Raw genomic sequence first — 110,540 nt, 5'->3', positions numbered from 1 at the left:
TCCTGCTCGATCGTACCGCCATCCTCCAGAATGCCGATCTGGCGGCGGGCTTCGTATTCGATCGCCTGGCCGATGAAGCGGATGGAGTTGACGTTCTTGATCTCGCAGCGCGTGCCGAAAGCCTCGCCCGGGCGGCGCACGGAGACGTTGACGTCGGCGCGCATCGAGCCTTCGTCCATGTTGCCGTCGCAGGTGCCGAGATAGCGCACGATCGAGCGCAGCTTGGTCATGTAGGCCTTGGCTTCGTCGGAGGAGCGCATGTCGGGCTTGGAGACGATCTCCATCAGCGCCACGCCGGAGCGGTTGAGATCGACATAGGACATGGTCGGATGCTGGTCGTGCATCGACTTGCCGGCATCCTGCTCTAGGTGCAGGCGCTCGATGCCGATCTCGATATCCTCGAACTGGCCCTGGCGGTCCGGCCCGAGCGAAATGACGATCTTGCCCTCGCCGACGATCGGATCCTTGAACTGCGAAATCTGATAGCCCTGCGGCAGGTCGGGATAGAAATAGTTCTTGCGGTCGAAGAGCGAGCGCTTGTTGATCTGAGCCTTCAGGCCGAGACCGGTGCGCACGGCCTGCCTGACGCATTCCTCGTTGATTACGGGCAGCATGCCGGGCATGGCGGCATCGACCAGCGATACGTTCGAATTTTGCGGCTTTCCGAACTCCGTTGATGCGCCGGAGAAGAGCTTCGAATTGGACAGTACCTGGGCATGAACTTCCATGCCGACGATGACTTCCCAGTCGCCGGTGGCGCCGGGGATGAAGCGTTTCGGATCGGGCGTGCGGACGTCGACAAGGGTCATTTGATGCTCTTTGCAGGCTGTTCTTTTCCACTGGTGAGGTAAAGGAAATGGCGTTCCGGTGCAAGGCTTTCGCGGCGTTGCAGAGCAGCAGCCGCTGGTCATTTCCTCTAAGTCCCAAGGCCGCTTTGCGTCGGAGCGCTATATTTTCCGCACCGGCCAAGGGAGAAGAGTTTCGATCGCCTCCTGATTGCCGCCGCCGCATTCATCACTATGTTCGTCAAAGAATGCTTTTGGGATTTCATGCACTCACCACATGGAGGCTCGATTGAAGGATTATTTGCCCTATCTGGCCGGAGCTCTCCTTGGAGTGCTGGCCGCGCTCCTCATTTCCGGCCTGTTGACGCTGCAGGGAACAGCACAGCTCATGCTTTTCGCCTTGCTGCCGGCCTTCGGCGGCGCAATCATCGAGCGGGCTTTCCCGCGTCGATCCGGCAAGTCCTAGAAGCGCCATGGCAAGGCTGAAGGAAATCGTCATCGACTGCGACATTCCCTCGCGTGTTGCCCGTTTCTGGGCGGCAGCACTCGATGGCTACCGCGTGATGCCTTATGACGATGCGGAGCTGGCTCGCCTTGCCGCGATGGGCCTCACAACTGAAACGGACCCGACCGTGATGGTCGACGGCCCCGGAACGCGCCTGTGCTTCCATATTCGCGAGGGCGAGCGCCCCGCCCGCAACCGCGTCCATCTCGATATCGCCGCTGCGGATCGCAGACAAGAAGTCGAACGGCTCCTATCCCTCGGCGCGACTTTCGTGCGTGAGACCGATGCCTATACGGTCTTGAATGATCCTGAAGGCAACAACTTCTGCGTCACCTCCGAATAGCTCGCTTGAGCCGCGGACGCACCTTTGAAATGTCAGAATTCCTGTCCGTATCCGCCCGCGCCTGAGACGAGCTGTTTCGTCAGCCCGACGGAGGGCACGTCGCGGTCGAGCTTCGGATTATAGGCAACCGAGAGCCAGTGGATGCTGTAGCCGTGCTTCTGGAAGAAGCCGATCGCTTCGGCGTTGCCGGAGTGGGTCTGCATCGCCGCCTTGTCGAAGCCCTGCTCGGCGATGTCCTTTTCGATGCGCTCGAGAAGGGCCGAGCCCAGCCCCTGGCGGGTGAATATGGGATCGATCCAGAAATCCGAGATGGTTTCGTCCAATCCCTCGCGCGCCGCCCAGCCCGCGACCTGGCCGTTCTGCTCGACGACCGTAATGGTCAGCCAGTCATTTTCCACGAAGTTGCGAAAGGCGTTGCGCGCCGCGTCGACCATAACGTCCGATTCGCCGATCGACGCCATCGCCCTTTGCCAGGCCCTCAGCCCGATTTCGCTCAACAGTTCCGCTTCCCCGTCGCGGGCATTGCGAATGTGGATCAAAGACACCTCCGCGTTACCGCGCAACTAGACCATTGAGTCGCGGAATTTACCAGTGCCTCCAAAGGGATGATGCAATGGAAATCGCGGTTTTCGACCGATTTGACGGGCAAAGCCGCCTTGACCGCTTTTTCCGGGCTGAATATGAAGTCTTATCGAGGTGTTTTATGTTGAGCCTGCCTGAGACCCGGTAAAGGCCCTGCCCGCAAGTTCGCTTGTGCGCATGGGCCCGAAAAAACGAAGCCCTGACGTTCGAATCGAGCGCCAGATCGTTTTTGTGCGCCCTGCCGGGCGCGATACCGGATTTCAACATATGGACATTTCCCGCACGGAGCAGCGCATCCTGCATCTCATGGCCCAAGGCGGCCGCATCGAAATTACCCGCGACGACAACAGAAAGATCGAGGCCGTCAGTTGCTTCACCCGCGACGGCTGGCGCTATCCTGGCGTCGATCTCGACCTCTTCCGCAGGCTGAAGCGGCTGAAGGCAATCAAGTCGTCAGCCGGCCAACCCTACCGGATCACCGAAAGAGGGCTGAAGCTGGTCAGGTCGCAACTGGACAATAGATAAATCGGGCAATCAGTCCTGACCGCGTCCGCCGGGCGCGGTCAGGAGCCAGCCTCAAGCCTTTGCAGACAATTCCGCCCGCATCGCCGACCATTCGTCGGCCATCGCACCCGTGCCGCGCATCTTGCCGGCCCGGCGATACCAATAATCGGCATTCCAGTCATCGCCCTCGATGCGATGGCAGAGGGCATGGCCCCAATCAAAGGGCTGTTCGCCTTCATGGCGCTGACAGATATCGTGAACCACCCGCCAATCCGCCCCCATGACGAAACCGGCCGCGGCAAGACGATCGATTGCCTCGATCAGTCGCCCAAGATCCTGGTCCGGCATGAGGCCCTCCTTCGCAAAATCCACTTCTTATAGCAGGCGCCGCCTCGAAATCCGAGACGGCGCCTGCCTTTCAGTCGCGCAGATTGATGATGTCGTTCATCAACCCACCCGTGCCGTTGTGGATGGTCAGGTGACCAACCTTGCCGGCAATGGTCTCAAGCGCCTCAAGCTCCTTCAGGCGCAACATGACCGGGTTTTCGGCCATAACTTTCGCCGTGTTGAGGAGCGAACGCGTGGCATTCGTTTCCTCACGGCGGCGGATGACATTCGCCTCGGCCTGCTTCTCAGCAGCAACGACCTGATTGAGGATCTCACGCATCTCACCCGGCAGGATTACGTCCTTGAGCTCGATGCCAGAAACCTCGATGCCGATTGTCGCCATGTCCTCGCGGACTTTCTCAGCGGCTTCGGCATTGATCGTCACCTTACGCTCGAGAATCTGATCAAGCGTCAGGCTGCCGAGGGTGCGGCGGAAGACGAACTGAAGCGCACGGTACAGCGCATCCGAGAAGTCCTTCACCACAGTCACCGCCTTGACCGGGTCTACGACACGGTATTCGGCGGAGATGTTTATGCGGATCGTCACGCGGTCACGGGTCAGGAGTTCCTGGCCAGTAACGTCGAGCGTCTGCCACTTCAGGTCGATCACCTTCACCTGGAAAGCCTTGCCGACATTCCAGAAAGCGTGGACACCCGCGGAAAGCGTTCCAGCCTTCGCACCATCGATGAAAAGCAGACCAACCTGCCCCTCATTGATATGATGCACGCTGAACACATCAGCCTTCCTAGCCTGCCCGATACGGCGCATCAGCGCCGGATCGACCGTCAGGTTATCACCAACGTCGATCCGCTTTTCCGCCCACGGTCCAGCGTTCTTCCACACCACCAGCTTCTGGTTCGGCAGCATGATGGCGAAAATTGCGCCGTCCCGTTCGATCACCGCCACTTCCGTGGCAGCGGTACGAAACACGGTCAGATTCTGCTCGGCGACATCGGGGAGCTTGTCAAACAGTGCCTTCTCGTAAACCGACGCGAATACCGGATTGTTCAGGTCGTGACGGGCGACCTCCAGGCTGTCACGATTGTTCGGCAGCCAGTGCATGCCCGATCCGTACACGCCTATAATCCGGCCCTTGTGCAGGGCGATCACGCGTTCGTTTTCCTTCACCAGGACGCGCTTGCGCCCCAAAATCATTTCGAGAAGTTTTGTCATGTTCGTCACTCCTTCGGTTCGCTAAGTCATCGACCGATTGTTCCTTTGGTTCGTGTTTCACTCGTTCAGTCTTGGCATTCACACCCGGCATTGATCCGGGGACCGGTGGCAGGCTGCGGTCGCGGAACGGCAGAAGAGGACCTTGCGGCACGTGGGCGGACCTAGGAGCGCGCTCCTCGGGAGACCGGCATGCGGCTTGGTCGTTACTGTCGTTCTGGCTTGCGCCCCTGGTTTCGGAACGGGCCAAGACCTTTCGGTCTCTTTCCGCTCCTCGACATTCCGGTCCCTGAGCCGTCAATTTCAATATCGCTGGTTGCAGACCAGTGTTTGGAGAAGGATTCGAACCTTCGACCTTCAGATCCGTAATCTGACGCTCTACCCACTGAGCAATCCAATGTCGCAAATAGTGAGAATCGAACCCACGACCTCCGGAGGCTAAATCCGGCGCTCTTCCTCTGAGCTATATCTGCTTCCGACCTCCAATGCGGCATCCGTATGCAGAACGACAAAGCCGACTGCACGGGAGGAGGTTCTGAACTCCATCCGTTGATGTCCACACCGACTGACGACCGGGACCGCGCGTCTAGGACATTTCCTGGCGCCGTGGCAATCAAAAAATTAAAACGTCAAGTTGCGACCAGAGACGAGTTGCAAAAATGCAACTCTTTAGCAGTTCAACCGCTTCTCCATATGCACCTTTCGAGGGCGACGCCCATGCTCTTGGAAAATTCGACATCATGCCGGATGATGGTGAAGCCGCAACGTTCGTAAAGACGGATCGCGAGCGCATTCCTGGCGTGTGTGTCGAGACGGACCGTCGCCAGCCCTTCGTTCGCCATCAACTCACATAAATGCAACAGCAGAGCCCGGCCGACACCCCTACCCTGATAATCCGGATGTACCCAGAGATCGGACACATAGTTCCGTTCATCTTCCCGCGCACCCCAGCCGACGATATCGTCCGCTAGTTCGGCAACGAAGATCTCACCCTTCGTCTCATGGGGAAAGACGACGAACTCTTGCCGTACCTTGGCCATGACATCGGGATCGCGATAGCAATCCTCAAAAGCCTCGCCTGCGGCCCAAGCGGCGAAGCCGACGGCGCCGACCGTTTTATGGTCGGCAGGCGTTATCGTGCGGATCGTGAGGCCCGTTACCACCACTTGGCCGGCGTGAATTTGCCGGCGGCCTGTTCGATGACGTGGGCGGTCTTGAAGAGGGTTTCCTCGTCAAAGGCCTTGCCGATCAGCTGCAGGCCGAGCGGCAGGCCCTTCTGGTCGAGGCCGGCGGGCACGGCGATGCCCGGCAGGCCGGCCATGTTGACCGTCACCGTGAAGATGTCGTTCAGATACATCTTCACCGGATCGGCGGCGAGGTTCTCATCGGCGATGCCGAAGGCCGAGGATGGTGTGGCCGGCGTCAGGATGGCATCGACACCGGCATCGAAGGCGAGCTCGAAATCACGCTTGATCAGCGTGCGGACCTTCTGGGCGCGGATGTAATAGGCATCGTAATAACCGGCCGACAGCACATAGGTGCCGATCATGATGCGGCGTTTGACCTCCTGGCCGAAGCCGGCAGCGCGCGTCTTCTCGTACATGTCGACAATATCCTTGCCGTCGACGCGCAGACCGTAGCGCACGCCGTCGTAGCGCGCGAGGTTCGAGGACGCCTCGGCGGGAGCGACGATGTAATAGGCCGGAAGAGCATATTTCGTGTGCGGCAGCGAGATATCGACGATCTCGGCGCCGGCATCCTTCAGCCAGGCAATGCCCTGGCGCCAGAGGGTCTCGATCTCCTCGGGCATGCCATCGACGCGGTATTCGTTCGGAATGCCGATCTTCATGCCCTTCAGCGACTGGCCGAGGGCCGCTTCGTAATCAGGCACGGGCAGATCGACCGACGTCGTGTCCTTGGCGTCGACGCTTGCCATCGACTTCAGAAGGATTGCCGCATCGCGCACGTCGCGGGCGATCGGGCCGGCCTGGTCGAGCGAGGATGCGAAGGCGACGGTGCCCCAGCGCGAGCAGCGGCCATAGGTGGGCTTGATGCCGACGGTGCCGGTGAAGGCCGCCGGCTGGCGGATCGAGCCGCCCGTATCGGTCGCGGTGGCGCCGGCGCAAAGATGCGCGGCGACGGCTGCGGCCGAGCCGCCGGAGGAGCCGCCCGGAACGAGCTGCTGGTTGGACCCGCCGGCCCGCCAGGGATTGATCACCGGGCCGTAATAGGAGGTCTCGTTGGACGAGCCCATGGCGAATTCGTCCATGTTCAGCTTGCCGAGCATGACGGCGCCGTCGTCCCAGAGGTTTTGCGTCACCGTCGATTCATAACGCGGCTCGAACCCATCGAGAATATGGCTGCAAGCCTGGGTGTGCACGCCGACGGTGGCGAAGAGATCCTTGATGCCGAGCGGAATGCCTTCAAGCTCTCCCGCCTTGCCGGCAGCGATGCGCTCATCGGATTTGCGAGCCATGACGCGGGCGAGATCCGGCGTCGTTTTCACATAGGCATTGAGCCGGCCATTGGCCGCATCGATCGCCGAGATATAGGCTTCGGTGAGTTCGACTGCGCTGATTTCCTTGGCGCGCAGCTTCTGGCGGGCTTCGGCAATGGTCAGGCTGGTGAGTTCGCTCATCGTGTTTTCGCTTCAGATCTTTGAATGGGCAACAGGGTCGAAAACAGGCTTCGAGCCCTATTCGACGACTTTCGGCACCAGGAAAAAATTGTGATCGGTGACCGGCGCATTGGCGACGACATCGGCCGGTTTGTTGCCGTCGGTCACCTCGTCGGTACGCTTCTTCATCGCCATCGGCGTCACCGAGGTCATCGCCTCGACGCCATCGACATTGACTTCGGAGAGCTGCTCGACGAAGCCGAGGATGCCGTTCAATTCGCCAACCATGCGGTTTGCCTCATCCTCGGAGACGGCAATACGGGCAAGGCGAGCAACGCGCTTGACGGTGGCGAGATCGACGGACATGGCATTCTCCGGATGGGATTTTTCCTACCCGCTATAAAGGCCATGTCCGCGCTGTGCAACGGGGTTTCGTCAGATCGACAGGCTCTCGGCAGGCTTCATCGCCTTCGCTTCGGTCTTCGCTCCCTCCATGCCGGCAACGAATTTATCGGCCGTCTGGTCGATGATCGGGAAGGTGCCGAAGTGGCAGGGGATCGCCATCTTGAAGCTGAAATAGCGCTGGCAGGCGAGTGCGGCCACCGCGCCGCCCATGGTGAAACGGTCGCCGATCGGCACGAAGCCGATATCGGGCTGATGCAGTTCGTTGATCAGCGCCATGTCGGAGAAAATATCGGTATCGCCCATGGCGAAGATCGATGCCTCGTCGTCGAAATGCAGCATCAGGCCGTTGGCGTTGCCGAGCGCATGCGAGACGCCGTCCTCGGTGATCTGGGCGGAGGAATGCAGCGCATTGGTGAAGGTTGCGGAGAAACCGCCGAGCGTGATCGTGCCGCCGGTATTGCCCATCTCGATCCTGTCGACGCCCTTGGACCCCAGCCATGCGGCGAGATCGGCATTGGCGAGAACGACGGCGCCGGTTTCCCTGGCGAGCGCTACGGTATCGCCGACATGGTCGCCATGGCCATGCGTCAGCAGAATGTGGGTGATGCCTGACGAAACATCCTTGATATCCTGGCCGGAAAAGGAAGCGTTGTGGGTGAGGAACGGATCGAGCAGGATCTTCGCGTTGCCGGTCTCGATACGGAAGGCAGAATGGCCGAGCCAGGTGATCTTCATGAAATCTCTCCTAACGTGATGCAAAATCTGATTTCGATGGTAAGGACATATCTCATGCGCCTGCAAAGGAAAGCGGCGGCGGCTTCAATTTCTTTTGACGGGACGAGACGGCGATGACGGTGCTGACGATCGAGGAAATGGGCGAGGCGCTTTCCCCTGGACAGGCGATCGCGGGCCTCGATCTCGGCACCAAGACGATCGGGCTTTCGATGTCCGATCTCGGGCGGCGCTTCGCCACGCCGCGCCCGGTAATCCGCCGGGTCAAATTCACCATCGACGCCGAGGCGCTGCTGGACTTTGCCTCAGCCGAAAAGATCGCAGGCTTCGTCATCGGCCTGCCGATGAACATGGACGGCTCGGCGGGGCCGCGTGTGCAGGCAACACGCGCCTTCGTGCGCAATATGGAGCAGAAGACGGCGCTGCCCTTCGTGTACTGGGACGAGCGGCTTTCGACGGTGGCGGCGGAACGGGCGCTGCTCGAAATGGACGTCTCGCGCGCCAAGCGGGCCGAACGGATCGATTCGGCCGCGGCAAGCTTCATTCTTCAGGGCGCCCTCGACAGGCTTTCCTTGCTGGCAAGGTCCGCTGGAGACGAATTCAGCGCCTGACGCGCTCTCCACCAGGCGATGATCGACTTGCGTTTTCTGAAAGCGAGAATGGCGAAGACGACGAGGCTGTCGACGGCGATCGCGCGGGCAACGAGCGGCGGAATGGTCTCGGGCGGAACACCCAGCGCTTCGCCATAGAGCTGGAAGGTCAGGTCATGGACCTGCCGTGTCAGCATGAAGATGCCGAAATTCATGTCGTAATAGGAAAGCCAGTACCATCCGCCCAGAAAGACGATGGGGCCGGCCCAGAAGATCAGAAACCACTTCATGCGGCCTCTCCTCCATGCTTGCGCGTGACGGGCAGATCGAGAGAGACCAGCCAGATCGACAATGCCATGGTGCACAGCACCAGCGCGGGAATCGCAATATCCAGCGCCAGGACCGCGAAGAACATCACCGCGGTCCCGAGCAACAAGGCTTTAGCGATTTTGGCTCCCATGGACGTCAACTCGACACTCTACTCGTATCATCTCTGCTGACCGCCACACTGTCGGGTTAACCACCCCCACGCAACGTAAACCATTCATTAAGGTTAACGCGGCAGCCGGCCCCTGTGGATGAAGAGCGATCAGCCGTAGACGCCGCGCACGATCCGCTTCAGCGCGGTGGCCGCCTTCTCCCAGTCCTTGGGCGTCTTCAGCGCCAGACCTGCGCACTGCCCGCCTGCAGCGCCGGCAAGCACAAGATGCTGGATCGCGGCAATGATGACGGCGTTGAGGGCGCCTATGTCCACGCCCTTCGGCGGTGCCAGCGAGCCGCGCATGCGCTCCAGCCAGAGAGCGAGCGCCTTCGAGCGCGCTTCGGAAAGCCGCCTCACCTGCTCGGTGTTTTCCGATATTTCCCAGGCGAGGATGCGACGCATCAGCGGATCGCTCCGCAAAGCATCGAGCAGCAGAAGCGCCAGCCGCTCCATCAGGTCGCCATAGGTCAGCAGGAACATGCCGCCGGCATCTTCGGGGATGCGATCCCTCACCCAGTTGCCGAGATCGGCGCCGATCGCCTCGACCAGCCCGTCGAGGCCGCCATAATAGCGATAGATCAGCTGCTTGTCGCAGCCGGCGCGGCGGGCGACGGCATTGATGCCGAAATTCTGGAAGCCTTCCGCGGCCAGCAGGCTCTTGGCTGCGGCAAGGATGGCGCGCTCGGTGGCGCCGCGGTCGCGCACGCGCCGTTCCGGCTCCACCGTTTGAGGCAAAGTTTCAATTTCTACGACTTCATTCAGCATGACCGACCCTTCCCCGCTGTCACCAATCGGTGAGTAGCTGGGGGATTTCATCCGATCAATCCTATCTCCTTGGGAAGATTGTGGATATTCCGGCCGGACCGGCGATTTGATCCCGAAGGGATGCGGAAAGCCGCGCGCTCGGCGGATCGGATCGGTTCAGAATTATCGCCCCCGCGGTTGATCGCGATGGACGAACCCGGCATAGCTGCATTATGAACAAATCTAATATTCTTTGCTAAGGCCCTGCAATGGTGAACTATATCGAAGCCTCTTCCGCGCCCCCGAAGAATACGGGCGCCATCCGGCTTTACGACTCGGAAGCATTCGAAGGCATGCGCAGGGCGTGCCAGCTGACCGCGCGCTGCCTCGACGCGCTCGCCGATATCGTCAAGCCGGGACTGGTGACCGATGACATCGACCGATTCGTCTTCGATTTCGGCATGGATCACGGTGCCTATCCGGCGACGCTGAACTATCGCGGCTACACCAAATCGACCTGCACCTCGATCAACCACGTCGTCTGCCACGGCATTCCGAACGACAAGCCGCTACGCGAAGGCGATATCGTCAATATCGACGTCACCTTCGTGCTCGACGGCTGGCACGGCGATTCCAGCCGGATGTATCCCGTCGGCACGATCAAACGCGCGGCCGAGCGGCTGCTCGAGGTGACCTACGAATCGCTGATGCGCGGCATCGCCGCCGTCCGGCCCGGCGCCCGCACCGGCGCGATCGGCGAGGCGATCCAGGCCTATGCCGAGGCCGAGCGCTGCTCGGTGGTCCGTGATTTCTGCGGCCACGGCGTCGGCCGGCTGTTCCACGATTCGCCGAATATCCTGCATTACGGCCGCGCCAACGAGGGGCCGGAGTTGCGCGAAGGCATGATCTTCACCATCGAGCCGATGATCAATCTCGGCCGGCCGCATGTGAAGGTGCTCGCCGACGGCTGGACGGCGGTGACCCGCGACCGCTCGCTTTCGGCGCAGTACGAACATACCGTCGGCGTCACCGCCAACGGCTGCGAGATCTTCACGCTGTCGCCCAATGGCCTCGACCGCCCCGGCCTGCCATCGCTCAGCGGGTGATCCGATGGCGAAAGGGCCCGTTCCCTCTTCCGACGAACTGCCTTTCGAGGAGCCCGTTGCCGCCGATGAACGCTCGTTCTTCGGCCGGCCGGGAAAACCACCTGCCGGGAATGCGAAGGCCGCCCTGCCCGCTTCGCTTGCGGTCCAGGAGCATTATCACGGCCATCGCGAGCGGTTGCGCGACCGCTTCCGCGAACAAGGCGAGACCGCTCTTGCCGACTACGAAATCCTCGAGCTCTTGCTCTTCCGCCTGATCCCGCGGCGCGACACCAAGCCGATCGCCAAGGCGCTGATCGAACGCTTCGGCTCGCTCGCCGGCGTCTTCGGCGCGCCCGCGTCGCTGCTGACGGAGGTCAAGGGCGTCGGCGAGGCCGTGGCGCTCGACCTGAAGCTGATCTCTACCGTCGCCCAGCGAACCCTGAAGAGCGAACTCAGGAACAAGCAGGTCCTGTCCTCCTGGTCCTCGGTCATCCAATATTGCCATGCGGCCATGGCGCATGAGACGCGCGAACAGTTCCGCATTCTCTTCCTCGACAAGCGCAACGTGCTGATCGCCGACGAAGTGCAGGGCCGCGGCACCGTCGATCATACGCCGGTCTATCCGCGCGAGGTGGTCAAACGCGCGCTCGAGCTTTCGGCAACGGCGATGATCCTCGTGCACAACCACCCGTCCGGCGATCCGACGCCGTCACGCGCCGATATCGACATGACCAAGGTGATCATCGAGGCAGCAAAAGCGCTTGACATCACCGTCCACGACCACGTCATCATCGGCAAGGACGGCCATGTCAGCCTGAAGGGGCTGAAGCTGATCTGAAGGACCACAGGGGCTGAACGCCGACATGCCACGTTCCAGCCGCCTATCGCCCTTGCCCGCGGGGTCCCGCATGCCATGCATATGGGCGATCGTCACGCTGGAAGCATGCCGGTGGCTGAAGAGGCGGATGCAATGGGCATTCCGCGGCCGCGGGTGTTGTCCCCAGCCATCGCGGGAATAATGGCCATGCACGAAATCCAGACCCTGGGCGATGACGGAATATGATTTGCGCACGAAGGTCGCCAATCCGAATTCGGCAGAGATTGTTGTGTCGCCGTCGAAAAGTTCGCCTCTCGATGTCGGGCAGAAGAAACCGTCATGGCCGGGCAGGACCGTGCTGATTTCTTCGAAGAGATTGGCGCGCTGCGGCAGTTCCATCCCCGCATCACGATAGATCGCCCATCCCGGGGGCCGCACCCGGCGCCCGCAGCACCTCCTGCACGCATAGCATGTCGGGATCGGCCTGCCTGACATAGGCGATCAGGGCCTCGTGCAGCCTGCCGCCCCATGTGTTCAGCGAAATGATCCGCACTGTCCTTCGGCTCCGTTTTGGCGGCCGGATTTAAACGCCGACGCTGCGGTCAGCCCTAAAGCGCGTCGCGATCTTTCAGATTCGCTCCTTGCGCTTTAGGGTTTGCTTTCTCGCATGTCTTTGCCGCAAAACCGCTGCACACTTTTGCGCGACATGCTTTAGAGTTCCGACTTGATGTCGCCCATCCGGTTCCAGGCATCGAGGCCGGCGATCTTGTAGGCTTCGGCCAGCGTCGGATAGTTGAAGGTGTTTTCGACGAAATATTCGACCGTGCCTTTGAGATTGAGCACCGCCTGGCCGATATGCACCAGTTCGGTGGCGCCTTCGCCGACGATATGCACGCCGAGCAGGCGGCGCGTCTTCAGGGAGAAGATCAGCTTCAGAAGCCCGGTGTCGAGGCCCATGATGTGGCCGCGCGAGGTCTCGCGGAAGCGGGCGATGCCGCATTCATAGGGAATGCCGCGCTCCTTCATCTCCTCTTCGGTCAGGCCGCATGTCGAAATCTCCGGCACGGCATAGATGCCGTAAGGGAAATATTTCTGCGGCTCCTTGGCGACCGCGCCGATCGCGACGCGGGCGGCGATGCGGCCCTGTTCCATCGAGGTCGAGGCGAGGCTCGGAAAGCCGACGACATCGCCGGCGGCGTAGACATTCGGCACGGAGGTCTGGAAGGTCTCCGGATTGACCTTGAGGCGACCGCGGTTGTCTGCCTCGAGGCCAATGGCCTCAAGGTTGAGCGTATCGGTCGCGCCCATGCGACCGGCGGCAAAAAGCACCATGTCGGTCACGAGGTGGCGGCCGTTGTCGAGTGTCAGCTGCACCTTGCCGGTGTCCAGCCGCTCGACCTTATCGGCCTTCGTGCCGAGCAGCAGCTTCATATTGCGGTCGCGCAGCTGGTAGGTGAAATCCTCGATAATTTCCTTGTCGATGAAGTCGAGCATGGTCGACTTCGGATCGATGACGGTCACGGCAGTATCCAGCGCCGAAAAGATCGTCGCATATTCGATGCCGATAACGCCGGCGCCGATGACAATCATCGTGCGCGGCAGTTCTTCGATATCGAGCAGCTCGTCGCTGTCGAGAACGGTCTTGCCGTCGAAAGGCATGTAATCGGGGCGGAAAGGCTTGGTGCCGACGGCGAGCAGAATGCTGGCGCCGCTGACCTGGGTAATTTCGCCGTCATCCTTGACGACCTGGAGCGTCGACGCATCGACGAAGCTCGCCTTACCGCGCATATGGTGCACACGATTGCGGGCGAACTGATGCTCGAGCACTTCCACCTCATGGTTGAGCGTAATGAGCAGACGGCGGCGCAGATCCTCGGCGCTGATCTCCTGCTTGACGCGATAGGACCGGCCATAGAAGCCGCGTTCGCGCCAGCCGGAAAGATTGAGCGCCGTCTCGCGCAGCGTTTTCGAGGGGATCGTGCCGGTATGAACGGACACGCCGCCGACGCGTTTGCCCTGCTCGATGACGAGCACCTTTTTGCCGAGTTTCGCAGCCTGGATCGCGCCGCGGCGCCCTGCGGGACCGCTACCCACCACAACGAGATCGTACTGAAACATTCTCTAGCCTCGGATTGGAAATGGAATCATTTTGCGACAAAAATGTCGCTCCTCTATCGGTAGCCGGTCAATGTTACAGATTGTTTTACAGCTGCCGATTCAGCCGGACCTGTGCTTTTCTGATCAGCTTGGGCCTTGGCTGACATGGCCGTCCTTGCCGATGATGATTTCGTCACGGACGATGATATCAAGCGCCTTCGTCGCGTCGATGATCACCTTCGTCATATCGATGTCCGTGCGCGACGACTGTTCATGCGCGGGTGATGTAGTCCGCGGAAATATCGCTTACCCTGGTAACGCCGAGCAGCGCCATATTGCTATGCAGTTCCGTCTTCAGGATGTCCGCCGCCTTGAGCACGCCCGGTAGCCCCGCGACGGCTGCAGCATAAAGAAACGGCCGGCCCACGAACACGAAGCAGGCCCCTAGCGCCAGCGCCTTCATGATATCAGTTCCACGCCTGATGCCGCCATCGACCATGACGGCAATGCCGTCTCCAACACGTGCCGCAATCTCCGGAAGCGCCTGAAGGGGAGATGCGGTGCCGTCGAGCTGGCGGCCGCCATGATTGGAGACGATCACTCCATCCGCCCCGGTATCGGCAGCCCGTGCCGCATCTTCAGGATGCATGATCCCCTTGACCACGAGCTTGCCGGACCACCTTTTGCGTATTCGCTCCAAATGATCCCAGTTGAGATGATCACGCTTGCCGAAATCACGCGTCACACTCTGGGAGATGATCGGCGCGCCCCTTGTGGCATAGGAATTTTCAAAATGCGGAATGCCGTGCCGGGCGATCGTGCGCAGGAATGTGCCGGCGGTCCAGCGGGGGTGCGAGATGCCCTGCCATGCCAAGCGCACACCAGGACGCAAAGGCGTCGAAAACCCGGCCCTTACATTGTTTTCGCGATTTGGCAGGGTGGCCACGTCGACGGTCAGCAGGAGCGTGCGGATGCCGGCCGCGGCAACGCGATCGATGAGAGCGTCGATACGGTCGGGTTCGCCGGGGAGATACGCCTGAAACCATGCTTCGGGCGAAGCCGCAGCTATCTCTTCCAGGGGGATGAGTGACGAACCGCTGATGATCATCGGGATTCCCGATCGGTCTGCTCCTTGCGCGAGCACGATGTCACCTCGATAGGCCATCAGAGCACTGATCCCCATCGGCGCGATGCCGAACGGTACGGCATAAGTTTTGCCGAAGAGGCTCGTCTCTGTGCTGCGCGTCGAGACGTCCCGAAGGACGCGAGGCCGGAAGGCATAGGCCTGGAAAGCCGCTGCGTTGTGCCGCAGCGACGCATTGGTTTCGGTCGCACCGGCGATATAACCGAACAGAGGCTTGGGAAGATGCCGCCGCGCCTTCATTTCAAAGTCATCGAGGCAGAGCACGTCGCGGCAAAGCCGGGTCGATCGATCAGTGTTACCGCTGGAGATCGTCATGTGCTTTATCTTCTTGGTATCCCCAACGGCATTGTGCAGCGAATGGGCGCAGATTGCATACAATCGCGCACCACCGACTGCTGTCAACTCCAGCCTTGCGCAATCTTCGCTCGCCTCGAGTGCAATCTTGCGACCTCGCCGGGTCGACCGATACGGCGGCGCGCCAAGAACAAGCTGAAGCACTGGTCAGCCTCATCGAACGGGTCTGGCCGGGCAGCGAGGGACTTGTGGTCTGCGGGGATTTCAACGTGCTGCCTGAGAGCGCGACCTTTGCTGCCCTCGGCAGGCTCGGGCTTTCCGATCTTGTCACCGGAAACGGCCTTGTCGACACGCGGACCTCTTACTACGCAAAAGCAGGTCGCTTTGCCGACTATATGCTGGTCACGCCGGAGGTGAAGGTTGCCAGGTTCGAGGTGGTCGAAGCGCCCGAGGTCTCCGACCACCGCGCATTGCTGCTCGATATTATGTAGTATATTAAGAATTGTGCGCCGCACGAAACTGGTTGCATGCGGCGACGCTTATGCCTTCGCCTTTATATCTCCAAACGACATCGATACGCCGTGCCTGATTTTCGCCTTCAGATCCGTGTTGTCTCCGGGCAGCGGCTTTTAGAGAAAGATAGATACTCTTGTCCCAGGTCCTGGAGTCAGCACGCCGACGTTTTCAGCTCATCCTGATCAAGCCGTCTCACTACGACGATGACGGTTACGTCATCCGCTGGTGGCGGGCGATGATCCCGTCCAATTCGCTCGCGGCTCTCTACGGCATCGCCGCCGAATGCGCTGAGCGCAAAGTGCTCGGTCCCGATACCGACATCGACATCACCGTGATCGACGAGACCAACACGAGGATCGATTTCGCCCGGTTGCTCGCCCAGTTCAAACGTCACGGCAATTTCGGCATGGTGGCGCTGGTCGGCGTCCAGTCGAACCAATATCCGCGCGCGCTCGATATCGCCCGGCCCTTCCGCAATGCCGGCCTGCCGGTCTCGATGGGGGGATTCCATGTTTCCGGCTGCCTGTCGATGCTCGACGGCGAGGCGGTCGGGCTCGACGCCTGCCGCGAGATGGGCGTCTCGATGTTCGCCGGCGAGGCCGAGGGGCGGCTGGAGATGGTGCTGCGTGACGCCGCTAGCGGCGAGCTGAAGCCGCTCTATAATTTCATGAACGACCTTCCCGGCATCGGCGGCACGCCGGTTCCCTTCCTGCCCAAGGACAATATCCAACGCACGCTCGGCCTCAGCACCAGCTTCGATGCCGGGCGCGGCTGTCCGTACCAGTGTTCGTTCTGCACCATCATCAACGTGCAGGGACGCAAGTCGCGATTCCGTTCGGCCGACGACGTCGAAAAGCTGGTGCGGATGAACTGGGCGCAGGGCATCCATAAATTCTTCATCACCGACGACAATTTCGCCCGCAACAAGGATTGGGAAGCGATCTTCGACCGGCTGATCGAGCTCAAGGAGCGCGACGGCATTCCGCTCGGCCTGATGATCCAGGTCGATACGCTCTGCCACAAGATCCCCAATTTCATTGAGAAATCCAAGCGGGCCGGCGTCACCCGCGTCTTCATCGGCCTCGAAAACGTCAATCCCGACAATCTGACGGCCGCCAAGAAGAACCAGAACAAGATCACCGAATACCGCAAGATGCTGCTCGCCTGGAAGGCGCAGGGCATCATGACACTGGCCGGCTATATCCTGGGCTTCCCCGCCGACACACCGGAATCGATCCGCCGCGACATCGCGATTATCCAGGAAGAGTTGCCGCTCGACGTGATCGAATTCTTCATCCTGACGCCGCTGCCAGGCTCCGAGGACCATCAGGTTCTCTGGAAGAAGGGCGTCGAGATGGATGCCGATCTCAATATCTATGACGTCGAGCACGTCTGCACCGCGCATCCCAAGATGAGCAAGCAGGAGTGGGAAGACATCTACCACGAGGCCTGGTCGCTCTATTATTCGCCTGACCATATGAAGACGCTGCTGCGCCGGGCCGTCGCGACCGGGGTGCCGCTGGCAAGGCTCGTCAAGGTTCTCGTCTCCTTCGCCACCACCGTGCCGCTGGAAAACGTGCATCCGCTGCAGAGCGGCCTCCTGCGCCTAAAGACGCCGGCCGAGCGACGCCCGGAACTGCCGCGCGAACATCCGCTGGTGTTCTGGCCGCGCTTTGCCTGGGAAACATTCAGAAAACATGCTTCGCTCGCCGCCACGATCATCGGCCTGACGATTTCGGCCGTCCGGATTTCTCGGGATGCCAAGTCGAAGACCTATATGGATCAGGCTCTGACACCCGTTGCGGACGACGAGGAAGAAACGCTCAGCCTCTTCACCAAGACCTCAGGTGGAACCGCGGCCGTGAGCCATGTCAGGAAAGTCGCGGCGCTGACACGGCATTGAGCCGCTGTTCCCACTAAAGCGCCTCGGCTCTGGCGGCTCCGACTTTGAAGGTGGTTTAAGCGACCTGGATTATCCGGGTCGTCTCAGCCACTTGCAGCGTGTCGACGAATTCGACGATCTTGACCGGTTTTCCATCCTTGAAATGGATTTTGTCGACGAACTCCGTATGGAAGCATACGCCCGAAGGGATGTGCCTGACTTCACCTTCGCGATGAGCGAAGACCATATGCTCGTCCTCGTCCACATAGATGCCGACGGTCTTGATTTTGGATAGATCCCACACAGTGATGAGCTGCTCTATCACTTGCCGAAAGGCCTGTCCGCCTGCTTCCGTCGAAAGAGGCGCCAGCCGCGTATTGCCGGCCATTCGGAAGGTGCAATCCTTGCCGATCAACGCCAGCGTGCCCTCGACATCGCCCCGATCACGCACAGCATAGATTTCTTCCACCAGCTTTTTCATGTCGTGCTTTGCAGTCATTTTCTGGTCCCTCCGGCCACCAGCAAAATCTGCATCGAATGATAGTCTATTGCAACTATTTGTTGCCGCTGATGAAGACAACACTATGAACCGTCGAGATGACCCGAAAAAGAAAAGGCCCCGCGCGATGGCGGGGCCTTTCAAACTTCAGAACCGGGAAGAGATTATTCGGCGCTTTCGTCGGCTGCCTTCTTCTTGGGAGCAGCCTTCTTCTTCGGGGCGGCGGCTTCCTCGCCTTCGCCAGCGTCGACAGCTTCGGTCTTGGCGGCAGCCTTCTTCTTCGGAGCGGCCTTCTTGGTCTCGGCCTTGGCTTCGCCTTCTTCATCGGCGAGCAGCTCTTCCTTCGTCACCTTCTTGTCGGTGACGTCGATCTCGGTCAGCAGATGGTCGATGACCTTCTCTTCGAAGATCGGCGCGCGGATCGAAGCGGCGGCGCCCGGCTGGCTGCGGAAGAATTCGAGGATCTGCTTTTCCTGGCCCGGATACTGGCGCAGCTGATCGTAGATGGCGCGCTGCATCTCGTCTTCGGTCACTTCGACGCCGGCCTTTTCGCCGATTTCGGAGAGAACGAGGCCGAGGCGAACGCGACGCTCGGCGAGCGTCTTGTATTCCTCGCGTGCCTTCTCTTCGGTCGTGTCTTCGTCTTCGAAGGTCTTGCCTGATTGAGCGAGGTCGTTGTTCACCTGGCTCCAGATGCCGTTGTACTCGGCGTCGACGAGCGAAGCCGGGGTCTCGAACTTGTACATTTCGTCGAGCTGGTCGAGGATCTGACGCTTGAGCTTCTGGCGGGTCAGCGAGCCGTACTGCGATTCGATCTGGCCGCGGACGATCTCCTTCAGGCGATCGGCGGATTCGATGCCGAGCTTGGAAGCGAGTTCGTCGTTGATCTCAACCTTGCCAGGCGCTGCGACGTCCTTGACCGTGATGTCGAAGGTCGCTTCCTTGCCGGCGAGGTTCTTGGCCGGATAATCAGCCGGGAAGGTTACGGTGATGGTCTTCTCTTCGCCGGCCTTGACGCCGACGAGCTGGTCTTCGAAGCCCGGGATGAAGCGGCCGGAACCGATCACCAGCTCGGCGCCCTGATCGGTGCCGCCTTCGAAGGCTTCGCCGTCGACCTTGCCGACGTAATCCATGGTGATGCGGTCGCCATTGGCAGCCTTGCCGGTCTTGCTTTCGTAAGAGCGGGCGCTTTCGGCGACCTTGAGGACCTGCTCGTTGACTTCGTCATCCGAGATGTCGATGACTTCGCGCGTGACCTTGACGCCCTTGACGGACTTCAGTTCGATCGGCGGCAGCACTTCGTAGGAGAGCGTGAATTCGAAATCCTGCTCGGCGGCGAGGATCTTGTCGGCTTCGTCCTTGTCCTCGGTCATGGCGATTTCCGGCTGGGTGGCCGACTTTTCGCCGCGGCTGGACAGGATGGCGGCCGGCTGTTCGCGGACGATCTCGTTGACGAGCTCGGCCATGATCGACTTGCCATAGACCTTCTTCAGGTGAGCAGCGGGGACCTTGCCCGGACGGAAGCCGTTGATGCGGATCTTGTCCTTCACATCGGCAAGACGCTCATTCATCTTGTCTTCCATGTCCTTGGCCGGGATAACGACCTTGATTTCGCGCTTCAGCCCTTGAGCGAGCGTTTCGATAACCTGCATGTCTTCCTACCTTCATGTCGTGGCGGCCGTGCCCAGACGCCGTTCGTTTCTATGAGCACGACGCCGGCAGCGTGCCGCGCGTGGCTTTTCCCAATTCCTGCATCATTCCACCCAAGGGGGAACGGCACTCGCTTCCGGGTATCAGGGAACTAAATTCTTAGTCTCCCCCTGCATACAGCCTGGTGCGGGTAGAGAGACTTGAACTCCCACGCCTTGCGGCACCAGAACCTAAATCTGGCGTGTCTACCAATTTCACCATACCCGCGTTCACAGAACCGCATGCCTATGCCTGCGCATGAGGCCTTCCGGAGCGCGGCGTCTCTATATCACCCGATTTGGTCGAGGCAAAGGAAAAATGAACGGCAAATGACAGCGGATCTGCAGCCTTCCGGGATCAATAAAGCGGCTCTTCGTAAACAGGCTTGCCATCGATGAGCAGGCTGCGGATCTGCGCGCTTCCCGATGGCGAGACGCGCACCGATATGGCGACACTGCCGTCATTGCGCGCCTCTTCGATAGGCTTGCCCTCGCCTTCCGGAACGTAGTAGCGCTCGATGCCGTATTCGACGCGGATGTTTTCAACGGCGCTCGGTCCGCTGCTATAGAAAGGCTGGCTGCGCAGGATCACGGTCTCCGGCTGCGGCGGCAGCGCCTGGAAGGACGATTCGACGATTGTCCAGAAGCCGTCCGGCCGCTTCTTCAGCCGCACCCACAAGGTGCGCTCCCCGGGCTCGGCAGGAATGCCGCCGGCAATGGTCTGCACCGGCACGGAGGAAATGTCGTAGTTCAAGACGACATAATCGCCGCGCAGGAAATCGCGCGGATCGACGGGAGCCGTCTTCAAGAGCACCTCGGCGCCGTCGCGGAGGATCGAAGCCCGGCTCTGAATGATCGTGCCGAGGATCAGCGTCTGCAGACCGGCGATCACGATTGCCGAAATCAGATAGCCCCTACCCGACTGCAGCCTTGCCATGAACGCGTTCATGCGCGCTCCTCCCGTGCATGAGCGGAAAAGCGCCGTTCGAGGCGGATGACGAGCCAGGCGACCAGCGCCACCACCAGGCCGGAGAAGAGGAAGAGGCTCGACGTGCCGAGGATCGAGCCGATGGTGACGGAGGCGAGATAGAGCATCTCGGCTGCAAAGGTCACATAGGCGAGATAGCGGACGGCGCCGTTGTCTCTGCCATGCAGGACGATCGCCAGGACGGAAGCGGCGAGCGTCACCACACCGAGCACCGCCAGACGCCAGCCGCTCTCGATTTCGATATGCAGCAACAGAAAGCCGATCGCGGCGACGAGGAAGCTGTAGAAAGCCGGGGCCGCACCGGCGCTTCTGACGAGATAGGCGATCTGCGTCATCGGCGCCGCCGTCAGAACGACGCCCACCATGCCGCCGATCGCGAAGGCGAGCGCCACGGTGATTTCCTCGTGAAGAGTATAGAGCCAGGCGAGCCAGCCGATCAGCAGCAGATAGGCCAGATGGCGTGCACGCTCGGCGCCGGTGTAACGTACCAGCCCGATGACGATCGCCGCCATGACCGGCGCCATCCAGGGATCGAGCCCGATCCAATGATTGTCGTTACCCTCGAGATAAACGGCGAAGGACGCCCAGGAGAGGAAGCCTGCAACGACGACCACCGCGCCCGAACGAAACAGGATCGCCGAGACTGCAGCAATCGCGAACCAGAAATACATCACCGTCTGCTGGTCGCCGGAAAGGTGATACATCTGCCCAATCAGCGAAATTGCCCCGCCGAAGCTCATCGCGCCGATGACCAGCAAGCCGCTCGCCGCTGCCGATGCGCCGCGGGCGAGCATCAAGGCGGCGGCGATGTGCACGGCCCAGATCAACGCAAGGATGCCGCCGACGCGCACCAGACGCGGGATGGTCTCCCAGTTGGAAGCCACGACCAGCAGGACGGCGGCGGCAAGCAGAACGGCCGCCAGCGCCATCAGGACCCGGCCGAGACTGAAGCTCGCCGGGCGGCTGTCATATTCGGCGAGAAGTGCGGCTGCCGTTTGCTCTCCAAGCAGGCCCTTGCCCACCCAGAGCGAGAGATCACGCTGCAGTCTGCGGCGATACATGTTTCACCCCTCATTTCCGCGACGCTTACCAGGGCGTCGTGGCTTCCATCGTTATAGACGCAGCATCAGGCTTCGCAATGTCCCTGCGGCAAATATGCAAAATCCTCATTGGTCTAAATTGGGGTGAACATTAACCGGCCGCTAACGCCAGTATTGCTAATATAGGCGCAGCTTCGGAGAGGCATGCGCCCAACGCATACCCCTCATGAATTTATTGCACTGCAAAAGACTCATTAGTCATACTATTTAAGAGTCATCGAAGCACGGGGATGGCGCCCCGGCCCGGTTTTGCCGGATGCCCGCGGACCTCTTGTTCCGTGACGAGATTCGCAGCCGCGCACTCCTCCTCCCAAGCGCGCTGCGATAGACTGGCAACAACTCCTCCTCCCAGTTGCCAGTCACTTTAATGCGCCCGCCGGATCCTCCCCCGGCGGGCGTTTTATTTGGGAAAAGCTGAGCTGAAACAGCAGCAAGCCCGATTCTTCGTCCCAGGCAGATCGCAGCGTCAGATTATGGCGCCAGACCGTGCGGGGCGGGCGACAAGAACGCCGGCCGCCAACTTCCGCCTAAGCGGAAAGTATCGAGCCGGAGCGGCCAGTTCTGCGGCAACGGCATCCCTTTCAGCGCACCGAAGCAGAGCTTTCTCGAAAGAGTCATTCTGCCTAATCGTTGACCAGAAATGGGTGAGATCGTGTCAAACCCTCGAAAAGCAATGCGTACGTCGCATAGGTGATCTGAAAACTTGGCTGTTTTCCTCTTTTGCGCCGCAACATATATTCCAGTCATCAAATAGAGGTCAGCGCCGATGGGTGGCTGCTGGCAGATGAACCCTCGGAAAGGGGCCTAACATGAACATCACTCGCTCTTTCAATAACTGGCGCAAGTATCGTCAGACCGTCACGGAACTTGGTCGCATGACCAACCGCGAATTGCACGACCTCGGTATCGACCGGTCGGACATCCATCGCGTTGCCCGCGAAGCTTCTTCGCGTTAATTCAAGCCGATACCTGCTTCCTCCCAGGCAGAATTGTTCTTTATCGAAACGCCCGCTGCATCGCAGCGGGCGTTTTCTTTTGTCCGCAAGTTCCTAGCGCTTCGGTTGCGTGATCTTCGGCATCGTTAGCCCGCTCAAAAAATATTCACCGCTTAATTCACGAGCATCATCGTGCACAATTGCATGGCAGACGCCTTTTATTTGCACTGCACAATCGGCCTGAGATCGCCTATATAAACATCAACCGCAGAGAGACAGGCGATCCCGCCGTCCCGCGGACATTTGTTCGAGGAAGAAGACAATGAACCCGATCCGCATTGCAAAAAGCTGGCTCAGCTACCGCCGTACGCTCAACGAGCTCGGCAGCCTCTCCAACCAGACCCTGTCCGACATCGGCGTCAGCCGTTACGACATCCGCAATATCGCATCCCGCTCGTTCCGCTAATAGCGGAATAACGAGCATGATGCTTCCAAGACGGCGCCATCAGGGCGCCGTTTTTGATTCCGGGGTGTTGGATCGCATCTGCCGACATGATATCAGCCCGGAATGAACACGATCTCCTCCTATTCGCCCATCCACGTCGTCGGCGGCGGGCTTGCCGGTTCGGAAGCCGCCTGGCAGATCGCCAGTTCCGGCGTTCCCGTCATCCTGCATGAAATGCGCGGCGTGCGCGGCACGGATGCGCACAAGACCGACGGCCTTGCCGAACTGGTCTGCTCCAATTCCTTCCGCTCAGACGACGCGACCAGCAATGCCGTCGGCGTCATCCATGCAGAGATGCGCATGGCGGGTTCGCTGATCATGGCCGCGGCCGATCGGCATCAGGTGCCGGCCGGCGGCGCGCTCGCCGTCGATCGCGACGGCTTCTCCGACGCGGTGACCAAGGCTATCCACGACCATCCCCTCATCACTGTCGTGCGCGAGGAAATCACCGGTTTGCCTCCGCGCGATTGGGATCTTGCCATCGTCGCCACCGGCCCGCTGACGGCGCCCTCGCTCGCAGCCGCCATCCAGGCAGAAACCGGCGAGGATTCGCTCGCCTTCTTCGATGCCATCGCTCCGATCGTCTACCGCGAGAGCATCGACATGGATATCTGCTGGTATCAGTCGCGCTACGACAAGGTCGGCCCTGGCGGCACGGGCAAGGATTACATCAATTGCCCGATGGACGAGGCGCAGTACAACGCCTTTGTCGACGCGCTGATCGCGGGCGACACGGTCGGCTTCAAGGAATGGGAAGGCACGCCCTATTTCGACGGCTGCCTGCCGATCGAGGTGATGGCCGAACGCGGCCGCGAGACGCTGCGCCACGGCCCGATGAAGCCGATGGGGTTGACGAACGCGCATAACCCGACGGTCAAGGCCTATGCCGTCGTACAGCTGCGGCAGGACAATGCGCTCGGCACGCTCTATAACATGGTCGGCTTCCAGACTAAGCTGAAATACGGCGCGCAGGCGGACATCTTCCGGATGATCCCTGGTCTGGAGAATGCGGAATTTGCCCGCCTCGGCGGTCTGCACCGCAATACCTACATCAACTCCCCCACCCTGCTCGATCCGTCGCTGACGCTGATGTCACGGCCGGGCCTGCGTTTTGCCGGCCAGATCACCGGCTGCGAGGGCTATGTCGAAAGCGCCAGCGTCGGCCTGCTGGCCGGCCGTTTTGCCGCTGCCGAACGCAAGGGCGAGGCAATCTCGCTGCCGCCTGTTACAACGGCGCTCGGATCGCTGCTCGGCCACATCACCGGCGGGCACCTCGTCACCGACGAGGAACCTGGCAAACGCTCGTTCCAGCCGATGAACATCAATTTCGGGCTGTTTCCGGAGCTTCAGCCCGGTTCGATCGTCAAGCCCGAGGGCGTCAAGCGTTTTCGCGGCAAGGACAAGACGATCATGAAGCGGCAGCTGATCGCGCGCCGCGCCCTTGCCGACTGCGCCGCCTGGCTCGGCCAGACCTCGCCGCTTGCCGAAAGTGCCTGAGCGGCGCCTCTACTGCTTGTTGGCTGCGGAAGTATTGCCGGATGGCAGGTCCTTATCCGGCTCAGCGATGTAGTTGCCAAGCAGCCAGAGCGCAACCTCCGAGGCCTCTTTGGCGGAAGCGAATTCGAAATCGCCGTTGTGGTGGGGCGCATCGAGGAAATCGATCACCAGCCCCCTGCCCGTCGGCGAGCTGACGACGCGCACGCGGCCGGGCTCGATCAGATGGCAGGCGAAATGACGCGACATGTTGCGCATGATGCCTGCCTTGTTGTCATGCAGGCGCACGAAGACCGCCTGGCCGTTTTGCGTCGCCTGCAGCTGGCGGATCGCCTCGTTCGGAAAGGCGCGGCCGAATTCTATGATGGCGAGGCCCGTGTCGTGCAGGCCGTCTTCCTTGTTCTGCGCAGCCATGCGCGTTGCCACGAAGGCAAATAGAATGACGATGGCGAAAAGAACGCACCAGACGATAAAGCCCACGCGAGTCTCCGTTCATAAAGGGTAGCGGTTAAGCCTTGTAACGCGCGAGACTTGCGCGAGTTTGACCGCTGTCAGATTTTTCTGCGGGCCGCAGAGAGCGCCATGCGGAGCTGGCGGCGCCATTGCGGCGGCTGCAGCGGCCGATCGAACAGCAAGGCGCCGCGCTTCTGCGCCGTGAGGAGCACGGGTTCGGCAAGTGTGGCCGGCAGGAAAGCCGGAAAGACGGCCGGCGCAATCGGCCCCGCCTTCCTTGCCTTCTCCAGATGCTCGCGACCGAGGCCGGAAAAGGCTTCGATGGCGGCAGAGATCCGCGGCCTGTCTTCGCCGGCAAGAAAGGCGTCGCGGTCGAGGCCTGTCGCCGAAAGGATCTGCAGCGGAATATAGACCTGGCCGCGGCGGCGATGCAGCGGCATCAGCAGCAGCAGGCCGGCGACCGCCTGGGCGACACCGGCATGGCCGGCGGCGTCGGCCGATCGGGCCGCCGCCTCAGGCGACAGCACGAGGCTTGCGAGCTGGATCAGGGCGGACGCGGTCTCGCCGGCATAGCCTTCAAGCGAAAGACGCGTTTCCATCGGATCGTCGTAGAGATCGAAGGTGCGGGCCTCGATCATGTCGATCAGCGTCTTGCGCGGCAGGCGATGCGTCTCGATCGCGCCCAAAAGGCCCGCGGCGACGGGATTGGCCGCCGTCGAACCATGCGCGCTGCCTTCCAGCAGATCGCGCCAATATTGCATGCGCACCTCGCCGGGCAGCGGTTCGTGCACGAGATCGCGGACGCGGGCAAGCTCGGCATTGAAGGCGTAGAGGGCTGCAAGCGCGCCGCGCTTTTCCTCCGGTGAGAGGAGGCAGGCAAGGTAACGGTCGCGATCATTGTCGCGCAGCATCGCCAGGCAGATGTCCTGGTTCGTCGCAATATTGGTTTCCGTCATCGTCAGACCGCAATCAATGCCGCGGCGACGGCGCGCTGCTCCGAGAGCATGATGTTGAAGGTGCGGACCGCAGCACCCGTGCTCATCGGATCGGAGGAGATGCCGCGCGCCTTCAGCGCCTGCTTCAACTCCTCCGGCAGACGGCGGAGCTCGGTTCCGGTGCCGACCAGCAGAACCTCGATATCATCAGCCTCTTCAAGCACACGTCGGAAATTTTCAGTCGATAGCGGCTTCGACATGTCCATGTCCCAGCCATAAATGCCGGAGGGCAGGCAAAGGATCGAGCCACGATGCGACATGTCGGCAAAGCGGAAACCGCCATTGCCGTAGGTATCGATCGGTGCGCGGCCGGGAAAATGCGCCGCGCGGATTTCTATGCCTTTTGCCATGTTTTCAAACCACCGTGCCGGATCTTACACCAGCATCCGTCTTGTTGCTCTCTTCTCCATCGGGAGCTTCCGGCCGCAGCCGGAAGACGATCAATACGGGAGCGGCGATATAGATCGAAGAGAAAGTGCCGAGGGCGACGCCGAAGAGCATCGCAAAGGAGAAGGAGCGAATGACTTCGCCGCCGAAGAGGCACAGAGCCAGCAAGGCGAGCAGCGTCGTCGCCGCCGTCAGGATGGTGCGCGAGAGCGTCTGGTTGATCGACGCATCGATTAGGATCGGCAGCGGCATCTTCCTGTAACGCTGCAGATTTTCGCGCATACGGTCATAGACGACGACGGTGTCGTTCAGGGAGTAGCCGACGATGGTCAGCACGGCGGCGATGCTCGTCAGGTTGAACTCGATGCCGGTCAGCACGAAGAGGCCGAGCATGATGATGACGTCGTGCAGCGTCGCGACGATGGCGCCGACGGCGAACTGCCATTCGAAGCGGATCCAGATGTAGATCAGGATCGCCGCAAGGGCTGCCAGCACGCCCAGCGTCGCCATCATCGTCAATTCGCCTGAAATGGCAGGGCCGACTACCTCGACGCGGCGGAAATCGTAGTCCGCCTCGAGCTCGCCGCGCACCAGCGTCGCCGCCGACTGCTCGGCATTCTCGCCGCCGCCCTGGGACGCGATGCGAATCCGGGCGTTCGTCGGGCCGCCCGTGGGTTCCACCTGCACCTCGCCGAGATTGAGATCGTTGAGGCGCGACCTGAGATCGGCAATGTCGGCATTGCCTTGCTTCGCCGTTACCTCGATGAGCGAGCCGCCGGTGAAATCGATGCCGAGATGCAGGCCGACCGTTGCGAAGGCGGCCATGGCAATCAGCGAGACGACCGCCGACGTCGTGAAGACATAGCGGCGGATCCCCATGAAGCGGATATTGGCGTGTTCGAAGAGATGGGTCAGAACGCTCTTCGGTAGATGCCGGGGATGGCGCCGCCGCAGCCAGATCGCGACGATCGAGCGCGTGAGGGTGAAAGCCACAAAAACGGTACTGAGAATGCCGACCGCCAGCGTCACCGCGAAACCTCGGATGGATTCGCTGCCGAGGAAGAAGAGGATGACAGCAGCGATGAAGATCGTGACATTCGCATCGACGATCGTTGCAAATGCGCGAGAAAACCCGCGGCTGACGGCCTCGGCGAAGGAATGGGCGGTCTTCTCCTCTTCGCGGATGCGCTCGTAGATCAGCACGTTCGAATCGACTGCCATGCCGACGATCAGGACGATGCCGGCAATGCCGGGCAAGGTCAGCGTCGCGCCGGCAAGGCTGAGCGCTGCAACGATGAGGATCAGATTGAAAAAGAGCGAGACGACGGCGATGACACCGAGAATGCGATAGAGCGCGATCATCAGCGCTGCGACCAGCACCACGGCCACGAGCCCGGCAATGAGACCGGAGAAGATGGATTCGGCGCCGAAGCCGGGGCTGACGCTACGCTCCTCGACGCTGGTCAGCGTCGCCGGCAAAGCACCGGCGCGCAGCATCACCGCAAGATCACGAACGCCATCCTCGGAGAAATTGGCCGAAATTTGGCCCTCGCCGCCGGTGATCGGCGCCTCGATGACCGGCGCCGACATCACCTGGTCGTCAAAGACGATGGCAAGGTGCTTGCCGACATTCTGCCCCGTTACTTGCGCCAGACGCGCTGTGCCTTCCGCATCGAGACGGTAGGCAATCGACGTGTCCTGCGTCTGCGGGTCGATGACCGGCTCGATATTCACCATGTTGCCGGCAGTGGCAAAAGCCGTGCGGTCGACGAGATAGGGAACCGGCGGATCGTCCAGCGAATAGAGGACCTCGGATGTCACCGGCCAGCGGCCGTTCAGCGCCTCCTGCCCGGACATGCTTTCGTCGATCAGATGAAAGGAGAGCTTGGCCGACTGGTTGAGGAGGTTCTTCAATCGCTCCGCATCGACCGATCCCAGCACCTGAACGACGATCCGGTCGTCGCCGTCGGCACGGACGCTGAAATTTTCGTAGCCGAAGCCCGCGATGCGGCGGCTGACGATATCGAGCGACCGGATCTGGGCGGAGCCGACGTCAGCGGTGATGCTTCCATCGGAAATCTGCAGCGAAAGCTGCCCTTCCGCCCCTTGCTGCAGGGCGACCTCCGGTCCCGACTTTCCACCAGCCGCCGTCAAAGGCTTGAGGAGATCGACCGCCTTCTCGGTCTCAGCCGGATCGGTGATCCGTACCGTGACGATCTGGCCGTTGCCGGTCAGCCCGGTATAGCGGACGCCGGCGCCGCGCAGCGCGTTGCGCACATTTGCGACGACCTCTTCCAGCCGGTCCTTGACGATATCGGAGCGCTCGACCTTCAGAACGATATGCGAACCGCCCTGCAGGTCGAGGCCGAGCGTCACGCGATCGCTTCGCAGCCAGGCCGGCAGAGAGGCGCGCTGCGCCTCGCTCATGAGATTGGGCGCAGCAACGACGATCGCTGCAAACGCGACCAGCCAGATCAGAAGTGTTTTCCAGCGGGAAAAATAAAACATTCTCTCGACGATCTTCCGATCCGGCGGTCCTGCCGTTAGCGCTTGTTACGCGGCGTCGGCCTTGACAGGTTCACCCTTGACGCGAACATCGGAAATGCCGCTGCGGACGATGCGCACGCGAACGCCTTCTGCGATCTCGACTTCCAGCTCCTTGTCGTCGACGACCTTGGTGACCTTGCCGACGAGACCGCCGCCGGTCACCACCTGATCGCCGCGACGGATCGATTTCAGGGTTTCTTCGCGCTTCTTGGCCTGCGCGCGCTGCGGACGGATCAGCAGGAAGTACCAGACGACCATCAGCGGCACAAACAGGATGATCATTTCGAAACCGGAGCTGCCGAATCCCGTTGCGGTATCGGTCGCAGTTTGGGCGAATGCCGGGGTGATGAACATGCTAAACTCCTCAGGCTTCTACGGCGGAACTCCGCCTCTCTTTTCAGGTTGCCGGACTATAGTTGCCGCTTCGATGAATGCAACAGAAACAGCCGGAGACAGTACCGATTCCGCTGCCTCATAACCTTTCCGGGTTCAAAATGCCATGCTACCCCGCATCGAAAGATCAAAGCGGATTGCTATAGCGAGAAATCAGGAGTTCCCGATGACCGAGGAAACCAACGCCGCCCTGCTTGCCGAACTGAAGCGGCTCGCCGACGCCGTCGAGCGCCTTGCCGGCCCGGCGCCGGTCGTCAACGACTGGGACGCGGCCGACTGTTTCGTCTGGGCGCCGCAGCGCCAGCATCTGCAGCCTGTGAAGAAACCAAACCGCGTGGCGCTGAAGCTCATCCGCGGCGTCGATCATGTGCGTGATATCCTGCACGAAAATACGGTGCGCTTCGCCGAGGGTTATGCCGCCAACAACGTTTTGCTCTGGGGCGCGCGCGGCATGGGCAAATCGTCGCTGGTCAAGGCGGTGCACGAGGATGTCAGGCGCGAAAGCGGCGTTGCGCTGAAGCTGGTGGAAGTGCATCGCGAGGATATTGCGAGCCTCCCCACCCTGCTCGACCTATTGAAGGACACGCCGTACCGTGTCATCGTTTTCTGCGACGACCTCTCCTTCGACCACGACGACACTGCCTACAAATCGCTGAAGGCGGCGCTCGACGGCGGCGTCGAGGGGCGGCCGGACAATGTCCTCTTCTACGCCACATCGAACCGGCGCCATCTTCTGCCGCGCCACATGATGGAAAACGAGCAGTCGACGGCGATCAATCCGTCGGAAGCCGTCGAGGAGAAGGTGTCGCTGTCCGACCGCTTCGGCCTCTGGCTCGGATTCCATAAATGCAGCCAGGATGATTATCTCGGCATGATCGACGGCTATGCCGACCACTTCAAGCTCGGGCTCGAACGCGACAAGATGCACGCGGAGGCACTGGAATGGGCGACGACGCGCGGGGCGCGGTCCGGCCGCGTCGCATGGCAGTACATTCAGGATCTGGCCGGACGCATGCGCATCCATATCGACCGAGCCTGATGCGCGCTGCGTCTGCACATTAAATGACAAAAGCCCGGCGGGTGGCCGGGCTTTTGCGCTTCCTGGTACGCTATACCTATTCCAGGAAAGTCATCGGATTGACCGGGGACGCATCCTTGCGCACCTCGAAGTGGACCTGCGGCTGCTTGACATCGCCGCTCATGCCGGAAACCGCAACGGTCTGGCCGCGCTGGATCTTCTGGCCGCGGGTGACGCTCAGCGTGTCGGCATTGCCGTAGACGGTGACGGTGCCGTCGTCGTGACGGACGAGCACCGTATTGCCCAGCTCCTTCAGGCCGTTGCCGGCATAGATGACGACGCCGTTTTCGGCGGCCTTGATCGGCGTACCCTGCGGTACCGAAATATCGATGCCGTCATTGCGGTTGCCGTTGACGTTGGCGCCGTAGGAAGCAATGACCTGACCGCGAACCGGCCAGCGGTATTTGCCGATACCGGTCGATTCCGGCGCGGCGGAGTTGACGTCAGACTTCTTCTCGACATCGTCGACGGTCTGGGTCGCAGCCGGAGCCTTGTAAGGCGCGGGCTGAACAGATGCCGTCTGCTGGGCAGGCGCGGGCTCGGCCGGCTTCGGATCGACCTTTTCAGCCGGGATCGAGGCGGTCTTCATGGTGTCGGCGGAGGCCGTCGGGATCTTCAGGGCCTGGCCGACGCGCAGCGAATTGGCCGAGAGATTGTTGGCGACCTTGAGATCGTCGACACTGGTGCCGGTCGCCTTGGCGATCTTTGCAAGCGAATCGCCCTGCTTGACGACATAGCCGCCGGCAGGCGCCTTCGGATCCTTGCCGGCGCCAGCCGGAAGCTTGCCGGTGGGATCGGCGCTCGCCAGGGTCTTGTCGCGCGCGGAATTGGCGCCGGGAACGACGGCCACCTTCTGCTCCGGCGCCTTGGCCGGCTCCGGCATCTGACCGGGCTTGGAGAGATCCGCCGCCTGCGACGCCGCCTTGGCAGCATTGCCGCCATTGTAGGTCGGGATCAGGATTGCCTGACCGGGCGCGGCGGCGGATGCCGTCTTGAGGTTGTTGACGCGCAGGATTTCCTTTTCCGGAACACCGAAGCGTCTGGCGAGCGTCGCTGTGCTTTCACCCGGACGCAGCGTCACGGATGGAGCGTTGGCCGCGGACCAGCCGGAAACCTTCGGCGTCGTGCCCGTCGTCAGGGCATCGGGCGCTGCTTTCGGCGCAGCCGGGGCGACCAGCCGGGGTTTTTCGGCCTGAGGCGACGCCGGGAAAGGCTGGGCGAGCGCAACTTCCTTTTCCCGCTGACGGGACGGCGCGACAGCCGTCGGCGCGGCAAGTTCGGAACGCTGCACCGAGACCGGCGCCGAAGCCATACGGGCGCTCGACGTGCGGACCGGATCGTAACTCGGACGCGCCGGATAGGGCTGGTTCATCGCATTATTGCCGCCGTAGCCCGACTGGCTTGCAACGGCGGAGCCGCCGAGATCGGCGCGCGGCACCGGATCACCCTGCTGCCCGCCGCTGCGCGGAATGGAACTTGTGGTGATCTGATCCTGCCCTGAGGAAGAAAACAAGCCGCCAAACCGCGTCACATCGGAACTGCAGCCCGTTGCGGCACTTGCAAGCAAGCCAACAACCAGAAGATTACCGGCTGACTTCCCGAACTTCGGCGAAAGACTGAAACGCATGACTCGACCCACTGAGAACGCAACCATTTGTGAGTCTATTAAAGCGCGTTAGTGTTACCACGCGGTTAAGATGCTGGAATCAGTGCGATATTTTTGAGAAGTTGCTAACCATAGCTTACGGGTGAAAAATCACAGTGCCTAAAGCTGCGAGGCAAGGCGCGGAACAATCGGCAGATAAGGGGCTTCGAACAGTTCCTCGCGTTCGAACCGGCTGCCGGTTTTCGTCAGCCGCACCATGCGGCACTCGTTCTCGGAAATCATCAGCGGCGCAATCATCGAACCGCCGGAAACGAGCTGGTCGCTATAAAAGCGCGGCATAGCGTTGAAGGCGGCCGTTACCAGGATGCGATCGAAAGTGCCCTCGCCCTGCATGCCGGCGCTGCCGTCGGCATGGCGGATGACGACGTTGCGCAGGCCAAGCGATTCCATGCGCCGCTGCGCTGCCGATGTCAGCGTCTTGTAACGGTCGATGGACAGGACGCGCTCGGCAAGCCGGCCCATGACGGCGGCGGTAAAGCCGCTTCCGGTGCCGATCTCCAGAACGCGCTGCCCCGGCTTGAGCTTCAGATGATGCAGAATGCGGACGGCAAAATCGATGCCTTCGAGGAAGGAGCCGCATTCGATCGGTATCGTCCGGCTGGAATAGGCGTTGTCTGTGAATTGCGGCGGCACGAAGAGCGAGCGCTGCGTCTGCTCGACCGCTGTCAGCAGATCGAGGTCGGAGATGCCTTCAGCGCGCAACCTGAGGACGAGCGCCGCAAAGCCTTCCTTCTCCGCCAGTCTTGCCGTCAAACCTGTGCTCCGTATCCCAGTGCCCGCGCCACGCGGTCCGTCACGGAATAATCGGTCAGATCCAGTTTCAAAGGCGTTACCGAAATCTTGTTGTGCTTCAAGGCGTGAATATCGGTGCCTTCGACAAAGGCGCCGGCGCGCTCGCCGAACTTCAGCCAGTAATAGGGAAAACCCCGGCCATCGGAGCGGGCGTCGACCTGCAGGTTGAAAGCGAGCTTGCCCTGCATGGTCACCTCAGCGCCATCAACTTCCTCGGGACGGCAGTTCGGGAAATTGAGATTGAGGAAGGTGCCTTCCGGCAGGTCCAAAACCATCAGCTTTTCGAGAAGAGCCGGTGCATGCGCCTCGCACACCTCCCAGGGCACGATGCGCGCGCCATCCTCATAGAGATAGGCCTGGCTCAGCGCGAAGGAGCGAACACCCTGCATCGTGCCTTCGATGGCGCCGGCAATCGTGCCGGAATAGGTCACGTCGTCTGCGACGTTCGAGCCGGAATTGACGCCTGACAGAACCAGGTCCGGCTTGATGTCCATTACCTGCCTGACGCCCATGATGACGCAATCGGTCGGCGTACCGCGCAGCGCGAAATGCTTGTCCGAAATCTTGCGCAGGCGCAGAGGTTCGGAAAGGCTTAGCGAATGGGCAAGGCCGCTCTGGTCGGTCTCGGGCGCGACGATCCAGACATCGTCGGACAGCGTGCGCGCGATCCGCTCCAGCGCGGCGAGGCCTTCGGCGTGAATGCCGTCGTCATTCGTAAGCAGGATGCGCATCGCCTCAGGCCGCCCGTTCGATCTTGGTCAATCCACCCATATAAGGCAGCAAAACGTCCGGAATCGTGACGGAGCCGTCCTCATTCAGATAATTTTCGAGGACGGCGATCAGGCAGCGGCCGACGGCGGTGCCGGAGCCGTTCAGCGTGTGAACGAACTTATTGCTCTTGTCGTCCTTGCCGCGGTAGCGCGCATTCATCCGACGGGCCTGGAAATCGCCGCAGACCGAGCAGGAGGAGATTTCGCGGAAGGCATTCTGCCCCGGCAGCCAGACTTCGAGATCATAGGTCTTACGCGAGCCGAAGCCCATGTCGCCGGTGCAAAGCGTCATCGTGCGGAAATGCAGGCCGAGGCGCTTCAGCACTTCCTCGGCACAGGCGGTCATCCGTTCATGCTCGGCAATCGAGCTTTCCGCATCGGTGATCGAAACGAGCTCGCACTTCCAGAACTGGTGCTGGCGCAGCATGCCGCGGGTGTCGCGGCCGGCGGAGCCCGCTTCCGAGCGGAAAGACGGCGTTAGCGCGGTGAAGCGCAGCGGTAGCTTTTCCTGGTCGAGGATTTCCTCGCGCACCAGATTGGTGAGCGTCACCTCGGCCGTCGGAATGAGATAGCGGCCATCGGTCGTCTTGAACAGATCCTCTTCGAACTTCGGCAGGCTGCCGGTGCCGAACACCGCTTCGGCGCGAACCATCAGCGGCGAGCTGACTTCGGTATAGCCGTGCTCTCGAGTGTGGAGATCGATCATGAACTGGCCGAGCGCGCGTTCGAGTCTTGCAAGCTGTGCCGTCAGAACCGTGAAGCGCGAGCCGGAGAGCTTGGCGGCGCGCTCGAAATCCATGTAGCCGAGCGCCTCGCCGATTTCAAAGTGCTCCTTCGGCGTATGGTTCCAGCGCGGCTTGTCGCCGACGATGCGGGTGACGACATTATCCTGCTCGTCCTTACCGACCGGAACGTCGTCGAACGGCACGTTCGGGATGCGCGAGAGCGCGTCGTTGAGCTCGGCGGAAAGCGTGCGCTCCTCCTCCTCGGCTGCGGGCAGCGTCTCCTTGATTTCGGCGACCTCGGCCTTCAGCTTTTCGGCCAGCTCGGTATTCTTTTGCGCCATGGCCGCGCCGATCTCTTTGGAGGCGGCGTTGCGGCGGGAGAGCAGATCCTGTGCCTTCTGCACGGCGGAGCGGCGCTTTTCATCGAGGGCGACGAGACTTTGGGCCAAAGGCTCCGCGTTGCGCTTGGCAAGGGCGGCATCGAGCGCTTCGGGATTCTCACGGATCCATTTGATATCGAGCATCGTCGTTCCAACTCGTTGCAACAGAAATGACCCGGCCGGAAAACCCGACCGGACAGGAAACGGCAGACTTCAAGGAGATGTCCGGGACGGTCAGACGCTGTCCGTCTTGGCGACGTCGGAGGAACCAGATTCCTCTTCAAGTGCCCGTTGGGAACGCTGACGCTCCACGAGTCGTGCCGCGTAGATTGAAATCTCGTAGAGAAGGATCGTCGGCAGCGCAAGACCGATCTGGGACATCGGATCGGGCGGCGTCAGGATCGCGGCGACGACGAAAGCGAGCACGATCGCGAACTTGCGTTTTTCCGACAGCCATTGCGACGTCAGCAGCCCGACACGGGCAAGAAGCGTGGTGACAACCGGCAGCTGGAAGACGAGGCCGAACGAGAAGACCAGCGTCATGATAAGACTCAGATATTCCGAAACCTTCGGCAGCAGCGAGATCGCTACCTCGTCATGGCCGGGCGCCTGCTGCATCGACAGGAAGAACCACATGACCATCGGCGTGAAGAAGAAATAGACCAGCGCGGCGCCCAGGAGGAACAGGATCGGAGACGCGATCAGGAACGGCAGGAAGGCCGCGCGTTCGTTCTTATAGAGGCCCGGTGCGACGAATTTGTAGATCTGCGCGGCGATGATAGGAAAAGCGATGACAAGGCCGCCGAACATGGCAACCTTCACCTGTGTGAAGAAGAATTCCTGCGGCGCGGTGTAGATGAGCTGCGCCTTCTCGACATCGAGGTTGGCCCAGCTGACGGCGAGCTTGTAGGGATAGACCAGGTAGTTGAAGATGTGCTTGGCGAAAAAGAAGCACACGACAAAGGCGATGAAGAACGCGCCGATCGACCACATCAGCCGCGTGCGCAGCTCCATCAGGTGCTCGATCAACGGCTGCGGCTTGTCTTCGATATCACCGCTCATGCCTCGTCCTTCTTCTCGGTCTGCGCCGGCGTTTTCGGCGTTGCGGGCTTCCTGGCTGCCGTCGCGCGTTTCGGCTCCTCGACCGGCGCGGCAATGGCGGCGGCATCGGCCTTATCGGCAGCCTTGACGCGCGGCTTGCGCGGCGCCTTCGGCTTGGCGGCAATCGTATCGGCCTGGACGGCCGCTGCGGCGACCGGTTCCGGTGCCGGCACCAAGGGCGGCGTTTCCGGCAAGCTCATCGATGGCGTCGGGGCCGAAACGGCGGCCGGCGGCACCTCGGTCTTGTTCTCAGGCGGCGTGCTCGCCTTCTGCAGGTCGGCCTTGATCTCGTTGCCCATCTGGCGAAGGGGGTTCATCGCTTCGCGCAGGCTGTTGACCGGGTTGAGCCTCTGGGCGTCGCTGATCGTCTGGCGGACGTCGTCAAGCTCGGCCTCGCGCAGCGCTTCGTCGAACTGCGCACGGAATTCGCCCGCCACCTTGCGGGCACGCTGCGTCATCTTGCCGAAAGCGCGCAGCATCGGCGGCAAATCCTTGGGACCGACAACGACGATCAGCACGACCGCGATGACCAAAAGCTCGGTCCAGCCAATATCGAACATGCAAGGCTCCTGGACGGGAAGCGCGGGGGCTGCGCTTTTTCCCGGACTTCGTTATTTCGTTTCGTCGGCCTTGTGATCGACGGTCTTCGCCGTTTCCGGCGCATCTTCGTCCGTCATGCCCTTCTTGAAGCTCTTGATGCCCTTGGCGACATCGCCCATCAGTTCCGGGATCTTGCCGCGACCGAACAACAACAGCACGATGACCAGAACGATCAGCCAGTGCCACATGCTAAAAGAACCCATTACGCTAACTCCCTGTTGTGATGTTCCCTCGATGTAAGGATTTCCCACACCGTTTCCAACATCAAGCCCTTTGAACTGAGCTTAATGTCACGGTATCGCCCTTTGTGACAAGCCACCGACCCATCGAAAAGTGGTGAGGACATTGTTTTCGCGATGCATGGCAAAAACAAGACGCTGCTGTTCAATCTTCGGGGGCACCGCGCGGGGCGAGCAACCCAAGTTCCTCGAGATCCATCTGGGTGATCGGATCCTCATCCTCGGTCAGCTCGTCGTTCATCAATGGCGAGGGAATATTGAAGTTGGCCGGAATGCGGCCCGACAGCAGGCCCGCTCCCTTCAATTCTTCGAGACCGGGCAGATCGCGCAGCTCTTCGAGACCGAAATGGTCGAGAAAGTCGCGCGTCGTGCCCAATGTCACCGGCCGGCCCGGCGTGCGTCTGCGGCCGCGAAAACGCACCCAGCCGGCCTCCATCAGGACGTCGAGCGTGCCGCGCGAGGTCTGAACGCCACGGATATCTTCGATTTCGGCACGCGTCACCGGCTGGTGATAGGCGATGATCGCCAACACTTCCAATGCCGCGCGCGAAAGCTTCTTTACCTCGTTGTCGTCGCGACGAATGACGAAGGAAAGATCGGCGGCCGTGCGGAAGGCCCAGGCGCCCTCGACCTGGACGAGATTGACGCCACGCGGAGCATATTGCTCTTTCAGGCGCTGCATGATCGCCCGCACATCCGCACCTCTCGGCAGGCGCTCGGCGAGGAAACCCTCGGAAACCGGCTGCGACGAGGCGAAAACCAGCGCCTCGGCGGTCCGCTCGGCCTCGATCTCTGCCTGAATGTCGCGGCCTTCTTCCTCGAATTCCTCTTCACTGTTCAGATCGATCAAGCCTGCCGCTCCTGTTCAACCACCTGCAGCGTGGCGTGTTTCGGGCCGCGACGCATGAAAATCGGCTGAAAGGCGCCGTCCTGGCGGATTTCGAGCTTGCCTTCGCGCACCAGTTCCAGCGAGGCGGCAAAGGCGCTGGCGATCGCCGTGACGCGCTCCTCGGGTGCTGCGAGATAACGCAGCAGATAATGTTCCATCGCCGTCCAGTCGCCGATTTCGCCGATCATCTGGGTCAGCAGTTCGCGCGCATCGGTCAGCGACCAGACATTGCGCCTCTCGATCGTGACCTGCGTGACGGCATGGCGCTGGCGCAGCGCTGCATAGGCGGTCAGGAGGTCGTAGAGGCTTGCCGCGTAAGCGGATTGCTGCCGGTCGGGAATATGCTCGGGCGCGCCGCGGGCAAAAATATCACGGCCAAGGCGGTTGCGGTTGACGAGGCCTTCCGCCGCCTGGCGCATGGCTTCGAGGCGTTTCAGGCGAAAGGCGAGCGTTGCCGCCATTTCCTCCCCGGAGGGGCCGTCATCCTTGACCTGCTGGGGTATCAGCAGCCGCGACTTCAGATAAGCAAGCCAGGCCGCCATGACGAGATAATCTGCGGCAAGCTCGATGCGGATGCGCCGGGCGCTTTCGACGAACTGCAGATATTGCTCGGCGAGCGCCAGCACGGAAATGCGCGACAGGTCGACCTTTTGATTGCGGGCGAGATAGAGCAACAGGTCGAGCGGGCCTTCGAAGCCGGCGACGTCGATCACCAGCGCCGGCTCATGGCTGGCGCGCTCGGCGCTGTTGTCCTGCCACAGCTTGTCCATCGGCGTTGCCGCCTGCGGACGCTCCGTGCCCTTGACCGTGTTCACCTCACCGCTCCCTTACGATCAGACCGTCGCAAACATTGCCTCGAATTCCGCCCTCAATTCCGCTTCATCGGCCGCATCCGGCGCCGCGAAGCCTGCTTCCACCGCCTTGGCGCGGGCAAGCGGCAGGCCGGCGAGCGCGGGAACATTTGCCACGACATCCACCATCTCGTCCATCTTGCCATTGCAATGCAGCACGATATCGCATCCGCCTGCAATGATATTCGCCGCACGCTGGCCGATCGTGCCGGAAAGAGCGTTCATCGAGCTGTCGTCGGAGAGCAGCAGGCCGTTGAAACCGATATGCCGGCGGATGACACCGTCGATCACCTTACGTGAGGTCGTCGCCGGATTGTCCGGGTCGATCGCGGTGAAGACAAGGTGGCAGGTCATCGCCATCAGCTCGTCCTTCATCGCGACAAAGGGCGGGAAATCGTGGGCCTCCAGCTCATTTCGCGAGACGGTGACGACGGGCAGTTCCAGATGCGAATCCGCAAAGCCGCGGCCATGGCCCGGCATGTGCTTCATCACGGGCAGCAGGCCGCCGGCTTTCAGCCCATCGGCTGCCGCACGGCCCATCGCGATCACAGTCTCGGGGTCGCCGCCATAGGCGCGGTCGCCGATGACATTGCTGCTGCCCTCGACCGGCACATCGAGCACCGGTAGGCAATCGACATTGATGCCGAGCTTCGAAAGGTCGAAGGCGTGCAGCCGCGACATCAGCCAGGCAGCGCGAAGCCCAAGCGCCGGGTCGCGGCGATAGAGATCGCCGAGCGCCTGGCCGGAAGGATAACGCGCGAGGATGGGCGGGCGGATGCGCTGGACGCGGCCGCCCTCCTGGTCGATCAGCACCGGCGCATGCCAGCCAACGCTTTCGCGCATTTCGGCGACGAGATCGGCGATCTGCTCTGCTTCGGAAATGTTGCGTCCGAAGAGGATGAAACCCCAGGGCCGCTCGCCCCGGTAAAAGGATTTCTCTTCGGGAGTGAGGGAAAGGCCGCTGCAGCCAAGGATCATCGCTTTTGATTCGGTCATATCGGAATCATAGACGCCGCCCCGGCAAATGCGAGCAAGCGCAGACGAGATGCACAAAAAAGAGCGGCGGACCGATCCGGCCCGCCGCTCTTTTATACAACAATCCGCTGTTACTTGGAGATCAGGCAGCTTCCGCCGGCCGCGCGATACTGTTCGCAGAGCGCTGCGGCTTCATCCTTCGAACCGGCCGGGATACGGACACGGTAGAAAGTGCCCTTGCCGGCGATATCGGCCCTGCGGATCTCATGGGCGCGGCCGCCAAGCACACCGGCGAATTTCTTCGACAGGCTGGCATAGGACTTGTTGGCTTCATCTTCCGACGGCAGCGAGGCGATCTGGATGCCGTAGCCGCCGGCGGATGCTGTCTGCTGAGGCTGGGCGGCAGCCGGTGAAGCGGCTGCGACCTGCGTCGTCTTCGCCTGCTGCGCGGGCTGGCGTATATTGCCCTTCTCAGTCACGGTGCCGACGATGTTGACAGGCTGCTCGGCCGGGCGGGCCATCGGAACTGGCGCGGTATCGGTGACCGGCGTCGTCTTGACCGGACGCACCGGCGCATCGGCCGAGGCAGAATCTGCGGCCGGCGTATCGATGGTTGCGGCGGGCGACGGTTGCGCCGGCGCGGTTTCGACGGGTGCGGCTGAGCGAGCGTCGGCGGAGGCGACTTCGGCGCTTGCCGGGAAGCTTGCGGCCGATCCGCCGACTGGAGGCACGGCCGGGGTCGACTGGGGCGCCAGCGCCGGCGAAGTCGCCTGGGCAGACGGCGTCGCCGGGGCAGCTTGCGCCGGTTGATCGGCGGGCGCCAGGTCCTCGCGGGCAACCAACGTACCGTCCGGCTTGACAATCATCGTGCGGACCTTGCGCGGCGAAACGGACGGAGCCTTGTCGCCGTCGCTTGCAGCACTGCTGTCGGCGCTGTCCTGGCTCGGCAGCAGACGCGGATCTTCCGTCTCGCCGACTGCGGTCGGCGTGATCTGATCATTGGCGCCGGCGTTCTCATCGTCCTCAGGCAGCGCCTCCGGCGTCAGCGTGCGCTGAACGACATCGACGGGCGCCTCGTCGGAGGAAACGAGCGCTTTCTGCTTCGGCTCTTCGGCCGAACCCGCAACGCGGTCGTAGACGGCCTTGTCCTGGTTCGGCACGGTCTTGCCGCCCGGATTTTCCGGAACGACCTTGACGGGCTCCTTATCGGCGACGATCACGCGCGGCTCGCCCGATGCGACGATACCGAGCCCCTCGCCGTTCCAAACGGAGGAATAGACGCCATAACCGACGCCGGCAAAGACTACCAGCACGACGGCGCCGGCCAGCAGGCGGCGCATCGAACGGGCACGGCTGAAATCGGCAGCCTGGCTTGCCGATTCGATGCGGACTTCGGAAACATTCTCGCGGCGCTCGACGGGTTCCCGTACGCTGCGGCGGAAATCTTCCTCCAGCGCCCGTTCGAAATCATCAAGGCCATCGGCGATGGTCGGCTTGACCGGCTTTGCCGCCGCCGCGGCCGTGTCGCGAACCGGCGCCGGCGTTTCGCGCGGCTTGGCGGGTTCGAAGAAGCTTGCGATTTCCGCATCGAGATCGAAATCGAAATCTGCGGTTTTCGCAACAGGCGCCGGTTGCTCGACCGGCGGCAGTGCCGGCACGTGCATGTCGTCGACCGTCTCGGGGCGCTCCTCCGGATCGGAGATCATCGCCGGATCAAACGGCAGGTCTTCGGTCGAGTCGGCGACCGGCGTCCAGTTGAAGGCTGGAGCCTGCGCTGGAGCCGGCGGCTCGGAGGTGACGACTGGAGCGGGCTGCGCGGGCGCGACAACGGCCTGCGGACGCGTGACCGGCTGAGGCAGAGGAGCTGCCTGCTGAGGCGCGGGGGCGACCGCCCGCGGCTGCGGCGCCATCACCGGCGCCTGCGGTTCCGGCTGCGGCTCGGCTTCGCCCGGCTCGGAGAAATCGAGATCGGCGAGTTCCAGTTCGATGCCGGCAAGATCCAGCTCGAAATCATGACCGGCGAAGGGGTCGTCGGCTTCCGGCAACGGCTGTGGCGCCCGGGAATAAGCCGCTGCGGCAGGCTGCTGGGGCGCGGCCTCGGCAAGCTGCGGCGCGACAGGCCTTGCGGCTTCGACGGCATAGGTCGGAGCCGGTTCGACCGGAACAGGCGCAATCGGATCAGGCTGGACAGGTGCCGCAGCAACGGGCGCAGTTTCAATCGGCGCGGCGGGCTGCGGCGCAACGGCCACCGGATTGGCGCGCTTCAATACCGGATTCGGCACGGGATAGCGTGAGACGTCGGCGAGCAGATCGTCTAGATCGAAGGTGCCGGCGGTATGCGGCACGTCGGGAACGACCTCCGTCAGCGCGGCATCAGCCTGGATTTCACCTTCGATGGCGGCAGCAAGATCGAAACCGGCGTCGGCATCGAAATCCTGATCGTCCTGGATTTCTACGAATTCCTCGACCTGCGCAGTCTCTTCTGGCGCGACCAGCGCATCGTCATGACGATCGAGCTCGGCGGGAAAGCCAAGGGACGGCGCCGCGGATTCGAATTCCTCGGATGGCTCGACGGCGGCAACGGGCGCCGGCTGCTGGATTGCAGGCTGCGGCTCGACCTCGGAGAGATCGGCGAACGACGCCTCGGCCACCGACTCGATTTCCGGTTCGGCCACCGGCTCCGGCTGAACAACCGGCTCCTCGCGTTTGGCCGCATGGAAATTGGCAAGCGGCAGCCTGATGCTGGCAGCCGACCATTGCGGCGCCTTGGCAGGCTGTGGCACGGCAGAGACGGGCGCCGCACCGATCGACAGCTCAAGCTCCTCGATCAGGTCGCGTGCACCGCCGAAGGCCGATTGAACCGGCGCCTCGAAATCAGGATCGACAGAAAGCTGCTGCGGGCCGGCCGCCCAATCGGCAGCCTGCTCGTCCCAGCCCCTTGCGGCAGACGCCGCCGCTTCCTCGACGGGAGCGGGAGCGACGGAAACCGGCTCGGGAGCCTCAGCGCTTTCGAGAACAGGGGCAGCGTCGAGAACGGGCTCGACGTAATCCTCGGGATCAATACCCTCGGCGACTGGCTCAGCCGGCCGGTCGAGTTCGCCAAGCGGACGCGGCGCGTCGTAACGATCGAACTCGCGCACAAGCTCGTCCTCGAGATCGAGGGCGGGCTCGCGCCGCGCGGCTTCGTTCACCGTATTTGCTGCAACACGTGGTTCGAAGCCGACGATACGGGCAAGTTCGGCCAACGGATCATCGTCGGCAAACAGATCGTCTTTTCCGCGCGTATCATACGCAAGTTGTTTCTCAGCCATGCCTATCCCACTCGCAAACGCCAACGCTCAAATGCCAGCGCATTGTGGGGAAATGGTGACGTTATCGCATTTCGTCAGGTGCTGCAGTGCCTGTAATGGCAAGTCCCGACTTCAAAACCGACGCGACGGCGTACACCAGCCCAAGTCTGGCAATACTTGATTCTCGGTTTTTATCATTAACAAATCGTAATTCCGGCTGATCTTTACCTTTGTTCCAGTGCGCATGGAACGAACTGGCGAGGTCGTAGAGGTAAAAAGCGATGCGATGCGGCTCCTGCGACTGGGCCGCCGCCTCGACCACACGCGGGAATTCGGCGAGCTTGGCGACAAGCTGCAATTCGGCCGGATCGCCAATGCCAGCAACGGTTTTCGCAAGATCCTCGGGCGAAACTTCGAGGCCGGGGAAAGCCTCCCTCGCCTGCCGGAAGACCGACATGCAGCGGGCATGCGCGTACTGCACGTAAAAGACCGGATTATCCTTCGACTGTTCCGTCACTTTGGCGAAATCGAAGTCGAGCGGTTCGGAATTCTTGCGGTAAAGCATCATGAAGCGAACCGAATCACGGCCGACTTCCTCGACGACGTCGCGAAGTGTCACGAAATCGCCGGAGCGCTTCGACATCTTCACCGGCTCACCGTTGCGATAGAGCTTGACGAGCTGGCAGAGCAGCACCGTCAGCTTCGCCTTGCCGTCCGAGACGCCGCGTGCAACCGCTTCCAGGCGCTTAACGTAGCCGCCATGATCGGCGCCGAGCACATAAATCATCTCGTCGAAGCCGCGGTCGAACTTGTTCTTGAAGTAGGCGACGTCGGCAGCGAAATAGGTGTAGGAGCCGTCCGACTTGATCAGCGGCCGGTCCATGTCGTCGCCCACCTCGGTCGAGCGGAAAAGCGTCTGCTCGCGGTCCTCCCAGTCCTCGGGAAGCTGGCCCTTCGGCGGCGGCAGCGTGCCCTTGTAGACATAGCCCTTGAAGGTCAGATCGTTGATTGCCTTACGGATCGCGGCCGCGCCATCGGCGTGCAGGGTCCGCTCGGAGAAGAAGATGTCGTGATGGACGTTCAGCGCCGCCAGATCCTCGCGGATCATGACCATCATCGCATCGATCGTGCGGTCCTTGACGATCGGCATCCATTGCTCTTCCGGCATGTTGTGCAGCCGCACGCCATAGTCGGCGGCAAGCGACTGGCCGACCGGCACGAGATAATCGCCGGGATAAAGGCCCGAAGGGATTTCGCCGATCCGTTCGCCAAGCGCCTCGCGATAGCGCAGGAAGACGGAGCGGGCGAGCACGTCGATCTGCGAGCCGGCGTCGTTGATGTAGTATTCCTTCTCGACGCCGTAGCCAGCAAAGGCCAGCAGGTTGGCGAGCGCATCGCCGACAACGGCACCACGGCAATGGCCGACATGCATCGGCCCGGTCGGATTGGCCGAGACATATTCGACATTGACCTTGCGGCCCTTGCCGAGCGTCGAACGGCCGTAATCCGTGCCGGAACCGATCATCGAGGCGAGCAGCCGCTGCCAGTACCCGACGGCGAGACGGATATTGATGAAGCCTGGACCGGCGACCGAGACGTCGGCGACGTCGGCGTCTTCCTTGAGCTTGGCGATGATGATGTCAGCAAGCGCACGCGGATTGCTTCCGAGCGGTTTTGCCAGCACCATCGCGGCGTTGGTCGCGACATCGCCATGGCTCGCATCGCGCGGCGGCTCGACGGTGATGCGGCCGAAATCGAGCTCAGATCGCTTTTCCCTGACCAGATCGATCTGTTCAAGGGCGGTTTTGATCCTGGCTTCGAAGTCGGTAAAAAGGTTCATCGCACTCTTCCATGCATAGGCTGTGCCAAAGGCGCAAATCGGCCTCGGCGGGCGACCGCTGCCTATCGCAAATCCGGAGTGTGGTCAAACAATCGCCTGTGGGCGCTGATCGCATAGGTATCCGTCATGCCAGCCAGATAGTCGCCGACATGGCGGGCTTTCGGTGCGTCGGAGAGGCCGGCGATATGATCCACCCAGTAATGGCTCTGCATCTCCTTGGGATTGGCCATGTAGGCGCCAAAGAGGTCGGTGACGATCTGGGCGGCGCCGGCGCGGATGCGCATGATATCGGGATTGCGGTAGATGCGCTTGAAGAGCATCGCCTTGATCTGCCTGTCGGTTTCGGCCATCCCCTCGGAAAAGGTGGCAATGACCCGGTCGGCGGCGCGGATATCGGCTGCGCTCTGCGGGCGGATGAGGGAAAGCCGCTGCTGCGCGACGCTTATCACGTCCTCGACCATGCGGGTGATCTGACGGCGCATGATCTCGTGGGTGAAGCGGCTCGGCTCCAGATGGGGATATCGCTCCCTCACCTCGGCCATCAGCCCGGCAAGGAACGGAATTTCCTCCAGCATGTCGAAAGTCAGATAACCGGAGCGCAGCCCGTCGTCGATATCGTGGGTGTTGTAGGCGATATCGTCGGCGATCGCCGCGACCTGGGCCTCGAGGCTGGCATAGGTTGCAATCTCGAGATCGTGCAGTTCGCAATAATCGAGGATCGGCTGCGGAACGGGGCCGCGCGTGCCCACGCCATCGGGCGTCAGCAGCGGACCATTGTGTTTGACCAGACCTTCCAAGCTTTCCCATGTCAGGTTGATGCCGTCGAATTCGGCATAACGCCGCTCCAGCTTGGTCACGATGCGCAGGGATTGGGCATTGTGGTCGAAGCCGCCATAGGGCAACAGCACCTCGTGCAGCGCATCCTCGCCGGTATGGCCGAATGGCGTGTGGCCGAAATCATGGACGAGCGCCACGCCCTCGGCCAGATCCTCATCGAGCTTCAAGGCGCGGGCCAGCGCCCGGGCGATCTGCGCCACCTCGATCGTATGCGTCAGGCGGGTGCGATAATGATCACCGTCCTGGGCGATGAAGACCTGCGTCTTATGCTTCAACCGGCGAAAGGCGGTGGTGTGGACGATGCGGTCGCGGTCCCGCTGGAAATCTGAGCGCGTCGGGCTGCCGTCTTCCGGATAGAGGCGCCCGCGCGTCGTCCAGGGGTCCGCCGCATAGACTGCTCTTTCGCTGCCGCCAAATCCCAATGCCCGCCTGTCAATCGTCATTCTTCACCGTCATTCTGCCTGTTGCCGCATCTGCCCATTGACGCCGCTTTGCGCTCTTCATACCTATAGCCTGACAAAACGGCAAAGAGGCGCATTTCCAATCGCTTCGGCGCATCATGGCCTTTTCACGAGGATCATGATAAGTTCCTTTGATATCAGGCATTTGAACATTCGAGTGCCGAAACCCATTCTCTCCGGATTTTGACTCCGGCAGGAGGAAACATGACGGATACGAGTGTAACCCTTTCGGACGCCGCGGCAAAGCGCATCGCGGCGATCATCGGTGCGGAGGCCGGCAAGAGCGCGTTGCGGGTTTCCGTCGAAGGCGGCGGCTGTTCGGGCTTTTCCTACAAGTTCGACCTCGCCGACAGCGCTGCAGACGACGACGTCATCGTCGAAAAGAACGACGCCAAAGTGCTGATCGACAGCCTGTCGCTCGTCTATATGGCAGGTTCGGAGATCGATTTCGTCGACAATTTGCTCGGCCAATCCTTCCAGATCAAGAACCCGAATGCGGTCGCAAGCTGCGGCTGCGGCACCAGCTTCTCGATCTGAACATCAGAACATACAGCTCTATCCCCAACAACCGGCCGAAGAGTTGCTTCCGGCCGGTTTATCGTCTTGTCCTGTTGTGAAAGACCGCGATAAAAGTAGCGCGCGAAGCGAAACAGGACGAAGAAATGAAGATCGCGACTTGGAACATCAACGGCGTCAAGGCGCGCATCGACAATCTCACCCAGTGGCTCAAGGATTCCGATCCGGATATCGTCTGCCTGCAGGAGATCAAGACGATCGACGAGGGTTTTCCGAGGCTCGAGATCGAGGCGCTCGGCTATCACGTCGAGACGCACGGCCAGAAGGGCTTCAACGGCGTGGCGATCCTCTCCAAGAACTCCCCCTTCGAAGTCAACCGCGGCCTGCCCGGCGATCCGCTGGACGAACAGTCGCGTTTTCTCGAAGCGGTGTTCACGCTGGCCGATAAGCGCATTCTGCGCGTCTGCTGCATCTATCTGCCGAACGGCAATCCCGTCGACACGGAGAAATATCCCTACAAGCTGGCCTGGATGGAGCGTCTGCGGACCTTCGCCGCCGAGCGGCTCGCCTATGAGGAGATGCTGATCCTTGCTGGCGATTACAACGTCATCCCGGAACCGCATGATTGCTTCGATCCGAAGGTCTGGGAAAATGACGCACTGTTCCTGCCGCAGACCCGGGAGGCATTCCGCAGGCTCGAAAATCTCGGACTGACGGATGCGGTGCGCGCGACAACCGATGCGACGCAGCTCTACTCATTCTGGGATTATCAGGCCGGTGCATGGCCCAAGAACAACGGCATTCGCATCGACCATTTGCTGCTGTCACCGGAAGCGGCCGACCGGATGAGGTCGGCTGCGATCGAAAAACATGTGCGGGCTTGGGAAAAGCCGTCCGACCACGTGCCCGTGATCGCCTATTTCGATTTCGCCGCCTGAGGTATTGTCAAGAGCATGATGCCGAAAACTGTAGGCGGTTTTCGGGCGACATCATGCTCTAACTCTTTAATTTAGAACAGGATTCAGATTTTAGGCCGAGAGAGCCTAAAATCATCCTGTTCTAGTCGTCGGAGCCGCTGGAGATGCTGTGGGACAGCGATACCGCTGTGCGGCGATCGGCTTCGTTGGCAACCGAGAAGGCCTGCTCCTGCAGCGCTTCCATCCAGTTGCAGTCCTTCGGCTTGCAGCGGTCGAGCGCCGCCGTCATCAGCGCCAGGCCGCGGGCCGTCTGGCCTTCGTCGAAAAGAATATTGCCGAACACCGCCATGGCGCCGGGATGACCGCTCTTGCGGGCCTGGTTCAGCCATTTCTTCGCCTGCTGCGGGCTGGCAGAACCGCCCTCGCCGGCCAGCATCATCTGCGCCAGCTGGAACTGCGCTTCGGGAACGCCGAAGGTGGAGGCCACCTGGAAATAGAGCTGGCGCGCCTGGGTGAGATCAATCTTGACGGGGCTGCCCGATATGCCGTGTTTGTAATAATTGGCGAGCGAGAGCAGCGCGTTGACGAAGAAGCCTGTATCTTCAGAGCCGGGTTCGACGCCCTGCTGGGCGATCTCGCTGTAGATCTTGAAGGCTTCGAAATCATCCTGGGTGACGCCGTCGCCATCGGCATACATGTTGGCAAGCGCCCAGCGCGAACCGGTATGGCCTTTTTCGGCGGCATATTTATAGGCCTCGACCGCCTCTTCCTTCTGTCCGTTCTTATAGGCCTTGAAGCCGAACTTGAAGAGATCGAAAGGACCGGATTCCTTACTGACGCCGGCCTTGATGTCGAAGGCGCGAGCCGGGCAAGTCATGGCCAGCGCCACGGCCACCGACATGCCCATCAGCATGAATTTGAACAGTTTGAACTCGGACGTTACCATTTCAACCGATTTCTTTCGTTCATCCCTGGCAGGCGGCGGCGCTTGCGCCGTGCATCCCGCGGATGTGTCCCGTCGAGGCGAGCGATCCCGCGGCGAGCTCCATGGCTCCTTTGCCCGCGTCGCATCCAGCCCATCCGCCTTTTCGCAAAGGCCAAATTTTCAGCACCACCCGGCTCCCGGCATGGTCCGACTGCAATTTTCCCGGCATTCTTTCGGCAGGCGCGGCATCCGCCTTCCCGCCTTTATCGCATTCGTAAATAGCAAATGTGACCAAACCGGTATCGACATCTCCGGCGACGCTCTGCTGCTCATGCGAGCGGGCAGAAAACGACGATGATGAGCGGATCGACGGCGTCATCGCGAGGCCGGAAACGGCCGCAATCAAACGACTGTCGCCAATCGCGCCGTACAATCTGGTGTTACCGGAAAAAAATCGACCCATGCTACTAATTACACGCACCGTAAGTCTGCCATCACCTCGCCCGCAAATAGCGGTGCTCCCTCTTTGTGGCGGGAAATGGACAAATTCGCCCCATCGCCACCATACGCCATCCGTCATAAAAAACTGTTGCTGAATCGTCACAAAACGAGGCCGGGAAATGACATGATTAACGGGCGCCAATAAAGAAGAGCCCGGCAGTGCCGGGCTCTTCAATTCTTCAAATCGGGTGATTAGAACTTGATCTTTATGCTGGTCGACAGTGCGGCGACCAGATCATTATCAAAGGAATAGGAGACATCATCTCCAAACGTGACGCCATTTTCGGTCACAACGCCAGACGAACCGCTGGTCAACACGCCTACGGCGCCGGCGAAGCGCCATTCGATGTGTTCGGTCGGCGTGTAGGCGGCACCGAGACCGACCGTCCAGCTGTCGGTCTGCGCGCCATAGCCCTGGCTGGTGCCGCGGTCCCATGTCAGGCTGACGGCACCGGCCCACTGCTCATTGAACTTGTGGCCGACACCACCGGTGATCGTCCAGCCATCACGATAAAGAAGATCGAGCGAGGTCAGCTCCGTCGCGCCACCGGACCGGCACGCGACAAGGCCCTTCGTCGAGGTCGGGCAGAACGGCACGGACTGGAGGACACTCCAGTTCGTCCACTTGACCGATCCGAAGGCGAGCCAATCCGGAGCGATACCGCTCTGCAACTTCAGCTCAAGCGAATCCGGCGCCTCAGCAGAGCCGAAAACGTCCGTGACCCTTCCGTACGGAGCGCCATTGAGCGGCGCAATCGGCGCGCTCACCTGCGTCAGATCCACCGTGCCGGTCAGATTGTCGTATTTTACGCGACTGTTATAAACGAGGCTTGCCCGCATCGCATATTCTGGAATCTCGTAGGCAATACCGGCGCGCCAGCCCCAGCCGCTATCGTCGAGATCGAGGCGGCCGACGCCGGTGCCGGTGCCGAACAGAAGCGGAACCGTTGAAACCAGACGTTCCTTGAAGCCTTCTACTTCCTGATAAAAGGCGCCGCCGATGAAGCGAAGCTGCCCGGGGCCGACATCAAAACGATAGGAGCAGGTGCCGCCATAGTTGCGGGTTTTGATTTCCGTCTCGATGTTGTTGTTGGCGCCGGCCCAGTTCAGACCCGGATTGGAATGCCCGCCAAAGGGCTCGGAATAATCGACAAGGCAGTCGATCGTATCGGCGAAACCAGCCTTAAAGCCGATATAGGGGATGGTGTAGTTCGCGGTCTCGTCGGCGGTGTCCGGCCGGCTGTTCAGATTGCCACCGCCCGGAGATGCCGAGGTATCCGTGTCACGGACGTCCTTCAGCTTGCGCTGCGGTGTGACGTAGGTCACACCCGACTGAAACGAGAAAGGCGACGTATCGAACAGCTGATCGATATTGTATCCGCCGCGCTCCAGGCCACCGGCAAAGGACGGCGCGGCAAGCGACGAAAAAAGAACGAGCGACGTTACGCCCTTGGAAAACATACGCGGTGCCATTGTGTCTCCCCCACTCCAGCAATTGATGTGGCGACACTGTGTAAGTGTTCGCCGGAAATGGCAACGCGGCCCACGGCAGCACCGCCGGTCATTGCAGCGGCTAATTTACGTAAAGAGATTGACGGACACGTCAAAAAATCTGGTTAATAAAATTTTATTCCGACAATCGAATCCTTTCGCAGGATTTTTAGACGTTCGTTCCAAACATCGTGAAAGCTGTATCAATCGGACAACAGTGCCAGTTTTCGCCCGCAGCCCCTAAGGACAGCCACAATCCACAGCCCGAGTGCCCGAAGTTAGCCGTTTTCGAGACCGAATCGCGTGCTTGCAGGCAGCAAAAAAGACGCGCCGGCGACGGCGCGTCTTTGAAATTTCTTACCAAAGCGGCTCTCAAAGTTACCCGGCTTCGCTGACCCTGGAAAGAGCGGTCTTCAAGCTTGTCATCTGCCCTTGCAGCTCTTCGAGACGCTCGCGCTCGGCCTCGACGACCTCGGGATTGGCATTGGCGACGAACTTCTCGTTGGAGAGCTTGCCGTTGATGCGGGATATCTCGCCTTCCATCTTGGCGATCGCCTTTTCCAAGCGAGCCTTTTCGGCGGAAAGATCGATCAGATTGCCGAGCGGTAGGCAGATGGTGGCCTCGGCCACGACGATCTGAGCCGCACCCTTCGGCGCATCGTCGGCCAGCGATATCGCCTCGACGCGCGCAAGCCGCTTGATGGCTGCGTCATGGCGGAACAGCCTCTCACGGGTCAGGTTGTTGGCCTTGACGACGACCAGCGGCGCGGTTGCCGATGGCGGCACGTTCATTTCGGCGCGCACGGAGCGGATACCGGAGACGAGGTCGATCAGCCAGTTGATCTCGTCGGCAGCCGCGTCGTCGGCATAAGACGGCGCCGGCCATTCGGCATGGCAGACCAAGGTATCGCGCTCCTTGCCCTCGCCCGCTGTATGCGCCCAGAGCTCTTCGGTCATGAAGGGCATGAAGGGGTGCAGCAGCTTGTAGATCTCTTCGAGAATATAGGCGCTGCAGGCCTGGGCTTCGGCCTTGGCGCCCTCATCCTCGCCGTTGAAGACCGGCTTCAAGAGTTCGAGATACCAGTCGCAGACCTCGTTCCAGACGAAGCGGTAGAGCGCGCCGGCCGCGTCGTTGAAGCGGAAGGCTTCGAGCGCTTCCGTAACGTCACGTTCCGTACGGGCAAGTTCCGTCAGGATCCAGCGGTTGATGGTGAGTTCGGCCGCCTCCGGCACGAAATGCGGATCGCTCTTCGCGCCGTTCATCTCGGCGAAGCGCGTGGCGTTCCAGAGCTTCGTGCCGAAATTGCGGTAGCCGGCGATGCGGGCCGGATCGAGCTTCACGTCGCGGCCCTGCGCGGCCATGATCGCCAAGGTAAACCGCAGCGCGTCGGCGCCGTATTCGTCGATCAGTTCGAGCGGATCGATGACGTTGCCCTTCGACTTCGACATCTTCTGCCCATTTTTGTCGCGCACCAGCGCGTGGACATAGACGGTATTGAAGGGCTCGACGGGGTTGCCGTCCTCGTCCTTCATGAAGTGCAGGCCCATCATCATCATGCGGGCGACCCAGAAGAAGATGATGTCGAAACCGGTGACGAGGACATTGGTCGGGTAATAACGCGCAAGCTCCGGCGTCTCGTCCGGCCAGCCCAAGGTCGAGAACGGCCAGAGCGCGGAGGAGAACCAGGTGTCGAGCACGTCCTCGTCGCGCGTCAGGATCTCGCCCGGCTTGAAGTTTTCGAGCAGGTCCTCGACATAGGCCTTCATCGGCCCCTCATGCGAGAGGTAATGCTGGATCGCCGCCTGCAGCGCCTCCTCCTCGGTCTTTTCGACGAAGACCTGGCCGTCCGGGCCGTACCAAGCGGGGATCTGGTGGCCCCACCAGAGCTGGCGGGAGACGCACCAGGGCTGGATGTTTTCCATCCATTCGTAATAGGTTTTGTCCCAGCTCTTCGGCACCATCTTGGTGCGGCCTTCGCGAACCGAGGCGATCGCCGGTTCGGCGAGCGTCTTGGCATCGACATACCATTGTTCGGTCAACCGCGGCTCGATCGGCACGCCGCCGCGGTCGCCATGCGGGACCATGTGCTTGTGCGGCTCGATCTTGTCGAGCAAGCCGGCTTCTTCGAAAATTTCGACGATGACCTTGCGCGCATAGAAACGGTCCTGCCCTTCCAGGCGGTCCCAGGCGCCGTGCAGAGCGGCCGGATGGTCGAGACCTTCGAGGAAATCCTCGTTGTCCTTGATGGCGATCGTGCCATCGATATTCATGACGTTGATTGCGCGCAGGCCGGCCCGCTTGCCGACGTCAAAGTCGTTGAAGTCATGCGCCGGCGTGACCTTGACGGCACCGGTGCCGGCTGTCGGATCGGCATAGTTGTCAGCGACGATCGGAATGCGGCGGCCGACGATCGGCAGGATGACATGCTTGCCGATAATCGACTTGTAGCGCTCGTCCTCCGGATTGACCGCAACACCGGTATCACCCAGCATGGTTTCCGGGCGCGTGGTGGCAACGACGAGATAATCCCGCGTTTCCCATTCGGTCGGCTTGCCTTCCTCGTCGAAAGCAACCGGATATTGATAGGTGACGCCCGGCTCCAGCGGATAACGCAGATGCCAGAGATTGCCCTTGATCTCATGCTGCTCGACCTCAAGGTCCGAAATCGCCGTCAGCAGCTTCGGATCCCAGTTGACGAGGCGCTTGTCCTTGTAGATCAGGCCTTCCTTGTAGAGCGTGACGAAAACCTCGACCACTGCCTTCGACAGGCCTTCGTCCATGGTGAAGCGTTCACGCGACCAGTCGCAGGAGGCCCCCAGGCGCTTCAGCTGGTTGAAGATCAACCCGCCCGACTCCGCTTTCCACTCCCAGATCTTGTCGATGAAGGCTTCGCGGCCCATGTCGCGACGCCCCGGCAGCTGCTGCTCCATCAGCTTGCGCTCGACGACCATCTGCGTGGCGATGCCGGCATGGTCCATCCCGGGCTGCCAGAGCACGTCCTTGCCGCGCATGCGCTCGAAGCGCACCATGATGTCCTGCAGCGTGTTGTTCAGCGCGTGCCCCATGTGAAGCGAGCCGGTGACATTCGGCGGCGGGATCACGATGGTGAAGGTCTCGGCCCCGGGCTTTGCGTTCGCGCCGGCGCGGAAAGCATCCGCTTCATCCCATTTGGCGGCGATTTTCGGTTCGACGGCAGCGGAATCATAGGTCTTGTCGAGCATTTTCTGACCAATTTCGAGGTTCGAGGATGGGGGTTGTAAATAGGATGGCCACGGCCAAGTCAATAAAAAAGCCGCCCCGGAGACCGGAGCGGCTTTTCCAGGAAAAAGCAATCCGATCAGCGGCGCGGGCCGCGCGCCACACGTTCGATTTCCTCGCGCACCAGCCGTTCGACGAGCGTCGGCAGGTTGTCGTCCAGCCACTCGCGCAGCATCGGGCGCAGCATGTCCTCAGCGATCTCGTCCAGCGAGCGGCGTTCGGCGCCGTCGATGGCGGCCGCAAGCTCCTCGAAGGAGCGGCTGATCTGCAGGCCGGCATCCTCCGAAAGCAGCGTCGGCTGGACTTCGTCCATGACGCTCGGCAGGAAACGGTCGGTCGACGACTGGGCTGCGGGCTCCAGTGCGGGCGGCGCCATTTCGACGGCCGGCGCCGGCTCGGCGACTGCGACCCTCGGCGCTTCCGCGAACATGGGCTCGGCCGGCTGAGGGATCGGGGCATGCTGGACAGGTGCTACGGCGGCCGGGAAAACAGGTTCGGCCGGCTGCGGCTCAGGCGCGGCGGCGCGCGGCGGCTCCGGCATCACGGCCGGCTGCGGCTCGGGCTGACGGAAGGCGCTTGGAATGTCGCGCAGCGCCTGACCCGCCTGCACGGCGCTGCGCTCGGAAGCGGCGCGCACGCGGGCGGCGACATCGGCCAGCGACATTGCGCGGGCGGGCACCTCAGGTTCGGGAGCGGTGCCGGCCGAATTGGCGGCTACGAAGCGCGGATCGGACGAGGAGCGTGTGACCGGCTCGGGGAATTCGACGCCGGCATAGGTGTCATCAACCGTCAAATGGATTTCGGAGCCGTTATCCTCCTCATCGGCGCCATAGACCGGCGGCAGAGATGCGGAGATCGCCTTGCCGGCGCCGGGCTCGTTGCTTTCGATGATCTGGCGGATGGAGGCCAGAATTTCTTCCATGGACGGTTCACGCGCTACACTTGGCTGAGCCATATCTATCCCCGTTATCCCAAAACAACGACCGGATGGTGTGGAGCGGTCATCCGAATCACCGCGACCTTAGAATACCCCAGGCGTGAAAAAAATCATCGCGAATCAATTGAGTGCGGCCATGCACAGTTTTGTTACCCAACGCTTGCCGCGGGAAAGCCTGCAGCGTTTTTTCGCCCTCTTCCATCCAATCGGGCGCGGAGGATTCAGGATAGGCGGCGTTTGTGAAAGCTTTCCGACGACCCGACGAAAAAGCGGGCGCCGATGGCGCCCGCTTAGAATTTCATCGATGAAGACCCGGCTTAGAAAACGAATTCGTGCGCCTTGGCAAAGCCCGGCAGCGGCTTGACCGAGGCATTGAAGAAGACGTTTTCCGAAATCGCGCCGCGCTCGGCGACGAAGACCTTGGCGCGAGCAGCGTTGCCGTAACCTTCGACGGTGATCAGGCGACCGCCATCGCGCAGCTGAGCGAGAAGAGTAGCAGGAACCTCCTCGACCGCGCCGTTGATGAAGATCAGATCATAGGGAGCGCCGGCAGCGTAGCCCTTTTCGAGCGGGCCGGTCACGACCTCGACCTTGCCGTAGCCGGCAAGCTTCGCCTTCGCTTCCGCCGCCAGCGCCTCGTCGCATTCGAGCGCAATAACGGAGCCGGCAATGATCGACAGCAGCGCAGAGGTGTAGCCCGTGCCGCAGCCGACTTCGAGCACGAAATCATCCTTGGTGATGGCGGCCAGCTGCAGCAGCTTGGCGAGCGGCGAAGCCTCCATCAGGAAACGGGCCGGCTTGCCGGGCGCGGCGGCTGAGATCTCGACGTCGTTGTCGATATAGGCCAGCACCTTCGCCTTCTCCGGCACGAAACTCTCACGCGGCACCGTGAGAAACGCCGTCAGCACGGAATGCGAGGTAACGTCCGTCGTGCGAACCTGGTTATCGACCATCTTTGCGCGGGCTGCTTCGAAATCCATCATGTCCTCTCGCTCTTTGAAAAGCGGTTCCTGTCCCCCGTCTCTTAATCTCCGCCACGAATGCTTTCAAGGCTTGGCAGCGGCCAGCGAAAAGAATCCGGCGGGCGCTTCTTCCGCGCCACAGGAGGCATGGGCAACGCTGCAACTCCCGCGTGGAATCTTCCGCCTCTTCATGCTATGATTTTTCACGGAGGAATAGGAGGAGCAGGCCATGTCTGCGATTTTCGAATATCTCACGCTGTTCGATTTCTTCATCGTCGCAGCGCTCATCGGCATCTTCTGCTGTGGGCTGCTGGACGGCAAAGCGACCTGAGGCGACTGGACACCGAACCGCGCTCGATTCTCCCCGCATGCTTCAGCGGCAACTCGTGCCGGCCGAGGCCGATCCGATCCGGCCGGATGACGGCATTTCAAGCTGATCATGTCATGTGGGAGAATTTTGGAGGCCTCGCCCGGAATTGAACCGGGGTACAAGGATTTGCAGACCTTTCCCCGCAATTGTTTTTGCAAGGCTTTTTGCCTTCGTGTTGCATCCGTGTTGCACTCAGGCGAGCAGGATGTTCGCGGCCCGTGCTAGTTCTGTCCCGTCGTCAGCCCGCGGGAACAGATGACCATAGACGTCCATGGTCATCACGATCGACGAATGCCCGAGCCGTTCCTGAACCATCTTCGGCGGCAGGCCGAGCCCGCCGTCCTCTTTCCGGTTGATCAGCCAGGACGCGTAGAAATGCCGCAGCGCGTGCAGGCCGGTATATTTGGCCGCTGCAATAGCGTTGCCCTTCTCGTCCTTCTTGCCGGTGGCGCCCGTCACGTCGGCTTTGATCATGGCCGGCTGCAGGCCCTTCAGCACTATATTTGCATGGGATCGAGGCTCGCCGTCGGGGTTGGCGAAGACGAAGTCAATCCCATTGCCCTGCTTCAGTTTGATTTCCTTCAGCGAGTTTATGACGATTGGCGGCACCGGGATCGTCCGCGCCCCTGCCTCAGACTTCGGCGGCCCCGCCTTCCTGAACTGGTCGACGCGCTGGCGAACATAGATTTCGCCCCGCACGAAGTCGACATCCTGCCATCGCAGGCCGCGAATTTCGGAGGAGCGAAGACCTGAGAATATTACCGTGAGGAAAAACGCCCGCCAGGTTCCCGAGAGCACCTTTATGAATGCGCTGATTTCGGCCGGCGTGGGTATGTCAACGCCGACGACGAGCTTGCGCTTATTCCGCTTTTCCTGGCGCCGGGCTTTGCCCTTATGCTTCCGGCTCATCTCCGAGACTGGGTTGCGAGAGGCAACGCCGCGATCCAGCGCGTCCGACAATATGGCCCCGAGGCTTGTCGTGACGATCCCGATCATCTTCGCAGTGCGCGGCTTGCCGCGCATGCTGACCTTCGGGAAATCGTCGGGATACGGCGTTTCCCTCAGTTGATCTTGGAAGGCTCGAATGGCCGGGACGCTCAGTTTTGACAGCAGGGTTCCGCCTATGAACGGAACAATGTGATATTTCACATGTCGTTTACGTTGGTCGATCGTGGATTGTTCAAGCCCCTCGCCCTCCCCGGTCGCGATCCACAGCTTGCCCGCTTCGGCGACGGTGATGCTTGCGCTGTCGGCGACGTGGACCCCATCCCTGACCTCGACAAAGGCGGTCGCGGCAAAAGCGTCAGCATCCTTCTTCTTGCCGAAGGTCTTGAGCCGGCGCTTGCCGGCGGTGTCGTTATAGTCGACGACCCAGGCTGATTTTGCCACGCCCTTGGGCGTCGTCCATTCACGCTTTCGAACGGACATGGTTAGGCCCCCTTAGAATTTCGTTGGCGCATCGCCGCGACGCGGCACTTGTCAGAGCAGTAGACGGCATTCGCCCGCCGGCCCGTAAGATGACCCGAGATGAAAGCCTTGCTGCATTTTTCACAATTATGGAGCTTGGCGCCAACCTCTAACGCGAAGGCGACTTCGCAGAGCATTAGGTCAGCGAGCGACGAGGCCCGAACGCCGAGTTTCATCCGCTTGGCCGCGTCAGAGTATTCGAAAGCTGGGTACATCGAGACATGGCGAAGCGCGTTCTCTGCCCACGCCCGCTTTGCGATATCATCGTCGATCTGGGTAGTGTGGAAACCGTCAGCTATCTCGTCGCGCAAGGCTTCAATCAGGGAAACGAGCACACGGTCGCCTTCTGGGTTGTAGCCGAGCCGATCAGGAACGCCAAACCGCGCCACGAAATTTGCCAAATCGTCAACGTTCCGAGCATTCAGCAATCGGATTGATTTGGGATCTTCTAAATTTTCCACCCGGTACGCAATCGGATGCAAGCGTTCGCTTCGCGCAATAATCATCCTCCGGTCCGGCGCGTCTTGGAAGAGCCCATGGCTTTCCGTGACCTCAACTCCATCGACGGGACGAAACCAATCTAACGAAATATCAAACATCGGCTAAATGTTACCCTTATTTTTCAGACACCGTTATATGGGATAATTACCGTTGCATCATCTTAATGCAAGCGACTACTCTTCGTTACGTTAATTTTTGTGCAAACGTAACGGAGATGCAGCATGCATAAAGATAATCAGTCTGATCTGGTGTGGGGGGCGGAGGAAATTGGCCTTCTTATCGGTCGGTCGACGCGACAGGCATTCGCGCTGCTTGAGGGAAATCATATCCCCTGCCGAAAAGTGGGCGGCCGATGGGTTGCTAGCCGCAACGAACTTCTGAACTTCTTCAAGGGCTCGGGTGCCGACGCGGGGGCGGCATGACCCGGCGCATCGACCATCGGAGGCAAACCGCCGCCGACAAAAGTCGGCGGCAAGGCACTCAGGACGTCGCCGATCTCGGGGAGATTATCCGGCTGCCGAAGAGCCCGCCCAAGGCCCGGCCGTCGAAAGCGACACTGCGGGAGCAAGCGGCTGCCGCCGTTGCGAAGGTGACAAGGATCGTGCGCTGCGCCGGCTGCGGCCATAGCGCGTCCGTCGCCTTGCCGCCGTCGCGCCTGGGTTCGCGACTGCGCTGCTCGCAATGCGGGGAAATTGCAACATGAGCCGCTCAACTGAGGCATTCTACTTCCGGCTCCACCATTCGAAGTTTCTGTCGGCCACCCGGACGCTTTCGAAATCCGAAGTCGGTCTTTTCGCGTTGCTCATGGCGATGATGAGCGAGCGTGGCGAACCCCTTGTCGTCAACGGAATGCTTTACCGCGGCTGCAATTCGACGAAGTCCGCTTTCGATCGGGAAATCGCACGCCTTATCGAATGCGGGCTTATTTCTCGCCTCGGGGATGGGAGTTTGTGGTGCGGTTGGATCGGTGACGAAATCGATTTTCGCGAACGAAAGTCTTCGAACGGTGAACGAGCCGCGAAAAAGCGCTGGGAAAATTCCCAACAAAATCAAAGATCCTCTGATGCAGACGCAATGCCAGATATAGCTATAGATAGAAAGGGTGACGCCCCTAGAGGGCGTCACCCAAAATCTAGAGTTCGCAATCGAGATTATAAGGCGCCGTCGCCCGCGCCTGAGAGCGCGGCCGGCGCCGCTGTCGTCTTTCGATCCGGGGACAATTGCAGCGACTTCATGCGCGCCATAGATCCTCATACGCCGATCTCATTCGGGTCTGAGTTGGCGAGAGATGAGCTTGTCGAATACATAGGATCGCGAGCGTTGCGGAGGGGCGCCGATAAAGACGCATGCAACAATTTTCAGCGCGTGATCCATGAGTTGGCAAAGCGCAAGCAACTGACAAGATCCCAAGCCGAGGAAGAGTTGCATCGCTTCACTCACAAAGCGGGAGAGCAAAATGCGAAAAAAGCCTGATGCCGAGCTCGATTTGTTCACCTGGGCGGATAGCCGTCCCTCGGCCCTCGTCATTGACGCTCGGAGGATTTTTCAGAAGCGCACGATTGATTTCATCCGGCGGATCGTCCTCGGCCATGTGCCAAAGGAACTAAACGCCGAAGTCGTGGACCTCGCCTTGCGTCGCGTCCTGAGGACGAAGCGTTCGAGAAAGCGGATTACGGAGGATGCAGCTTGACGGACGATCTCGATGCTCTTCCCACATCAGAACTGGCGACGATCGCCGCCAGGTGCGCGGCAATCCTTGCGGCGCGGGCCGGCGGCGTTATATCCGCCGCGCCGATGGTGCCGGTCCAATTAGAACTTCTGCCTTCCCTGCCGCCAATCGACCCGCTTACGATTGACTGGAACGAGAGGCTGCCGCCGGATGGAAAAAAGCGCTGGATCACGCTCGATACGACGGCAGAGCTACTTGGTTGCGAAAGGGACGCAGCACTTAGCAAGGTCAAGAAGCACGGCGCTGCGACACAAATAGGGGGGCCAGGTTCCCCTTGGCGCATCGACCGGTTGCGATTGGCTAGCATCATTCGGACGACGTTCCCGTAAGTCCCGTAATTCCCTTACTTTGCCCAATCCAAGCCCGCTGAGATCGGGAGTAACCCTCAATCATCGAGAGGTTACCCCTGATGTCGGAAACGATCGAAATCCTCCTTCCCAAGCCAGCGGCCGAAAAGCTCTTCGGCCTCCGAACGCAGCCGGGAAATCGACACTTTGTCGAGAACCTCGAAAAGCAGCTTGCGACCCTGGGCGTCTCTGGCGCCCGTTTCGCCATGGCGCCGCCTGTTCTGCTGACCGTCGCAGGCGGCGCCTATGATCTTATCGTCAAGGAGCTTCGGGTTCAGATCGCGGTAATCGGCGGGCGTCTCGATCACCTTGCCGAGGGCGAGACTGACGATGCCGAGACCGCCGTCTTCGTCTCGGCGCTGACCGCGCATCGCCTTCAGCTTGAGCGCCGGGAAGAAGCCGTCATTTCACGCGCCGCAGCCGACGGGATCGTCGTCGAGCGCCGGCTGGACGCCGACGCTCGCGCGGTTCTGGAAATCGTCGAACTCGACGGCTTCAGCGAGGTCGCCTGATATGGCCGGCGGAACGCTGACATCGACCCTGATCGTTCGTCTGCTCGATCAGGTAACGCGGCCGGCGCGGTCAGCCGGGAATGCTTTGCTCGGGCTGCAGAAGGCGGCCAATTCCTCCGCGAATTTCGGCCAGCGGCTCGGCGCCGCGATCGAGCGGAACAATGCCGCCCTTACCAATGCGCGGGGCGGCATGGTCGACGCAATCGCGGGGTTCTACGCCCTGAAGACGGCGATCGGCGCCCCTGTCCGCGAGGCCATGGCGTTTGAAAGCGCGATGGCCGACGTCAAGAAGGTCGTCGACTTCCCGACCCCGAAGGCGCTTGAAGACTTTCAGGCCGCGCTCGTCGATCTGTCGAAGCGCGTCCCGATGTCCGTTAACGGCCTGGCACAGATCGCCGCCGCCGCCGGGCAGGCCGGTATCGCCGGGAAGGATCTGATCAAGTTTACCGAGGCCGCCGCGAAGGTCGGCGTCGCCTTCGACATTTCGGCCGATCAAGCCGGCGAGGCGCTCGCCAAGCTGATGACCGGCCTGGGCCTGACGATCGATCAGGCGGTCTTGTTGACCGACAGCATGAACCATCTGTCGAACGCGCAGGCGTCGTCAGCTGCCGAAATCCTCGATGTCGTTCGCCGCGTCGGCGCGCAGTCGAAGCAGTTCGGTTTCAACGCGACGCAGGTCGCGGCCTTCGCCTCGGCGATGATCTCGGCCGGCGCCGAAACTGACGTCGCGGCGACGTCCTTCCGCAACATGGGTCTGGCCCTGACGAAGGGCGCAAGCGCAACGAAGGCGCAGCGCGGCGCATTCAAGGCCCTTGGCCTCGATGCGAAGAAGGTCGCCAAGAACATGCAGAAGGACGCCGTAGGAACGACGCTCGACGTCCTCGAAAAGATCAGCAAGCTTCCGAAGGAAATGCAGGCGTCCGTTTCATCGGATCTGTTCGGCAACGAAGCGCGCGCCCTCGGGCCGCTGCTGACCAACATCAAGCTTCTGCGGGACAGCCTCGGCCTTGTCGACGATCAGGCGAAATATGCCGGGTCGTCGTTCAAGGAATTCGAGGTTCGGTCGAAGACCTTTGCGAACGCGGTTCAGGTCTTCAACAACCGGCTGACCGCGCTGAAGATCGTCATCGGCGCCGCGCTGATCCCGGCCCTGAATGACCTGATGGATCGCATCAGCCCGCTTGTCGATCAGATCACGACGTTCGCGCAGGCGAACCCGAAACTAACCCGGTCAATTCTCGCGGCTGCAGCTGCTCTCGTATCCTTCAAGGTTGCCGCGGCGTCACTTCGCTACGTTGGACTGACCGGCCGCGGCGGGCTGCTGTCGATGATGGCGATCGGCTTCAATACCGTCGGCCGGGCGGCGATCGGCGCAACGAACGCCTTCAAGGGCATGCTTGTCTATCAGGACGCGCTTGCCGCAATGGCCGGCGCTGAGAAGCTGAAGGGTTTCGAGCGCTTCTCGATAGGGCTTCGGGGAATTGCCCTTGCGGTCCCCGGCGTTTCGGCCATTGCCGGCGCGCTGACGGCTGTGGGCGCCGCTCTGGCGACGATATCGGCCCCGGTTTGGCTGACCATCGCGGCGGGCGTCGCCGCGGTCGCGGCGGCCGGTTACGCGCTCTACAAGTATTGGGATCGGGTGTCGTCCGTAGTCAGCGGCGTCGCGAAGCGCATCGGCGAAGAACTGAAGCCGGCCTTCGATGTCATCAAGCCTGTCGTCGAGCCGTTCAGTATCGCCATCCGCGAGCTCGGCAACAACTTCGCCTGGGCCGGGGAAAAGCTGTCGCAGTTCGCCGGCTGGATCGGGTCGTTCTTCTCGAAAGAAGTCCTATCGGACGAGCAGAAGGCGGGCTTTGAAAAGGCCGGCTATGACGTCGCCGACATGATGATCAACGCGATCAAGTCGGCGTTTAACGGCCTGCTCGATTGGTTCAAAGGGCTGCCGGCGAAGATTTTCGAAGCTATCGGCACGATCGATCTGACGGGCCTGATCAAGTTCCCCGACATCAAAAGCCTGATCGGCTTCGGGGGCGGCGATGGCCCGACGCCTGCGCCGTCAAACGACAATACGCTGTCCGGCCATCGCGCAAACGGCGGCAACGTGTGGCCCGGCGGCAGCTTCCTTGTTGGCGAAAACGAGCCGGAGATTTTCTCGCCGAGAAGCGCAGGCACCATCACACCGGCTAGTCGGGCGGGAAGCATGATGTCGGCAAACGGGGGCGGCGCGACCGGGGGGATCGGCAGCGTGACCATTCACGTCCACGGGATCACTGATCCTCAAGCCGTCCTGAAGGTGCTCGAAGAAAAAATCGACCGGCTTCTGCGCGGCGCACACTCGGACAGCGGGGCCTATGCCTGATGCGCGAACTCTCGTCACTGTTTGTCGATCTGATCAACCGCGCCCTCGGTTCAAGCGATCCCGCCGCTGCTGAGACCGCTGCGCGCCGTCCCTGGATTGGAAGGGGCGTGGCTGACGCTGTCGATCGTCTCAGGATTTCCTCTGTGGATGAGGCCGAGGCTGTAAGCCTATGGTCGTTCGCCTTCGAAGCAGGCGCGCAGAGTGCCGTATGCTTTGCGCGTATCGTGTTGAGCGATCCCCTCATCAAAGGTCGGGAGCTCGAAGCGCTCAAGCTGATCGAGGAAGGCGCTGATCACGCCGAGATCATCGCAAAGCTGCAGGCGCCCACGCCTCGCAGCGCGCTACCGCAGCCAGACAGCAAAGTCATCGCCTTCCCATCGCATGGAGGAAGGGCATGACGACGATGTCGATGACTACGGTGGCGGGCTGCGGCCGACCCCTCCCCCTACCAAGGGACCGAGTTGGAGGCCGGACCCCATGCGGGAACGCTGCCCCCCGATCTTTAAGCGTTTTTCAATTTTTCGAAACTGCGGTTGGGTTGGTCTTGGAGAGACGCCCTCGCGAAAGGTCAGCACATGGAACAATTTAAGGAAAATCAAATGGTCAACGCTTCCGCCGAAGGCGCGGTGCGAGACCGCAGGGTCGCGGTTCACGAAGCTGCCCATGCTGTCGTCGCGCTCGCCCTTGGGGCGTCGGTCGAAGACGTGGGGATTGAACCGTCCGGCAGGGCCGAGATTGTCTATCAGATGGGAAACCCCATCGTCGTCGCTGAGAAGTCCATCGTAGTAGCGATGGCCGCTGCGCATGCCGAGAATTGGGCTCTCAATTGGACCTGCACGGCGTTTGACGCCGACATCGAGAGCAACGTCGACCATACCCGGTCGTCCCCGGATTGCGGGTGCGACAGATGCGTCTCGATGCGCTTCCTGACGGCGGTCGTCGGGCAGGAAGCCTCAACCGAACAGCTATTCTCGCGTTACCGCCACTACGAAGCCGACGCCATCCGGCTCGTGCAATCGCCGGCCGTATGGCGAGCCATCTGCGACCTTGCCGACGAACTTCTGCTGCGCGGCGTCGTTTCGGGCGCCGACGCCACGTCCATCATCGCCCGGCACGTTCGGCCGGAGGATTTCCAATGAAGCTATTCGAGCAATTAAAAATCGTTCTCGGCAAGCCGGACGCTGGATCAATTGAACTGCGCGCGGCGCTCGCAGCGATCGACCTCGCGCCGTTGAACCAGGCTGTCACGTTTGCAGAAAAGAAGCGCGCGGTGCTGCTTCTCGACGGAACGGAGGCCCAACTCGACAAGCAGGACGAAATCCTGAAGGCGGCAACGCGCGAGCGCGACCGCGTGATCGCCGCCCACGCGGAATTGTCGCGGCGTTTGGCCGAAGCTGAGAAGCGTGAAGCTTCTGAGGCCTTTGAAGCCGAGATCTCTGCCGTCAAGGCGGACGCGACGGAAACCGTGGATCTTCTGCTGACGCGGTTCCCCGGTCTTCAGAATGAAATGACCGCTATCTTTCGACGCGTGGCGGCGTCCGAAGAGCGGACGCGCGCGATGAACGAAAAGCTGATCGCCGCGGGCCGCAGCGATCTACTGCCAGGCGTAGAGGCGACGGCCTTCCCACCGCCGCCAGGTCAGTACGAAAAACTCCACTCAATCCTTCGATCCGTCCTCATGCCGGTGCCGAGCGCGCCCGGTTGGCCGGCCGACGGCTAACCCGGAAAGGAAAACAAAATGGACGAAACAACTTTGACGGCGATGCGCGCCGATCTCGAAACGATGACCAAGCGTCTCGCCGACATCGCCGCCGAGAACAAGCCCGGCCTCGCGGACGAACAGATCCGCAAGCTCGACGAAGAACATGCCGAACTGACGCGGAAGGCAACGGAGCTTCGGGATAAAATCGAGGCGGCTGAATATCGCGATAATCGTATCGTAATGATCCGGTCGTTGGCCGCCCAGGCGGACATGCGTCGGTTTGGCGAACAGCACGTGCTCTCCGGAACGGACATTGAAGCGTTCCGCGGTCTGCTCGCTGCTGAATTGGCCAACCAGAGCGATGACAACAACATCAGGTCCATGACCGGCATCAGCCTCGGCCGCTCGAATTTCGATCAGCTTGCGGCAGCCGTTACGAACGCCCTTCTGCATCGTGCATCGCCGGCAGCCGTTGAACTGACCGCCGAGGGCCGCAATTTCCGCGGTATGCCGCTGCTCGGCATCGCAAAAGACGTTCTCGAAGCGAACGGCGTCTCGACACGTGGAATGAGCCGTCAGGATCTCGCCGCTGCGGCGCTTCAGCAGCGCGGCGGCGGTCTGCACACGACAACCGACTTCCCCGGTATTCTCGCGAACATCACGAACACCACGCTGCGCGCAGCGTATCAGGCCGCGCCGCAGACGTTTCGGCCTCTCGTTCGCGAGACCACGGCCGTGGACTTCAAACCGATCACGCGCGCGCAGTTCGGCGAAGCCCCTGCGCTCGAAAAAGTCAACGAGCATGGCGAATTCAAGCGAGGGACGATCGCCGAGGGGAAGGAGAGCTACAAGATCGCCACCTATGGTAAGATCGTCGCCATCACCCGTCAGGTGCTCATCAACGACGATCTCGACGCCTTTGCCCGCCTGCCGTCCGCCTTCGGCACTCAAGCCGCACAGCTTGAAAGCGATCTCGTATGGGGGCAGATCCTATCGAACCCCCTGATGGGCGACGGCGTTGCGCTGTTCCATGCATCGCACAAGAACCTCATGGTAGCGCGAGCGATCGACATCGATCCGGTTTCGGAAGGTCGGACCCTCTTCGCCCTGCAGACAGGCCTCGATGGCAAAACGATCATAGGCCTGGCGCCGGCCTATCTGATCGTCCCGGTTGCCATGCAGACACGCGCAGAGCAGTTCCTCGGGCAGATCTCCCCCGCCAAAACCGCCGACGTAGTTCCGACCAGTCTTCAACGTCTTTCGATCATTGCCGAGCCTCGCCTCGACAAAGGCATCGATCGGCCGGACGACAATATCGTTGTCGAGGGTTCCGCAACCGCCTGGTACATGGCCGGGCTGCCGGCGCAGACGGATATCATCGAGCTCGCCTATCTCGAAGGCGCCCGCGGCGTCTATACCGAGACCCGCACCGGCTTCGATATCGACGGCATCGAAACCAACGTCCGCCTCGATGTCGCGGCCAAGATCCTCGACTGGCGCAACATCGCCAAGAACCCCGGCGCCTGAGAACTGAGGATCTGAGATGTACGAACACAAAAGCGGTCTGCCCTTCACGCATGACCGGGCCACCGGTCGGAATGACGTTCAGGGGGTCGTCTTCATGGGCGACGGGCGCCTCTTGCAGTCGGCGGAACTGAACGAGCTTCAGACCGTCGAGCGCGAACGCGCCCGCCGCATCTCTCGCGTGACGATGAAGGATGGCGACCGCATCGAGGGCGCGGCAATCGTCCTTATCGACGAAGAGGCCGGAACGTGGACGCTGACCGCCGGCAAGATCTATGTCGACGGGGATATTTTCCCCGTCGCCCAGGCCGTCATTTCGGACGTTCCGATGACGGGTCAGGCGCGCATCGGCGTCGAAGTAACCCGGCAATGGGTGACGTCGCTGACCGATCCTTCGCTTCTCGGCCTTGCTGCCGGCGCCCTGTCGGAAGGCGAACCCGGCGCGGCGCGCGAAGTCGTCACCATCGCTTGGGCGCTGATCGGCGAGGAAGAAGGGGAGTTCGTTCCGGTCTACCTCATTCAGGACGGGACCGTTATCGATCAGACGCCGCCGCCCGGCTTGTCCGGGGTCAATCAGGCGATCGCGGTTTATGACCGCGATGCGAACGGGAATTATATCGTCCGCGGCTGCCGCGTGACGGCGCTCGGCAAGGTCGGCGGCAGCCAGCTTTTTTCGATCGAAGAAGGCGTCGCCAATATCCAGGGCTTCAAGCGGACCCGGCAAGCTGCCTTGCGGCATGCCGAGCTCGAAGATTGGGATACGGAAGAGGTCGCCGGCGAGCCGCATACCTATCCCGGCGGCGCAAGCGCGACGATCCAGACCAACTTTTCCCCGATCTCGGCGATCAACACGGTCTTGGTGACGAAGGAAGTTACCGAGAACGTCACGCGCGGCGCCGTCGGCGGGACGGCGGATCTGCTCGCACAGAACAGCGTGACGGAAATCCTTGAGGTCAAGCAGGGCGCAACGACCTATGTCGTGACGACCGATTATCTTCGCGTTGGGGATAGCGTCAGCTGGTCGCCGGGCGGCGCCGAGCCGGCGACGGGATCGACCTATCAGGTCAAGTATCGCTATCTTGCGAGCGTCTCACAGGATGCGGCGACGGACAGTTCGATCACGGTATCGGGCGGCGTCGCCGGGACGACTGTGATCTTCGGATACGATTACAAGCTGCCGCGCATCGACCTTCTATGCCTGGATCAGGAGGGTTTGCCCGTCTACGTCAAAGGCGTATCGGCGCGGAAGAACCCGCTTGAACCTGTCGCGCCGGCCGCGCTTCTGAAGCTTTGCGTCATCCGCAATAATTGGATGACGAAGCCGGACGTCGAAAACGATGGAACGCGGTCCGTCCCTTATGACGAAGCCTGGCGCTTCTATAACGCGGTTCTCGATCTAAATCGCCTGATGCAGATCGAGCGGATCAATAGGGCAATCGACGCCCGCGAGCCGGTCGCGAAATTGGGGACGTTCGCCGATCCGCTGACCGGCGACGAGTTTCGAGATCAGGGCGAGGTTCAAACCGCGTCTGTCGGTCTTGGAACGATCGAGCTTGCAATCCTGCCGACCTTCTTCACGTCGACGTTGGCCGCCCCGGTAATGCTCGATTACACCGAAGAGGTCGTCATCGAGCAGTCGCTTGATACGGGATGCATGAAAATCAACCCGTATCAGAATTTCACGCCGATGCCGGCTTCGATGAAGATCGTTCCGCCGGCCGACTTTTGGACGGTGAAGCAGACGGAATGGGCGAGCCCGCAGACGATCGAATTCAATCGCGGCATTCGTCGTGACAATGGGCCGTTGGTCGTTTCGACGGACAGCACCCGGGTCGTCGATCAGCGGCAAGAGCAGGCCGAATTCCTTCGGCCGATATCGGTCAGCTATACGATCAAGGGCTTCGGCGTCGGCGAGATCCTTGACGTTCTGACCTTCGACGGTATCAACGTCCATCCGGGCGGGACTGTCGTCGGGGATGAAGACGGCGAAATCGCCGGCAGCTTTACCATCCCCGCCAATGTCACGGCAGGGACGAAAGAGCTCTACGCAGAAGGCCAGGGCGGGTCGTTCGCGTCCGCCCCCTTCGTTGGTCAGGGCGTCATCAATACGACGATCATGAGGACGGTAACGACCATCGAAAGATGGACGCGCCCGCCGACCGAAGTCGTCCGGGTTCCGTCGTCGACGTTCAACCCATTCCGCGAAGATAATCATGGGCCGGACCCTCTCGCTCAAACCTTCACGCTGCCGGCGATGCGTCATCTGGTCGGCGTCGACGTCAAGCTTTGCGACGTCGGTTCGACAGCGAACGGTCTCCTTGTCGAGCAGGTCGTCGTTGAAACGGGAATGCCAACGACTGAGGTCGAAGCATCGGCTTTCGTGTCAATGGCAGGCGCGGTCGACGGATGGAAGTCCGCCCGCTATCCGATGCCGGTCGTTACATCGGGGGACAGAGAAAGCGCCTTCGTCGTGAAGACCGACGACGCCGACCATGCGCTTGCCTTCGCAAGTCTCGGCGCCTTCGATACTGCCCGGCAAAGCTTCGTCACGGCGCAGCCGTACACGGTCGGCGTCATGCTTTCCTCGTCCAATGCATCGACATGGACGGCGCATCAGAACGACGATCTCGCGTTTCGGGTGGTTGCCGCCAAGTTCGGCCCGCTCGAAAAGACGGTTGCCCTCGGAACGTTTGACCTCGTCGACTGCAGTGACCTTCAGGTCAGGGCAACAATCGACCTGCCGTCCCAGGACTGCAGCGTCGTGTTCGAGATCGTCCGGGCTGACGCGTCCGTGATCCGGCTTCTGCCGTATCAGGTCGTTCAGCTGACCGAGTACATCAGCGAGACCGTGACGCTTCGGGCAATCCTGAAGGGGACGGCGACGCTTTCCCCGGTCTTGTTCAACCCGGTTGTGCTCGTTGCCGGCGAGATCGCAACAGAGGCGACCTATGTCTGCCGGGCGCTGAAGCTCGGGACCTCTGTCGACCTGACCGCTTACCTGAAAGCGTCTTTGCCCTTCGGGTCGACGCTGACGGTCCAATACGACAAGGCGGATGACACATGGCTGTCGCTGCCGCTGATCAGCACTGAAGCGCTTTCAGACCCGGCATGGGTCGAGCAAAAGCGCGGCGTAACGAACATCACGGCAACCGAAGGACGCATCAAGATCACACTTACGGGCGGGCCTTCGGCTCGGCCGCGCGTCGGCGATCTCGGCGCGGCCATCATGTAAGGGGTGGCGAAGGGATGACCTCCCCCCGAGTAGGGACCGAGTAAGCCCGGGGCTGCGGTGCGATGCCGCCGCAGCCCGTTTCGAAACTGCGGTTACGGTTACGCTCTGAGGACCGTGCCGAACTTTGAAGGAGGATGAAATGACCGAGGCAAGAAACGCAATTTTATTCGTCAAATCCAAGGATCGCACGGCCTGGCTTAACCGCGCTCGGCGCGACCCCCGGATCTCGCATTCCGGCTTCCGCGTCGCCTTTATGCTCGTGGAAGATACCGACCAGAACGGCACCCTGTTTCAAAAGCCGATCGAGATCGCGAGACGCGCCGGCGTTCATTTGAAAACGCTGAGATTGGCATTGGATGCTCTTTCCCGGCTTGGCTATGTGTCGATTGAGCGCGGCGGATATCGGCAGCCGAGCAAGATCACGATGATACCATTCGCGTCAAAAGCGCGATCTGCAGCGTGACGCGAACCCTTTGAAACCGTGACATTTCGCAACATTTTCGCCGTCACGCTGGATGAAGGGCCGCAGCCGTGCATATGGATTTTGCAGATGTCTGGACGCCGAAAATCGTCGGCGAAGAACTGCTTGAAGCAGTTCGATGGGCGAACCGGGCAGCCGGGCGGGTCGGCCCGGCCGGTCTTCGATCGAATATGCCGAACCTTGCGCTGATCACGTCCGACGAGGACTTCGACGGTTGGCCGCCGATCGAAATCAGGCCGATGCGCCGGGCGCTCGCGCCCGCGCGCGTCAGTCAGCTTGAGCGAGCGATATGGTGGCAAGCGACATACCTGAAGGATCAGCCCGGGGCGGCGCGCGTCCTGAAACATTGGGTCAGGGCCAAGCTTACGCACGGCATGACCTTCGGCGAAGCCTGCGATCGCCGGGGATGGAGCCGGCCGACCGCGTATCGGCGCCGCGATGAGGCTCTCGCTGCTATCTCGATGGGCCTCGCGCAGGAAGGGGTGGCCTACGGCCGGCATTGAAAGACGAATTCGCAGAGGGTCGTCGGCAATCGGTTGTCCCGCTGACGTCCCTGCAGGAAGCGACGCGGCGGCTTGCTGTTCAATCCCCCTGACTGTCGAAAAGGGGACGCATTCTCCTTGCTGACAGCCAACGGAGTGGAAACGACAAGAACTTAAGAAGCCAGATAGCCTTTAGCCTGATGAACCAGCCCACCGCCGAGAATGCTGCACTTTGTTGGCGCGCTTTCCGTGCGACCGAAATCAAGTCTGCCGCTGCTTCTTTCACTGAAATGGCTCGCGCGAAGTCGGCCTTTCGACCTTTAGTTTCGAATTTTCCGCCAGTTGCGGCTCTGAAGAGCGCGTCGACGCATTGCTCGTACTGCTTCTTGTATTTTGGGAATAGCGTTTCCGCCTGCTCTTCGAACCCGGCTATGACAAAGGTCATGCCGCGAATTTTCACTTCAAGAGCCTTCATCTCGGGCTTGGCTGACCCGCCTTGGGTCCAATATTCGGTCGCGAGCGTCTCAAGTTCGCGTACGTCTTTGAGTAAGTCATTTATTTGCGCTGCGGCTTCCGACGAAGAAGCGCGCCAAGATTGCCATGCGGCGCCCAACGCAAACGAGATAACGCCCGGCGCCAAGGTCGTCAAAAAAGTGTAAATGCCACTATCACCTATCAGTGGTAGGAGCCTCTTCGATGATCGCTTCGATCTGGCGTTTGATCGTAAAATACACGGGTCGTTCCGCCTTGATCTCAAGGATCCGCTTCAACTCTGAACGCTTGAACTTCCCTACCCGTAATAGACCCCCGAACGCTTCTTCGAGGAAAGACGACCCATAGCTCTTGACGTCATCAAGGACTACAGAGACCTTTTCCCCTTCTGCAAGCGCTTTGCGGAGCGCCGGTACAAGGACTTCGTCGCGAAATTTTGCGCCGTTGTCTGGGCCGTCTTTTGCATCCCGCCCGGCGGGGTAAGATGAAAAGTCGACAACTTTGATCGATACCATGCTACACCGTTCGCCCGGGGTCTGAGGGAAGCGTGAGCGTCCATTCAATGAGAGTGCCCCCGATCGAACAGGGGTAAGAGGCAATGCTCGTTCTGTCTTTGCCTTCGTAAACATATCGGCCACCTCGGCTTAAAATCGTAAGTCGCCCATTTTCGCAACAGTCGATCGCATTCTGCATATCCGGCAGGCCCTTTCCTCGATAGGACTTCCCGGTCTGTGTATTGCCAAATTTTGCCGCTGCGGCAATACGAGCGCCGTCCTCGGCAAACGGATTATCCGATTTAGGGGCAATCCGCACTATCGACAAGATCCACTCCCTAATGTCCAGACTTTCGGAAAGTTTCGAGTATGTGATCGGAATTGTCGCTCCTTGATCGTATATCACAACTGTGAGCTTTCGTCGCGCTCGATCCGCTGAACCGGTTAACCACCATCTGTTGATGTGTTTAAAGCGAAACCTATGGTCATCTGGGTATGCGTGGCGGCGAACATTGATCATTGCTTCCGAAAGGGCAGTTGTGAGCGGCAACCGGATTTCTTCCGGCAAATCGTTATCTGGATCAAGAAAGTTTCCGAGCTCGACTAGCATCTTGTCAGCTGCTTCAGTCTCCTGCGCATTTGACCCGCTTAGGAAGCGCAAGGTCATGACATCTTCACTCGACGTCATGAATTGATCAGGCTTAGGGGTTATTCCAATCGTCGTGAAGAAACCCAACTGCCACAGACGCAGGATGACATCTTCGTTCCACTCATCTAGGTTGATGAGCGGCGGAGGCTCCCCAATGATCGAAACAACGCGTTCATATTCTGCCGCTAAAACGAGGGCCGCTGCGGTTGAGATCTCCTTGATCGCCCCGAAATCGAGGTAGCCTTTCACCTTCTGCAGCGAATTTCCGGTTGTCTTCGTAAGCCATTTTGGGTTCGCAATTGGCCGCAGAAGGCGACGCCGCAGGTTTTCAAGGAATTCCGTAACTTCGACCGTATTGCGCTCCAGGCACATGATCGCTGGGGGCTTGGTCGGCGCCCTGCTTGAGATGGCGAATGCAACATCCTCGCCTACCCATATGCGGATGCGTTTTGCATGCTTCCCTCGATTGCGCCGGCGCAGTTCGTTTGCCGCGCGCGAACGATGCCAATGCCGCCGTTGGAAATCGTTTCTCTTCATGTTCCGCTAATACGCACGAGATGAAAAAATCACAACTACAGTGCGACCTAAATTGTAGGCTTCGCACAGTTTTGATTGCACCTTCGACAGTTGCGCATAGATTGAGCAATGCTGCGATGTTGAGCACCGCGAAACCAGGATACCCGGCGATGAATAACCGACCTGACCACCCCCCAGAAGATCAACAGGACGAGGAGGCGGTCCGCTCCTTCCACCAGCGTCTTTTAGACGGGAATGAAGAACTGATCCCCTCAGAATACGTCGAACGGTTTGTCAACGGCGAACATCCAGTAAAGGTTTGGCGAGAATTCCGAGGGCTGTCCGCGGACGAACTTGCGGAGAAGGCAGCGATTAGCATCAGCGATCTTTCGCAGATCGAGAGCGGCGAGCGCGCCCGCAGCATCGAAACGTTCGAGAAGATCGCCGTTGCGCTCGCGATTTCGGTCGACGACCTTACTTAGCGGCGGCGCCTAAGTGCTTATTCCGGTAGATACCCGCGCTCGACGAGCCATTCCCTGATGATACGGCGGACCATTTCCGACCGCGCAGGTTGATCCGTCTGCGCTGCGGCTGCAGCATCGATAGCTTGCGTGATTTCCGGCCGAACCATGACGTTGATCTGCTCGCCCCGGCCGATCGCCGGTCGACCGCGCTTCTTTTCTTCTAGATTTATATCTCGATCATTCATGAAATAACATCTAGACTAAAAAGCAGATCGAGGCGAGACGGCAATCTCGCCTCGATCCTAACCGCAAACAATCTTACGAGGAGATTGATATGGCTGACCATGCCTATATCGCAACTGGCTCGCAGAGCAAGGACGCAACCGTATTCCCGTCCATAATCGAGGCCGTCCCCCAGGACATCAATCAATTTGCAGGCCTCTTCGACGCCCTGTCCGCCTGCGCTGAATTTTGCTTAGGCGTAATGGCGCAGCCGCGCTTTGAGACCAACGGCCAGGTGAATGCGGCCGGAACTTATCTCGACATTTTGAGCGATGCCCTGAAGCGCGAACGATCGCTACTTATCGAGAAGCTGCTCGATTTCAAACCTGCCACGGCCGGCGAGGCCGATCTGCAATATCGCCTGTTGGTGCGCTTTGAGGCCGAAGAAGCTGAACTTGGGTTCGAGCAGCTGATTGATATACTGCGGCGTGGACAGGCGGCTGTCGCAAGCGCGCGCTGAAGCGATGATGCGCCGGCCGAGGCCCGCTGCCGTCGGCCGGTGCGATGGATTAAATCAAAATTGCGCACAAGCGAAAATTGTGCACGGATTAGTGCCAATCCGAAATCACGTCAGATTTCCGAAAGGCCCGCACATGACGTTCTCGTCAGACCCCGCCCTTGATCCGACATTCGCTGCCTTCGTTCGTGCTCTCGCCCGCGACGCGGCAAGATGCGACCATTTCGGTCTGTCAAATCCGCAGGAAGACGGGGAAGCCGATGAACGTCACAGCCAAGGCAAAAGTCGCAGCCGTGTACGCGCGGTTCTCGTCAGAGCTTCAATTGGATCGATCGATTGAAGATCAGATTTCGCTATGCCGATCGTTTGCCGATCGGCAGGGGTATGAGATCGGGGAAATATTTTCAGACCGCGCCCGCTCGGGGGCATCACTGTTCGGCCGGGACGGTCTTCTGCTGCTGCTCGAACGGGCGAAGTCGCGGACATTCGACGTCGTTGTGGTCGAGGCGCTCGATCGTTTGTCACGCGATCAGGAGGATCTGGCCGCGATCTTCAAGCGTCTGCAGTTCATCGGCATCGATATCATCGCCGTTCATGACGGCAAGGCCGACGCGGTTCAGATCGGGATCAGGGGCCTTGTCGGCTCGCTCTACCTAACCGACCTCGCGAACAAGGTCCGGCGCGGTCTTTCCGGCCGCGTCAAGGAAGGTCTTTCGGCCGGCGGCAAGGCTTACGGTTACAAGCCTGTCCTCGGCAAGCCGGGCGAACTGTCGATCGATCCGGACGAAGCCGCGATCGTTAAACGCATCTTTGCCGAATTCGCCGCCGGGAATAACCCGCGCGCGATCGCCTACGGGCTGAACCGGGAAGAGGTTCCGCCGCCGCGCGGGGCCGTATGGAACGCATCGACGATCTATGGATCACCGACCCGGCTGAACGGCATCCTGCGCAACCCGATCTATTCCGGGCGCATGGTTTGGAACCGCCTGCGCATGGTTCGAGATCCTGACACCGGCAAGCGCATAAGCCGTATGAACCCGGAAAGCGAATGGCATGTCGTCGACGTCCCCAATCTTCGGATAGTCGACCCCGAGACTGCCGAAGAGGTAAACGCCCGGCTTCGCGGGATGAAGCCGCGGGGCGGCTCCCAATCTCGAAACAAGCGAATTCTGTCCGGCCTATTGCGCTGCGGCGAATGCGGCAGCGGCATGACGATAGACGGGAAGACCAACGGCCATCAGCGCCTCAGATGCTCGCGATCGCGCGAAAGCGGAACGTGCGGCCATAAGCGGCGCTATCAGCTGAGTGCCATCGAGACTGCCGTCGTTCGCGGCCTGGCTGAGCGACTGGATAACCCGGCCACCGTCGCCCTGTATGTCGAAACCTATCTCGAAGAACGCCGCCGCCTGACGCCAGAGAATGCAACCGGCCGGAACCGCATCAAGCGCGAACTTGCGAAGCGCAAGCGCGAGCTCGAACGCCTTCTGGACGCTTACCTGCAAGAACTGGTTTCGATCGAGCAATTTGCAACCCGCCGCCCCCCGCTTGACGCAGCTGTAGCAGATCTGACGCGGCTCCTTTCTGTGGAGGTCGCCGGGGCAGCGGATTTTCGGGCTGCCGCCGCTGTCGCGCACGAAACCGCTGTCCGCCACCTGGCGGATCGTCTGACCGTGGCTGATCCACGAGGCGAATGTATGGGCGAGTTCCGGCGACTTATCGACGCCGTGGTGATATTTCCATCAGCCCCCTTTAAGCCAGTTCAGGTTGGCTTAGTGGGGATACTTGCGGCAATCCTGGGTCTTTGAATACGCCTTGGGCTGGAGCCCCTGCATCAGTCTGTGGAAAACTTTTAGGCGTCCCATCGCCAGCGCCGCATGTTGCAAATCATGTTGCATGGATTTGCCGCTAATGATGGAAAGCGTCCGGAAACCAAAGGAAACTAGACGCAACATCACGCGACATGAAACATAGACGGCGCCGCGATAATGGCGCCATAAGCCCCTGAAATATATGGTGAAATTTTTGGAGGCCTCGCCCGGAATTGAACCGGGGTACAAGGATTTGCAGTCCTCTGCGTCACCACTCCGCCACGAGGCCTCACCCGCTCGTTGTCCGAGCCGTGGCGAGCGTTTAGAATGATCGTAAGGAAATCGCAAGAGGGCATTTCGGAAAAACGGCGTTTCGATGCTCCCGAAAAGGTCATTTTCCTATCCTGGAACGATCCGTCGCAGACCAAGGTTTCTAACCGGTGACGATGCTCCATTTCCTGCCAAGGATGGTATTTGAAACAAATCCCAAGCTTGACTTCGATCACCGTCCGGACATCTTATTTCATCGGGAGGGCATGGAATCTGTGTAGGAGCCGCGATGGATTGGGCCGCCCTCAAATCGAAGCACATGCGTGCGGCATATGATGCGGAAACTCGGGATCTGCTGGTAAAATTCTCCGGCTCCCGACCGGTAAAACACGCGGATATCCCTCCCCACGTCTACCAGAACCTGCGGGAAACGAGTGACCCGCACTTTTACTACAACTACTATATCGCTCCCTGCCGCGTCTCACCGCACCACAGGCAACGCGGCTCCGTGGCGTCTTACGGGCTGAAGCTCGCCCTCCTCATCGCCGCCTGCAGCCTGCTGATGGCAACCAGCCTCGACCCGGGCAATAGCGGAATTTTCGAGGCGAGCGAATTGCGGTCGAACTAGATACGGCTGGCAGACCACCCCATGCCAGCATCAGCCGACAGTTATTGCCGCGGGACGATCCGGCGCGTGATCGCCGCCGAGATTGTCGCTTCTGTTCTGAGAGCGGTAGCGGCGGTTGTCCCTGTCGCGGTCACTTCCGCCGTCACGCTCGTTGCGGCCGTTGAAATTGCGGTAGTTGCGAGGCCCGTTATAGCTGCCGCCCTGACCGTGATCGACGACGCAACCTTCGGGACGGCGGCAGATGCCGCGAGCGTCGAAACCGCGGCTGTCAACCTGAGCTTGGGCGGGAGCGCCTGAGAGAATCGTCGCCGCCGACAGGGCGAGAACAAAAAATGCTTTCATTTCTTCACCTAGGCCATCTCGGCGCGATCTTGCTTGCGCATCCCTACATCGTGAATGCAGAAAGCCATCCACTGTTCCCCAAGCAATCATCAGCCCGCCGGCTTCCGCCGTCGGTGCCACCAGACCGCCAGCCGCCGCCGAAGCCGGCGAGCGAGCGGCAAATCATGCGAGAGCACGAGGAAGCCGAGCGGCAGCATCCAGAAGCCGAGGATGGGAAGGAACCCCAGCACTCCACAGAAAATTAGCGCAATGCCGATCGCCATCCGCGCCAGGCGCGAGCGCGGCATGCCGATGCTGAAAGAGCCGAGCATGAGCCTGCCGCTTGTGTGGTCGATACCGAAGCGCCGTGCCCGCACCTTGGGCTCCTCGCCGCCCCGCGTCTGTCCATAATCATTCCCATTTGTCATTCACCACAGATGGGCACAGGCAACCCAAATACAAGTTCATTTCATTTTTTTGAAAAAACCGCTTGGCAAATCGGGCAAGCATTTGTATTAGCCCACTCACACCGCGCCAAGCAGTGATCCCTGGTAGCTCAGCGGTAGAGCATTCGACTGTTAATCGACAGGTCGCCGGTTCGAATCCGGCCCGGGGAGCCATTTTTCAAGCGCCTGTTTTCGTTGAGAAATCCGACAGCAGGCACTTAATTCTCCACTTTCTCTCCGCGCTTTTGAAACCGGCATTTGCCGATTTCCCGCCTTCGAAGCCGCCTGGATGGAGACGATGTTCGCCTACGGAAAGGCGACCTTCACAGCTTTGCGCCATGAAAAGACCGTCGGCATTCGCGCCGACGGCCCAAGTGGCCGGCCACTGCCGCCTAAAAATCGAAATACACGGTCACACCTGACCGACGACGATAGCGGTAATCGTCGCGATAGCCGTAGTAGTCGCGATGACCGTAATACCGCGGACGGTAGCACGAGCCGTAATACCGGCAGTCGCGGTGAGCATAGCGGCGTTTCTTCCAGTGGCCATAGGCATGTCCATTACCGTGGCGACGGTGTTTGACCTGCTCGACGTCGTTGTGCATGGCTACCGCTTTCGGCACGGCGATCGGCGCAGCGTTTAGCGGCAGGGCGAAACTTGCAGCCAAGACTGTGGCTGCGACTGCGAGAAAAAGCTTTTTCATCGGCGCATCCTTTCAGGGCTGCGAGTCTGAGTTAATGGGCATTAACCTAAGATGAACGGCTTTCCCCTACGGGCGTTCCACAAAGACACCGGCTGGCGTGCCTCAGGGTTGGCGCAGCCGCCCGCCCTGCTTCTCATATATCTCGATGGAGGCGTCAGGTGGCGCTGCGGCAGCACGCTATCTTCCAATAGATAAGCCGCCGGCCGGAGCCGACAGCTTTATATAGTTGAGGTCAATTGTTACCAGCTCTGGCGGCCGTACCAGTCGTCGATATCTTTGCTGGCGCGGTCTTTTTCGTAGCCATAGCGCTCCTGGATCTTGCCTTCGAGCTGGTCGCGCTTGCCGCTGATGACATCAAGGTCGTCATCAGTGAGCTTGCCCCACTGCTCCTTGACCTTGCCTTTCATCTGCTTCCAGTTTCCTTCAACACGGTTCCAATCCATGGGTATATCCTCCTATCGTTGGAATGGAGGAACGGTGATGAGGGCTAAGTGTTCCGAGTCGTGACGATGCGGACTCTTCGCCTGTAGTACCGAACTGCGCTGGCCGATCGGGGAGCCGTTTCCCTGCCGGGAAAGCGGACCGCGCGTCAGATACAGGCAACGATGCTGCTCATGCTGGACCCACGGCAAGCCACAGCGACGTCAGGCTTAGTAGCTGCACGCACGGCCCTCACGGGGGCGGAAACCATCGGCACAGGCCGGGTTCATGGAATCTCCCGGCACATAGCCCGATGCCGAGCCATAGGAATTCGGAGGCGTCGAGCAGGCGGAGGTGATGGCGGCAAAAGTGATGGCGCCGGCTGCTGCAAATGCCCGTAATCTGTTCATCAATGCTTCTCCAGTTTTACGCTGTGGCGGAGAGATGGAAGCCTCCTTTGGAAGGCCAGGAGAAATCCTACCTGAACCCATCTCTTTCCAGAGCAGCTTGCAGCTGAAGATATATGCATTCTCTTGGCGCACGTCAGCTGCGAGTGCGGAAGATTCTCAGTCTTCGCAATCGGCGGGTAGCTCTCCAGCACTGGGAGCAAGTCCCCAAAAGCGGAACAGCCGCTTCCAGGGGTAAAAGAGTCTACGAGGCAAGGCCGCCGCTATTGGCAGGCATTTGCGGCATCCGGTTGTGCCGACGTATTGCCGGACGTCGGTGCCGGGTTACCGGTGCCGCCAGCCTGCTGGCGCTGGCAATCGTTTGGATCACCGCCCGAACCGTTCGCGCCGGTCGCTCCGGCGCCGGTGGTGGTGTTGGGGGCAGTGCCGCCGGTGTCGGTGTTGCCGGAACCGGTGGTGCCGCTGCCGGCGCCTGAGGCCCCGCTGCTGCTGCCGCTGCCGGATCCCGAGCCGCTGCCGCCGCTCGACTGCGCCATCGCGGATGTGGCCAGGCCAATCGAGATCGCGGTTACTGCCATCATTCTCAGAAACATTGTCGTTCTCCTCGGTGCTGTTTGCCGTAGGCAGCGAACAAGGGCGTTTCAAAATTGTTTCAGTTCGAAAGCGTACGGGAACATCGGTTTCGGCCGATCGTTGGTAGCAAAGGAGATCGCGCGGGCGGAGCCTCCTGTCTCCGCCCCCCACCATCCAAACCCTGCGCGATCTCCATTCTTTCCAACATTCATCAACCGGATTCAGGAAGGACAGCATATCGATCGTCTCTATCTCTTGACTCGGATATTGAACGGAACATAATAGGAACATCGGCGTGGCGGCCGCCAATCTGAAAACTTGTGTTTGGAGAAACTCTGAAAGGAGATCGATGCCGTGCGCCCTGAAACAATCGAAAAACTGGCGGACGAAACGCTGAAAGGAGAAGTCGATGCAGTCGTCGCCTTTCATGACGGGAACGTCCGCGCCGCCATCACGACATTGCTGCTGGATTGCCGCCACCTCAGGCTTCAGCTTGCCCTGACGGAAGGAGCGATGAGCCGCGGCATGACGCGGGGATGGACACCGACCTTCGAACGAAGATGAAACATCGCCGCAGCATCGAGCTTCAGCCCCCTGCCGGCTATGCTATCGAAACCGAAAGGCAGACGCTGGCCACCTTGCCGCAATGGTTCGTCATTCATGGCCGTTGCCGGGTATGCCGTCATCAAACGCCGATCGGACGGCGGGACGTTATCAGGCGCTGCGGCGACACGCTGCCTCTCGCCACGCTGGCCAAGCGCCTCACATGCCGAGCATGCGGCAACCGGTCCGGCAATCTGCTCCTGCTCGAGAAGCTGCCGCGCGATTGAAGGAGCGAGACGTCGTCGTTTCCGGCGCCGATAGCGGCCGTCGGGAACAAACGCCGGGGTTAAAAGTTAAATGGCCTCAACCACGTAACGTCAGCTTTGACAGGAGGTCTCTCATGGGTCGCGGTATTCTACTTTGGCTGCTCGGCGTTCCACTGCCGATCATCATCCTTCTGGCTCTGTTCATGCGATAGGATCAGATCATGTCGGTTTCAATGACAGGTTCCAGAGAGGCGATCGCTCCGGTTTCCGGAGAGGTCGTCGCTCCGGTCGAATCCTCCAAATCCGCCATGACATGGGGCCCCATCTTCGCAGGTGCGGCCGCTGCCATCGCAGTGACGCTCATCCTTTTGCTGCTGGGTTCGGGCGTCGGATTGACCATGGTATCTCCCTGGTCGGGAGAAAGCGCTTCACTCGGCACGCTCGGCGTGACGGCGGCGATCTGGCTCGTCGTCGTGCAATGGCTTTCTTCGGCGCTCGGCGGCTATATCACCGGCCGGCTGCGCACGAAGTGGGCCGCCGTCCACACCGACGAGGTCTTCTTCCGCGATACCGCCCATGGTTTCATAAGCTGGGCGCTGGCAACGGTCTTCGTCGCCGGGTTTCTTACGTCATCGCTGACATCGCTTGCCGGCGCAGGCGCACAAGCCGTGAGTTCGGCAGCACAAGCCGTCGGCTCGACCGCAACCGTCGCCGGCACGGCGGCAGCATCGTCGGCAGACTCGCCGCTGGATTTGTCCACAGCCTATTTCACCGACGCATTGCTGCGTCCCGACCAGGCACGCGCCCAGGCAACATCCAATGATGCTGCCGCAACCTCGGAGATATCCCGCATCCTGCTGAACGGGGCCGCCCAGGGACAAATGCCGGATGACGACAAGGCCTATCTCGCCACCATCGTCTCATCGCGGACCGGTCTCGCCGAGGCTGATGCAAGGGCGCGTGTCGACGCGGTGCTGAAGCGCATCGAAGACGCCAAGGTCGCCACGCAGAAAGCTGCCGACGAGGCACGCAAGGCAGCCTCCACCACGGCCTTGCTCGGCTCGTTGTCGCTGCTGATCGGTGCCTTCATCGCCTCTGCCGCCGCAGCCCTCGGCGGATCGCAGCGCGATGAAGAGGAAGACCTGATCATTGCCTCGCGGCGCTAGAATGAAATAGGGGCGCGGACCGGGAGCCCGCGCCCTTTCATGCGGCAAAAGCAGCCGGCTCTTTTGCTTTATCGTTTTTGAGATTTCGAGACAGCCCGCTTCTCGTGGCTGAGCACGAGTTCGGTCTGCACATCTTCCTGAAACTGCATCACCCGCTGGCCGACTTCGCTCTCCGGCACCCCGGCCGCCAAAAGCTGATCGGCAAACCGGCGGCATTCGGCCTTCCAGAATTCCAGCGCATCGGCGCCATGCCGCCGGCCAAGTTCACGGGCACAGCGCTCGATATTGGCCGTTCCGGTCGCGGCGGGAAAAGCGATAATCCTGCCTTCATGGGAGGTGGGGCTGCGGGTCATGTCAGTAGCCATCGAACACAGGTTCCTCTGATTCCCTTCGATGTCTACGGGAGTATGGTTAAGGCTTTCTATTCGTTTCGCCTTCTATCCTCTTCGGACGACGCAAATGCCACCAATCGGCGACGCCTTTAAACTTGACGCGGGCATGTCGATGCGCCGACAGTCCGCACCACGATCGACAATTGAGGCAGCAAAAACCACGATGACGACAACCGCTCCCCGCGATTTCCTGAAAAGCCTGTTCGACGCCGCCGTCGGCGCCGCCGATCCGCTGACCGGCATCAAGGCGCATCTGCCTGCCAAGCCGAAGGGAAGGACCGTAGTGATCGGTGCGGGCAAGGGTGCCGCGCAGATGGCGCGGGCGCTGGAGAGCGTCTGGGACGGAAAGCTCGAAGGGCTGGTCGTCACCCGTTACGGCTATGGCTGCGAGACGCGCGCCATCGAAATCATCGAGGCCGCCCATCCCGTGCCGGATGCCGCGGGACTTGTCGCGGCAAGGCGGCTGACGGAAACCGTAAGCGGCCTTGCCGAAGACGATCTGGTGATCGCACTGATCTGCGGCGGCGGTTCGGCGCTGCTGCCCTCCCCGCCGGAAGGCCTCACCCTCGAAGACGAGATCGCGCTGAACGAAATGCTGCTCGCCTCCGGCGCACCGATTTCCGCAATGAATGTCGTGCGCAAGCATCTCTCCACCATCAAGGGCGGGAGACTTGCGGCGGCGACCAAGGCAAGGGTCGTCAGCCTGATCGTTTCGGATATTCCCGGCGACAATCCTGCCCATGTCGCCTCCGGGCCGACGGTGCCGGATGGTTCGACCAGGCATCAGGCGCTGGAGATCGTCCGGCAATATGGATTGCAGCTGCCGCAGGCAGCGCTCGACCATCTGAACTCACCTAGGGCCGATGCGCCGCGGCCGGACGATCCGGTCTTTTTGCGGCACGAGCACCACATCATCGCCTCGGCGGGCGTGTCGCTGGAAGCGGCGGCGGCCATGGCGAAGGCGCAGGGCGTCACGCCGGTCATCCTCTCGGATGCGATCGAAGGAGAATCGCGCGACGTGGCGCAGGTGCATGCCGCGATCGCCCGCGAAGTGCTCGGCCGCGACCGGCCGTTTTCCAAGCCGGCCGTCATGCTTTCCGGCGGCGAGACGACGGTGACGCTGAGGGCCAAGGGCGGCAAGGGCGGGCGCAACGGCGAATTTGCGCTTGCCGCAGCATTGGCGATCGACGGGCACGAGGGCATTCATCTTCTCGCGGCGGATACGGACGGAATCGACGGATCGGAGGACAATGCCGGCGCCTATGCCGATGGCGGCACGATAAAGCGCCTGCGCGCCGCCGGCCTCGATCCCCGCCGCCTCCTCGACGGCAATGACAGCTATTCCGCTTTCAAGGCCATAGGCGATCTCTTCGAGACCGGGCCGACCGGCACCAACGTCAATGATTTCAGGGCGATCCTGATTCGTTAGCTGTGAATCTTTCCCTGCCCGCGCAGCCAACCTACCGATTCCTGTACGGCCTGCAGGGATGTATATCTCGGGGCAAAGCCGAGCAGACGTTTAGCTTTGGCGATCGAGCAATTCGGGCTGCGGGCGATATGCTCCCATGTCGCCTCCGCATCCTCGGCCGTGTGGCTTTCGGCCCAGCTGTCGAAGGGCGCGAAGGTGAGCTTTGGCTCGTGGCCGAACCAGCGCGACATGGCTTCCGCATAGCCGCGAAGCGTCAGGGCCTGCTCCGAAACGGCATGGAAACATTCGCCGGTCGAGGCATTCCAGTTGGCGATCGCATCCATGAACATCGCCGCCACGTCATCAGCATGGACGTGATGAACGGTCTCCAGGCCGAAATTGGGCAGAGCCAGGGTCTCGCCACGGGCAAGCGTGGAAAAGACCTGCAGGTTGAAATTGCCGGCTGGATTGAGCGGCGCCCACCCAACGCCGACGATATGGCCGGGATGAATGATGGTTGCGGGAAATCGTTCGAGTCTCGCCCGCTGCAGCAGATAGGCTTCGATCGCCGTCTTCTGCACGCCATAGTCACCGAAGGGAGACTTTGGCGTCTCCTCCCGCGTCGGCACGGCCACGGGGTAGCCATGCGTCCAGATCGTGCCGGTATGCAGAAAATGCCCGACATGGCCCGATAGCGCCGTCACCAGCTGTTTTGCGCTTTCCAGCGTGAAGCAGATCATGTCGATGACGATATCGGCTTTCAGTGCGCGCACGGCCGGAGCGAACTCGCCAGTCCGCTCCATTCCCGCCCGATCCATCTGCCGCTGATCGACGGAAGCCCAGGCGCGATGGGCCGTATAAGGCTTTGCCGCGCCGCGGCTGATGGTGATGACGTCGTGACCTGCCTGCACCAGACGGGGAACGAGATAGGTTCCGACATGGCCCGTCGCTCCGATTACCAAAACCCGCATCGTCGTTCCTCCCTTGGCGTGATCCGCGTCGAATATGTGGCGTGGCTCCGCGATCCTGCAAGGAGACATTTCGTCATCGGCAGCGCGCCGCTATCGATTCCTGAAAACGAGGCATGTGCCGCCATGCCTGCGGATCTGATTGCAGATGTCGTTGGCCTCCATGCGCGTCTGCCGGGCGATACGGGCGGCATAACGCGCGCGAAAGCCGAAGCTGCGATCGCGCTGGCGCAGGATCAGCGGCTGTTCCGCATTCAATGGCGCGGGCAGATCCTCTACGGCGTCGAGGAAAAGGCGCCGGGCCACCGCGACATCCGCATGCGCCGCAAGCTGGACGCCCCAGGGAGCCCAATCGCCTTCCGGACGCCAGGGCGCATCCTTCAATGTTCGCCTTTCGGCGAGCGCCACGCAGCTGTCGAGGAACGACTTGTCCTTGTCGAGCGGGGCCGCCGCCTCCTCCGGCGGGTTATCCTTCCAATCGTCGACCGTATGCGCGGTGATCGCCACGACGTAGCTGCGCGTTTCGTAAGGCAATCTGCCTGACGTTAGGTAGGAGGCAAGGCCGTTTTCACCGGCATTATAGGCGGCGGCGGCAAGCCCGAGATTGCCGAACCGATTGCGCAATTCATCGAGATACTGCGCCGATTTGCGCAAGGCTTCGAGCACCTGATAGCTGTCTTCGAGCCCACGAAGCTTCGCCGTTCCGGGCATGAACTGTGCAATTCCCTGCGCCCCCTTGATGCTGAGCGCATCGGGGCGAAAGGTGCTCTCCCGCCAGATGAGACGGGCGAAATAATCCGGCGGCAATTGATTGGCCTCAGCGAAATGCTCGATCGCAACGCAGAGATCGCGGTTGAAACTCTCCTTGCGGATGCACAGCGCTTCGCCGGATCCCGACGCCGACGGCCCGGAATAAAGGCACGCCGACGGCCCAGCGCTGCCTTCCGGCTGAGCCGTTCCCGCGTCCACGGAGGAAAACAGAAGGCAGAGCGAAAGCATGACCTTCGCCGATCTCCTCCCAAAGCCGGACTGACGCTTTCGCCCTATCATCGGATCTCAGTAGGTTCGAACTTCCATCGCGACGCCGAACCCTAGATAGCATCGATGAAGACGCGAAGCTTCCCCCTTTCAGCAAGAGCGCACGAAAAAGCCGCCGGGCCAGGGGCCGCGGCGGCTTAAAGTTTTGAACCGGCAAATCAGGCCGTCGGCTGCTTCGTCTTCCTGAGATAGGGCAGAACCGTATCGAAGGAGCCGAACCGGGTGATGGCGTCTTCGTTGGAAACCGCGGCGGTGATGATGACGTCTTCGCCCTGATTCCAGTTTGCCGGCGTCGCCACCTGATGCTTGGCCGTCAGCTGGATGGAATCGATGGCGCGAAGGATCTCGTTGAAATTGCGGCCCGTCGTCATCGGATAGGTGAGGATCAGCTTGATCTTCTTGTCAGGGCCGATGATGAAAACCGAACGCACCGTCGCATTGTCGGCGGGCGTGCGGCCTTCCGAGCTGTCGCCGGCGCCGGCTGGCAGCATGTCGTAAAGCTTGGCAACCTTGAGGTCCTTGTCGCCGATCAGCGGATATTCGACGTCGAAGCCGGTCGCGGTCTTGATGTCGCCCTTCCACTTGGCATGGCTTTCGACCGGATCGACGGAGATGCCGATGATCTTGGCGCCGCGCTTGGAAAATTCTCCCGCAAGCCCAGCCATGGCGCCGAGTTCCGTCGTGCAGACGGGCGTAAAATTTTTCGGGTGCGAGAACAGGACGGCCCAGCCGTTGCCGATCCATTCATGGAAGCTGATCGGTCCCTGCGTGGTATCGGCGGTAAAGTCGGGAGCGATGTCGTTGATACGTAAGCTCATGGTCGGCCCTCCAAGCCTTTGTTGGGTTTCATTATCTCAAATGGCGGTCATGGAACGGCCTGCCGCAGAAGTCTTAGAATTGCGATTGCGATAGTATCGGCTGCGAGCAGAAAACTCTCCCATCCCAAGGTTTTCGCTGCATTTCTTTAGAATATATAGCACGAGAACCGAAGGCATGCTCTTTCGATTTACCGGCTGCTTCGGCATTATTTTTCCCGGCCGTCCGGCGCGATCAGAAGACCGCGGTTTTTGATCGGCTTGCCAAAACGAGCTAGAGTAGCCAAGAGGCAAGGCGCTCGAAAGCAAGGCAGTATGATTAAATTTTGTGCGAATTTATTTTTGCACACTTTTCGGGCGTATAGCTTGCCAAAATTGCTGCAGCGCGTCATAAATAGGGCATGACGCACCGCGATCTAACAATTCTTGTGATCGACGAAAATGCCATCCGCGCCTCCATCATCGAGGAAGGGCTGCGCGAGGCAGGGCACGCGCGCGTCACCGTGGTGCACGAGGTCAACGGCATCGCGCGCATCATCGAGACGCTCACGCCCGATGTGATCATCATCGACATCGAAAATCCCAACCGAGACATGATGGAGCACCTGTTCCAGCTAACACGCACCGTCTCCCGCCCGATCGCCATGTTCGTCGACCGCTCCGATACGGCCTCGATCGAAGCGGCTGTCGATGCAGGCGTCTCGGCCTATATCGTCGACGGGCTGAAGAAGGAACGCGTCAAACCGATCCTCGACATGGCCGTCAGCCGCTTCAACGCCTTCAGCCGGCTGCAGCGGGAGTTGGCCGACGCCCGCTCGGCGCTGGAAGAACGCAAGCTGATCGAGCGCGCCAAGGGCATATTGATGAAGATGCGCGGCCTGTCCGAGGAAGAGGCTTTCGCTCTGTTGCGCCAGACTGCAATGAACGAAAAGAAGAAGATGTCGGAAATCGCCCAGAGCGTTGTCACCGCCGCGGGACTTTTGATGTGATGGCCGGCCTCATAAATTTCCGGAGGAAACCGGAGTGGATATGATGACGAAGACCGCCAGTTCCAGCGGCGGGCTGCCCTCGCCCGCGCATGTCAACAACGAGGGAGCAAAGGTGCTGCGGGCGGGTTTCATTCCGCTCGTCGACGCATCGGTGCTGATCGCGGCGGCGGAATTCGGCTTCGCGCGGAAGGAAGGCCTGACGCTCGACCTGGTCAAGGACGTTTCCTGGGCGAACGTCCGCGATCGGCTGGCGTTTCGCCAGTTCGATATCGCCCATATGCTCTCGCCGATGCCCGTCGCCTCCATGCTCGGCCTCGGCTCCAACCCGTCGCCGACGATCACGCCCTTTTCCCTCGGGCGCGGCGGCAATGCGATCACGCTGTCGATGCGGCTCTTCGAGAGGATGCGAGACGGCGCCGGATTGCCGGAAACGGCAAGCGCGCTCGACAGTGCCCATGCGCTTGCCAAGGTGCTGGCAGAGATGAAGGCGCGTGGTGAGCCGCCGCCGACCTTCGGCGTCACCTATCCCTTCTCCTCGCATAATTACGAATTCCGCTACTGGCTGGCCGCCGGCGGCATCGATCCCGACAAGGACGTCAAGCTCGTCGTCGTGCCGCCGCCGCTGACCTCGGACGCGCTGGCGGCCGGCGCGATCGAGGGCTTCTGCGTCGGCGCGCCGTGGAACATGATCGCCTCGGAGCGCGGCATCGGCCGCATCGTCGCCGCCAAGCAGGACATCTGGCCGTCAGCCCCGGAAAAAGTCATCGGCATGCGGCCGGACTGGGCGGAAAGCCGTCCGGAAACCGTTTCCCGGCTGATCGTCGCGCTCGATGCGGCAGCCCGCTGGTGCGATCGGCGGGAGAATCATGACGCGCTGGCGGCCGCTCTCGCCGATCCCCGCTATATCGCCGCTCCCGTCGACATCATCCGCCGCGTGCTCGCCGGCGAATTCAGCCTCGACGCCAGCGGCAACCGGCGCGTCATCGCCGATTATTTCCAATTCCATTCCGGTTTCGCCAACTATCCCCGGCCAAGCCAAGCACTATGGATCTACAGCCAGATGATCCGCTGGGGCCAAGCCGAGGCCAGCCTCAGCACGGCGCGGGCCGCCGCGTCGGCCTATCGTCCGGATCTCTACCGCGCAGCCCTCGGCGACAACCATGCGCCTGAGGACGCCGACATCCGCATCGAGGGCAGCGATAAAGGCGACCGCTTCATGGACGGCCACGTCTTCGATCCGACACGGCTGCCGGATTATGTCGCAGGTTTTGCCGTCAGAAGCGCCCTGCCCTTCGCGTCCGGCAGCGACGAGATCTGAGCCGTGCCTGCCTGCACAAAACGCCAGCAAGCCCCATCGCAACGCACAAAAGATTTGCACGACTACATGCAGCCTCAAAAACATGCAAATCCTGATTTCCGAAAAACCCTTTTGGATTCAATTGGATGCCACATGTACCGCAAACTGGCATGAGGTTTGCTTCGTTATAAATGCCCCGGTCAACGGCGATCGATGCAGGAAGGGCCCGCGATAGGCCCCCAAAGAGAGTTACAGAGTTTGGTTCTTCGAAGTGAAGAGCCGGTTCGCAGATAGGCCGGAAGGCCATGATTCGGCGTCCAACGGCGGGCGCCACCAGCAAAGCCGCTGATCAGGATATTTCGCGCACCTCGTACAGCGCGTCCTGACCAGCGGCTTTTTTGTTTTAACCCATAGCGATGGATCGGCACGACCTTGTCGGGCCACGGAGAAGTCATGTCTGTCATCGAGAAAGCGCAGCCCATGTCCGCCGGCGAACCAGCCAAAGCACTGTGGATCTCCACCTTGGCTTTTACCCTCTGTTTTGCCGTCTGGACGATCTTCGCGATCATCGGCATCCGCATCAAGCAAGACCTCGGCTTGAACGAAGCCGAATTCGGATTGCTGGTCGGCACGCCGGTTCTCACCGGTTCGCTGGTTCGCATCGTCCTTGGCATCTGGACAGAGCGTTACGGCGGCCGTCTCATCTACACGCTGACGATGCTCGCCGCCGCGGTGGCGACCTTCCTGCTTTCCTACGCCCAAACCTATCCACAGATGCTGATCGCCGGCCTCGGTGTCGGCCTTGCCGGCGGCTCCTTTGCAGTCGGCGTCGCCTATGTCTCGCCTTTCTTCTCGGCGGAAAAGCAGGGAACGGCGCTCGGCATTTTCGGCGCCGGCAATGTCGGTGCGGCCGTGACCAAATTCGCGGCGCCCTTCGTGCTGATCGCATGGGGATGGCAGGCGGTTGCACAGATCTGGGCCGCCGGTCTGGTGCTGATGGCAATCGTCTTCTGGTTCACCACCACGGATGATCCGGCTTTCCGTCTTCGCCGCGAACGCGGCGTCGCCTCCAAGAGCTTCGCCCAGGAATTCGCACCACTGCAGAACGTCCAGGTCTGGCGCTTCTCGCTCTACTATTTCTTCGCCTTCGGCGGCTTCGTCGCCCTGTCCTTGTGGCTGCCGCGCTATCTCGTCGGCGTCTACGGCTTCAACTTGGAAACCGCCGGCATGATCGCTGCCGCCTACTCGATCCCCGGCAGCATCTTCCGCGCCTTCGGCGGCGTGCTGTCGGACAAGAAGGGTGCGCGCAGCGTGATGTATGCGATGTTTGCCGTCTCGGCAGTGGCCACCCTCATCCTGTCGTTGCCGGCCACGACAATCACGCCTGTGCTCTTCATCGCCGTCATCTTCGTGCTCGGCTTCTTCATGAGCCTCGGCAAGGCCGCCGTCTACAAGCACATCCCGGCCTACTATCCCGAAAGCGTCGGCGCTGTCGGCGGCATCGTCGGGATGATGGGCGGTCTCGGCGGCTTCATCCTTCCGATCGCCTTCGGCCTGCTCAAGGACATGACCGGCCTCTGGTCCAGTTGCTTCCTGCTGCTCTTTGCGATCGTCGCAATCTCGCTCGTCTGGATGCACCTGTCCGTCAAGCAACTGTCGCGTCGGGCTCACTCGGCGCCCGTGGCTGCAACCTAATTTCTAAGGACCTGGAAGTATGACCGAAAAACTCGTCATCATCGGCAATGGCATGGCGCCTGGGCGCATGCTGGAGCACCTCTTGGAGCAGTCGCCCGGACGCTACGAAGTCACGATCTTCAATGCCGAGCCACGCGTCAATTACGACCGCATCATGCTGTCGCCGGTTCTCTCGGGAGAGAAGGACTACGAGCAGATCATCATTCACGGTGACGGCTGGTACATCAAGCACGGCATCATGCTCTACAAGGGCCACAAGATCGTCAACATCGATCGCGCCGCCAAGACCGTCACCTCCGACCACGGCGTCACCGAGAGCTACGACAAGCTGGTGATCGCCACCGGCTCCGTGCCCTTCATCATCCCGGTTCCCGGCAAGGATCTGCCCGGCGTCATCACCTATCGCGATCTCGACGACGTGCAGGCTATGCTGCTTGCCGCCCAGTCGCGCGAAAAGGCGGTCGTCATCGGCGGCGGCCTGCTCGGCCTCGAAGCCGCGGCCGGTCTCGCCCAGCGCGGCATGGACGTCACCGTTCTGCACGTCATGCCGACGCTGATGGAACGCCAGCTCGATCCCGCGGCCGGCTATCTCCTGCAGAAGGCCGTCGAGGAACGCGGCATCAAGGTCATCTGCAAGGCCAATACCAAGGCGATCATCGGCAACGGCAGGGTCGAGGGCATCGAACTCGACGACGGCCGCATCATTCCGGCAACGCTCGTCGTCATGGCGGTCGGCATTCGTCCCAGCGTCGGCCTCGCGAAAGAGGCCGGCCTCGCGGTCAATCGCGGCATCGTCGTCGATGCCGGCATGCAGACCTCGGACGGCGATATCTTTGCGCTCGGCGAATGCGCCGAGGTGGGCGGCATGGTCTACGGCCTCGTCGCGCCGCTTTATGAAATGGCCCGCATTGCCGCCGCGCATCTCTCCGGCGACCGTTCGCCTGCCTTCGTGCATGCGGACACGCCGACCAAGCTCAAGGTCACCGGCATCGAACTCTATTCGCTCGGCGATTTCGCCGACGGCGACGACCGCGAGGAGATCGTGCTGCGCGATGCTTCAGCCGGCGTCTACAAGCGCCTGGTGCTGAAGGACAACAAGATCATCGGCACCGTGCTTTACGGCGAGACCGCCGACGGCGCCTGGTTCAACGACCTGAAGAAGAAAGCGACCGATATTTCGGAGATGCGCGAGACGCTCATTTTCGGACAGGCCTATCAGGGAGGGTCGCCGCTGGACCCTATGGCGGCCGTTGCAGCCTTGCCGGATGACGCGGAGATCTGTGGCTGCAACGGCGTCTGCAAGGGCAAGATCACTTCGACCATCACCAGCAAGGGATTGACATCGCTCGACGACGTGCGCGCCCATACCAAGGCATCCGCCTCGTGCGGTTCCTGCACCGGCCTCGTCGAACAGCTGATGGCGCTGACGCTCGGCGACGGCTACAATCCGGCCGCCGTCCAGCCGATGTGCACCTGCACCGAACTCGGCCATGACGACGTCCGCCGGCTGATCAAGGCGAAAGGTCTGAAGAGCATTCCTGCCGTCATGCAGGAATTGGAATGGAAGACTTCCTGCGGCTGCGCCAAGTGTCGGCCGGCGCTCAATTATTACCTCGTCTGCGATTGGCCGGACGAATATGCCGACGACTACCAGTCGCGTTTCATCAACGAGCGCGTGCACGCCAACATCCAGAAGGACGGTACCTATTCGGTGGTGCCGCGCATGTGGGGCGGCGTCACCAATTCGAACGAGCTGCGCGCCATCGCCGACGTCGTCGACAAATTCGAAATCCCGATGGTCAAGGTGACGGGCGGCCAGCGTATCGACCTGCTCGGCATCGAGAAGGAAGATCTGCCCGCCGTCTGGGCCGATCTCGGCAAGGCCGGCTTCGTCTCCGGCCAGGCCTATGCCAAGGGCCTGCGGACGGTCAAAACCTGCGTCGGCTCCGACTGGTGCCGCTTCGGCACCCAGGACTCCACCGGCCTCGGTATCCGCATCGAGAAATTCATGTGGGGCTCGTGGACGCCGGCCAAGCTGAAAATGGCCGTGTCCGGCTGCCCGCGCAATTGCGCGGAAGCAACCTGCAAGGATATCGGCGTGATCTGCGTCGATTCCGGTTTCGAGATCCATTTCGCGGGCGCTGCCGGTCTCGACATCAAGGGCACGGAGGTGCTCGGCCTCGTGAAGACCGAGGACGAGGCGCTGGAGCACATCGTGGCGCTGACGCAGATGTACCGCGAGCAGGCCCGCTATCTCGAGCGCATCTACAAATGGGCCAAGCGCGTCGGCCTGGATGAAATCCGCCGCCAGATCATGGACGATGCCGAAAAGCGCAAGGCCTATTACGAGCGCTTCGTCTTCAGCCAGAAATTCGCCCAGGTCGATCCCTGGTCGGAGCGCGTCTCCGGCAAGGACAAGCATGAATTCAAGCCGATGGCGACGATCGGCTATCCGCAGGCTGCCGAGTAAGGAGATGGACATGAATTGGGTTGCAATCGGTGACATCTCCGATATCCCGCTGCGTGGCGCGCGTTGCGTGAAGACGCCGCAGGGCAAGATCGCCGTCTTCCGCACGGCCGAAAACGAGGTCTTCGCCATTGAGGATCACTGCCCGCACAAGGGCGGTCCGCTCTCCCAGGGCATCGTGCATGCCAAGGCAGTCACCTGCCCGCTGCACAACTGGGTGATCTCGCTGGAAACCGGCATGGCGCTCGGCGCCGACGAGGGCGCGGTGCGGACCATACCGGTCCGCAATGAGGACGGCGCTCTCTTCATCGCACTCGAAAGCCTGATGATGGCGGCGGAATAGATGACGGCCGAGGTCAAGACCACCTGTCCCTATTGCGGCGTCGGCTGCGGCGTGATCGCTACGGTCGACGAGGCCGGCGCCGTTAGCGTCAAGGGCGATCCCGAGCATCCGTCGAATTTCGGCCGGCTTTGCTCGAAGGGCTCGGCACTCGCCGAAACCATCGATCTCGACGGCCGGCTTCTCTATCCCGAGATCGCGGGCGAGCGGAGCGGTTGGGACGAGGCGCTTGACCTCGTTGCGAAGCGTTTCTCCGAAACGATCGCCGAACACGGGCCTGACGCGGTTGCCTTCTACGTTTCCGGCCAGTTGCTGACCGAAGACTATTACATCGCCAACAAGCTGATGAAGGGCTTCATCGGCTCGGCCAATATCGACACCAATTCGAGGCTCTGCATGTCCTCGTCGGTCGCGGGGCATCGCCGCGCTTTCGGCGCCGATACGGTGCCCGGGACCTATGAGGATATCGAACTCGCCGATCTTGTGGTGCTGACCGGTTCCAACCTTGCCTGGTGCCATCCCGTCATCTACCAACGGCTTGCCGCGGCAAAAGCGGCGCGGCCGAGCATGCGGATCGTCGTCATCGATCCGCGCCGGACGATGACATGCGATATCGCCGACCTGCATCTGGCAATCCGCCCGGACGGCGACGTCGCACTGTTCATGGGTCTGCTTGCCCATCTCGCGACAAGCCCTGCGATCGACCAGAACTATATCGCCGCCCATACCGAAGGTTTCGCCGAAGCTTTTGCCGCGGCCGCAGCACTCGATATCAACGATCTCCTGGAGCGGACCGGCCTGCCGGCGATGCAGATCCGAGAGTTCTTCCGGCTGTTCGAAACGACGCAAAAGGTCGTGACCTGCTACAGCCAGGGCGTCAACCAGTCGTCCTCCGGCACCGACAAGGTCAATGCCATCCTCAACTGTCATCTGGCAACCGGCCGCATCGGCCGCTCGGGCATGGGGCCGTTCTCGCTGACCGGCCAGCCGAATGCCATGGGCGGGCGCGAGGTCGGCGGTCTCGCCAACATGCTTGCCGCCCACATGGCGATCGAGAATGCCGATGACCGGGACCGCGTGCAGCGTTTCTGGAAATCGCCTGTTATCGCCGCCAAGCCCGGCCTGAAGGCGGTCGACATGTTCCGCGCAGTGGCAGACGGCCGCATCAAGGCGCTCTGGATCATGGCCACCAATCCTGTTGTCTCGATGCCGGATGCCGACAGCGTCGAAAGCGCGATCGCCGCCTGTCCGTTCGTCGTCGTCTCCGACATCCTGAAAGAGACGGATACGAGCCGGCACGCGCATGTGCTTCTGCCCTCGCTCGGCTGGGGCGAGAAAAACGGCACCGTCACCAATTCCGAACGGCGCATTTCAAGGCAGCGCCCCTTCCTCGACACACCAGGCGAGGCGAAGGCCGACTGGTGGCAGCTTGCGGAAGTCGCCCGCCGCATGGGCTTTGACGCCGCCTTCGACTTCGATGCGCCGGTCGAGATCTTCGCGGAACATGCCGCCCTTTCCGCCTTCGAAAATAACGGCAGCCGCGATTTCGATATCGGCGCCCGCGCCGATATCGCCGGCGGCGCCTATGATGCGCTGTCACCTTTCCAGTGGCCGCAGGCGGCAGGAGCAGAACCCGGCGTCACCCGTTTCTTCGCCGAAGGCGGGTTCTACCATGCCGACCGCAAGGCGCGCTTCGTCGCGGTGGCGCCGCCCGCAACGGATCGCACCAGTGCCGATTTCCCTTTCACGATGAACACAGGACGCATTCGCGACCAGTGGCATACGATGACGCGGACGGGAAAGAGCGCGCGGCTGTCGGCTCATATCGCCGAGCCTTTCGCAGAAATCCATCCGCGCGATGCGATGGAGACCGGCATATCGAGCGCCGGTCTGGTGGAGATCGAGAGCCCCCATGGCAAGGCCATCGTCCGCGCCCTGGTGACCGATCGCCAGGCGCGCGGCGGCATCTTCGCGCCGATGCACTGGAACGACCAGTTCGCAGCAAAAGCAAGGATCGACGCGCTTGTCGCGCCGATCACCGACCCCTTTTCCGGTCAGCCGGCGTCGAAGAACGTCGCCGTCGCCGTTCGCCCCTTCCGCGCCAGCCACTACGGTTTCGCCGTCTCGGCCGTAAAACCCGCCACGCCTGACGCAGGCTATTGGGCCGTGGCGAAGGCTGTCGGCGGCTGGAGGCTGGAACTTGCTTTCAGTGAACCCGTCGACGACTGGGTGGCTTGGTGCCGCGCGGTTTTCGCCATCCCCGATGACATCGAACCGCTCGGTTATGCCGACCGGCAATCGGGCGACCTCAGGCTTGCTTTCTTCGACGGCGAGACCCTGCTTGCCGCGCTTTTCCTTGCACGTGAACCGGTCGCCGTGGCGCGCAACTGGGCGATCTCGCAGCTCACCGCCTCGCATGGCGATCTCAGGAAGCGGTTTGCGCTCGTCGCAGGCCGCCCCGGGGCCGGCAGGCCGGATCCGGGTGCGACCGTCTGCTCGTGCTTCAGCGTCGGGGTCAATCAGATCGCGGCTGCCGTGCGGGGTGGATGCCATAGCGTCGAGGCGGTCGGCAAGGAAACCAGCGCCGGAACCAATTGCGGCTCCTGCCGCAGCGAAATCGGCAGGATCATCGACCGCTGTCTTGCCGCAGCTGCGGAGTGATGCGACGCTCGGCTCAGGCCGCGTTCGGGACGATCAGCATTCCACGGTCGCCTGAGATGCGGATCGAGATCTCGTCATAGGATGCGAAGGTCGGATGCGGCGTCTCCATCTTCTGGTGATGGGTTGCCGTGACGACCATGACGTCGGCGCCGGCCGCCTCGCCGGCGAGGATGCCGGCTGCGACATCCTCGAACACCAGGCAATCACGCGGGCTGACGCCGAGGCGTTCGGCGCCGAGAATATAACATTGCGGATCGGGTTTTCCGACCTTGACGTCCTCCGCCGTCACCATGAATTTCGGCCGCGGCAAGCCTGCCGCCTCCAGCCGGCGGTGCGCCAGGCGCAGGGGTGAGGAGGTCACGATCGCCCAGCGGTCCGGCGGCAGCGAACTCAGGAATGCCGCGGCACCGGGAATCGGAACGACATCGCTGACATCGGCGATCTCAGCCTCGGTCACCAGTTTCGCTTCATGTTCGGGATCGACGCCGGGCAGGTTCAGCCGGGTAATCGTATCGATGCCGCGCGACCCGTGCATCTTCGGCAGGAATTCAGCGACATCCAGGCCATGACGCCTTGCCCAGTCGCTCCACGCGCGTTCGGCCGCATGGATCGAGTTGAGGATGGTGCCGTCCATATCGAACAGGAAGGCGGCATAAGGCTTTTCGAAGCCGCGGGGCATCGGCAGGGACAAAGGCGGATCCTTTTGGGAGGAGCATCGGATGGGTGTCGCTATCGCCCGATCAAACGGCAAATCAGTGGCTTTTGCAAGTTTTCGAAAAGAACGGCGATAACCGCCTTGCGAAGAGGCAGCCTGCTTCGCTTAGAAAGCCGCAGTGCCTGATGTGGCGATCAAGTCGCAGGAGAGGCGAAGGCCGATGCGGTCGTGACAGAGTTCAGCGGCGCCGTCGGCGAGTTTCAGTTCGTCCGGAGCGGCGGCCCGCAGATAGGCCTGGGCGGCCGGATCGACACGTGTGGGGACGGCGGTCCAGAGCGAGGGGCGGCTGACGTCGAGCGCGGATATGCCGGCCTCTTCGTCGTCCAGGGTGCAGGAGGCGATCGCCATGCCGCTTGCCGTAAAGGCGATGGCAAGGGCGATATGGAGACAGAGATCTGCAGCCTCGCGCGGGGAAACGAACATTGCGGCCTCATGCTGCGGAATTGGCGTTCATCATCCTACTAAGGCAGGCAACGGCGGTGATCCAGCGGCTTCGGCCGTTAAGGTTTATGCGTAACCATGCAAGGTCCGCGTGCAGGTTTTTCAGAAATTTCGGAACAATGGTTCCAAAGGGCGGTTACGCAAAGGTCATCCAAGATGAAAATCAAAGGAGGATATCATCATGACCAAATCCCTTATTGCCGCCTCGCTGCTGGCGATCGGCATGGCATCGTCGGCCTTTGCCCAGTCGAATCCCGATCCCATCGGGCCGACCAATGGCGGCTCGACCGATCCGAGTTCGGGTAATTATTCGTCGGATTACACCAACAGCGACAATGGCATGCATCCCGTGCAGGTCGCTCCGGTCGACCCGACCACGACGCAGAGCATCGGCCGACCGCAAGCGATGGAATGCCCCGGCATGCCTCAGCAGATGTCCGGCGTCGACACCCGTGGCGGCCAAAGCGGCGCATCGATCAGTGAAGCCTGCCGCGAATACGACAACTGAGCAGGCCAACTCCCGCTTGCTTGAAAAGGCCGGTTCACGCCGGCCTTTTTTTCGTCCCGACAGAGATGAAAATCACCCCTTTCCGATGAAACTTTTGATCCGGGCGCTCCGTACATTCGTACGATGTCGCACAAACACGGGGAACGGCTTCATTGGCAAAGGACACGCCCAAACCGGTTATTCTATGGTTTCGCAAGGACTTGCGTCTCGACGACAACCAGGCTCTCAACGCCGCCCACATCTCCGGGCGGCCGATCATCCCGCTTTATATAAGGGAACCGGAGGGGACGGGCGCAGCACCGCTCGGGGCAGCGCAGGCATGGTGGCTGCACCATTCGCTCGAAGCACTCGATAAGTCGCTGCGCAAGCGGCACGGACGGTTGCTGCTGGCAAGCGGCCAGCCGCTCGAGGTGCTGCGCGCCCTTATCAAGCATACCAGCGCGGAAGCTGTCTTCTGGAATAGGCGCTACGATCCGCCGGGAGTGGCCATCGACATCGAGGTCAAGGCCGAGCTGGAAATGCAGGCGGTCGAGGCGAGAAGCTTTGGCGGCCAGCTTCTCCATGAACCGTCCAGGCTGATGACGGGCAGCGACACGCCCTATCGCGTCTATACTCCGTTCTGGCGCGCGCTGGAGAGCGCCGGCGAACCGGAGCCGCCGCTGAACGCGCCGTCCAAACTTCGGCTGGCATCAGGGCTTCCCGCATCGGAAAGTCTGGAGCGCTGGAAGCTGCTGCCGGGAAAGCCGAACTGGGCAAGGGATTTTGCCGATCTCTGGACGCCGGGCGAACAGGCTGCGCAGGAGAGGCTCACCGCCTTCGTCGAGGAGTCGCTCGACGGTTACAAGGAAAACCGCGACTTTCCCGCCAAGCAGGCGACATCCATGCTGTCGCCGCATCTGGCGCTCGGCGAGATCTCCCCTGCCCGCATTTGGGATGCGACCCGCGGCCTGTCGAAACGAGTACCAACGGCCGACATCGTGCATTTCCGCAAGGAGATTGCCTGGCGCGAATTCTCCTATCACCTGCTCTTTCATTTCCCGCGCCTTGCCTCCGCCAATTGGAACGATCGCTTCGACGGCTTCGAATGGCGCAACGATGACGCGGATTTCGAAGCATGGCGGCGCGGCATGACCGGCTATCCCATTGTCGATGCCGGCATGCGCCAGCTCTGGCGCCACGGCTGGATGCACAATCGCGTCCGGATGATTGTCGCCTCCTTCCTCATCAAGGATCTGATGATCGACTGGCGCCGGGGCGAAGCCTGGTTCCAGGATACGCTGGTCGATGCCGATCCGGCCAACAATGCGGCGAGTTGGCAATGGGTGGCCGGCTCGGGAGCGGACGCCTCGCCGTTCTTCCGCATCTTCAACCCGGTGCTGCAGGGCGAGAAATTCGATCCCGACGGCGATTATGTCAGGTCTTATGTGCCGGAGCTTCGGGCGCTCGGCGCAAAATACATTCACCGGCCATTCGAGGCGCCGAAGAGCACGCTCGATGCGGCCGGCGTCATCCTGGGCGAAACCTACCCAAAACCCATGGTCGATCACGCCCATGCCCGCAACCGGGCGCTTGCGGCCTATAAAGCGACGAGGGACGCCGCATGAACGCGCATTTTCGCCCCGCTCCGCGCCGGCTGAAGATCGCGGTGATCGGCTCCGGCATCTCGGGAGCCTCTGCCGCCTGGACGCTCAATCCCGTGCACGACGTAACACTCTTCGAGAGCCAGGCGCGGGCGGGCGGGCACACGGCAACTGTCGACGTGGATTACGACGGGTACCGGATTGCCGTCGATACCGGCTTCATCGTCTATAACGAAGCGAACTACCCCAATCTGACGGCGCTCTTTGCCGAACTCGGCATAGCCACGCATGCGAGCGACATGAGCTTTTCGCTCTCGCTCGACCGCGGCAAACTGGAATGGAGCGGCGGCGGGCTGTTTTCCATCTTCGCGCAGAAGCGCAATCTGCTTCGTCCGTCCTTCCTATGGATGATCCGCGAAATCCTGCGCTTCAACCGCATGTGCCTCGAAGACCGGGCCGCCGGCCATCTCGCCTCACGCTCGCTCGGCGACTATCTCGACTGGCGCGGTTTTTCGCCAGGCTTCACCAATAATTATCTCGTGCCGATGGCGGCCGCGATCTGGTCGGCGCCGTCGGCCCGCATGCTGCAGTTTCCCGCCGAGCACTTCGTCAATTTCTTCGACAATCACCGCCTGATCCATCGCCGGCAGCAACAGTGGCGCACGGTGACCGGCGGCAGCCGAACCTATCTCGACCGGCTGCTCCAGCCGCTTGGCGAGCGGGTGAAGCTTTCCTGCGGCGTGCGCGGGGCGATACGCTCAGAAGACGGCGTCAAGCTTATCGATGAAAGCGGCGGCGAACGCCTTTTCGACAAGGTGATCTTCGCCTGCCACAGCGATCAGACGACACGTTTGCTCGCCGATGCCACGCACCAGGAAAGCAGGCTGCTTGCCGCGATCCCCTACCAGCCAAACCGCGTCGTCCTTCACCGCGATGAGGCGCTGATGCCGCAACGACGCAAGGTCTGGGCCTCCTGGAACTATCTGCGCTCCAGCCATGAGGATGGAAGGGCAGGCGTCGCCGTGACCTACTGGATGAACCGGCTGCAGGGGATCGATCCCAAGTTTCCGTTGTTCGTGACGCTCAATCCGGACCGCGAGCCGGACGCCGGCAAGGTATTTGCGGAATTCACCTATGAGCACCCGCAATTTTCGGCCGAAGCCATGGCGGCGCAACGGACGCTCGCCGCCATTCAGGGGCAGAATAACTGCTACTTCGCCGGCGCCTGGACGGGATATGGATTCCACGAGGACGGGCTCGTATCCGGCCTTGCGGCGGCCGAGGCCCTGGGCGGGAGCATCCCTTGGCGGGCCGCACGGCCGCTCACCTGCGAACCCCAGCCGGAGGTGGCGGCATGAGCGGGCGAGGCAAAAGGCAGGGCGTTAGCGTCACCGGTAACGGCCCGCCGCCGGATGCCGCGGCGGCACTCTACGCCGGCGACATCATGCATCAACGGATGAAACCCTTCGGCCATCGCTTCCGCTATCGGGTATTCTCTTTGCTTATCGATCTCGACCGGCTGGACGAGGCCGGCCGTCTGTCGGCCTTGTTTTCCGTCAACCGGCGCAATCTCGTCTCGTTTCATGAGAAAGACCATGCCGATGACGAGAGCCTAACGCTGCGCGCCTATGCCGACCGGCTGCTCGCCGCGGCAGGCCTCGATCGGGCGGCAAGGATATTGCTCGTCTGCTATCCCCGCATCATCGGTTATGTCTTCAACCCGCTCTCCGTCTACCATGCCTATGATGCCGATGGCGGCCTCATCGCGATGATCTACGAGGTGCGCAACACCTTTGGCGAGAGGCATAGCTACGTCTGTCCGGTTGGCCGTGGCGAGATTTGGGAAGGTGGACTTCGCCAGAGCTGCGACAAGCGCTTTCACGTCTCGCCTTTCATCGGCATGGCTGCGCGCTACCATTTCCGTATGCTGCCGCCCGGGGCGGAAATCCGCTGGCGCATCCTCGAAACCGACAGCGAAGGCCCGCTCCTCTCGGCGACATTTTCCGGACGGCAGCTTCCCTTGACCAATGCCTCGCTACTGGCGCTGATGGCGCGCATCCCCTTCCTCACTTTCAAGATCGTGGCGGGTATCCACTGGGAGGCGCTGAAACTCTGGCTGAAAGGCATGCGGTATATCAGGCGCCCCGTGTCTCCGCCTGCCGTCAGCATCCACCGCCCCCCGCCGCTTGCGGAGGCGGCGGAATGACATTAGCTTTCTCTACAATGGCCGGAGGCCGCCCGAGAACATCGTTACGGATGGATCGTCGTCCCTCACCGGCAAAAAGAATGCGGGAGGAGGAAGATGCGCAAGACGCAGGACTGGAATCTGCTGGCCCGTGACGCGGTGACGCTGACGGCCGAAAACATATCCCGCCTCGTGAAGGGTCTGCCGTTCAAGGCAAAGCTCGCGCTGCGCGGACTTCTGCGCATGCAGTACGGCTCACTTGCCGTCACCCTGCCCGATGGCCGCAGGCTGCTGATCGAGGGAAAGAAGGCTGGGCCGAAGGCGGCACTCAGCCTCAACAACTGGAACCTTGCCTATCGGGCGCTGACGAGCGGAACGATCGGCGTTGCCGAAACTTATATGGACGGCGACTGGGACAGCCCTGATATCGCGGCATTCCTCGAACTCTTCCTCGTCAACGGCGAGGCCGCGTATAGCTATGCGCACGGCAAACGCGGCGTCAGCCGCCTCGTCGAGCGCGTCCGACACTGGATGAACGCCAATACCAAGATGGGCTCGAAGCGCAACATCTCCGCTCACTACGATCTCGGCAACGATTTCTACAGGCAATGGCTCGATCCGAGCATGACATATTCCTCTGCGCTCTATTCGACCGGCGCCAACGACCTGCAATCGGCCCAGAACGCCAAGTACCGGGCGCTTGCCGAGGCGACCGGCATCCGGCCAGGCGATCATGTGCTGGAGATCGGCTGCGGCTGGGGCGGTTTTGCCGAATTCGCCGCAAGCGAGCTGAACTGCAAGGTGACCGGCCTGACGATCAGCCGGGAGCAGCTCGCCTTTGCCAGGGAGCGCATCCAGAAGGCCGGCCTCGACGATCGCGTCGAATTCCGCTTCCAGGATTATCGCGACGAGGCCGGGCTCTACGACCGGATCGTCTCGATCGAGATGTTCGAAGCGGTCGGCGAGAAATACTGGCCGTCCTACTTTTCCAAGCTCCGGCAATGCCTGAAGCCCGGCGGCAAGGCCGGCCTGCAGATCATCACGATCAGGCCCGAAGCCTTCGACCAGTATCGCAGCAATCCCGACTTCATTCAGAAATATGTCTTCCCCGGCGGCATGCTGCCGACGCGCAACCACCTCGCCGAGCTCGCCGGCAAAGTCGATTTGTCACTGGTCAGGGACTTCGGTTTCGGACTCGATTATGCCCGCACACTTGCCGAATGGCGCGAGCGCTTCTGGTCGGTCTGGGAGCGCATCCGTCCGATGGGTTTCGACGAACGTTTCAAGCGGCTCTGGGAATTCTATCTGTTCTATTGCGAGGCCGGCTTCCGCGCCCGCAATATCGATGTGCGTCAGGTGGTGTTCTCACGCCGCTGATCATTTCGCCGGATGCGGCGTCACCGGATGGCGACCAGCCGTCGAGGGCCGCTCCCGCCAGCCGGTGATGCGGTTGACCAGCGCGAAATAAGCGCCATAGGGCAACAACCGCATCAGCTTAAACAGAATGGTGAAGCGCTTCGGGAAGGTGATCTCGAAGGCCTGCGATTTCAAACCGACGGCGATTTGCCGGGCGGCGTCTTCGGCCGATATCAGGGCCGGCATCGGAAAAGCGTTCTTTCTCGTCGCCGGCGTATCGACGAAACCCGGGCTGACGAGCTGGATGCGGATCCCCATCTTGTCGAGATCGAATTTTAGGCTTTCCGCCATGTTGATCAGCGCCGCCTTGGTGGCGCCATAGGCGGCACTCGTCGGCAGGCCGCCATAGCCGGTGACGGAGGATACGATGGCGATCTGCCCCTGCCCTTTCGCCTTCATATGGCGGATTGCCGGCAGCAGACAGTTGACGACGCCGGAAAGATTGACAGCGAAACTCTTTTCGAAATCGGCGCGGTTCAGCTCCTCCGCATGGACCGGCAGATAGACACCGGCATTGAGGATCGCCATGGCGAGCGTCCCGTGCTCGTACTCGATCGAGGCCATGACATGCTCCATGTCCTCGGCATCGGTGACGTCGCCGTCGAGCACGATGATGCTGCCGGAAAGGCCGCTGGCCTCGGCCTGCAATTCGACCAGTTTTTCATGGCTTCTGGCGGTGACGGCGACCTTGTATCCCTCCGAGGCGAGCGTCAGCGCCAGTGCGCGGCCGATCCCCGAGCTCGCGCCTGAGATCCAGACGATTCCATGTTCGGGACGGGCAATGAAATCACGCATGACATGCTCCTCCTGCTCTGCCTCATCAATGCGGAACCAGATCCGGAAGTTCTTCTACCCTCCGGATTTACGGCTTTATCACACCATTGTGGCTGCTTTTCAGCCGATCAGGTCGCCGATCATCTGACGGAAGGATCCTGTGAGCGTGACCGGCCCGTCTGACACGGCAAAAGCGATGCAGGGCCTGTCCTTTTCGGCGACCGGGCGATGGTCGACCGTCTCGTCGGCAATGGAGATGTCGCCGGGGCCGAAACGGCCGCGTTCATCATGGAAGGCCCCGTCGAGAACGAGGATCAGTTCCATGCCCTTGTGGGTGTGGGCCGGCAAGACGCGTCCGGGACGGATCCACATCAGGCTGACCTCGCAGCCATCCATGTCGAGCGAATATTCCTTCAAACCCGGAAGCCGTCTGCGCCAGGGCACATCGTCGACTTCAAAGCCGACAAAGTCGCGCATTGTGCGTGGGAACAATGCGTGCTCCGGCCGCGCGCCGGCCGGCGGCTCGGCCACGGGGGAAGCGGAGGTGAAAATTGCCGCAAGCCGCCGATCGCGATCGTCGATCGCGGCTTCGGGCGCAATTTCCAGGGCTTCCCCGGCAAGCAGCTCGAGACTTTTCACCAGGCTGCGATTGTCCGGCTTCATTTCGAGATGAGAGCGCACCAGCACGCGAGCGGGTTCCGGCAGAGAGCCGGCGACATAACGCGCCATCAATGCATCGATCGTGTCGATATGTTCGTGAACCATGTCGGTTTCGGTCACGCCTCGTTGTCGCGCTGCGTTTCGCTTTTCCATCATCCGTACGGGGAAAGTCAATCTTCGGATCACCCGGACGCGGCTTGATCGCCGGCCGCACGTCATTTCGGGGATGGAAAGCGAAATTTTATCGCGTGCGAGGAAGGCATGGAATAGCATTTCTTGCCAACACAGCCTTGTGAAGGGAAAAGACCGTTCCTAAAGTAAGAGTTCGAAAGAGGCAGATTCTATGACCTTCCATCCCTCCGTCCTCGAAGCCATCGGCAATACGCCCCTGATCAAACTCAAGGGCGCGTCAGCGGCGACTGGTTGCACCATTCTCGGCAAGGCGGAGTTCCTCAACCCCGGCCAGTCGGTGAAGGATCGCGCCGCGCTCTACATCATCCGCGACGCGGAGCGGAAAGGCCTGCTTCGGCCCGGCGGCGTCATCGTCGAAGGCACGGCCGGCAATACCGGCATCGGCCTGACGCTGGTCGCCAAGGCGCTCGGCTATCGCACCGTCATCGTCATTCCGGAAACGCAGAGCCAGGAGAAGAAGGACGCGCTGAAACTGCTCGGCGCCGAACTCGTCGAAGTGCCCGCCGTTCCCTACAGGAACCCGAACAACTATGTGAAGGTATCGGGGCGGCTTGCCGAGCAAATGGCGAAGACCGAGCCGAACGGGGCGATCTGGGCAAACCAGTTCGACAACGTCGCCAACCGCCAGGCGCACGTCGAAACCACCGCGCCGGAAATCTGGCGGGGCACCGACGGCAAGATCGACGGCTTCATCTGCTCCGTCGGCTCGGGCGGCACGCTGGCGGGCGTCGCAGCTGGCCTCAAGGCGTTCAAGCCTGATGTCAAGATCGGCATCGCCGATCCCGATGGCGCGGCCCTCTTTGAATTCTATCAGAACGGCACGCTGAGATCCGAGGGCTCCTCGATCACCGAAGGCATCGGCCAGGGCCGCATCACCGCCAATCTCGAAGGCTTCACACCTGATTTCTCCTACCGGATTTCCGACGCCGAAGCGCTTCCCTATCTCTTCGACCTCGTTGAGAACGAGGGCCTGTGCCTTGGCGGATCGACGGCGATCAACATTGCCGGCGCGGTCAATCTCGCCAGGGATCTCGGCCCCGGCCATACGGTGGTGACGATCCTCTGCGACTACGGCAATCGCTATCAGTCGAAGCTCTTCAACCCGGACTTCCTGAAGTCGAAGGGTCTGCCCGTTCCGGGCTGGATGGCCAAGTCGTCCGAGATCGACGTTCCCTACGAGCCCGTGTGAGACACATGCCCGTCAATGCCCTCTACCGTGACGATTTCTATCTCTCGACATGCGAGGCGGTCGTCACCGCCATTCACGAGGATGGGGGCATTGAACTCGACCAGACCTGCTTCTATGCGACATCGGGCGGCCAGCCCGGCGATACCGGGGAGCTCGAACGCGCCGACGGCAGCAAGATCGCGCTTGGCCTAACCAAGCACGGCGCAAGCAAGGACGTCATCATTCACGTGCCGCGCGACGGCGAGCCTCGGCCGGAAATCGGCGAGACGCTGGTGCTGCATATCGACTGGCCGCGCCGCTACCGGCTGATGCGCATGCATACGGCCTGCCACCTGCTTTCTGTCGTCTGCTCCTATCCGATCACGGGAGCCGCCGTCGGCGAGGAGGAAAGCCGGGTCGATTTCGACATGAGCGAGACGATCGACAAGGACGAGGTGACGGCCAGGCTGATGGAACTCGTCGGCCAGAACCATCCGGTGTACCTGCAGTGGATCACCGACGAAGAGCTTGTGGCCAACCCTGATATCGTCAAATCGAAGAATGTGCGCCCGCCCATAGGGCTCGGGCGCGTCAGCCTCGTCTGCATCGGCGAGAACTCCTCGATTGACAGCCAGCCCTGCGGCGGCACACATGTCTCCGAGACACAGGAAGTCGGCCAGATTCACATCGCCAAGATCGAGAAGAAGGGCAAGGAGAACCGGCGCTTCCGCATCCGCTTCGGCACGCCCGGCGACGAAGCCTGAACCATCGAGGGAGATCGCAATGAGTGAGACCAAAAGCCGTTTCGTCGTCTCTGCCGACTGGCTGCAGGCCGAACTCGGCAAGCCGGATCTGCGCATACTGGACGCCTCCTTCTATCTGCCGGCACAGAAGCGCGACGCTGACGCCGAATATGCGGCCGGTCATATTCCCGGTGCCATCCGCTTTGATCAGGACAAGATCGCCGACCATTCGACCTCGCTGCCGCACACGATCCCCTCGCCCGAATATTTCGCCGCAGAGGTCGGCAAGCTCGGCATCAGCGAGAAGGATCGCATCGTCGTCTACGACGGCATCGGCATGTTCGCCTCGCCGCGCGTCTGGTGGCTGTTCCGGGTGATGGGCGCCAAGAACGTCTTCGTGCTCGACGGTGGCCTCGACGGCTGGAAGGCCGAAGGCCGGCCGCTGGAAACCGCGGCGCCCAGCCATGCGCCGGCGACCTTCACGCCTGACTTCGACGAAAGCCGGGTGGTGACGCTCGATACGATGCGCGACATCGTCTCCAGCGGCGCGATGCAGATCGCCGATGCCCGTAGCGCAGGCCGATTCGCCGCCGCCGAGCCGGAGCCGCGCGCCGGCATGCGCTCCGGCCATATGCCCGGCGCCCGCAGCCTGCCTTCTGGCGTCTTTGCGAACCAGGGCCGCTTCAAATCACTGCCCGAACTCAAGCAGACGATCGAGGATGCCGGCATCGACCTTTCGAAGCCCGTCGTCACCTCCTGCGGATCGGGCATCACGGCAGCGATCATCACGCTGGCGCTGGAATCGCTCGGCCATCACGACAACAAGCTTTACGACGGTTCATGGAGCGAATGGGGCAGCCGTGAGGATACGCCCATCGTCACCGGTCCGCCGACGCCGGTCAAAGCCTGATCGCCATGGGGAAAACACCCGCTTCGCTCAAAGCACATATCACCCGGCTCGAAATGACGTCGGCGCCGAAGGCGAGCATGCCTGTGCCCGTCAATATCCAGACGGCGATCATGCGCGCGCCTGAGATACCCTTGCCCTTCTATCGCTACCTCTACCGTCAGGTGGGTGCGCGCTGGCAATGGGTGGACCGGCTGCGCATGAGCGACGAGCAGCTTGCCGGAACGCTGAACGACAGGCGCAACAATATCAGCGTTCTCTATGTGAACGGCGCGCCGGCCGGCTTCTACGAATATTTCTGCGAGGACGAGGATACGATCGAGCTCAGCCATTTCGGTCTGATCGAACACGCGCTCGGTCTCGGCATCGGCAAATGGTTCCTGCTGCAGGCGCTCTACGCCATCTGGGCGCTCAATCCGAAGCGAGTCACCACCACGACCAACAATCTCGACCATCCGCGCGCGTTGCAGCTCTACCAGATGTATGGCTTCTCGCCGGTTTCGACCGGCACCGGCATCGTGCGGCCGCTTAGCGACAAAGAGCTTCTGGAGCTTGCCCGGAAAAGCTGAGAGGTTGGTTCCCGGCCGTCCTTCATTCCTGTGTTTGTCACAGGAATCCAGCCACGGCGCGTCTGCGCCGTGAATGAAGCAATACTATAACGGAAAGTCTATCGCGCCCAAGGACTTGGGCGCACTGGATTCCTGTGACAAGCACAGGAAGGAGGAGAGGTAGAATTTCCACCAAACGTTGAGGAGCCGGCGACAAGCAGCGCGCAAGAAATGGGTGGCTTGGGCAGCTGCCTAGGTGCAGTTTCATAGCAATCATCAAGGAGATTTGCCATGACCGCCATTCGTTTTGCCGCCATGCCGACTGCCGATGCTAAGGCCCTCTGGAACGGCGGCCGCGACGCCTATGATAATCTGCCCGAGACAATGACATCAGACGGTGACGGCAACCCTTGCCGCCATTGCCTGCAGAATATCGAAGAGGGCGACGAGTTTCTGGTTTTCGCCTACAGGCCCTTCCCGAAGCTGCAGCCCTATGCCGAAACCGGGCCGATTTTCCTTCACAAACAGCCGTGCCGGCGTTACGCCGCCGAAGAGATCCAGCCGCCGATGTTGACGATGAGCCCCGACTTCATCGTCCGCGGCTACAGCGCCAAGGACCGCATCGTCTACGGCACCGGCGCGGTGACTGAGATCGCCGACATTCCGGCCTATGCCGAGACGTTGCTCGCGCGGCCCGACATCGCCTATGTGCATGTGCGCTCGGCGCGCAACAACTGCTTCCAGTGCCGGATCGACAAGGCAAAGGCGCCGGCCTTTGCGGAGACCGACGCCCTCTCCTGACCTGGAGTCAGGAAGCTTACGCTACGTTCAGTACGCTTTCCGGCGCGAAGGCTTCGTAGCCGAGCGCCTCGGCGACCGGCTTGTTGGTGATGCGGCCCTTGTGCACGTTGAGGCCGTTCCTCAGATGCTTGTCTTCGGCGATGGCACGCAGGCCCCGATCGGCAAGCGCTAGGCCGTGGACGAGCGTCGCATTGTTCAGCGCATGCGCCGAGGTGACGGGCACGGCGCCCGGCATGTTGGCGACGCAATAATGCACCACGCCCTCGACCTCGTAGGTCGGATCGGAATGTGTCGTGGCATGCGAGGTCTCGAAGCAGCCGCCCTGGTCGATGGCGACGTCGACGATGACGGAGCCCTTCTTCATGCCGGACAACATCTCGCGGGTGACAAGCTTCGGAGCCGCAGCACCGGGGATCAGCACGGCGCCGATAACGAGATCGGCCGAAAAGACCTCCTCCTCCAGCGCCTGGATGCTGGAATAACGGGTGTGGATGCGGCCCGCGAAAATATCGTCGAGCTGACGCAGGCGCGGCAGCGACCTGTCGAGGATGCTGACATCGGCACCGAGGCCGGCGGCCATCCGCGCGGCGTGCAGACCGACGACACCGCCGCCGATGATCGCCACCTTGGCCGGCAGCACGCCGGGCACGCCGCCGAGGAGGACGCCGAGGCCGCCATTGGCCTTCTGCAGCGCGGTTGCGCCCGCCTGGATCGACAGGCGCCCCGCCACCTCGGACATCGGCGCCAGCAGCGGCAAGCCGCCGCGCTCGTCGGTCACCGTCTCATAAGCGATCGCGGTGACGCCGGAAGCGAGCAGGCCCTTGGTCTGATCCGGATCGGGTGCCAGATGCAGGTAAGTGTAGAGAAGCTGGCCGTCGCGAAGCTGCGCCCACTCGGAGGGCTGCGGCTCCTTGACCTTCACGATCATGTCGCATTTTTCGAAAATATCCTTGGCGGAAGCGGCGATCTTCGCGCCGGCCGCAGCATAGGCGGCGTCATCAGCGCCGATGCCGGCACCCGCCTTGGTCTCCACCCAGACTTCATGGCCATGGGCCACATATTCGCGCACCGAAGCCGGCGTCAGGCCGACGCGATATTCATGATTCTTGATTTCCTTCGGGCAACCGACACGCATGGGCGTTCCTCTCCTTTTGTCTCCGCGATTGCGGATCTCCTCTGAGGATGAATCCAATCATCAAGACCGCGAAATGTCCTTGCAAAGACGATTTGCAGAAATGCGATTTTTCGGAGATTATTGCGTCTTCAGCGTCTTTTTTCGAAAGTTCTACGAATGGCTGATCTCGACACCATCGATCTTGCGATTCTCAAGGTACTTCAGGCCGATGCGCGCATCACCAATGCCGAGCTTGCCGAAAGGATCGGACTGTCACCTTCTGCCTGTTCGCGCCGGCTCGACATTCTCGAGAGAAGCGGCGTCATCGATGGCTACCATGCACGGCTTTCGCACAAGGCGCTCGACTACAAGATGATCGCCATCGTGCATATCTCGCTCTCCGGCCAGTTCGCCAAGACGCTGGCGGAATTCGAGGCGGCGGTGAAGCTCTGCCCCAACGTGCTCGTCTGCTATCTGATGTCGGGCGAATATGACTATATCCTCAGGGTCGCCGCCCGCGATCTGGAAGATTACGAACGCATCCATCGCGACTGGCTGTCGGCCCTGCCCCACGTGGTCAAGATCAATTCGAGCTTCGCGCTCAGAGAAATCATCGACAGGCCAAATGTCGGACTTTGAGGCCTTGCATATTTGCCGAAAGCCTGCCCAGACTTTCGGTGCGCGCGGGCGTTTCCCGCTCATCGGCATATTATGACATCGAAGACTCACGGTTATATTTTCGCTCTTCTGGCGATCACCATCTTCTCTCTTCAGGACGCCATCTCGAAACATCTGGCGTCTGCCTACCCGCCGATCTTCGTGACGATGATCCGCTACTGGGCCTTCGCGCTGTTCACGATCATCCTCGCTTCGAAGATGCGCGGTGGGCTCAAAGCGACTGCCCGCACCGAACGCCCTGCCCTACAGGTAGTGCGCGGCGTGCTGCTTGCCGTCCAGGTGGTTCTGGCCATCACCTGTTTTGCCGTGATCGGCCTTGCCCGTTCACAAGCGATCTTTTCCGCCACGCCGATCCTGATCGCGCTGCTGTCGATGCCGATCCTCGGCGAGCGGGTCGGCTGGCGGCGGTGGATGGCCATCGGCGCCGGACTTTTCGGGGTGCTGCTGATCCTGAAGCCGGAAGGCGAGTTTTTCGATGTGAAACTGCTGCTGGCCATCATTTCCTGCTTCAACTTCGCCTTCTATGTCATCGCCACCCGTCTCGTCAGCCGCGACGATTCGTCGATGACCAGCTTCTTCTATACCGGCGTCATCGGCGGCATCGCGATGACCATCATCGGCCCGTTCTATTGGAGCTGGATGTCGCCCGGAGACTGGGGCTGGATGGCGCTCGTCTGCATGACCAGCATTTCCAGCCATTATTTCCTGATCCGCGCCTACGATCTCCTCGATGCCGCCGCCGTCCAGCCTCTAACCTATCT

General features: G+C 61.2%; 115 protein-coding genes, 4 tRNA genes and 3 pseudogenes (2 of these 122 running past the window's edge). 54 read left to right on the top strand and 68 right to left on the bottom strand.

The window, feature by feature from the left end:
• Positions 1 to 809 carry the 5' portion of an Asp-tRNA(Asn)/Glu-tRNA(Gln) amidotransferase subunit GatB gene (gene gatB / locus ATY77_RS10335; RefSeq protein WP_088687245.1) on the bottom strand. The gene continues 694 nt to the left of window position 1, outside the view, so 809 of the gene's 1,503 nt are visible here — the first part of the coding sequence; the start codon lies at positions 807 to 809; its stop codon lies off the left edge, out of view.
• Positions 810 to 1,074: 265 nt separating this feature from the next.
• On the opposite strand from gatB, the gene ATY77_RS32825 reads away from it, so the two are divergent.
• Together ATY77_RS32825 and ATY77_RS10330 are read left to right on the top strand one after the other, a co-directional pair.
• Positions 1,075 to 1,251, top strand: coding sequence for a hypothetical protein (locus tag ATY77_RS32825; RefSeq protein WP_190237618.1), 177 nt, complete (start codon positions 1,075 to 1,077; stop codon positions 1,249 to 1,251).
• Between the two features lie 7 nt (positions 1,252 to 1,258).
• A complete protein-coding gene (locus ATY77_RS10330) occupies positions 1,259 to 1,633 on the top strand; it encodes a VOC family protein (protein WP_088687244.1) in 375 nt (124 codons plus the stop codon).
• A 32-nt stretch (positions 1,634 to 1,665) separates the two neighbouring features.
• Here ATY77_RS10330 and ATY77_RS10325 read toward each other — a convergent pair whose 3' ends face one another.
• A complete protein-coding gene (locus tag ATY77_RS10325; RefSeq protein ID WP_088687243.1) occupies positions 1,666 to 2,172 on the bottom strand; it encodes a GNAT family N-acetyltransferase in 507 nt (168 codons plus the stop codon).
• 310 nt (positions 2,173 to 2,482) lie between these two features.
• Here ATY77_RS10325 and ATY77_RS10320 point away from each other — a divergent pair, with 310 nt between their 5' ends.
• Entirely contained in the window at positions 2,483 to 2,740 is a 258-nt protein-coding gene (locus tag ATY77_RS10320; RefSeq protein WP_088675321.1) for a YjhX family toxin, read from the top strand.
• A 51-nt stretch (positions 2,741 to 2,791) separates the two neighbouring features.
• On the opposite strand, the gene ATY77_RS10315 is transcribed toward ATY77_RS10320, so the two are convergent.
• From ATY77_RS10315 to ATY77_RS10280, 7 genes are all read right to left on the bottom strand, one after another.
• Positions 2,792 to 3,067 carry a hypothetical protein gene (locus tag ATY77_RS10315; protein WP_088687242.1) on the bottom strand — a complete coding sequence of 92 codons (276 nt, stop codon included), beginning with the start codon at positions 3,065 to 3,067 and terminating at the stop codon, positions 2,792 to 2,794.
• A 70-nt stretch (positions 3,068 to 3,137) separates the two neighbouring features.
• Positions 3,138 to 4,280: a slipin family protein gene (locus tag ATY77_RS10310; RefSeq protein ID WP_088687241.1), complete on the bottom strand. Its 1,143-nt coding sequence runs from the start codon at positions 4,278 to 4,280 to the stop codon at positions 3,138 to 3,140.
• A 398-nt stretch (positions 4,281 to 4,678) separates the two neighbouring features.
• A tRNA-Leu gene (locus ATY77_RS10300) sits at positions 4,679 to 4,750 on the bottom strand.
• A 204-nt stretch (positions 4,751 to 4,954) separates the two neighbouring features.
• Entirely contained in the window at positions 4,955 to 5,440 is a 486-nt protein-coding gene (locus tag ATY77_RS10295) for a GNAT family N-acetyltransferase (protein ID WP_245314319.1), read from the bottom strand.
• The gene (gatA, locus tag ATY77_RS10290; protein ID WP_088687240.1) at positions 5,434 to 6,915 is read right to left on the bottom strand and encodes an Asp-tRNA(Asn)/Glu-tRNA(Gln) amidotransferase subunit GatA; all 1,482 of its coding nucleotides are present in this window, start codon (positions 6,913 to 6,915) and stop codon (positions 5,434 to 5,436) included. The genes ATY77_RS10295 and gatA overlap by 7 nt, the downstream gene beginning before the upstream one ends.
• A gap of 57 nt (positions 6,916 to 6,972) precedes the next feature.
• The gene (gene gatC, locus ATY77_RS10285) at positions 6,973 to 7,260 is read right to left on the bottom strand and encodes an Asp-tRNA(Asn)/Glu-tRNA(Gln) amidotransferase subunit GatC (RefSeq protein WP_088675317.1); all 288 of its coding nucleotides are present in this window, start codon (positions 7,258 to 7,260) and stop codon (positions 6,973 to 6,975) included.
• A 69-nt stretch (positions 7,261 to 7,329) separates the two neighbouring features.
• Positions 7,330 to 8,034: a metal-dependent hydrolase gene (locus ATY77_RS10280; protein WP_088687239.1), complete on the bottom strand. Its 705-nt coding sequence runs from the start codon at positions 8,032 to 8,034 to the stop codon at positions 7,330 to 7,332.
• 113 nt (positions 8,035 to 8,147) lie between these two features.
• Between ATY77_RS10280 and ruvX the strand changes: the two genes are divergently transcribed.
• Positions 8,148 to 8,642: a Holliday junction resolvase RuvX gene (ruvX, locus tag ATY77_RS10275; RefSeq protein ID WP_088687238.1), complete on the top strand. Its 495-nt coding sequence runs from the start codon at positions 8,148 to 8,150 to the stop codon at positions 8,640 to 8,642.
• Here the strand turns inward: ruvX and ATY77_RS10270 are convergent.
• From ATY77_RS10270 to ATY77_RS10265, 3 genes are all read right to left on the bottom strand, one after another.
• Positions 8,579 to 8,911: a DUF6105 family protein gene (locus tag ATY77_RS10270; RefSeq protein WP_088687237.1), complete on the bottom strand. Its 333-nt coding sequence runs from the start codon at positions 8,909 to 8,911 to the stop codon at positions 8,579 to 8,581. The two genes, ruvX and ATY77_RS10270, sit on opposite strands and share 64 nt — an antisense overlap.
• Positions 8,908 to 9,081: a hypothetical protein gene (locus ATY77_RS32820; RefSeq protein ID WP_190237617.1), complete on the bottom strand. Its 174-nt coding sequence runs from the start codon at positions 9,079 to 9,081 to the stop codon at positions 8,908 to 8,910. The genes ATY77_RS10270 and ATY77_RS32820 overlap by 4 nt, the downstream gene beginning before the upstream one ends.
• Positions 9,082 to 9,210: 129 nt before the next feature.
• Positions 9,211 to 9,867, bottom strand: coding sequence for a TetR/AcrR family transcriptional regulator (locus tag ATY77_RS10265; protein WP_088687236.1), 657 nt, complete (start codon positions 9,865 to 9,867; stop codon positions 9,211 to 9,213).
• 248 nt (positions 9,868 to 10,115) lie between these two features.
• Here ATY77_RS10265 and map point away from each other — a divergent pair, with 248 nt between their 5' ends.
• On the top strand, positions 10,116 to 10,952 hold the full coding sequence (gene map, locus ATY77_RS10260; RefSeq protein ID WP_088675312.1) for a type I methionyl aminopeptidase: 837 nt from the start codon (positions 10,116 to 10,118) through the stop codon (positions 10,950 to 10,952).
• Between the two features lie 4 nt (positions 10,953 to 10,956).
• Positions 10,957 to 11,769: a DNA repair protein RadC gene (gene radC / locus ATY77_RS10255; protein ID WP_088675338.1), complete on the top strand. Its 813-nt coding sequence runs from the start codon at positions 10,957 to 10,959 to the stop codon at positions 11,767 to 11,769.
• 45 nt (positions 11,770 to 11,814) lie between these two features.
• On the opposite strand, the pseudogene ATY77_RS10250 reads toward radC, so the two are convergent.
• From ATY77_RS10250 to ATY77_RS10235, 4 genes and pseudogenes are all read right to left on the bottom strand, one after another.
• Positions 11,815 to 12,301 (bottom strand): annotated as a pseudogene (locus tag ATY77_RS10250) (endonuclease/exonuclease/phosphatase family protein); the annotation flags it as partial.
• Between the two features lie 158 nt (positions 12,302 to 12,459).
• Complete coding sequence (gene sthA / locus ATY77_RS10245; protein WP_088687235.1) at positions 12,460 to 13,866, bottom strand: Si-specific NAD(P)(+) transhydrogenase; 1,407 nt, start codon at positions 13,864 to 13,866, stop codon at positions 12,460 to 12,462.
• 123 nt (positions 13,867 to 13,989) lie between these two features.
• A pseudogene (locus ATY77_RS10240) lies at positions 13,990 to 14,127 on the bottom strand (JAB domain-containing protein); the annotation flags it as partial.
• Complete coding sequence (locus ATY77_RS10235; RefSeq protein WP_088687301.1) at positions 14,117 to 15,304, bottom strand: alpha-hydroxy acid oxidase; 1,188 nt, start codon at positions 15,302 to 15,304, stop codon at positions 14,117 to 14,119. The pseudogene ATY77_RS10240 and the gene ATY77_RS10235, both read right to left, overlap by 11 nt.
• A 137-nt stretch (positions 15,305 to 15,441) precedes the next feature.
• On the opposite strand from ATY77_RS10235, the pseudogene ATY77_RS10230 reads away from it, so the two are divergent.
• Positions 15,442 to 15,774, top strand: a pseudogene (locus ATY77_RS10230) (endonuclease/exonuclease/phosphatase family protein); the annotation flags it as partial.
• Between the two features lie 158 nt (positions 15,775 to 15,932).
• Positions 15,933 to 17,702: a radical SAM protein gene (locus ATY77_RS10225; protein WP_088687234.1), complete on the top strand. Its 1,770-nt coding sequence runs from the start codon at positions 15,933 to 15,935 to the stop codon at positions 17,700 to 17,702.
• 55 nt (positions 17,703 to 17,757) lie between these two features.
• Here ATY77_RS10225 and ATY77_RS10220 read toward each other — a convergent pair whose 3' ends face one another.
• The 5 genes from ATY77_RS10220 to ATY77_RS10200 all read right to left on the bottom strand — a co-directional run bounded on the left by ATY77_RS10220 (position 17,758) and on the right by ATY77_RS10200 (position 21,917).
• Entirely contained in the window at positions 17,758 to 18,180 is a 423-nt protein-coding gene (locus tag ATY77_RS10220) for a nuclear transport factor 2 family protein (protein WP_088675306.1), read from the bottom strand.
• A gap of 164 nt (positions 18,181 to 18,344) precedes the next feature.
• A complete protein-coding gene (gene tig, locus ATY77_RS10215; protein ID WP_088687233.1) occupies positions 18,345 to 19,832 on the bottom strand; it encodes a trigger factor in 1,488 nt (495 codons plus the stop codon).
• A gap of 180 nt (positions 19,833 to 20,012) precedes the next feature.
• Positions 20,013 to 20,097, bottom strand: a tRNA-Leu gene (locus tag ATY77_RS10210).
• A 129-nt stretch (positions 20,098 to 20,226) separates the two neighbouring features.
• Positions 20,227 to 20,817 carry a GDYXXLXY domain-containing protein gene (locus tag ATY77_RS10205; protein ID WP_088687232.1) on the bottom strand — a complete coding sequence of 197 codons (591 nt, stop codon included), beginning with the start codon at positions 20,815 to 20,817 and terminating at the stop codon, positions 20,227 to 20,229.
• Positions 20,814 to 21,917 carry a DUF2157 domain-containing protein gene (locus ATY77_RS10200; RefSeq protein WP_088687231.1) on the bottom strand — a complete coding sequence of 368 codons (1,104 nt, stop codon included), beginning with the start codon at positions 21,915 to 21,917 and terminating at the stop codon, positions 20,814 to 20,816. The genes ATY77_RS10205 and ATY77_RS10200 overlap by 4 nt, the downstream gene beginning before the upstream one ends.
• 848 nt (positions 21,918 to 22,765) lie before the next feature.
• Between ATY77_RS10200 and ATY77_RS10195 the strand changes: the two genes are divergently transcribed.
• The 3 genes from ATY77_RS10195 (at position 22,766) to trmFO (ending at position 24,893) form a co-directional block, all read left to right on the top strand.
• Positions 22,766 to 22,912, top strand: a complete 147-nt coding sequence (locus tag ATY77_RS10195) for a DUF1127 domain-containing protein (RefSeq protein WP_004678838.1) — start codon at positions 22,766 to 22,768, stop codon at positions 22,910 to 22,912.
• Between the two features lie 301 nt (positions 22,913 to 23,213).
• Complete coding sequence (locus tag ATY77_RS10190; protein WP_004678841.1) at positions 23,214 to 23,357, top strand: DUF1127 domain-containing protein; 144 nt, start codon at positions 23,214 to 23,216, stop codon at positions 23,355 to 23,357.
• Positions 23,358 to 23,459: 102 nt separating this feature from the next.
• Entirely contained in the window at positions 23,460 to 24,893 is a 1,434-nt protein-coding gene (trmFO, locus tag ATY77_RS10185; protein WP_088687230.1) for a methylenetetrahydrofolate--tRNA-(uracil(54)-C(5))-methyltransferase (FADH(2)-oxidizing) TrmFO, read from the top strand.
• Positions 24,894 to 24,902: 9 nt separating this feature from the next.
• Here the strand turns inward: trmFO and ATY77_RS10180 are convergent, their stop codons facing one another.
• The 5 genes from ATY77_RS10180 to yajC form a co-directional block, all read right to left on the bottom strand.
• A complete protein-coding gene (locus ATY77_RS10180; RefSeq protein WP_088687229.1) occupies positions 24,903 to 25,370 on the bottom strand; it encodes a hypothetical protein in 468 nt (155 codons plus the stop codon).
• A gap of 71 nt (positions 25,371 to 25,441) precedes the next feature.
• Positions 25,442 to 26,299, bottom strand: coding sequence for a phytoene/squalene synthase family protein (locus ATY77_RS10175; RefSeq protein WP_088687228.1), 858 nt, complete (start codon positions 26,297 to 26,299; stop codon positions 25,442 to 25,444).
• A 2-nt stretch (positions 26,300 to 26,301) separates the two neighbouring features.
• Positions 26,302 to 26,688, bottom strand: a complete 387-nt coding sequence (locus ATY77_RS10170) for an Mth938-like domain-containing protein (protein WP_088687227.1) — start codon at positions 26,686 to 26,688, stop codon at positions 26,302 to 26,304.
• Between the two features lie 4 nt (positions 26,689 to 26,692).
• Positions 26,693 to 29,233, bottom strand: coding sequence for a protein translocase subunit SecDF (secDF, locus tag ATY77_RS10165; RefSeq protein WP_088687226.1), 2,541 nt, complete (start codon positions 29,231 to 29,233; stop codon positions 26,693 to 26,695).
• 45 nt (positions 29,234 to 29,278) lie between these two features.
• Positions 29,279 to 29,626, bottom strand: a complete 348-nt coding sequence (gene yajC, locus ATY77_RS10160) for a preprotein translocase subunit YajC (RefSeq protein WP_088675297.1) — start codon at positions 29,624 to 29,626, stop codon at positions 29,279 to 29,281.
• Between the two features lie 205 nt (positions 29,627 to 29,831).
• On the opposite strand from yajC, the gene ATY77_RS10155 reads away from it, so the two are divergent.
• Positions 29,832 to 30,704, top strand: a complete 873-nt coding sequence (locus tag ATY77_RS10155) for an ATP-binding protein (RefSeq protein ID WP_088687225.1) — start codon at positions 29,832 to 29,834, stop codon at positions 30,702 to 30,704.
• Between the two features lie 76 nt (positions 30,705 to 30,780).
• On the opposite strand, the gene ATY77_RS10150 is transcribed toward ATY77_RS10155, so the two are convergent.
• The 14 genes from ATY77_RS10150 to ATY77_RS32815 all read right to left on the bottom strand — a co-directional run bounded on the left by ATY77_RS10150 (position 30,781) and on the right by ATY77_RS32815 (position 46,304).
• Positions 30,781 to 32,370: a M23 family metallopeptidase gene (locus tag ATY77_RS10150; RefSeq protein ID WP_088687224.1), complete on the bottom strand. Its 1,590-nt coding sequence runs from the start codon at positions 32,368 to 32,370 to the stop codon at positions 30,781 to 30,783.
• Positions 32,371 to 32,508: 138 nt separating this feature from the next.
• Positions 32,509 to 33,162, bottom strand: coding sequence for a protein-L-isoaspartate(D-aspartate) O-methyltransferase (locus ATY77_RS10145; RefSeq protein WP_088687223.1), 654 nt, complete (start codon positions 33,160 to 33,162; stop codon positions 32,509 to 32,511).
• Complete coding sequence (gene surE / locus ATY77_RS10140) at positions 33,159 to 33,932, bottom strand: 5'/3'-nucleotidase SurE (RefSeq protein ID WP_088687222.1); 774 nt, start codon at positions 33,930 to 33,932, stop codon at positions 33,159 to 33,161. The genes ATY77_RS10145 and surE overlap by 4 nt, the downstream gene beginning before the upstream one ends.
• Positions 33,933 to 33,936: 4 nt before the next feature.
• Positions 33,937 to 35,220 (bottom strand): serine--tRNA ligase, encoded by a 1,284-nt coding sequence (gene serS / locus ATY77_RS10135; RefSeq protein WP_088687221.1) that lies wholly within the window; start codon positions 35,218 to 35,220, stop codon positions 33,937 to 33,939.
• 90 nt (positions 35,221 to 35,310) lie between these two features.
• Complete coding sequence (gene tatC / locus ATY77_RS10130) at positions 35,311 to 36,138, bottom strand: twin-arginine translocase subunit TatC (protein ID WP_088687220.1); 828 nt, start codon at positions 36,136 to 36,138, stop codon at positions 35,311 to 35,313.
• The gene (tatB, locus tag ATY77_RS10125; RefSeq protein ID WP_088687219.1) at positions 36,135 to 36,737 is read right to left on the bottom strand and encodes a Sec-independent protein translocase protein TatB; all 603 of its coding nucleotides are present in this window, start codon (positions 36,735 to 36,737) and stop codon (positions 36,135 to 36,137) included. The genes tatC and tatB overlap by 4 nt, the downstream gene beginning before the upstream one ends.
• 51 nt (positions 36,738 to 36,788) lie before the next feature.
• Positions 36,789 to 36,980, bottom strand: a complete 192-nt coding sequence (locus tag ATY77_RS10120; protein ID WP_064709192.1) for a twin-arginine translocase TatA/TatE family subunit — start codon at positions 36,978 to 36,980, stop codon at positions 36,789 to 36,791.
• A gap of 181 nt (positions 36,981 to 37,161) precedes the next feature.
• On the bottom strand, positions 37,162 to 37,866 hold the full coding sequence (gene scpB, locus ATY77_RS10115; protein ID WP_088687218.1) for an SMC-Scp complex subunit ScpB: 705 nt from the start codon (positions 37,864 to 37,866) through the stop codon (positions 37,162 to 37,164).
• Positions 37,863 to 38,720, bottom strand: coding sequence for a ScpA family protein (locus ATY77_RS10110; RefSeq protein ID WP_088687217.1), 858 nt, complete (start codon positions 38,718 to 38,720; stop codon positions 37,863 to 37,865). Before ATY77_RS10110 ends, scpB begins: the two co-directional genes overlap by 4 nt.
• An 18-nt stretch (positions 38,721 to 38,738) precedes the next feature.
• Entirely contained in the window at positions 38,739 to 39,752 is a 1,014-nt protein-coding gene (nagZ, locus tag ATY77_RS10105) for a beta-N-acetylhexosaminidase (RefSeq protein WP_088687216.1), read from the bottom strand.
• A gap of 110 nt (positions 39,753 to 39,862) precedes the next feature.
• Entirely contained in the window at positions 39,863 to 43,042 is a 3,180-nt protein-coding gene (locus ATY77_RS10100) for an SPOR domain-containing protein (protein WP_088687215.1), read from the bottom strand.
• 61 nt (positions 43,043 to 43,103) lie between these two features.
• Positions 43,104 to 44,861 carry an arginine--tRNA ligase gene (argS, locus tag ATY77_RS10095; protein ID WP_088687214.1) on the bottom strand — a complete coding sequence of 586 codons (1,758 nt, stop codon included), beginning with the start codon at positions 44,859 to 44,861 and terminating at the stop codon, positions 43,104 to 43,106.
• A 62-nt stretch (positions 44,862 to 44,923) separates the two neighbouring features.
• Positions 44,924 to 46,141: a deoxyguanosinetriphosphate triphosphohydrolase gene (locus ATY77_RS10090; protein ID WP_088687213.1), complete on the bottom strand. Its 1,218-nt coding sequence runs from the start codon at positions 46,139 to 46,141 to the stop codon at positions 44,924 to 44,926.
• On the bottom strand, positions 46,131 to 46,304 hold the full coding sequence (locus tag ATY77_RS32815; protein ID WP_190237616.1) for a hypothetical protein: 174 nt from the start codon (positions 46,302 to 46,304) through the stop codon (positions 46,131 to 46,133). Before ATY77_RS32815 ends, ATY77_RS10090 begins: the two co-directional genes overlap by 11 nt.
• Positions 46,305 to 46,363: 59 nt before the next feature.
• On the opposite strand from ATY77_RS32815, the gene erpA reads away from it, so the two are divergent.
• On the top strand, positions 46,364 to 46,696 hold the full coding sequence (erpA, locus tag ATY77_RS10085; protein ID WP_088687212.1) for an iron-sulfur cluster insertion protein ErpA: 333 nt from the start codon (positions 46,364 to 46,366) through the stop codon (positions 46,694 to 46,696).
• Between the two features lie 125 nt (positions 46,697 to 46,821).
• Complete coding sequence (gene xth, locus ATY77_RS10080) at positions 46,822 to 47,613, top strand: exodeoxyribonuclease III (RefSeq protein WP_088687211.1); 792 nt, start codon at positions 46,822 to 46,824, stop codon at positions 47,611 to 47,613.
• Between the two features lie 121 nt (positions 47,614 to 47,734).
• On the opposite strand, the gene exoR is transcribed toward xth, so the two are convergent.
• The 8 genes from exoR to ATY77_RS10040 form a co-directional block, all read right to left on the bottom strand.
• Positions 47,735 to 48,538: an exopolysaccharide production regulator ExoR gene (exoR, locus tag ATY77_RS10075; protein WP_088675282.1), complete on the bottom strand. Its 804-nt coding sequence runs from the start codon at positions 48,536 to 48,538 to the stop codon at positions 47,735 to 47,737.
• Between the two features lie 19 nt (positions 48,539 to 48,557).
• Positions 48,558 to 49,193, bottom strand: a complete 636-nt coding sequence (locus ATY77_RS10070) for a hypothetical protein (protein ID WP_245314318.1) — start codon at positions 49,191 to 49,193, stop codon at positions 48,558 to 48,560.
• A 17-nt stretch (positions 49,194 to 49,210) separates the two neighbouring features.
• Entirely contained in the window at positions 49,211 to 50,491 is a 1,281-nt protein-coding gene (locus tag ATY77_RS10065; protein ID WP_088687209.1) for an OmpP1/FadL family transporter, read from the bottom strand.
• 396 nt (positions 50,492 to 50,887) lie between these two features.
• On the bottom strand, positions 50,888 to 53,731 hold the full coding sequence (locus ATY77_RS10060; protein ID WP_088687208.1) for a valine--tRNA ligase: 2,844 nt from the start codon (positions 53,729 to 53,731) through the stop codon (positions 50,888 to 50,890).
• Between the two features lie 116 nt (positions 53,732 to 53,847).
• Positions 53,848 to 54,723 carry a DUF2497 domain-containing protein gene (locus ATY77_RS10055; protein ID WP_088687207.1) on the bottom strand — a complete coding sequence of 292 codons (876 nt, stop codon included), beginning with the start codon at positions 54,721 to 54,723 and terminating at the stop codon, positions 53,848 to 53,850.
• Between the two features lie 299 nt (positions 54,724 to 55,022).
• Complete coding sequence (locus tag ATY77_RS10050; RefSeq protein WP_190237615.1) at positions 55,023 to 55,688, bottom strand: protein-L-isoaspartate O-methyltransferase; 666 nt, start codon at positions 55,686 to 55,688, stop codon at positions 55,023 to 55,025.
• A gap of 541 nt (positions 55,689 to 56,229) precedes the next feature.
• On the bottom strand, positions 56,230 to 57,465 hold the full coding sequence (locus ATY77_RS10045; RefSeq protein ID WP_088687206.1) for a site-specific integrase: 1,236 nt from the start codon (positions 57,463 to 57,465) through the stop codon (positions 56,230 to 56,232).
• A 2-nt stretch (positions 57,466 to 57,467) separates the two neighbouring features.
• The gene (locus ATY77_RS10040; protein ID WP_088687205.1) at positions 57,468 to 58,103 is read right to left on the bottom strand and encodes a hypothetical protein; all 636 of its coding nucleotides are present in this window, start codon (positions 58,101 to 58,103) and stop codon (positions 57,468 to 57,470) included.
• 123 nt (positions 58,104 to 58,226) lie between these two features.
• Between ATY77_RS10040 and ATY77_RS10035 the strand changes: the two genes are divergently transcribed.
• The 13 genes from ATY77_RS10035 to ATY77_RS09970 all read left to right on the top strand — a co-directional run bounded on the left by ATY77_RS10035 (position 58,227) and on the right by ATY77_RS09970 (position 70,394).
• Positions 58,227 to 58,427: a hypothetical protein gene (locus tag ATY77_RS10035; RefSeq protein ID WP_088687204.1), complete on the top strand. Its 201-nt coding sequence runs from the start codon at positions 58,227 to 58,229 to the stop codon at positions 58,425 to 58,427.
• Between the two features lie 277 nt (positions 58,428 to 58,704).
• Entirely contained in the window at positions 58,705 to 59,478 is a 774-nt protein-coding gene (locus ATY77_RS10025; RefSeq protein WP_088687202.1) for a DUF1376 domain-containing protein, read from the top strand.
• Positions 59,462 to 59,695, top strand: coding sequence for a hypothetical protein (locus ATY77_RS10020; protein WP_088687201.1), 234 nt, complete (start codon positions 59,462 to 59,464; stop codon positions 59,693 to 59,695). The genes ATY77_RS10025 and ATY77_RS10020 overlap by 17 nt, the downstream gene beginning before the upstream one ends.
• A complete protein-coding gene (locus ATY77_RS10015) occupies positions 59,692 to 60,063 on the top strand; it encodes a hypothetical protein (protein WP_088687200.1) in 372 nt (123 codons plus the stop codon). The genes ATY77_RS10020 and ATY77_RS10015 overlap by 4 nt, the downstream gene beginning before the upstream one ends.
• A gap of 80 nt (positions 60,064 to 60,143) precedes the next feature.
• Positions 60,144 to 60,593: a hypothetical protein gene (locus tag ATY77_RS10010; RefSeq protein ID WP_088687199.1), complete on the top strand. Its 450-nt coding sequence runs from the start codon at positions 60,144 to 60,146 to the stop codon at positions 60,591 to 60,593.
• Between the two features lies 1 nt (position 60,594).
• Positions 60,595 to 62,952, top strand: coding sequence for a phage tail tape measure protein (locus tag ATY77_RS10005; RefSeq protein WP_088687198.1), 2,358 nt, complete (start codon positions 60,595 to 60,597; stop codon positions 62,950 to 62,952).
• Positions 62,952 to 63,350: a hypothetical protein gene (locus tag ATY77_RS10000; protein WP_088687197.1), complete on the top strand. Its 399-nt coding sequence runs from the start codon at positions 62,952 to 62,954 to the stop codon at positions 63,348 to 63,350. The genes ATY77_RS10005 and ATY77_RS10000 overlap by 1 nt, the downstream gene beginning before the upstream one ends.
• Before the next feature lie 201 nt (positions 63,351 to 63,551).
• Positions 63,552 to 64,091 (top strand): hypothetical protein, encoded by a 540-nt coding sequence (locus ATY77_RS09995; RefSeq protein WP_088687196.1) that lies wholly within the window; start codon positions 63,552 to 63,554, stop codon positions 64,089 to 64,091.
• Positions 64,088 to 64,672, top strand: a complete 585-nt coding sequence (locus ATY77_RS09990) for a hypothetical protein (RefSeq protein ID WP_088687195.1) — start codon at positions 64,088 to 64,090, stop codon at positions 64,670 to 64,672. Before ATY77_RS09995 ends, ATY77_RS09990 begins: the two co-directional genes overlap by 4 nt.
• Before the next feature lie 18 nt (positions 64,673 to 64,690).
• Entirely contained in the window at positions 64,691 to 66,181 is a 1,491-nt protein-coding gene (locus tag ATY77_RS09985) for a hypothetical protein (protein WP_088687194.1), read from the top strand.
• A gap of 16 nt (positions 66,182 to 66,197) precedes the next feature.
• Positions 66,198 to 69,410: a DUF4815 domain-containing protein gene (locus tag ATY77_RS09980; protein ID WP_088687193.1), complete on the top strand. Its 3,213-nt coding sequence runs from the start codon at positions 66,198 to 66,200 to the stop codon at positions 69,408 to 69,410.
• Between the two features lie 139 nt (positions 69,411 to 69,549).
• Complete coding sequence (locus ATY77_RS09975; protein WP_088687192.1) at positions 69,550 to 69,873, top strand: hypothetical protein; 324 nt, start codon at positions 69,550 to 69,552, stop codon at positions 69,871 to 69,873.
• Between the two features lie 74 nt (positions 69,874 to 69,947).
• A complete protein-coding gene (locus tag ATY77_RS09970) occupies positions 69,948 to 70,394 on the top strand; it encodes a hypothetical protein (protein ID WP_088687191.1) in 447 nt (148 codons plus the stop codon).
• A 79-nt stretch (positions 70,395 to 70,473) separates the two neighbouring features.
• Here the strand turns inward: ATY77_RS09970 and ATY77_RS09965 are convergent, their stop codons facing one another.
• Genes ATY77_RS09965 through ATY77_RS09955 form a run of 3 tightly spaced genes read right to left on the bottom strand, consistent with a single transcriptional unit; the run spans position 70,474 to position 72,545 of the window.
• Complete coding sequence (locus tag ATY77_RS09965; RefSeq protein WP_088687190.1) at positions 70,474 to 71,022, bottom strand: hypothetical protein; 549 nt, start codon at positions 71,020 to 71,022, stop codon at positions 70,474 to 70,476.
• A gap of 19 nt (positions 71,023 to 71,041) precedes the next feature.
• Complete coding sequence (locus tag ATY77_RS09960) at positions 71,042 to 71,380, bottom strand: STAS-like domain-containing protein (protein ID WP_088687189.1); 339 nt, start codon at positions 71,378 to 71,380, stop codon at positions 71,042 to 71,044.
• Between the two features lies 1 nt (position 71,381).
• The gene (locus ATY77_RS09955; protein WP_141103920.1) at positions 71,382 to 72,545 is read right to left on the bottom strand and encodes an ATP-binding protein; all 1,164 of its coding nucleotides are present in this window, start codon (positions 72,543 to 72,545) and stop codon (positions 71,382 to 71,384) included.
• A 149-nt stretch (positions 72,546 to 72,694) separates the two neighbouring features.
• Here ATY77_RS09955 and ATY77_RS09950 point away from each other — a divergent pair, with 149 nt between their 5' ends.
• Positions 72,695 to 73,006 (top strand): helix-turn-helix transcriptional regulator, encoded by a 312-nt coding sequence (locus ATY77_RS09950; protein ID WP_088687187.1) that lies wholly within the window; start codon positions 72,695 to 72,697, stop codon positions 73,004 to 73,006.
• 17 nt (positions 73,007 to 73,023) lie between these two features.
• Here the strand turns inward: ATY77_RS09950 and ATY77_RS32435 are convergent, their stop codons facing one another.
• Positions 73,024 to 73,233 (bottom strand): hypothetical protein, encoded by a 210-nt coding sequence (locus tag ATY77_RS32435; protein ID WP_141103919.1) that lies wholly within the window; start codon positions 73,231 to 73,233, stop codon positions 73,024 to 73,026.
• An 89-nt stretch (positions 73,234 to 73,322) separates the two neighbouring features.
• Here ATY77_RS32435 and ATY77_RS09945 point away from each other — a divergent pair, with 89 nt between their 5' ends.
• Together ATY77_RS09945 and ATY77_RS09940 are read left to right on the top strand one after the other, a co-directional pair.
• Complete coding sequence (locus ATY77_RS09945; RefSeq protein ID WP_088687186.1) at positions 73,323 to 73,730, top strand: hypothetical protein; 408 nt, start codon at positions 73,323 to 73,325, stop codon at positions 73,728 to 73,730.
• A 257-nt stretch (positions 73,731 to 73,987) separates the two neighbouring features.
• Positions 73,988 to 75,532 carry a recombinase family protein gene (locus ATY77_RS09940; RefSeq protein ID WP_088687185.1) on the top strand — a complete coding sequence of 515 codons (1,545 nt, stop codon included), beginning with the start codon at positions 73,988 to 73,990 and terminating at the stop codon, positions 75,530 to 75,532.
• A gap of 218 nt (positions 75,533 to 75,750) precedes the next feature.
• Here the strand turns inward: ATY77_RS09940 and ATY77_RS09935 are convergent.
• Positions 75,751 to 75,824, bottom strand: a tRNA-Cys gene (locus ATY77_RS09935).
• A gap of 270 nt (positions 75,825 to 76,094) precedes the next feature.
• On the opposite strand from ATY77_RS09935, the gene ATY77_RS09930 reads away from it, so the two are divergent.
• On the top strand, positions 76,095 to 76,433 hold the full coding sequence (locus ATY77_RS09930) for a KTSC domain-containing protein (protein ID WP_088687184.1): 339 nt from the start codon (positions 76,095 to 76,097) through the stop codon (positions 76,431 to 76,433).
• 30 nt (positions 76,434 to 76,463) lie between these two features.
• Here ATY77_RS09930 and ATY77_RS09925 read toward each other — a convergent pair whose 3' ends face one another.
• Both ATY77_RS09925 and ATY77_RS09920 read right to left on the bottom strand, forming a co-directional pair.
• The gene (locus ATY77_RS09925) at positions 76,464 to 76,775 is read right to left on the bottom strand and encodes a hypothetical protein (protein WP_088687183.1); all 312 of its coding nucleotides are present in this window, start codon (positions 76,773 to 76,775) and stop codon (positions 76,464 to 76,466) included.
• 89 nt (positions 76,776 to 76,864) lie between these two features.
• On the bottom strand, positions 76,865 to 77,182 hold the full coding sequence (locus tag ATY77_RS09920) for a hypothetical protein (protein WP_088687182.1): 318 nt from the start codon (positions 77,180 to 77,182) through the stop codon (positions 76,865 to 76,867).
• A 117-nt stretch (positions 77,183 to 77,299) separates the two neighbouring features.
• Here ATY77_RS09920 and ATY77_RS09915 point away from each other — a divergent pair.
• Positions 77,300 to 77,374 (top strand) — tRNA-Asn (locus ATY77_RS09915).
• Positions 77,375 to 77,592: 218 nt separating this feature from the next.
• Here ATY77_RS09915 and ATY77_RS09910 read toward each other — a convergent pair.
• The 4 genes from ATY77_RS09910 to ATY77_RS09895 all read right to left on the bottom strand — a co-directional run bounded on the left by ATY77_RS09910 (position 77,593) and on the right by ATY77_RS09895 (position 79,324).
• Positions 77,593 to 77,904 (bottom strand): hypothetical protein, encoded by a 312-nt coding sequence (locus ATY77_RS09910; RefSeq protein ID WP_088687181.1) that lies wholly within the window; start codon positions 77,902 to 77,904, stop codon positions 77,593 to 77,595.
• Between the two features lie 239 nt (positions 77,905 to 78,143).
• Complete coding sequence (locus tag ATY77_RS09905; RefSeq protein ID WP_088675273.1) at positions 78,144 to 78,347, bottom strand: CsbD family protein; 204 nt, start codon at positions 78,345 to 78,347, stop codon at positions 78,144 to 78,146.
• A 207-nt stretch (positions 78,348 to 78,554) separates the two neighbouring features.
• A complete protein-coding gene (locus ATY77_RS09900) occupies positions 78,555 to 78,734 on the bottom strand; it encodes a hypothetical protein (protein ID WP_088687180.1) in 180 nt (59 codons plus the stop codon).
• 260 nt (positions 78,735 to 78,994) lie between these two features.
• The gene (locus ATY77_RS09895; protein WP_088675271.1) at positions 78,995 to 79,324 is read right to left on the bottom strand and encodes an oxidoreductase; all 330 of its coding nucleotides are present in this window, start codon (positions 79,322 to 79,324) and stop codon (positions 78,995 to 78,997) included.
• A 349-nt stretch (positions 79,325 to 79,673) separates the two neighbouring features.
• On the opposite strand from ATY77_RS09895, the gene ATY77_RS09890 reads away from it, so the two are divergent.
• From ATY77_RS09890 to ATY77_RS09880, 3 genes are all read left to right on the top strand, one after another.
• A complete protein-coding gene (locus ATY77_RS09890; RefSeq protein WP_088687299.1) occupies positions 79,674 to 79,868 on the top strand; it encodes a hypothetical protein in 195 nt (64 codons plus the stop codon).
• Entirely contained in the window at positions 79,841 to 80,134 is a 294-nt protein-coding gene (locus tag ATY77_RS09885; protein WP_348627668.1) for a hypothetical protein, read from the top strand. Before ATY77_RS09890 ends, ATY77_RS09885 begins: the two co-directional genes overlap by 28 nt.
• A 200-nt stretch (positions 80,135 to 80,334) precedes the next feature.
• Positions 80,335 to 81,279: a hypothetical protein gene (locus ATY77_RS09880; RefSeq protein WP_088687178.1), complete on the top strand. Its 945-nt coding sequence runs from the start codon at positions 80,335 to 80,337 to the stop codon at positions 81,277 to 81,279.
• A 68-nt stretch (positions 81,280 to 81,347) separates the two neighbouring features.
• Here ATY77_RS09880 and ATY77_RS09875 read toward each other — a convergent pair whose 3' ends face one another.
• Entirely contained in the window at positions 81,348 to 81,644 is a 297-nt protein-coding gene (locus tag ATY77_RS09875) for a DUF6074 family protein (RefSeq protein WP_088687177.1), read from the bottom strand.
• A gap of 190 nt (positions 81,645 to 81,834) precedes the next feature.
• Here ATY77_RS09875 and ATY77_RS09870 point away from each other — a divergent pair, with 190 nt between their 5' ends.
• Positions 81,835 to 83,100, top strand: coding sequence for a glycerate kinase (locus ATY77_RS09870; protein WP_088687176.1), 1,266 nt, complete (start codon positions 81,835 to 81,837; stop codon positions 83,098 to 83,100).
• Here the strand turns inward: ATY77_RS09870 and ATY77_RS09865 are convergent.
• The 3 genes from ATY77_RS09865 to ATY77_RS09855 form a co-directional block, all read right to left on the bottom strand.
• Positions 83,097 to 84,050, bottom strand: a complete 954-nt coding sequence (locus ATY77_RS09865; RefSeq protein ID WP_088687175.1) for an NAD(P)-dependent oxidoreductase — start codon at positions 84,048 to 84,050, stop codon at positions 83,097 to 83,099. The two genes, ATY77_RS09870 and ATY77_RS09865, sit on opposite strands and share 4 nt — an antisense overlap.
• Before the next feature lie 90 nt (positions 84,051 to 84,140).
• A complete protein-coding gene (locus tag ATY77_RS09860) occupies positions 84,141 to 85,097 on the bottom strand; it encodes a lytic transglycosylase domain-containing protein (protein ID WP_088687174.1) in 957 nt (318 codons plus the stop codon).
• A 146-nt stretch (positions 85,098 to 85,243) separates the two neighbouring features.
• Positions 85,244 to 85,903: a peroxiredoxin gene (locus ATY77_RS09855; RefSeq protein WP_088675265.1), complete on the bottom strand. Its 660-nt coding sequence runs from the start codon at positions 85,901 to 85,903 to the stop codon at positions 85,244 to 85,246.
• 398 nt (positions 85,904 to 86,301) lie between these two features.
• Between ATY77_RS09855 and ATY77_RS09850 the strand changes: the two genes are divergently transcribed.
• The 6 genes from ATY77_RS09850 (at position 86,302) to ATY77_RS09825 (ending at position 95,349) form a co-directional block, all read left to right on the top strand.
• The gene (locus ATY77_RS09850; protein ID WP_088675264.1) at positions 86,302 to 86,889 is read left to right on the top strand and encodes an ANTAR domain-containing response regulator; all 588 of its coding nucleotides are present in this window, start codon (positions 86,302 to 86,304) and stop codon (positions 86,887 to 86,889) included.
• A gap of 34 nt (positions 86,890 to 86,923) precedes the next feature.
• Positions 86,924 to 88,207, top strand: a complete 1,284-nt coding sequence (locus ATY77_RS09845) for a CmpA/NrtA family ABC transporter substrate-binding protein (protein WP_190237614.1) — start codon at positions 86,924 to 86,926, stop codon at positions 88,205 to 88,207.
• A gap of 432 nt (positions 88,208 to 88,639) precedes the next feature.
• Positions 88,640 to 89,881 carry a nitrate/nitrite transporter gene (locus ATY77_RS09840; protein WP_088687173.1) on the top strand — a complete coding sequence of 414 codons (1,242 nt, stop codon included), beginning with the start codon at positions 88,640 to 88,642 and terminating at the stop codon, positions 89,879 to 89,881.
• A gap of 19 nt (positions 89,882 to 89,900) precedes the next feature.
• Positions 89,901 to 92,351, top strand: a complete 2,451-nt coding sequence (gene nirB, locus ATY77_RS09835; protein ID WP_088687172.1) for a nitrite reductase large subunit NirB — start codon at positions 89,901 to 89,903, stop codon at positions 92,349 to 92,351.
• 4 nt (positions 92,352 to 92,355) lie between these two features.
• Positions 92,356 to 92,691 carry a nitrite reductase small subunit NirD gene (nirD, locus tag ATY77_RS09830; RefSeq protein ID WP_088687171.1) on the top strand — a complete coding sequence of 112 codons (336 nt, stop codon included), beginning with the start codon at positions 92,356 to 92,358 and terminating at the stop codon, positions 92,689 to 92,691.
• Positions 92,692 to 95,349 (top strand): nitrate reductase, encoded by a 2,658-nt coding sequence (locus tag ATY77_RS09825; RefSeq protein ID WP_088687170.1) that lies wholly within the window; start codon positions 92,692 to 92,694, stop codon positions 95,347 to 95,349.
• Positions 95,350 to 95,362: 13 nt separating this feature from the next.
• Here ATY77_RS09825 and ATY77_RS09820 read toward each other — a convergent pair whose 3' ends face one another.
• A complete protein-coding gene (locus ATY77_RS09820; protein WP_088687169.1) occupies positions 95,363 to 96,040 on the bottom strand; it encodes an HAD family hydrolase in 678 nt (225 codons plus the stop codon).
• A 129-nt stretch (positions 96,041 to 96,169) separates the two neighbouring features.
• Positions 96,170 to 96,487 carry a hypothetical protein gene (locus ATY77_RS09815; RefSeq protein ID WP_088687168.1) on the bottom strand — a complete coding sequence of 106 codons (318 nt, stop codon included), beginning with the start codon at positions 96,485 to 96,487 and terminating at the stop codon, positions 96,170 to 96,172.
• A 199-nt stretch (positions 96,488 to 96,686) separates the two neighbouring features.
• Between ATY77_RS09815 and ATY77_RS09810 the strand changes: the two genes are divergently transcribed.
• The 5 genes from ATY77_RS09810 to ATY77_RS09790 all read left to right on the top strand — a co-directional run bounded on the left by ATY77_RS09810 (position 96,687) and on the right by ATY77_RS09790 (position 102,155).
• The gene (locus tag ATY77_RS09810) at positions 96,687 to 97,013 is read left to right on the top strand and encodes a hypothetical protein (RefSeq protein ID WP_088687167.1); all 327 of its coding nucleotides are present in this window, start codon (positions 96,687 to 96,689) and stop codon (positions 97,011 to 97,013) included.
• A 152-nt stretch (positions 97,014 to 97,165) separates the two neighbouring features.
• Positions 97,166 to 98,617, top strand: a complete 1,452-nt coding sequence (locus ATY77_RS09805) for a deoxyribodipyrimidine photo-lyase (protein ID WP_088687166.1) — start codon at positions 97,166 to 97,168, stop codon at positions 98,615 to 98,617.
• A complete protein-coding gene (locus tag ATY77_RS09800) occupies positions 98,614 to 99,951 on the top strand; it encodes an FAD-dependent oxidoreductase (protein WP_088687165.1) in 1,338 nt (445 codons plus the stop codon). The genes ATY77_RS09805 and ATY77_RS09800 overlap by 4 nt, the downstream gene beginning before the upstream one ends.
• Positions 99,948 to 100,799 carry a DUF1365 domain-containing protein gene (locus ATY77_RS09795; RefSeq protein WP_088687164.1) on the top strand — a complete coding sequence of 284 codons (852 nt, stop codon included), beginning with the start codon at positions 99,948 to 99,950 and terminating at the stop codon, positions 100,797 to 100,799. The genes ATY77_RS09800 and ATY77_RS09795 overlap by 4 nt, the downstream gene beginning before the upstream one ends.
• A 96-nt stretch (positions 100,800 to 100,895) precedes the next feature.
• A complete protein-coding gene (locus ATY77_RS09790) occupies positions 100,896 to 102,155 on the top strand; it encodes a cyclopropane-fatty-acyl-phospholipid synthase family protein (protein ID WP_088687163.1) in 1,260 nt (419 codons plus the stop codon).
• On the opposite strand, the gene ATY77_RS09785 is transcribed toward ATY77_RS09790, so the two are convergent.
• Both ATY77_RS09785 and ATY77_RS09780 read right to left on the bottom strand, forming a co-directional pair.
• Positions 102,156 to 102,989, bottom strand: a complete 834-nt coding sequence (locus ATY77_RS09785) for an SDR family NAD(P)-dependent oxidoreductase (RefSeq protein WP_088687162.1) — start codon at positions 102,987 to 102,989, stop codon at positions 102,156 to 102,158.
• 99 nt (positions 102,990 to 103,088) lie between these two features.
• Positions 103,089 to 103,748: a ChrR family anti-sigma-E factor gene (locus ATY77_RS09780; RefSeq protein WP_190237613.1), complete on the bottom strand. Its 660-nt coding sequence runs from the start codon at positions 103,746 to 103,748 to the stop codon at positions 103,089 to 103,091.
• 223 nt (positions 103,749 to 103,971) lie between these two features.
• Between ATY77_RS09780 and ATY77_RS09775 the strand changes: the two genes are divergently transcribed.
• The 5 genes from ATY77_RS09775 to ATY77_RS09755 all read left to right on the top strand — a co-directional run bounded on the left by ATY77_RS09775 (position 103,972) and on the right by ATY77_RS09755 (position 107,987).
• The gene (locus tag ATY77_RS09775; protein WP_088687161.1) at positions 103,972 to 105,009 is read left to right on the top strand and encodes a cysteine synthase A; all 1,038 of its coding nucleotides are present in this window, start codon (positions 103,972 to 103,974) and stop codon (positions 105,007 to 105,009) included.
• Between the two features lie 5 nt (positions 105,010 to 105,014).
• The gene (locus tag ATY77_RS09770) at positions 105,015 to 105,752 is read left to right on the top strand and encodes an alanyl-tRNA editing protein (protein WP_088687160.1); all 738 of its coding nucleotides are present in this window, start codon (positions 105,015 to 105,017) and stop codon (positions 105,750 to 105,752) included.
• A 19-nt stretch (positions 105,753 to 105,771) separates the two neighbouring features.
• Complete coding sequence (gene sseA, locus ATY77_RS09765; protein WP_088687159.1) at positions 105,772 to 106,641, top strand: 3-mercaptopyruvate sulfurtransferase; 870 nt, start codon at positions 105,772 to 105,774, stop codon at positions 106,639 to 106,641.
• Between the two features lie 5 nt (positions 106,642 to 106,646).
• Complete coding sequence (locus ATY77_RS09760; RefSeq protein ID WP_088687158.1) at positions 106,647 to 107,207, top strand: GNAT family N-acetyltransferase; 561 nt, start codon at positions 106,647 to 106,649, stop codon at positions 107,205 to 107,207.
• 270 nt (positions 107,208 to 107,477) lie between these two features.
• Positions 107,478 to 107,987, top strand: a complete 510-nt coding sequence (locus tag ATY77_RS09755) for a DUF1203 domain-containing protein (protein WP_088687157.1) — start codon at positions 107,478 to 107,480, stop codon at positions 107,985 to 107,987.
• A gap of 16 nt (positions 107,988 to 108,003) precedes the next feature.
• Here the strand turns inward: ATY77_RS09755 and ald are convergent, their stop codons facing one another.
• Complete coding sequence (gene ald, locus ATY77_RS09750) at positions 108,004 to 109,122, bottom strand: alanine dehydrogenase (protein ID WP_088675245.1); 1,119 nt, start codon at positions 109,120 to 109,122, stop codon at positions 108,004 to 108,006.
• Between the two features lie 156 nt (positions 109,123 to 109,278).
• Between ald and ATY77_RS09745 the strand changes: the two genes are divergently transcribed.
• Positions 109,279 to 109,740, top strand: coding sequence for an Lrp/AsnC family transcriptional regulator (locus ATY77_RS09745; protein ID WP_028757384.1), 462 nt, complete (start codon positions 109,279 to 109,281; stop codon positions 109,738 to 109,740).
• 72 nt (positions 109,741 to 109,812) lie between these two features.
• A protein-coding gene (locus ATY77_RS09740) for a DMT family transporter (RefSeq protein WP_088687156.1) crosses the window boundary here: on the top strand, positions 109,813 to 110,540 show its 5' portion. Its footprint extends 157 nt past the window's final position; only the first 728 of its 885 coding nucleotides appear in the window; its start codon is at positions 109,813 to 109,815; the stop codon falls past the right edge of the window.

This window comes from Rhizobium sp. R634, from assembly GCF_002211305.1.
Classification (GTDB): Bacteria; Pseudomonadota; Alphaproteobacteria; order Rhizobiales; family Rhizobiaceae; genus Rhizobium.
The sequence above is the reverse complement of the archived record's forward strand: the minus strand, read 5'-3'. Positions and strand labels throughout refer to the sequence as shown.

Excerpts from the sequence above, each read along its gene's own strand:
- nirD (WP_088687171.1), top strand. The coding sequence starts at position 92,356 with ATGGACATGAATTGGGTTGCAATCGGTGACATCTCCGATATCCCGCTG.
- ATY77_RS10065 (WP_088687209.1), bottom strand. The coding sequence starts at position 50,491 with ATGGCACCGCGTATGTTTTCCAAGGGCGTAACGTCGCTCGTTCTTTTT.
- gatA (WP_088687240.1), bottom strand. The coding sequence starts at position 6,915 with ATGAGCGAACTCACCAGCCTGACCATTGCCGAAGCCCGCCAGAAGCTG.
- ATY77_RS10195 (WP_004678838.1), top strand. The coding sequence starts at position 22,766 with ATGAACATCACTCGCTCTTTCAATAACTGGCGCAAGTATCGTCAGACC.
- ATY77_RS10090 (WP_088687213.1), bottom strand. The coding sequence starts at position 46,141 with ATGACGATTGACAGGCGGGCATTGGGATTTGGCGGCAGCGAAAGAGCA.
- sseA (WP_088687159.1), top strand. The coding sequence starts at position 105,772 with ATGAGTGAGACCAAAAGCCGTTTCGTCGTCTCTGCCGACTGGCTGCAG.
- xth (WP_088687211.1), top strand. The coding sequence starts at position 46,822 with ATGAAGATCGCGACTTGGAACATCAACGGCGTCAAGGCGCGCATCGAC.
- ATY77_RS09950 (WP_088687187.1), top strand. The coding sequence starts at position 72,695 with ATGAATAACCGACCTGACCACCCCCCAGAAGATCAACAGGACGAGGAG.
- sthA (WP_088687235.1), bottom strand. The coding sequence starts at position 13,866 with ATGTTTCAGTACGATCTCGTTGTGGTGGGTAGCGGTCCCGCAGGGCGC.
- ATY77_RS10100 (WP_088687215.1), bottom strand. The coding sequence starts at position 43,042 with ATGGCTGAGAAACAACTTGCGTATGATACGCGCGGAAAAGACGATCTG.
- ruvX (WP_088687238.1), top strand. The coding sequence starts at position 8,148 with ATGACGGTGCTGACGATCGAGGAAATGGGCGAGGCGCTTTCCCCTGGA.
- ATY77_RS32820 (WP_190237617.1), bottom strand. The coding sequence starts at position 9,081 with ATGGGAGCCAAAATCGCTAAAGCCTTGTTGCTCGGGACCGCGGTGATG.
- ATY77_RS10265 (WP_088687236.1), bottom strand. The coding sequence starts at position 9,867 with ATGCTGAATGAAGTCGTAGAAATTGAAACTTTGCCTCAAACGGTGGAG.
- ATY77_RS10205 (WP_088687232.1), bottom strand. The coding sequence starts at position 20,817 with ATGAACGCGTTCATGGCAAGGCTGCAGTCGGGTAGGGGCTATCTGATT.
- ATY77_RS09895 (WP_088675271.1), bottom strand. The coding sequence starts at position 79,324 with ATGTTTCTGAGAATGATGGCAGTAACCGCGATCTCGATTGGCCTGGCC.
- ATY77_RS09880 (WP_088687178.1), top strand. The coding sequence starts at position 80,335 with ATGTCGGTTTCAATGACAGGTTCCAGAGAGGCGATCGCTCCGGTTTCC.
- ATY77_RS09900 (WP_088687180.1), bottom strand. The coding sequence starts at position 78,734 with ATGAACAGATTACGGGCATTTGCAGCAGCCGGCGCCATCACTTTTGCC.
- yajC (WP_088675297.1), bottom strand. The coding sequence starts at position 29,626 with ATGTTCATCACCCCGGCATTCGCCCAAACTGCGACCGATACCGCAACG.
- ATY77_RS09980 (WP_088687193.1), top strand. The coding sequence starts at position 66,198 with ATGTACGAACACAAAAGCGGTCTGCCCTTCACGCATGACCGGGCCACC.
- surE (WP_088687222.1), bottom strand. The coding sequence starts at position 33,932 with ATGCGCATCCTGCTTACGAATGACGACGGCATTCACGCCGAAGGCCTC.
- ATY77_RS09825 (WP_088687170.1), top strand. The coding sequence starts at position 92,692 with ATGACGGCCGAGGTCAAGACCACCTGTCCCTATTGCGGCGTCGGCTGC.
- ald (WP_088675245.1), bottom strand. The coding sequence starts at position 109,122 with ATGCGTGTCGGTTGCCCGAAGGAAATCAAGAATCATGAATATCGCGTC.
- map (WP_088675312.1), top strand. The coding sequence starts at position 10,116 with ATGGTGAACTATATCGAAGCCTCTTCCGCGCCCCCGAAGAATACGGGC.
- ATY77_RS10310 (WP_088687241.1), bottom strand. The coding sequence starts at position 4,280 with ATGACAAAACTTCTCGAAATGATTTTGGGGCGCAAGCGCGTCCTGGTG.
- ATY77_RS10175 (WP_088687228.1), bottom strand. The coding sequence starts at position 26,299 with ATGACGGAAACCAATATTGCGACGAACCAGGACATCTGCCTGGCGATG.
- ATY77_RS09865 (WP_088687175.1), bottom strand. The coding sequence starts at position 84,050 with ATGCGGGTTTTGGTAATCGGAGCGACGGGCCATGTCGGAACCTATCTC.
- ATY77_RS10055 (WP_088687207.1), bottom strand. The coding sequence starts at position 54,723 with ATGGCTCAGCCAAGTGTAGCGCGTGAACCGTCCATGGAAGAAATTCTG.
- ATY77_RS10025 (WP_088687202.1), top strand. The coding sequence starts at position 58,705 with ATGAGCCGCTCAACTGAGGCATTCTACTTCCGGCTCCACCATTCGAAG.
- ATY77_RS09910 (WP_088687181.1), bottom strand. The coding sequence starts at position 77,904 with ATGAAAAAGCTTTTTCTCGCAGTCGCAGCCACAGTCTTGGCTGCAAGT.
- ATY77_RS10045 (WP_088687206.1), bottom strand. The coding sequence starts at position 57,465 with ATGTCCGTTCGAAAGCGTGAATGGACGACGCCCAAGGGCGTGGCAAAA.
- ATY77_RS09985 (WP_088687194.1), top strand. The coding sequence starts at position 64,691 with ATGGACGAAACAACTTTGACGGCGATGCGCGCCGATCTCGAAACGATG.
- ATY77_RS09810 (WP_088687167.1), top strand. The coding sequence starts at position 96,687 with ATGACCAAATCCCTTATTGCCGCCTCGCTGCTGGCGATCGGCATGGCA.
- ATY77_RS09945 (WP_088687186.1), top strand. The coding sequence starts at position 73,323 with ATGGCTGACCATGCCTATATCGCAACTGGCTCGCAGAGCAAGGACGCA.
- ATY77_RS10000 (WP_088687197.1), top strand. The coding sequence starts at position 62,952 with ATGCGCGAACTCTCGTCACTGTTTGTCGATCTGATCAACCGCGCCCTC.
- ATY77_RS09920 (WP_088687182.1), bottom strand. The coding sequence starts at position 77,182 with ATGACAAATGGGAATGATTATGGACAGACGCGGGGCGGCGAGGAGCCC.
- radC (WP_088675338.1), top strand. The coding sequence starts at position 10,957 with ATGGCGAAAGGGCCCGTTCCCTCTTCCGACGAACTGCCTTTCGAGGAG.
- ATY77_RS09855 (WP_088675265.1), bottom strand. The coding sequence starts at position 85,903 with ATGAGCTTACGTATCAACGACATCGCTCCCGACTTTACCGCCGATACC.
- ATY77_RS09815 (WP_088687168.1), bottom strand. The coding sequence starts at position 96,487 with ATGTTCGTTTCCCCGCGCGAGGCTGCAGATCTCTGTCTCCATATCGCC.
- ATY77_RS10170 (WP_088687227.1), bottom strand. The coding sequence starts at position 26,688 with ATGGCAAAAGGCATAGAAATCCGCGCGGCGCATTTTCCCGGCCGCGCA.
- ATY77_RS10320 (WP_088675321.1), top strand. The coding sequence starts at position 2,483 with ATGGACATTTCCCGCACGGAGCAGCGCATCCTGCATCTCATGGCCCAA.
- ATY77_RS10005 (WP_088687198.1), top strand. The coding sequence starts at position 60,595 with ATGGCCGGCGGAACGCTGACATCGACCCTGATCGTTCGTCTGCTCGAT.
- ATY77_RS10060 (WP_088687208.1), bottom strand. The coding sequence starts at position 53,731 with ATGCTCGACAAGACCTATGATTCCGCTGCCGTCGAACCGAAAATCGCC.
- ATY77_RS09930 (WP_088687184.1), top strand. The coding sequence starts at position 76,095 with ATGGATTGGGCCGCCCTCAAATCGAAGCACATGCGTGCGGCATATGAT.
- ATY77_RS09850 (WP_088675264.1), top strand. The coding sequence starts at position 86,302 with ATGACGCACCGCGATCTAACAATTCTTGTGATCGACGAAAATGCCATC.
- ATY77_RS09775 (WP_088687161.1), top strand. The coding sequence starts at position 103,972 with ATGACCTTCCATCCCTCCGTCCTCGAAGCCATCGGCAATACGCCCCTG.
- secDF (WP_088687226.1), bottom strand. The coding sequence starts at position 29,233 with ATGTTTTATTTTTCCCGCTGGAAAACACTTCTGATCTGGCTGGTCGCG.
- ATY77_RS32435 (WP_141103919.1), bottom strand. The coding sequence starts at position 73,233 with ATGAATGATCGAGATATAAATCTAGAAGAAAAGAAGCGCGGTCGACCG.
- gatC (WP_088675317.1), bottom strand. The coding sequence starts at position 7,260 with ATGTCCGTCGATCTCGCCACCGTCAAGCGCGTTGCTCGCCTTGCCCGT.
- nirB (WP_088687172.1), top strand. The coding sequence starts at position 89,901 with ATGACCGAAAAACTCGTCATCATCGGCAATGGCATGGCGCCTGGGCGC.
- ATY77_RS09955 (WP_141103920.1), bottom strand. The coding sequence starts at position 72,545 with ATGAAGAGAAACGATTTCCAACGGCGGCATTGGCATCGTTCGCGCGCG.
- ATY77_RS09795 (WP_088687164.1), top strand. The coding sequence starts at position 99,948 with ATGAGCGGGCGAGGCAAAAGGCAGGGCGTTAGCGTCACCGGTAACGGC.
- ATY77_RS09840 (WP_088687173.1), top strand. The coding sequence starts at position 88,640 with ATGTCTGTCATCGAGAAAGCGCAGCCCATGTCCGCCGGCGAACCAGCC.
- ATY77_RS10190 (WP_004678841.1), top strand. The coding sequence starts at position 23,214 with ATGAACCCGATCCGCATTGCAAAAAGCTGGCTCAGCTACCGCCGTACG.
- ATY77_RS10150 (WP_088687224.1), bottom strand. The coding sequence starts at position 32,370 with ATGCGTTTCAGTCTTTCGCCGAAGTTCGGGAAGTCAGCCGGTAATCTT.
- ATY77_RS09860 (WP_088687174.1), bottom strand. The coding sequence starts at position 85,097 with ATGATAGGGCGAAAGCGTCAGTCCGGCTTTGGGAGGAGATCGGCGAAG.
- erpA (WP_088687212.1), top strand. The coding sequence starts at position 46,364 with ATGACGGATACGAGTGTAACCCTTTCGGACGCCGCGGCAAAGCGCATC.
- ATY77_RS09905 (WP_088675273.1), bottom strand. The coding sequence starts at position 78,347 with ATGGATTGGAACCGTGTTGAAGGAAACTGGAAGCAGATGAAAGGCAAG.
- nagZ (WP_088687216.1), bottom strand. The coding sequence starts at position 39,752 with ATGACCGAATCAAAAGCGATGATCCTTGGCTGCAGCGGCCTTTCCCTC.
- exoR (WP_088675282.1), bottom strand. The coding sequence starts at position 48,538 with ATGGTAACGTCCGAGTTCAAACTGTTCAAATTCATGCTGATGGGCATG.
- ATY77_RS10200 (WP_088687231.1), bottom strand. The coding sequence starts at position 21,917 with ATGTATCGCCGCAGACTGCAGCGTGATCTCTCGCTCTGGGTGGGCAAG.
- ATY77_RS10155 (WP_088687225.1), top strand. The coding sequence starts at position 29,832 with ATGACCGAGGAAACCAACGCCGCCCTGCTTGCCGAACTGAAGCGGCTC.
- ATY77_RS09770 (WP_088687160.1), top strand. The coding sequence starts at position 105,015 with ATGCCCGTCAATGCCCTCTACCGTGACGATTTCTATCTCTCGACATGC.
- ATY77_RS10280 (WP_088687239.1), bottom strand. The coding sequence starts at position 8,034 with ATGAAGATCACCTGGCTCGGCCATTCTGCCTTCCGTATCGAGACCGGC.
- ATY77_RS10120 (WP_064709192.1), bottom strand. The coding sequence starts at position 36,980 with ATGGGTTCTTTTAGCATGTGGCACTGGCTGATCGTTCTGGTCATCGTG.
- ATY77_RS09925 (WP_088687183.1), bottom strand. The coding sequence starts at position 76,775 with ATGAAAGCATTTTTTGTTCTCGCCCTGTCGGCGGCGACGATTCTCTCA.
- ATY77_RS09745 (WP_028757384.1), top strand. The coding sequence starts at position 109,279 with ATGGCTGATCTCGACACCATCGATCTTGCGATTCTCAAGGTACTTCAG.
- ATY77_RS10035 (WP_088687204.1), top strand. The coding sequence starts at position 58,227 with ATGCATAAAGATAATCAGTCTGATCTGGTGTGGGGGGCGGAGGAAATT.
- ATY77_RS09870 (WP_088687176.1), top strand. The coding sequence starts at position 81,835 with ATGACGACAACCGCTCCCCGCGATTTCCTGAAAAGCCTGTTCGACGCC.
- ATY77_RS10315 (WP_088687242.1), bottom strand. The coding sequence starts at position 3,067 with ATGCCGGACCAGGATCTTGGGCGACTGATCGAGGCAATCGATCGTCTT.
- ATY77_RS09755 (WP_088687157.1), top strand. The coding sequence starts at position 107,478 with ATGACCGCCATTCGTTTTGCCGCCATGCCGACTGCCGATGCTAAGGCC.
- ATY77_RS10270 (WP_088687237.1), bottom strand. The coding sequence starts at position 8,911 with ATGAAGTGGTTTCTGATCTTCTGGGCCGGCCCCATCGTCTTTCTGGGC.
- ATY77_RS09970 (WP_088687191.1), top strand. The coding sequence starts at position 69,948 with ATGGATTTTGCAGATGTCTGGACGCCGAAAATCGTCGGCGAAGAACTG.
- ATY77_RS09990 (WP_088687195.1), top strand. The coding sequence starts at position 64,088 with ATGAAGCTATTCGAGCAATTAAAAATCGTTCTCGGCAAGCCGGACGCT.
- ATY77_RS09975 (WP_088687192.1), top strand. The coding sequence starts at position 69,550 with ATGACCGAGGCAAGAAACGCAATTTTATTCGTCAAATCCAAGGATCGC.
- ATY77_RS09885 (WP_348627668.1), top strand. The coding sequence starts at position 79,841 with ATGGACACCGACCTTCGAACGAAGATGAAACATCGCCGCAGCATCGAG.
- ATY77_RS10040 (WP_088687205.1), bottom strand. The coding sequence starts at position 58,103 with ATGTTTGATATTTCGTTAGATTGGTTTCGTCCCGTCGATGGAGTTGAG.
- ATY77_RS09875 (WP_088687177.1), bottom strand. The coding sequence starts at position 81,644 with ATGGCTACTGACATGACCCGCAGCCCCACCTCCCATGAAGGCAGGATT.
- trmFO (WP_088687230.1), top strand. The coding sequence starts at position 23,460 with ATGAACACGATCTCCTCCTATTCGCCCATCCACGTCGTCGGCGGCGGG.
- serS (WP_088687221.1), bottom strand. The coding sequence starts at position 35,220 with ATGCTCGATATCAAATGGATCCGTGAGAATCCCGAAGCGCTCGATGCC.
- ATY77_RS32815 (WP_190237616.1), bottom strand. The coding sequence starts at position 46,304 with ATGCCTGATATCAAAGGAACTTATCATGATCCTCGTGAAAAGGCCATG.
- ATY77_RS09940 (WP_088687185.1), top strand. The coding sequence starts at position 73,988 with ATGAACGTCACAGCCAAGGCAAAAGTCGCAGCCGTGTACGCGCGGTTC.
- ATY77_RS10050 (WP_190237615.1), bottom strand. The coding sequence starts at position 55,688 with ATGATGGATTTCGAAGCAGCCCGCGCAAAGATGGTCGATAACCAGGTT.
- ATY77_RS10010 (WP_088687199.1), top strand. The coding sequence starts at position 60,144 with ATGTCGGAAACGATCGAAATCCTCCTTCCCAAGCCAGCGGCCGAAAAG.
- tatC (WP_088687220.1), bottom strand. The coding sequence starts at position 36,138 with ATGAGCGGTGATATCGAAGACAAGCCGCAGCCGTTGATCGAGCACCTG.
- ATY77_RS09995 (WP_088687196.1), top strand. The coding sequence starts at position 63,552 with ATGGTCAACGCTTCCGCCGAAGGCGCGGTGCGAGACCGCAGGGTCGCG.
- ATY77_RS09785 (WP_088687162.1), bottom strand. The coding sequence starts at position 102,989 with ATGCGTGATTTCATTGCCCGTCCCGAACATGGAATCGTCTGGATCTCA.
- ATY77_RS09960 (WP_088687189.1), bottom strand. The coding sequence starts at position 71,380 with ATGGTATCGATCAAAGTTGTCGACTTTTCATCTTACCCCGCCGGGCGG.
- tig (WP_088687233.1), bottom strand. The coding sequence starts at position 19,832 with ATGCAGGTTATCGAAACGCTCGCTCAAGGGCTGAAGCGCGAAATCAAG.
- ATY77_RS10235 (WP_088687301.1), bottom strand. The coding sequence starts at position 15,304 with ATGACGATCTCCAGCGGTAACACTGATCGATCGACCCGGCTTTGCCGC.
- tatB (WP_088687219.1), bottom strand. The coding sequence starts at position 36,737 with ATGTTCGATATTGGCTGGACCGAGCTTTTGGTCATCGCGGTCGTGCTG.
- ATY77_RS10020 (WP_088687201.1), top strand. The coding sequence starts at position 59,462 with ATGCGAAAAAAGCCTGATGCCGAGCTCGATTTGTTCACCTGGGCGGAT.
- argS (WP_088687214.1), bottom strand. The coding sequence starts at position 44,861 with ATGAACCTTTTTACCGACTTCGAAGCCAGGATCAAAACCGCCCTTGAA.
- ATY77_RS10220 (WP_088675306.1), bottom strand. The coding sequence starts at position 18,180 with ATGACTGCAAAGCACGACATGAAAAAGCTGGTGGAAGAAATCTATGCT.
- ATY77_RS09760 (WP_088687158.1), top strand. The coding sequence starts at position 106,647 with ATGGGGAAAACACCCGCTTCGCTCAAAGCACATATCACCCGGCTCGAA.
- ATY77_RS09800 (WP_088687165.1), top strand. The coding sequence starts at position 98,614 with ATGAACGCGCATTTTCGCCCCGCTCCGCGCCGGCTGAAGATCGCGGTG.
- ATY77_RS09790 (WP_088687163.1), top strand. The coding sequence starts at position 100,896 with ATGCGCAAGACGCAGGACTGGAATCTGCTGGCCCGTGACGCGGTGACG.
- ATY77_RS10330 (WP_088687244.1), top strand. The coding sequence starts at position 1,259 with ATGGCAAGGCTGAAGGAAATCGTCATCGACTGCGACATTCCCTCGCGT.